Origin of the sequence: Aliidiomarina haloalkalitolerans (genome assembly GCF_003987315.1) — a bacterium.
GTDB classification, from domain to species: domain Bacteria; phylum Pseudomonadota; class Gammaproteobacteria; order Enterobacterales; family Alteromonadaceae; genus Aliidiomarina; species Aliidiomarina haloalkalitolerans.
The window spans coordinates 57,672-146,992 of record NZ_PIPI01000008.1 but is presented as its reverse complement, the minus strand read 5'-3'; the positions used below and the strand labels follow the sequence as shown (position 1 = coordinate 146,992).

Below are 89,321 nucleotides of genomic sequence, written 5' to 3'. Positions count from 1 at the left end.
CTCACGCCATTGCTCGCGGGTTCGATGTACTCGACTCATAGTGCTATCACCTTTTAAGATAAACCTGGTGGTAGCCTATGGTTTCAAACTATGGCTGAATAGGTGTGGTTGACGTTACGCTTACCTTGTAGAGTTTAAATACTCTGAAGATCTAAGCTTATCTACTCTTAGGGAAAAATTGAGTTTATTAGGGTTGGTCTGATTTTAGTTTTACCGACTCCCACCCACGACACTGGCTCTTCGCTGTTCGCTTCGCTCACGACTCAGAGATATCGTGGTTGGTCATCGGTGTCAGTTTTATATTTAAGAACCATTGAAGTTAGAAAGCCGTCGTTTTTATCAAGTTCTTGGTCTAAATGCTCATTGATTACCAAAATTGAATGGAGCCTAGACCGAAGCGTGGCATCTTCAAGTATTTCCTCTACATTAGGAAATACCCTAGAGACACTGTAAGTAAGGTTATTGAGTTTATTGCCTTCTTCAAGAAAATGATGCACCTTACCTCCCAAGCTAAGGTAATGCAGAAAATCAGTTCCGATCATCAGTAGCAAATTAGCAAATCCATTTAGCTCATCTAGAGACTTCTGATTCTTATTTACTTGATTCAGATACTCTAAGTCTCTTTGCTCTAACACTTCTGAAGCAAGCTTCGACTGGTATTGACCGTATCTATCTAAGTCAAGCTCGCCACCTTCACCACGCTTTAGCATTTCATACTTCTCTAACTCATCTAGTCGTTTGAAGTCTTTAGTCAACTTTTCATGGAGGGCACGTAACTGAAATAACCTCTCATTTTGGCTTACGATACTTTGGTTAGCTTTAGCTGTTTGTTCGAGACTCTTAGCGCTTTTTACAAGCTCTACCATCTGTAGACGCAAGGTTTTCCAGAAAATCACCAGTGAAACTACAGCTACTAATGGAGTTATTAAAGCCCCAATAAAAACTCCAAAATCAAGATAATCTTTAGGTTCATTACTCAGCACCCAGTTTTGGTCATGCCCCTCATAAGCGAAGTAATACAATGCAACACCAACTGCTAAAACTGCTACTAATCCAGTAAGCGTTATGAGCCAGAATAAACCTGTTTGCTTGAGGTGCTTCTCTATGTTGTTGGTTGGCAATGTAAATCCTCCCTAACCTAAATGCTATCCAGTCAAACCAGAAACCCTAACAAAGCCTTGAGCCATCATACTGGCTTGGACTCTCGAGGATTGAACTTTTAACTTTGACCTAAATACTAAAGTTAACTTTTTGGATCTGTATGGCTTGTTATGACCTCAACTCTATAATCCATCATGTTATACTTAATCTTGCCTTACAAGCCGTCTGAGCTCTTCCTGCTTAGCCATATAGGTACTTGAGTATCTGTAGTTACGGCCGAAACCAGTGTTGTACTGGTTCGGAAATATTTCATCGATCTGCCTACCTAAAATCTTTGCTATAGCAGCTGCTATTAAAAGAGATTTAGATCTACCATTAACTACCTTAGAAACCAAACTCGGAGATTTACCTAATGTCTCGGCAATCATTGTAAGACTGAACCCCATTTCTGTTATCTTTTGCTTGATCTCATTAGCATCCATGTTCTTCTTCCCTCAATTCGTTGGTTAATATATAGTCAGCTTGATTACAAGTTTCAGTAGTAGCGAAGCGCCTTTTGTAACGAAACGTTTGTTACCGAAAACTTAAGGATTAGATATGAAAAGATTACTACTGTTGGTTACTATTTTACTACCGCTTTTTTTGGTTCAGTCTCAAGCTGAGCAATCAGTTGAGAGCACTCATCAGACAGTCCAAGTTGTTGCCGAAGCGCTGGAGGCGTGTGGTGATGCTATAGAAAAGTCAGATATTGAAGTAAAGGTTGGAGGAATCGCAGAGCTTTTTCAGGTAGATAATGGCTTTACAGGTCTTCAAAGTCCACGTTGTTGTAAAGTATGTACGAAGGGTAAAGCTTGCGGTGATAGTTGTATTGCAAGGAATAAGACGTGCCACAAAGGTCGAGGCTGTGCTTGCAATGGCTAGTATTCAAATGAAAAACATCTGAGCCAATAACACTCAAAAGCCTAGGTATAAAAGCTCCTCTATGGAGCTTTTATATTATTTAATGATTTGACCTGATTCAACTTTCGGGTTTTCAAAATTTCTAGATCAAGGGACGATGGTAGTATGTTTAGTTGGAGTGAACACACTAAGGGAATCCCCCCCCACACGATACTCGAAAATTGAATAAGTCAGGATACCCCCCGATTTTTCTGACAATCTAGAGCTCTTGCCAGTAAGACCAACATCGATGAGGCATCTCTAACGGTTTGATTGGATTGTTGAGTCGTTCATAAAGTGCTCGCAAATTAATTCACTTAGCGATGCTACCGCACTGAGTGCGAGCTTGTTCTATTGCAGCAGCAGAGCCTGTGAGATTAATCTCGAAATGAACGTTATCTTGTCTATGCCAATTAAGTTCAATAAGGAACGTGTTGCTCTGAATTATTCTCGGTGTGATTCGTTTTGGCTCTGAAAAATGCAGAAACGAAGATCCCCACCTCTGGGTCAAGACTACATCTACAACACTTTCGTTAAATCTGGCTCTAGTTTTAATACGATTAAACCCATCTAGTAGCTCAGTACGATTTAGGTTAGGGGTGCTTGAGAATCCCAAAAATATCCATTCGCTATCGGATGTACATCCAAAACCAAGCCAAGCTTCTGTACTATGATAAGGAAACGACATAGCACGAAGTGGCTTTGTCTTAGTTGATATAGCAAAGACCGAAACATCACCTGTCATTGCATCCTCAGACCTTGTTACTCTAAAGTTAGAAGGAGGCTGAGATGAGGCTACAGGTTCTGATGCTGTTGATGTTTGGTTCGGTGAAGAGTCAGAAGATCTAGATGATGATGGGGCTTGCGTATCCGCAAATATATTAATAAGAAATAGAAGAAGTACAGTCCATCCTAGCCATGAAAAAACTGAAGTTTTCTTTTTAACAGGGGCTCCGCAGTTAGGACACTTTTTTGCTGACTTACTTACTTGATGGTTACATTCATGGCAATTAATTAAGGCCATATATCCTCCTTGAATCGCTGTTTGAGAACAACCTACAACTTTAAAAAAGGAATGGCAAATTAAACGTTATCTATAAAGTGAGGACGATTTGACGGTTTGCTTGGCGGTTTTTTCTTTGGTTGGATTTGCCGTAGCCCTTATAAATAAAGGCTACGGCTTATTATATGGCGGATAGGGAGGGATTCGAACCCTCGATACGGGGTTACCGTATACACACTTTCCAGGCGTGCGCCTTCAGCCGCTCGGCCACCTATCCTGCAAGCCGCGCTATGTTAGGGAATTCGGCGCGAGGAATCAAGAAAAAGCCGTGAATATTTGCTGCATTGCAGAAAAAATCAACGTTTTTGCCACAGCAAATAAGCGTAGCGGAGCATGAGTGCAGTGGTTGCGAGTGCGCCGTAGCTGAAGGCAGCGTAGAGGATGCCTACTGGCAGGTCGGCGAGGACGGCTTTGAATAGGTCTTTGGCGTAGGCACCGCTCGACCATGGCACGCCGATGAGGTTTAACGCGGCGACGGTGAGCACCACGGCGACGACGGTTAATCCTACGCCAGATGCAGCTTTGCGCCATGCAACCCCAAGAAACAGCAAGCCTTTATTGACGCCGTGATGGCTGGCGAAAATGACCATGGCGGCGAGCACGAGGGCGGCGCTATCGGGATAGCGTAGGGCGACGCCGAGCATCAGTGTGAGCATGCCCATTTGGCTGATGCTGGAGTAGGCGAGTACGGTTTTCGCTTTGCCGCTGAAGACGCCAACCACGCCTGCACCCCAAGCTCCGATGAGTCCGAGTAGGATTGCGGCGCTGGCGAGCGGGGCGATATTTGCCTGGGGCTCGCTGAGATTGCCGATGGGTAGCGTGAGCAGCCAGCCGACGAGTCCGGCCTTGATCATGGCGCCACTTAAGACGGCGCTGGCCGGAGTGGGCGCGACGGGGTGGGCAAGTGGCAGCCACCAGTGCACGCCGGCGAGGCCAGCTTTGACGCCGAAGCCGATAAAGAGTGCGGTTGCGATGCTGAGGCCATGGTCGCTACTGACGATGCCTTGCGGTAATTCTTGCAGCAGTGGCGTATGTTCGCTGCCTACGCTTGCTGCTGCGGAAATAAGTCCCGCGAGTAAAAATGCTTCGCCGATGACGGCCATAATAATGTACACCTTGCCGGCTTTGAGAGCGGAAGGCGTTTCGTCGTGGATGACGAGGCCATAGGCAGCAAAGGTCATGAGCGCGAAAAACAAGTAAAACGAGGCGATGTCGTTGGCGACGAGTAAGCCGAGGTTGCCGGTGAGCGTGAGCAGCCAGCAGCGGAGGAAGCGTGCTGCGTGAGGTTTGGCTTTTGTTTTTGCGGCCGGAGAAAAATCTCGTGCGGCAAAAATCCCGGCGAAACTCCATAGCGCTGCGGTCATTAAGAGTAGCGGCGCTAGCTGTGGTTTGAGCGACCAATCGAGGCCGAGAAAGATGCTGGCCGATTCGATATGGAGAGCGCTGCTGGGTATGAGTTCCGAGATCATGCTCATGAGCGTGATAATGCCGATCGGAATTGGCGCCGCGATAAGCAACCACAAGCGACGCCGAGCGTTCTGCTCAGTGACCGTGCAAGCCCCTAAAAACGCGAAGAATATCGTTAGCAGCATGAAGCCTCCTCATTCCAGCCCCGGTTCGCAATGGCATTCCAGCTACGGTCCGCAATGGCATTCCAGCCCCGGTCCGCAATGCGATTCCAGCTACGGTCCGCAATGCGATTCCAGCTACGGTCCCTAATCATGGCAGGTACTCCCGGACGGAGATGAGTGTGGCCCAGGTGAGTGGGCTCCACGGGTGCGACGCGAGGAGGCCGGCGGCGATGGTAAACGCCATGGTGGCGAGTGTTGGGAATAGCAGCCATGGGTCGGTTTCGAAGCGGGCGGCTGGGATTTGCTCGTCTGGCCACGCGCCGCGCACGGGTTTGAACCAGAGGCGATAAAGAATCGGTAAAAAATAGGCTGCGTTGAGGGCGCTACTGAGCACCAATACGCCTAGCGCCCAGGCCATGCCGGCTTCGAGGGCGCCGATGCCGAGGTACCATTTGCTGATGAAACCTGCGGTCGGCGGTAGGCCTATCATGCCGAGCGCGCCGATGGTAAAGGCGAGGCTGGTGCCGGGCATGCGTTTGCCGACCCCGTCGAGTTCGTCGATTCGATGAATGCCTAACGTTTCTGCATAGTTACCGGCGGCAAAGAATAAGGTGACCTTCATGATGCCCTGATGCAGTAGGTGCACGAGACCACCGATGGAGCCGATGGGGCCGAACAAGGCGACGCCGAGGGCGATGTAGGAGACTTGGCTGACGGTCGAATATGCAAGTCGTTTTTTCAGTTCCATTTGCCGCAGCGCTTGCATGGAGCCCCAAATAATGGTGATTGCGGCGAGAATTCCGAGTGGTAAAAGTACGCCTATTTGTGCTGAAAATTCAATGCCATAGACGTTGTAAACAATGCGAATAATGCCGAATGCCCCGGCTTTGACAACGGCAACGGCGTGCAGCAATGCAGACACTGGCGCGGGCGCGACCATGGCGACCGGTAGCCATCCATGAAACGGCACAAAAGCGGCTTTGACCCCGACGCCGATGATGAGAACGACGAAGATCGCAGCCAGAGTGCGAGGATCGAGGCTGGTGGCGGCACGTAAGGTGCCGGTTTCAGCGAATTCGCCGACTTGCGGGCCAGCGTAGCTATATAAAAGTACCACACCGAGGAGCAGCATGGCGCCACCGCCGAGGGTGTAACGCAAATAGGTGCGACCGGCGGTGAGCGAAGCTTGCGTGCCGCGATGAACCACGAGTGGGTAGGTTGAGAGCGTTAACATCTCGAAGAAAATCAAGAAGGTAAAGAGGTTCCCGGCGAGGGATATGCCCATGGTGCTGGCGACACACAAGCTGAAAAAACCGAAGAAACGGCTGCGGTGCGGTGAGCCTTCGAGGTAGCCGATGGCGTAAATCGTGGTGAACAGCCAGAGTACCGAGCTGAGGCCGGCGAAGAGCATGGAGAGCGAGTCGGCGCGGAGGACGAAATCGATGCCGGGGACCAGTGTGAAGCGGGTTTCGAACAGCTCTTGTTGATAAATGCCGAACACCATCCACGCCACTAAGCCAATTTTTACGAGGGCTGCGGTGATGTTAAGGGTGCTGCGCAAGCGCTGTTTGGCGTCGGGCACGAGGAAAATAATTAGCGACGCGATCAGCGACGTGCCTAACACGGCAACTGGTAGCCAGGCGTTCATGATTGCACCCCCGGAACGAGTTCCATGAGAGTGAGTGGCCACTGACTGACGAAGCCAAGCAAAATGGCGGCTGCGGCAAGGGTGAGGGCACTGACGTCGAGGAGCCAGTGGGTCGGCGCAAATTTATGTCGGGCTTCTTCGATAAACGACACGCTGAAAACGCGAAAAACGTAGGCCGCGGTGAGAAGGCCGCCGCCCAAAATGAAGATGAACCACCACCATTGGCCGCTGCTCAGCGCGCTTTGCAAGAGTAGCCACTTGGCGTTGAAGCCGCCACTAGGGGGCAGCCCCATGAGGCTGACGGCGCTCAAACCGAATGAGAACAAGGCCAGCGGCACGCGATGACTGACGCCAGCGAGATCTTTGATGCCTTGATGACCGATGGCGAGCACGAGTGTGCCGACGCTGAGGAACATGGCGGCTTTGGCGAAAGCGTGGGCGAGTAAATGCAGCACTGTGCCTTGCCAGGCAAGCTCTGCAGCGGCCGCGCTGGTGCCGATACTGAGCGGAAAAACGAACATGAGGTAGCCAAGTTGGGCGACCGTTGAATAGGCCACGAGCATTTTAATGTCGGGTTGGCGGAATGCGCACCAACTTCCCCACAGAATGGCGCCGGCACCAAGTGCACCAAGGACTTGCGCGGCGGCTGGAGAGATGGCGTCGGGCGCAAGTTGCAACCAAAGTACCGCTAGAATATAGAAACTGGCTTTGACGACCAGTGCGGAAAGCAGCGCGCTGACCGGTGCGAGCGCGCCACCGTGGGCGGGCGGCAACCAGTAATGCAGCGGGAATATGGCGGTTTTCATCAGCAAGCCGACGGTCATGAGGGCGAGTGCGACTTGCGTGGGAGCGTCGCTGGTGCTGATGAGTGCGATTTCTTGAATCGATAGGGTGCCGTACTGGCCGTAAAGCAGCGCGACGCCGGCTAAGTAGCCGAGTGAGCCAAGCAGTGCGGCGAATAAATAGCGGATGGCGGCTTGCAGCGACGCTTTGTTGGCAGTGAGCGCGACCATGCCGACGGCGCTGAAAGTGAGTAGTTCGAGGCCGACGTAGAGGTTGAAAAGGTCGCCCGACAGCCAAATGCCGTTGAGCGACGCCAGTAAGAACCAGAATAATGGCCAAAAATAGCGTTGTTCGTGCTCGTAACGTTTTAGGTAAATGAGGGCGTAAACGGCGCAAACAATGGCGATGAAGGCGGTGAGTGTGAGCAAGGTCACCGTGAAACCATTGGCGTGCAGGGCGATTCCGAGAGGTGCTTCCCAACTGCCAAGCGCATAGTCGCTGGCGCCGTGTTTGTAGGTATGAACGCTGAGCTGAATGCTGGCGATAAGCTGCAGTACTAGCCCGGGAATGGCGATGGCTTTAATCGGCAGGCGCGGCAGCAGCACGCTGAGTAGCGCGAAAACTAGCGGAATAATGAGCAGCAGAGGGATCATGGCTGTCCCCCTTTGAGCACAAATTTGCGGATGAGGACGAGCGCGAGTGCGGTGGCGGCGACTGCGACCACGATGCCGGTGAGGACGAGTGCCTGTGGCACGGAATCGGGACCGTGTTGATATTGCGCCAAGCCGACCATGATGAGGAACACGCCTGAACCCATGATATTGAATGCTAACAGTTTTTTGATTAGCTGCCGGCTAGTGATGAAGGCTCCGAGGGCGAGTACTAGCAAGACCGCACCGACGATTGCGTACCAAAAGTCTGTGTTGAAAGCTTCCAGCCAGAGCGTCATTGGTCGCCGCCTTTGTTGGTTTCGGCATTAGGGCCCGTAGCTGGAATGGCATTCCGGACCGGGGCTGGAATGCGGGGCCGGGGTGCCTGAATAAAAAGGCTAAGTAAAATCAAGCCGATAGAAATTGTCAGCATAAACTCAATGAGAAGTATCAAAGTGCCTTCCCAGCCAGCTGGATAAGTTAAGAAGGGCTTACCCGTGAGCATTGGACTTACTGCGACGATGAGGAAAATAAAGACCCCAAGCGTGAGACCTAGACGCAGAATGGTTGTCACCCGGGCAGCGATATCTATCTGACCGAGCCGTGCAAGTACACCAGCCGCAGCAATAAGTGCGCCGGCTTGAAACGCACCGCCGGGTCGAGTCGAGCCAGCCCAGAGGACGAATATAGCGGTGATTAACAAAAGTGGGAGTAAAAGCCGCACGAGACTCGTGAGCAAAGCTGGCGGCTCGGATAGTTTTGACTGGCCCTCGTCAGAGGTTGCATTAGCACTAGTAGTAACTCGTTCGCGCAGTCCGATACCGATGACAATGGCGACTAAAAGCACGGCAACTTCGAGCAGTGTGTCGTAACTGCGGAAATTCAGCAGCACAGCTGTGATGCCATGACTGACGCCGCTGTAGGCAATATTCGCCTCAACGACTGTGACCAAGTTATGGTGTGGTGCGGGCATTTTCAAAGTGTTGAACAAACTCCAGGCCAACAAACCGGCGGCGGAAATGCAGGCGATGAGTGCGAGGACGTTTGCTGCCCACTGCCTGCTTATGTCCGGCAGCTGCGAACTACTTCGTGGATTGATGTCCTGTTCGTGTTGTCGGAAGACGCCGAGGGTATCGAGCAATAATACGCCGGTAATGCCGGCTCCTATGGCAGCCTCGGCCAATGCTAAATCGGGCGCTTGCAAGCGCAACCAGGTCAGTGCGAGTAGGATGCCGAAGGTTACGAATAGTACGACCGCGCGAAAGAGATCTTCGCTGCGAAACACGCCGATGGCGGCAATGATTAGGCCTAGGCCAAGAGCAAGGTCAAACCACATCATGGTCTTTAAACTCCTTACTCTTTTTAATGTGCTGATTTGCAACAAGAAATGCAGAAACAGAGCTTGCTGCAAGAATTAATACCCAACAAACAATGAGTTTGGCAATATCGGCAGCAGTGCTCATTGATGGGATTAAACCGATAACGATAAAACCAAGCCCTAAATTATCCGCTTTCGTGAGTGCATGAATACGAGTTAATACGTCGGGAAATCGCAGTAACCCAATGGTTCCTATAAGAAAAAATAAGCAGCCGATCGTGATAAATAGCGTCTGGAAAATGTTAAGGAGCGTCATGTTTGTGCTCCTCTGATTTTGCCTGCTCGCATTGCGGACCGTAGCTGGAATGGGATTGGTTCTCGCCCGAAGGGACGGGACTGGAATGCGGTGAATTAAAGCGGCGGACGAATGCGATCATGGCTACTGCCGCAAGCAATGCGAGTACTAGGGCAACGTCGAGAACTCCAGCAACATCAGGCATGGCAACGGCTAAGAGGACGACGAGCGCCACGCCGGTGGTACCGAACAGTTGAGCTGCAAGCATTCGGTCGGCAGATTCAGGTCCGCGCCAGATGCGCCAAAGCCCGGCTAACAAGCTGAAAAGAAGGACAATCGCGGCGGAGATTATCACACCATGAAAACTCATTTCGCCTCCTTTTCTTTTCCTGCTTCGCATTCCAGCCCCGTCCCTTCGGGCGAGCACGAATGCGATTCCAGCCCCGGTCCGAAAAGACGAGTGATGACCGTTTCGGTCTGCAGCAGGCTTTCCTTAAGGTTTTCCGAAGTATCAAGGACATGAAGCGTAATTGTATTGGCGTGTAAAGATGCAGAAAGCGTGCCGGGCAATAAGCTAATTACTCCCGCAAAGAACGTTTGCGGTCGACCAGCGGGCAGCTGCATTTTATATTCGATTAAGCCTGGATTAAGCGGGAGTTTTGGATGCAATGTGCGATAGGCAACATCGAACCCCGCTAATATGGAACGAGATGCGAAATGCCACAAAAATTCAGGAATGGCGCTGAAATGTAGCGAATGCCGGCTATTTTCGAGTTTAACTGCGATTGCAGAGGCCACGAAGATCACCGGCACACCAAACCACCAGCTGTACGCAACTCCTCCGGTTAGGAGCCACCAAAACAGCGAAAATACAATGACATAGAGAAAGCTGCGCCTCAGCGTTTGCATAAGCGCGCCCTTTACATCATGGCCTGCAAATATCTTTCAAGGCCGAGGCGGCTGATGAGTTGTAACTGTTGGCGTAGCCAATACGCATGATCTTCTTCGGTGTCACGAAGAATACTAACAAGCATATCGCGACTTACAAAATCATGATTTTTCTCACAAAGTTCTATAGCTTCTTTGAGTTCGCTCGCATTTTTGCGTTCTAATTCGAGGTCGGCTGCGATCATTTCTGGCACAGTATCAGCGTCCGGTAGCGGGTGTCGCGTTTCCATGTCAGGCTTGCCGCCCAATAGTAAAATGCGCTCAATTAGCATTTTTGCATGTCCGCGCTCGTCTTCCGCCTCATGTGCGATGCGCGCGTGCAACTTACTGAACCCCCAGTCTTCATAGTATTCAGAGTGCTGCGTGTATTGGTCGATGGAGGTTAGTTCCCAAGCCAAAAGGCCATTTAATGCTTTGATAATACTAGACATTTTGCCCCCTACAGCTGACGTTGGAGATAATTTTCAATACCGATCGTATCAATCAAGCTACATTGCGTGTCGAGCCAGTCTTGATGATTTTCCTGTTGCTCCAAAATATCCGCAAGCATTTGACGACTAACGAAATCTTTCTCCGCCTCACAGACACTAATGGCGTCTCGAATATAACGAATGTCTTCACTTTGGAGTTTATCGTCGAGCTTCAACATCTCGTGCGGCTCTTCACCGATGTAAAGTTTGCTGAGCTCTTGCAAATTCGGTAGGCCGTCGAGCAGCAAAATTCGCTCAATGACTTCGTCGGCATGCTTCATTTCTTTAATCGAAGCTTTGTAAATGTGATCGTTTAGCTCGGCAAAACCCCAGTTCTTGAACATACGTGCATGCAAGAAATATTGATTAATGGCTGTAAGCTTTCGGGTCAGAACTTTATTGAGAGCAGCGATAACTGTCGAATTTCCACGCATGAACCATACTCCTACACGAAGATTGTATAGGTTTAGGGTAGTAGAAATTACTTAAATAGTAAAATGTTAGCGTTTCAGCTACGGTCCGGAATGGCATTCCAGCTACGGTCCGGAATGGCATTTCAGCTACGGTCCGGAATGGCATTCCAGCTACGGTCCGGAATGGCGTTCCAGCTACGGTCCGGAATGGCATTCCAGCTACGGTCCCTACCGGGCGCGCAGAATGAGCGAGCGGAATTAGTAGGCGATGTCGACTTCGAGGGTGCCTTGAGGGCTGGGGACATAGACATGGACGACGTCGGCGCGAGCGTGCAGTGCCTCGTGCAAAACATCGCGGGCGCAGCATGTACATTTACCGCATTGCGAACCGACACCGAACTGCTGGCGCAGATCGCGGATTGAGCGAGCACCTTCGTCGACGGCCTTGCGGATTTGCTTGTCAGTTACACCTTTACATAGACAAACGTACATAATGACACCATTTCTTCGTGAATATGGTGTCATTTAAACACAAATAAGAATGATTATCAATCACCCGTTTTTACAGGATTCCAGCGAAGCGTTCGCGCGTGGTTGGACACCAAACGCTATGCTGCACACAGCCAATATGCGGTTGCTGCATCATCCACATACATAGGCGGGACTGGCCGATACCACCGCCAATAGTTTGCGGTAGCTGACCAGCGAGTAGTTTTTGGTGCCAAGGTAACTGTGCGTTGTCGGCCTTTCCGGCGATCTGCAATTGGCGAATTAGTGCAGCGCGGTCGACTCGAATGCCCATAGAGCTCAATTCGAGTGACTGTTCGAGGATGGGGTTCCACACCAAAATATCACCGTTTAGCGACCAGTCGTCATAGTCCGGCGCACGCACATCGTGACTTTTTCCGTCACCGAGAGCGCCACCAATGTTCTGAACAAATACTGCACCGAATTCGCGAGCTGCCTCATGTTCTCTGGCCTTAGAAGTTAGTGACGGATAACTTAAGCGAAGCTCTTCACTTGTCAGAATTTTAATTTTTTCTGGTACGTGAAGTTCCGGAGCATCAAATTGCGACTGGTACAGGCTCAAGGTTTTTCTTAACGCGCTATAAATAGCTGCAACTGTTTGGTGCAAGGTTTTCTGGTCGCGAGCCTGGTCCGCGATGACTTGCTCCCAGTCCCATTGGTCGACGTACACCGAATGAATGGGCGAAAGTTGCTCCTCATCTGGACGTAACGCTTTCATTTGCGTAACAATTCCTTCGCCGGCAGTAAATTCATATTGCGCTAACAACTGCCGTTTCCACTTCGCTAAAGAGTGCACGACTTCAAACGATTGCTGTAACGACCGAACGGGCACCTGAACAGCTTGCTCGTATCCGGAGAGCGTGTCCTGAGTGCCGTCTAGCGGGTCAGTTAGAATTGGCGCTTGCACCTCCACGAGATTCAAAGCACGGCAAAGCTCATCGGTAAACGTAGTGCGAATAAAACGAATTTCGTGCTGCTTGGTCAGAAATTTTGCTTTCATAATGAGCTCCTTGTTGTCGTTGTTCTATTTATCGTCATTTTGATATTTTAATCAATAGCGTTTGGCAAGAAGTCGATTTGTGTTAAATTTATTCTGTTCAAAATGAATATAAATAGATATTTTCTATTTGTGTTTCGATAAACAGGGGCTAGGTTAAATGATCGATAATTTAGATAAAAACATCATTAATGCATTGACTGAAAATGCGCGGTTATCCTATGCCGAAATAGCGAAAGACAATGGTGTGTCGCCAGCGACCGTGCATGTTCGAGTAGAAAAGTTGCGAAAGGCAGGCGTAATAACGGGTGCGCGAACGACGGTTGATGCACGTAAACTTGGCTACGACATCACCTGCTTCATTGGCATAATTTTGCGGCAGGCGGGTGATTATCCTACTGCATTGAAAAAACTAGAAAATTTACCAGAAGTAACAGAAGCCTATTACACCACAGGGCAATATAGCGTGCTGATCAAAGTCATGGTGCGCAATATCGATGATTTGCAGAAGCTACTTATTGAGCGGCTTCAGGTTATTGAAGAGATTCAATCAACCGAGACCTTAATCTCATTACAGGCTCCAATCCAGCGTAGTATCAGGGCTTAGCTGTGTGCATAGCGGATCGTGGGGATTGGGGACCGTAGCTGGAATGGCATTCCAGCCCCGGTCCGCAATGGCATTCCAGCCCCGGTCCGCAATGGCATTCCAGCTACGGTTCGGAATGAAGATAGTCGAGGATGCCGTTGGCGGCAGCGCGGCCTTCAGCGATGGCGGTGACGACTAAATCGGCGCCACGAACCATGTCGCCGCCGGCGAATATCTTCGGATTGCTGGTTTGCATAGGGAAGTGAGCATGCTCTCCAGAGGTTTCGACGAGCGACCAATCATTAAGTTTGACGCCATGTTCTGCGAGCCATGCAGGCGGATTTGCTTGATAGCCGAAGGCGAGAATGACAGCGTCGGCAGGCATGACAAACTCGGAATCCGCAACCGGTTTTGGACGACGGCGACCGGCGGCATCAGCGGGGCCAAGTTCGGTGCGCACGAAGCGAACGCCGGTCACGACACCTTTTTCGGCAACGACTTCTAATGGCTGCACATTGAATTCAAACTCGACGCCCTCGTCGCGCGCGTGTTGCACTTCTTTGCGCGAGCCTGGCATGTTTTCGGCGTCGCGCCGGTATGCGCACACAACCGATGTGGCTTGCTGCCGTACCGCGGTGCGCACGCAGTCCATGGCGGTATCGCCGCCGCCGAGTACGACGACGCGTTGGTTCGCGAGCGACAAATAGGGGTAGTCTGACATGGGCGCGGCCATGAGCTCAGCGGTGTTGCCGATTAAGTAACGTAGTGCAGGAATGACCCCTTGCGAATCGAGCCCTGGAAGGCCGCCGTCAACTGCTTTATATGTGCCAAGGGCGAGAAAAACTGCATCGTACTCTTGGGTAAGAGATTGAAAATCGGTGTCTTTTCCAATCTCGCAATTGAGTTCAAACGCAATCCCCATGGCTTCAAAAATTTCTCGGCGACGAGTCATGACCGATTTTTCGAGCTTAAAAGCGGGGATGCCGAAGGTTAGCAAGCCGCCGATTTCGGGGTATTTGTCGTAAACTACGGCGTCGATTCCGTTGCGTGCGAGAACGTCTGCGCAGGCTAAACCGGCCGGTCCGGCGCCGATAATCGCAACGCGTTTGCCGAGTTTTTCGACACCTGAAACGTCTGGCCGCCAGCCCATTTCAAAGGCTGTGTCGTTAATATACTTCTCAATTGCACCAATAGTGACAGCGCCAAAGTCGTCGTTCAGCGTACAGGCGCCTTCGCAAAGGCGATCTTGCGGGCAAACTCGACCGCAAACTTCCGGTAAGCTATTGGTTTGATGCGATAATTCGGCCGCTTCAATGATTCGCCCAGCCTGCGCTAGCTCGAGCCATTGCGGTATATAGTTGTGTACCGGGCACTTCCACTCGCAATATGGATTACCACAGTCAAGGCAGCGGTCTGCTTGGGCTGCGACTTGTTCTGTCGGCATGACATCATGTACTTCAACAAACTCGATTTTTCGTTGTTGAAGCGATTTTTTCGGCGGCTCGGCACGGCCAACATCAAGAAATTGATAGATATTCTGCGCCATTACATCACCTCCACGCGAATTGAATCGGTTGAACGTGGGCGGTGGCCAAGAAGATCTTCAAGCTCCCTCGCTTTCGGTTTCACTAAGCGGAACTTAGGCAGCCATTCGCTAAAGTTTGCGAGGATTTGACGTGAGCGCTCACTACCCGTATGTTCCATATGTTCATATATAAACCCGCGCAAATGCTCTTGTAAAATCGGTTTGGCAATCGGCAGAACTTCGATCAATTCAGCGTTGATTTTTTCCGAAAAATTCTCATTCCCATCAAGGATATACGCCATACCACCGGTCATTCCCGCACCAAAATTGATGCCTGTTTCGCCGAGAATAACGACCACGCCGCCGGTCATATACTCACACCCGTTATCGCCAATGCCTTCGACAACGGCGATGGCGCCGCTATTCCGTACGCCGAAACGCTCACCGGCAATACCGGCAGCATATAAACGCCCGCCAGTTGCACCGTAAAGGCAGGTATTGCCCATGATCACCGACTCGTGTGATGCATAGGTTGCTTCAGCCGGTGGCTTGATGCTGATGCGGCCACCGGCCATACCTTTGCCGACGTAGTCGTTGGCGTCGCCGGTGAGGTAGAGGTGCAGACCTGGCGCGTTCCAAACGCCGAAACTTTGACCAGCTGTGCCAGTGCAGTAAATCTTAATGGGGCTGCCCGCCAAGCCTTGTAAACCGTGAGTTTTGGCTATAAAACCAGAAAGTGTTGCACCGACTGAGCGATCGTCATTTCTTAATGTTGTGCTAAATTCACGGCTTTCACGGTTTACTACAGCAGAATGGCACATTTCTAGAAGTTCTCGGTTTTTCTCACCTTTATCGTGTGGGTTGTTTTTCTCTATATTAAACAAAGGTTTTTGTGATTTAACCGAAGCAGAGTCCAGAAGTGGCTGAAGGTCGATTTTTTCCTGCTTAAGCGTCAATGGCTCAGCTATTTTCTCGAGCAAATCCGTACGGCCTATAAGGTCTGTAATGTCCTCGACATTAAGTTCATTAAGGTAGTGCTCCACTTCAGCGCAAAGTAGGTAAAAGTAGTTCTCTACTTTCTCAGGTAGGCCGCTAAAGTATTGCTGGCGAAGTGCGGCGTCTTGCGTCGCAATTCCCGTTGCGCAGTTGTTTAAATGACAGATTCTTAAGTACTTACAGCCAAGCGCTATCATTGGCGCAGTACCGAAGCCAAAACTCTCGGCACCGAGAATCGCGGCTTTGATGATGTCGAGGCCGGTTTTTAATCCACCGTCGACTTGAAGCTTTACTTTATGCCGTAAGCCATTGATTACTAATGCTTCGTGCACTTCGGCCAGGCCTAATTCCCACGGCGAGCCGGCATATTTTACCGAGGTTAGCGGGCTGGCGCCGGTGCCACCGTCATAACCAGCGACGGTGATTAAGTCGGCGTACGCTTTGGCAACACCGGTAGCGATAGTGCCGATTCCCGGCTCCGAAACGAGTTTGACGGAAACGAGAGCTTCTGGATTGACTTGTTTGAGGTCGAAAATGAGCTGTGCGAGATCTTCGATTGAATAGATGTCGTGGTGCGGCGGCGGCGAAATAAGGGTGACGCCAGGCACGGAATAGCGCAGTTTCGCAATTTCCGCGGTGACTTTTTCGCCGGGCAATTGCCCACCTTCGCCCGGCTTAGCGCCTTGTGCAATCTTGATTTGCAGCACGTCGGCGTTAACTAAATAGTGCGGCGTGACGCCAAATCGACCGGACGCGACTTGTTTGATTCTGGAGTTCTTCAAGGTGCCGAAGCGTTTCGGATCTTCACCACCTTCACCGCTGTTCGAATGCCCGCCCAACTTATTCATGGCAATGGCCAGCGCCTCGTGCGCCTCCGGACTTAGCGCCCCAATTGACATTGCCGCCGTATCGAAGCGCTTCAGAAGTGATTGCGGACCGGGGCTAGAATGAAGCTCAACCGGAGCAGGGGCTTTCACGGCGAGGAGGTCACGCAACATGGCGACCGGCCGGTTATTCACAGCCCGACAAAACTCCAAATAAGCAGCAGTGTCGCGGCTTGCAACCGCGCGCTGTAAAGTGGTGACAACCTCGGGGTTGTAAGCATGGTATTCACCACCGTCGACATACTTCAATAAACCACCATGATTCAGTGGCTTACGTGGAAGCCAGGCGATCTTGTGAAGGCGCTGTAGATCTTGGGTGAAGTCCTCAAAGCATGCTCCGCCGATACGCTTGTGGCAGACCGGAAAGCACAGTGACTGAATTTTGTCTGAAATTCCAACGAGTTCGAATAAACCAGCACCTCGATAACTGGCCACACAGGAAATCCCCATTTTCGACATAATCTTCAGGAGGCCTTTGTTTATACCGTTCCGGTAGTTATCAACAGCTTGTCGCACGGGTATGTTCAGCGCATTCCGGCCCCGGTCCGCAACGCCATTTCGGCCCCGGTCCGCAACGCATAGCTGCTCGATGGTTTCGTAGGCGAGAAATGGGTAAACCGCGGTGGCGCCAAGGCCAACAAGAACTGCGATATGGTGCGAATCGCGGGCTGCGGCAGTTTCGACAATGATATTGGCGTCGCAGCGTAACTGTTTGGTAACTAGACGATTTTGAACAGCACCAGTCGCCATGGCGACCGGAATTGGCAACTCGTTTTTGGAAATGGCTCGGTCGGAGAGGATAACAATTACCACGCCGTCTTCTTTGACGGCAGCTTCAACCGTGTCGCAAAGTGCTAGAAGTGCTTGCTCTAGGCTTTGAATAGAAGGGTCGAACTGTAGCGAGAAGACGCGATATTTATAATGTTCATCGTCTAAATTTTTCAATTGTTTCAAGTCGGTATACATGAGCACCGGGCTATCGAAAAGTACGCGATGTGCGTAACCCGATGTTTCATTGAACATATTTTGTTCGCGACCAATACAAGTAGCCAACGACATCACATGGCGTTCACGAATTGGGTCGATAGGCGGATTGGTTACTTGGGCAAACTGTTGGCGGAAATAATCGAACAACAATCGAGGCTGACTCGAAAGCACGGCGACGGGCGTATCGTCGCCCATACTGCCAGTGGCTTCTTGACCGTCAATCGCAAGCACTTGAATAACCTGATTTATTTCTTCGCGGCTATAAAAAAACTGTTTATGGAACACGGCCATTTGTTCATCAGTAAAGGCACGCTGGCCGATTAATTCTGCCTCGCACTCGCTGAATGGTGTGAGTCGGCGGATATGCGCGTCGAGCCATTCGCGGTATGGATGGCGGGCTTGCAGGTCTTCGTCGATTTGCTTGCTGCGCCAGATCTTGCCGTTGTAAGTGTCAACCGCAAGCATTTCACCGGGGCCAAGTCGTCCCTTTTCGACGACGTCCGCTGGCGCGTAATCCCAGGTGCCAACTTCCGATGCAACCGTAATGTGTTGGTCACGCGTAATCACATAGCGGGCGGGGCGCAAGCCATTGCGGTCGAGGCTGCAAGCGACATGCCGGCCGTTGCTCAAGACTACGCCAGCGGGGCCGTCCCATGGCTCCATGTGCATGGAATTAAATTCGTAAAAGGCGCGCAAATCGGGGGCCATCGTCGGATCGCCTTGCCATGCTGGGGGAATTAATAGGCGCATTGCGCGGAACAAATCCATGCCGCCAGCCAATAAAAGTTCGAGCATATTATCGAGCGAACTCGAGTCCGAGCCTTGCTCGCCAACGAATGGTGCGGCGTCATTCAGGTCAGGTAAAAGTGGCGAGCGCATTTTATAGCTGCGCGCTTTTGCCCACTGTCGATTGCCGGCAATGGTATTAATTTCACCATTGTGGGCAAGAAATCGAAATGGCTGTGCGAGCGGCCAACGAGGCTGTGTATTGGTCGAAAATCGCTGATGAAAGACGCATATCGCGGTTTTTAGACGCTCATCGTTGAGATCTTTATAAAAGTTGGCAAGGTCTTTCGGCATCATCAAGCCTTTGTAGACCATGACTAAACACGACAAAGAAACTACATAAAAATCAGGATGTTGGCTAAGTCTTTTCTCGGCACGTCGGCGTGCCATGTAGAGGCGGCGCTCGAGATCTTTCTTGCGCCAACCAGGTTGTGCCGACACAAAAACTTGTTCGATGTGCGGGCGAGTCGATGCAGCGATTTCGCCAAGCACCTGATTATCCACAGGAACTTTTCGCCAGCCATGTACGGTTAAAGTTTCTCGTTGTAGTTCTTCTTCGAGGACCTGCTTCTCTTGCGCGCGAAGACTTTCATCTAAGCTGGTAAAGCATTGACCAACCGCATATTTTTTTCCAAGTTGCCAACCATTTTCTTTTGCTACTGTGCGAAAGAAGGAGTCGGGTAACTGCATGAGGAGGCCGCAACCGTCACCGGTTTTACCATCAGCACCGATAGCGCCTCGGTGCATCATGCGGTCAAGGGCAGTGATGGAACGCTGCAAAAGAGTATGACTTGCCTCGCCCTGCAGATGCGCAATCAGCCCAAAGCCGCAGTTATCGCGGACTTGGTTTGCGGCCGTTGGCGCAGTGTAGAGAGACATAGACAACTCCTTCCAGTTTGTATACCTCGCTACAACTTAACAGAAAATATACATATGGCGCTATAAATGGGGTGAATGGCAGGTATATTTGCATTGCGGACCGGGGCTGGAACGGCGTTAGGGACCGGGGCTGGAACGGCATTGCGGACCGGGGCTGGAGCGGCATTGCAGCTACGGTCCGCAATAAGAACGGTAGCTACGAGCTTGCAGCAATGCGTTGCATCAGGTCGATGGTGCGGTTTGCATAGGCCCATTCATTGTCGTACCACGTGTAGATTTTGATGTGAGTTTTGTCAATTACGAGGGTTGAAAGGGCATCGACGATGGACGATCGCGGGTCGGTTTTGTAGTCGATAGACACAAGTGGACGCTCTTCGAAACCAAGTATGCCGCGGAGATCCTCACTTTCAGAGGCAGCCTGCAATGCGGCATTTACTTCTTCTGCAGTGGTCGGCTTTTCAACCTCGAAAACAATATCGGTCAACGAGGGGCAGTCAATCGGAACGCGCACCGCATGACCGTTAATTTTACCTTCTAGCTCCGGAAAAATTGCAGTAATCGCCTTAGCGGCCCCCGTTGTTGTCGGAATCAGTGAGCCCAAAGCGCGAGCCCGGCGAATATCCTTGTGGGGCGCATCGAGAATACTTTGCGAATTTGTCAGCGCATGGATTGTGGTCATCGAGGCATGTTTAATTCCGAAATTGTCCTTAATCACTTGAACCACGGGCGCCAAACAATTTGTTGTGCAGGAAGCGGCACTGACGATCGAATGCTCGAGCGGATCAAAGTCCGCGTCGTTCACGCCGACCACGATATTAGGAACACCCTTGCTTTTCACTGGCGCAGAAACCACAACGTGATCAACACCTTGGTCGAGAAACACCTGCAACGCTTCTTTAGTTTTGAAGACCCCAGAGGCCTCCAGAACGAGGTCGCAATTTGACCAGTCGACCGCCGACAATTCCTTGCTTTGGGTAAACCGAACTTGACGCCCATTAATTGAAATTGAATTTGGGTCACTTGTTACCCGGAGCGGCCAACGCCCATGCGTCGAGTCGAACTCTAGTAAATGCGCGGCCATGTTGCCGTCCATGCCTGGGTCGTTAATTTGCACGAACTCAAGATTTTCTGCACCGAAGCCAGCTCTCAAGGCGAGACGACCGATTCGACCAAAACCATTAATACCGACTCGAATTTTACGATGATTCATAACTACCTCTCGCTTTTCTTGTTTGTTGCATTAATCATAGCCGATTTTTCGCATTACGGACCAGGGCTGGAATGCGATTCCGGCCCCGGTCCCTAGCGGGCGCGCCTAATCCCATTCCGGCCCCGGTCCCTAGCGGGCGCGCCTAATGGCATTCCGGCCCCGGTCCGCAATCAGCTATTTATGTAGGTAATGGATTAAGACTATGGGTATTTGGAGGGAAAAGGTCTATGGTAGATGGGCTGCGAATATTGTCGCAGTTAACTAGACATCGGAAGCTTTAACGAATAGCACGGAGCTAAATATGGCACGCAAACACTGTATTAAACGCCCTTATCTCACCATGCATGTGGTTCAGCGTGGAACCAATAAATGTCAGATTTATTGGAGTGACAAGGACAGAAATTATTTCCTATTTTGGTTGCGAAAATACTCACTTAAGCATGGCGTTTTAATTCATGCTTATGCGCTTATGGATAACCACTTTCATTTATTACTGACACAAGTCAAAGAACACGCAATTTCAAAAACCATGCGAGATCTTGGTTCAAATTATGTGACCCATGTTAATAGAACTTATGAGCGTGTGGGAACACTCTATCAAGGGCGGTTTTTTGCGTCTGTTGTGGACACCGAGCAATACCTTTTAAATACCATGCGGTATATTGAAAATAACCCTTTGCGGGCCGGAATGGCGCGTACTTTATTCGCGGCTAAGTTTACTAGCTATCGAGCTAACGGGCATGGGAGACCAGATAAATTAATCTCACCTCATCCTTATTTTCTAGAGCTTGGTGAGAATCAATATGAGCGGGAGGAGAATTACCGAGACTGGTGTCGGCAAACAATTCCACCGGAAGAACTGGACGGTATACGCCAGGCGACACGGCGGAGAATTGCAATTGCCAGCCGAGAATACTGTATTTCTTTAGAGAGGGAGATCGGTGTTAGTCAGCATTATTTTAAACCCGGTAATTCTAAGAAACCTAAGGAAAAGCAGTATATTTTCTGTGATGGCGTGCACCGTGACGCTTATGATTTCACTGCACCAAAGCAGCTGCGTCTTGAACAAAAATTGGATATTGTGAGCGAGGAGCAGTTTAGACGTTGGCGGGAACTAGAAGAATTCGAAAAAGAAAAAAGAGTTAAAAAAGCATCTTAATAGATCTCCGCCTGAATCAGATTTTAATTCAGGCGGAGTTATGAGTGAGTTTTATCCACCGTATCGACGAATGAGAGAATCAATATATCCGCTGTTAATTGCTGTTCTTAAAGCATTGTTGAACGCATCGATTTCACTCTCTGAAACTGAGCTGCGTGAGAACATAATGTAAACATCAGATGAGTCCAAATGGATTTCAGTGCGAGCTATGCGTTCACTCAGGCCGCGTCGACGGATAATAGAAGCTGCAACTAAGTTGTCTTCTAAAAAGCCGTCAATATCGGCATCTAAAAGTCGCGCCATATTCATTTCATTCAAAATAGTACCGACAAACTGGTCGGAATATTCAGATTCATGCATCAATCCTTGTAAATCATCACCGTAAAAGTATTCGTTGACGACACCCATTCGGTAGCCTTCACTCAAAAATTCTTCGATGGTATCCATCGTATAGCGTGGTAATTCTTCTGCGCGAACAAATAGGCTAAATTGTTCTTGACGGTAGGGTATTGAAAAGTGGGCATATTCTCTGCGACTTTCGGTCATTGATGCGCCCATGATGAAATCAATTTCGCCGTTTTGAAGCCATTCAAGCAATTCCATCCAGCTGCCTTGCTCGGCTTTTAATGTACAACCAATTTCATTTGCAACGCGTTGGGCTATTTCAACATCAACACCGCCGACTTCACCACCGACGCTAAGGTATTGATAAGGCTCCCAACTTTCAAAGCCGAAAGTTAATTGGCAAGGAGGGCGTGGCTCAGCCGCTTGCTCGACTGCTGCTTCAAGCTCTGGAACATCAACTTCCCCTTGATTTGCTGGTGTGCAGCCCACCAACCAAGCTACAGCCACTACTAAAAACGTACTGGTTCTGAAAAACATAGAACCTCCTATCGTTATCGTTCATGTGCCTATGTTTAGTGTAGGTGCAGAATGAAGCCTCCGCCACTTTCGAAAGAGGTATATAGAACAATGAGTTGGCATTGCTGCTCGCATTGCGGACCGGGGCTGGAACGCGATTAGGGACCGGGGCTGGAATGGCGTTCGGGACCGGGGCTGGAACGGCATTCCAGCCCCGGTCCCTAACGGGTGCGCCTAATTACAAATTGCCGAAAAATAAAAAGAAATATGTTAGACTCCTCGCGCTTTTTATCTAGGGTGCGAAATGAACGAATTCTTCACGACTTTAATTGCAGTAGCTGCAGCAGAATTAGGCGACAAAACACAGTTTATCGCGTTGTTATTAGCGGCTCGCTATTCTAACCAACGCGCAGCAGTTGTTGCCGGTGTCGTGCTTTCCACTATTGTTATGCATGGAATCGCGAGTTCTCTAGGCTTCGTGTTAGGCGACTTTATGTCCGGTTCTGTGATTTCTTTCGTTGTGGGGATAGTTTTTATTATCATGGGCTTAGCTATGCTTCGCCCTGATAAAGGCGATGATGAAGATTCCAATTCGTCGAAGTATTTCAAATACGGTGCCTTTGTTGCGTCCTTCCTATTGTTAAGCTTGTCAGAAATTGCTGATAAATCTCAGATAGTTACCATGATGCTCGCCGCCCGCTATGAGACAATTGTACCGGTTGCATTAGGCGCGGTGGTTGGAATGAACTTACTATTGTTGCCGGTTGTATTCTTCGGTGCTTGGGTCACCAACCGAGTTCCAATGCATGTTATACGCTACGTTGGCTGTGTTGTATTTGTCGGGCTTGGCCTGTTTAGCATACTGAGTGAGCTGTAGCGCTGGCTCGTTCCAGCCCCGGTCCCGAACGCCATTCCAGCCCCGGTCCCTAATCGCATTCCAGCCCCGGTCCCGAACGCCATTCCAGCCCCGGTCCCTAATCGCATTCCAGCCCCGGTCCGGAATGGGGCTTACCAGCAAGTAAGAAACAAGTTATTCTATGGCGAGGAACGGTGTAGAAGGGGAAACGGATGGCGTGGACTACGGTAACGATGACGTTGGGCGGCCTCGGGCTATTGCTGTTAGGCATGGCCATGATGACCGACGGCCTGAAAGCAGCTGCTGGTAATTCTCTTGCGACATTTCTTGAACGCTCCACTCAAACCCGCTTAAAAGCTGCGTTTACAGGCTTTAGCATCACAGCACTGGTGCAAAGTAGTAGCGCGGTGATCGTCGCAACCCTCGGTTTCACAAACGCCGGCATGCTGAAATTACGCCAGGCCGCGTGGGTCGTGTTCGGTAGTAACCTCGGCACCACCATGACCGCGTGGATAGTCGCGTTGGTCGGTCTAAAAATCCGCGTCGAACTTATCGCCTTGCCGCTCATCGGCATCGGCATGTTCATGAAACTCATCTTCAAAGACAGTCGAGCCGCACATTTAGGCATGACTTTCACCGGTTTTGGCGTGTTATTCCTCGGCCTCGGATTGCTGCGCGACGCCTTTGTCGACGTTGCCGACTGGATTCCTATCGAACAACTTGGCGCCACCGGCGTGTTTGGCATTGTGCTCGGCGTGCTCATCGGTGCGCTATTAACTGCATTAATTCAGTCGTCCTCAGCCGCCATCGCAATCATTTTGACCGCATCGGTAACCGGCGTTTTGACTCCGTTGCTTGGCGCGGCGCTGGTGATAGGCGCGAACATCGGCACCACGGCCACAAGCTTATTGGCGACGATTGGCGCGACTACGAACGCGCGGCGGCTCGCACTCGTGCACGTCACCGAAAAAGTTTTCACCGCAGTAATTGCGCTGATTTTGCTCGCGCCAATGTGGTGGGTCGCTGAGTGGTTGTCGGGAGGCGACGGGCGGCAGAACATTTCAACTGGGCTGGCCCTTTATCACACTTTATTCAACTTGCTCGGCCTTGTACTTATGTGGTTTTTGGCGGATAAAATCCTGCGTCGCGTCGAACGTTGGATTAAACAACCAGAATTAACCTCGGTTAAACCGCGCTACCTCGATGACACCGTCGTTGGGATTCCGAGCATGGGTGTAGCGGCGATGCACTCCGAAATTAAGCGAGTTTTCAAACAGTTACTATTGCGAGGGCGTACCGTTTTAGACCCGGACGCACCCAAACCCGAAGAGGAAATGGACACCAAAGCGTTGCTTGAGACTATCCAAGATTTTGGCAATCGACTCGCAACCAAGGCTCCACTGGATGATTCTGCCGAGCAATTTCTGAATCTAAGTTGGGCGCGTGAAGAATGCCTCGAACTACGGGAAACGTTCCATATTTTGGCGAACTTACCGCGTAATGACATCGAAAAGGCATTTTCGGATGAGCTGCGTGAGGCGTTACTGAAGTTGCTCCGCACGGGTGACTTAAAAGCCATGAGTATAGAAGAGCGGGCGGCACACTTAGAAACGATACGTAGTGCCCGTCGCGCAAGGCGTGCAGAGCTTTTGAATGAAGTTCGTGACAATCAAAAGGCTGCGCCTTTAGTGACGAGTTACCTGCACATTATTAGTTTGTTCGAAGACTGCGCGAAGCGAATCGTGCACGTTGCCGCAACAATTTATCCAACCAACGAGATAGATTAAATAACGAGGAATATCGATGCTTTTAGCAGCAGTTGCAGTCATTTTTGGTCTGGTTTTGCTAATTTGGTCCGCTGACCGATTTATCGATGGCGCAGCCGCGACCGCTCGACATTTAGGCATGTCGCCACTTTTAATCGGTATGCTCATCATCGGTTTCGGTACTTCAGCGCCAGAAATGGTGGTGTCGGCTTTCGCTGCCGTCGGCGGAAACCCGGGCCTTGCGCTTGGAAACGCGTTCGGCTCGAACACCGCCAACATCGGCATGGTGCTCGGTATTACCGCATTAATCGCACCGATAACCGTGCAGTCGAATGTATTGCGCCGAGAAATGCCGGTTTTAATCGGTGTAACTGTGTTGGCTGGGTGGTTGATTTTTGACGGCAACATCAGTGCGCGTGACGCTTGGATTTTGTTGGTGTTATTTTTCGCGGTTATGGGTTGGTCGATCAAACAGGGTTTGAATGGCGAAGACGCGCTAGGATTAGAAACCGAAGCAGAAATTGACAGCCACCCGATGCCATTAAAGAAAGCCTTGATTTGGTTGGTGATCGGCTTGGTTCTGCTGATTTTAAGCTCGCGCGTTTTGGTGTGGGGCGCGGTCGAAATTGCCGAAGCATTCGGGGTGAGTGACCTGGTTATCGGCCTGACCATTGTTGCCATCGGCACGTCTCTGCCGGAGTTGGCGAGCGCCATCGCAGCAATTCGCAAAAATGAGCACGACTTGGCGTTGGGTAATGTCATCGGATCGAACTTATTTAATACCTTGGCCGTAGTGGGAATTGCCGGTGCGATTCAACCGTTCGAGCTTGAAGCGGCCGTGTTAACTCGCGACTACGCGGTAATGGCGTTAATGACTTTATGTATTTTGCTGTTTGCCTTCCGCGTCAAAAAGGCTCGCCGGCCAGGGCGGATTAATCGCCTCGAAGGTGGCTTTTTCGTCGTCGCCTATGTAGGTTACCTAGCGTGGATCATAGCTGGTTAATTGCGCGCATTGCGCGCGCCCGTTAGGGACCGGGGCTGGAATGACGTTAGGGACCGGGGCTGGAATGGCGTTAGGGACCGGGGCTGGAACGGCGTTAGGGACCGGGGCTGGAATGGCATTAGGGACCGGGGCTGGAATGGCGTTAGGGACCGGGACTGGAATGGCATTAGAGCCCGTAGCTGGAATGAGGAAAGAGCAGAGATATGAATGAAGCAACGATAGTGACAGCGAACCGCTTAACATGGGCGGGCATTGTACCGTTTTTGGGCAGCGCCATTTTAGGGGCAATCGGTGTTTGGCAGGACCAACTCGCGCACGCCTTCCTTATATATAGTGCTGTGATTCTGTCGTTCCTTGGCGGCATCCATTGGGGCTTAGTCATGGCGGGCCGCCTCGAGAACCCGCAAGGCTCGCTAATAATCTGCATGTTCCCAAGCCTTGCAGCGTGGGGAGCGGTCGCGTTTTTGCCAGTGCTGTGGGCAATCGCGGCACTCGGATTCATCTATTTAATTTGGTTGCGCTACGACATCCGCCGCGTCAACGAAAAATGGTACGAACAAATCCGCCAACCGGTCACATTCGTCGTCGCCGGAAGCCATTTTTTATGGTTCATCACGCTCGCGACTGAGTTGAGAGTAGGGTAAGTCATGGCAATTCGCGTTCTTGGTTGCTCGGGCGGACTCGATTCCGCCGGCGGCAGCACTTGCATTCGAGTAGGAGAGAATATCCTTATTGATGCCGGCACCGGATTGAGCGCGCTGAGCATCGATGAGATGCGCAAAATTGAGCACATTTTTTTGACGCACTCGCACATGGATCACATTGCGGCTTTACCGATGTTTCTCAGCAATATGTTTGAGAAGGTCGACCACCAGGTAAAGGTGTACGCACAGGCGCACACGATTGAGAAGCTCACCACGCATATTTTCAATAATGAAATTTGGCCTGACTTTCGCAAAGTACCTACAGCCCAGAGCCCAATTGTGAAATTTATCGAAACCGCACCTGGTGATTCATTCCAGCTACGGTCCCTAATGCCATTCGGGACCGGGGCTGGAATGCTGACGTTGTTTCCGGTAGACCATACGGTGCCGACTGTTGGGGTTTCGGTGCGCGATGACAGCAGTCATTTTGTGTTCACGTCTGACACCACAGCCGGTGATTTACTTGACCGTGAGTTGAATAAGCTCGGTGAAATCGATGTGCTTATGATCGAGTGTTCGTTCACTGATGATAAGCATGAGCTTGCGGTGCAAACGAAACATATGACGCCGCAAATGGTAGATAATACGCTGAGTAATTTATCTCGAGCCCCGAAAGAGGTCTGGATTAGCCACCTTAAGCCTTCTTGTGCAGCCGAACTACGTCCGCAGTTATCTAAGAAATACAAGGTGTTGTAGTTCCAGCTACGGTCCGCAATGCGATTCCAGCCCCGGTCCCTAATGCCATTCCAGCCCCGGTCCCTAATCAATTAGAGGTACTCCGTAAAGTAAATGATAACTATTGTCATTTGCGTTAAGTTTTCGTACACTAGGAACCCTCAAAAACGAGGAGGTACGAAGATGTCTCGAGGTCTAAAAATTCTAGTGACGGCGCTGACCGCGACGGTTGCAGCAACGGCGATTACGGCTTGTAGTGGTGGTAGTGATGATCAGGTCAACCTGTATTCTTCGCGCAACGAAGGTTTAATTAAACCGCTGCTCGACGAATTTACTGCGGAAACCGGTATTCGAGTGAACTTGCTGACGGGCTCGGGCGATGGGCTGTTATCGCGCTTGCAAAGCGAAGGCCAAAATACGCCGGCGGACCTTTTCCTTACTGTTGATGCGGGTGCATTGCATCGTGCGAAGCAAGCTGATTTATTCCAGCCGGTGACCACACAAGCACTTAGCGAAAAAATCCCCGAGCATTTAAAAGATCAAGAAAATCATTGGTATGGCCTGAGTATGCGGGCGCGTCCGATTTTCTACGCGATTGACCGCGTCGACCCAAGTGAAATTACCGATTACATGGACCTTGCCAACGAAAAATGGCGCGGTCGCATTTGCGTGCGCTCGTCGGACAACATCTATAACCAGTCCATGGTTGCGGCGCTGATTGATCATCACGGCGAAGCGGCAACGGAAGAGTGGGCGCGTGGTTTAGTGGCCAATTTTGCGCGTAGCCCAGTTGGTGGTGACCGCGACCAGATTCATGCAGTTGCTTCTGGCGTGTGTGATATCGCGATAGCAAACACTTACTATTTTGGCGGAATGGTGAATAGCGACAGCGCTACCAACCGCGACACGGTGAGCAAAGTTGCTATCGCTTGGCCGGCGCAAGACAGTTACGGCGTGCACGTGAATGTGTCGGGTATTGGCCTGATTAAGCACGCTCGCAACGAAGAAAATGCTAAGAAACTCATGGACTTCCTTGCTTCGCGCCAAGCACAGACTTGGTATGCAAATGCGAACTCGGAGTACCCGGTGAACCCGGAAGCAGAGTGGAGCGAAACGCTGCAGAGCTGGGGCGAGTTTAAGGCTGACGACATTTCGATGTCGGTGCTGGGTGAAAACAATGCAACGGCGGTACGCCTGATGGATCGTGCAGGATGGCGCTAATCCACCGCGCAGCACATACCGGATTAGGGACCGTAGCTGGAATCGCATTCCAGCCCCGGTTCGCAATGCCATTCCAGCCCCGGTCCGCAATGCCATTCCAGCTACGGTCCGCAATGCGGAAAGAGGCAAATGGTTAACGCGCTCCGCAACTCGCTAATCAACGCCCGCAAAGGCTTCTGGGCGACGTGGCAGCAATTGTCATTGCCCATCGTGGCGCTGATTATATGCTTGCCACTCATTGTTGTCGGCGTCAGTTTTTTCATCGGCCTCGCTGGAGAAGAACAACGCGCGACGCTTGCGCACCTGTTCGACAACGTCATCGGCGAATACGTCCGCCACAGCGCCATCCTCATGGTCGGCGTCGGCTTACTCGTCCTCGTCATCGGCGTCACAGCAGCGTGGCTAACCACCGCCTGCGAATTCCCCGGCGTGAAATGGCTGCGCTGGGCACTATTATTACCCTTGGCCATGCCGGCCTACATCACCGCCTACACCTACAGCGGCATGCTCAGCTTCGAAGGCCCGGTACAAAGCGGCCTGCGCGCCATCACCGGCTGGCAACTCGGCGACTATTTCTTCCCAGAAATTCGCTCGCTCACCGGCGCCATCCTCGTCATGGGCTTCGTGCTTTTCCCCTACGTTTACCTAATTACCCGCGCCGCTTTCATCGAGCAAAGCCGCGCCGCTATTGAGGCCGGCCGTACTTTAGGGCTCGGACCGTGGGCCAGTTTTTACCGCGTCGCCTTACCCATGGCGCGCCCAGCGATCGCCACCGGCGTCACCCTCGCGCTCATGGAAACCCTCGCCGACTACGGCACCGTGCACTTTTACGGCGTCACCACCTTCACCACCGGCATATTCCGGACCTGGTACGGAATGGCGGACAAAGTCGGCGCGCTGCAACTCGCCAGCCTATTATTAAGCGCCGTGGTCATCTTGATGGTGGTCGAGCGAATCTCCCGAAAACAGTCACGCTACCACCACGCAGGCCGCGCCCAGCAAGGCTCACGCGCCATGAAACTAAAAGGCTTCAAAGCCTTCGCCGCTTTCACCGCGTGCTTTTTACCGGTGCTTTTCGGCTTCCTGCTACCCGCGCTGCAACTATTAGTTTGGTCCTACGACCGCCTCGACACTTGGCTCGACCCGAACTTCTGGAACCTCATCGGCAACAGCTTAACACTTGCCGCTTTGGCCGCCATTATTACCGTCATTTTTGCGTTGTGGCTGTGCTACGGCAAACGCGTCGCGGGCAAGCGGACCATCGCTGGCAACGGAGCTACCATCGCTAAAATCACCCGCGGCAGCGTCGCCTTTGCGTCACTCGGCTACGCCATTCCGGGCGTGGTCATCGCCGTCGGCGTCTTAGTGCCACTGACCTGGCTCGACCATCGCATTATCAGCTTCAGCGAAAGCGTATTCGGCGTGAACCCAGGCCTGCTCCTATCAGGCACAATAATTGCCTTATTATTCGCGTACTTAGTGCGATTTTTGTCGATCTCCATTCAAACCGTCGACAGCGGATTAAGCCAAATCAGCCACGCCATGGACGAGTCGGGACGCATTCTCGGCCTGAAATCGAAAGAAGTTTTAACGCGCATCCATTTTCCATTATTACGCACCAGTTTGCTCACCGCAGGCATCTTGGTTTTCGTTGACGTATTGAAAGAATTACCCGCAACATTGGTGTTAAGACCGTTTAATTTCAACACGTTAGCCGTACGCGCCTACGAGATGGCAGGGGACGAGCGGTTAGCGGACGCCGGGCCAGCCGCCTTGATGATCGTGCTAGCCGGGTTAATTCCAGTGATTTTATTGAGCCGAGCGATGAATCGCCGGCAGCAGCAAGAAGCACGGGCGCTCGATCCGCGTCCGGGGGAGATTTATGAGCCTGTTAAAGCTTAGTGGCGTCGAGGTCGGATACGGCCGCAACACGATTGTCGACAACGTGACGTTCTCCTTAAAAGAAGGTGAAATCGGCTGTTTGCTGGGCCCAAGCGGCTGCGGTAAAACCACGTTACTGCGCGCCATTGCAGGCTTTGAGCCGGTGTCGGCGGGGCGTATTGAACTTGCCGGGCAACTCGTTAGCTCGCCTGCGCAGCAACTGCCGCCGGAGAAGCGCGGCGTTGGCATGGTGTTTCAGGATTTTGCGCTATTTCCTCACCTGACCGTGTTCGAAAATGTCGCGTTTGGCATTCGCCACCAACCGACAGACGAACAGCGCAAGCGGGTGAACCAGCTTTTGTCGCATGTCGGCTTGGCCGGTTATGGGCCGCGTTATCCGCATCAATTGTCGGGTGGTCAGCAGCAGCGGATTGCCTTGGCGCGAGCGTTGGCACCGAAGCCGCGCTTGTTGTTGCTCGACGAACCATTCAGTAGCTTAGACGCTGAATTGCGTGAGTCGCTCGCAACTGAAGTTCGTAAGTTATTGAAAGAAGAAGGGATTACTGCGTTGCTAGTGACGCATGATCAGCAAGAAGCATTTGCCTTGGCGGACCGAGCAGGGGTGATGTACCACGGCCGGTTGTTGCAGTGGGACACGCCGTATGGGCTTTACCACCAGCCGTCGCACCATTTAGTTGCAGACTTCATCGGCGTTGGCGTGTTGATGCACGGGCAAATTACCGACGACCTGAAAGTGCAAACTGCGCTCGGTTTGTTAGTCGGTGACGACGTGCCGCGCGGTGCCGAAGGCGAAGCGGTGGACGTGCTGATTCGTCCCGACGACATCGTCATTGATGATAGCGCCGAACGTCGCGCCCGCATTGTTGCGCGTGGCTTTCGCGGCTCACACTTTTTATACACCGCCGAACTCGGCGACGGCAGCCACGTACTCTGCATGGCCTCGTCGCACCACGAATACGCCGTCGGCCAAGACGTCGGCCTGCGCCTCAACCTCGATCACCTCGTCCTGTTCCCCGCCGGTTATTGCGACACCTAGCTCCGCATTGTGGCCCGTAGCTGGAATGGCATTGTAGCCCGTAGCTGGAATGGCATTGTAGCCCGTAGCTGGAATGGCATTGTAGCCCGTAGCTGGAATGGCATTAGGGACCGGGGCTGGAATGCGATTCCGAACCGTAGCTGGAATGCGAAACATTACAAATTTTCTGGAGGGGAGAGGGTTTTTTCGCGTATATAAGGGTATGGGAATTCATTCGGTTGGAAATCTGTGCTTTACGTAATCAAGGACAAGCCGCAAAAACAGAGTCGAGATAAGTTTCTCGAACTGTTAATTCAAGAACATGATTCTGCGCTGCGGCGTTTTATTCGTGTGCGAATTAGCGTACCTTCAGATTGCGACGATATTATCCAAGATTTATATTCACGTTTAGCGCAGATTGAAGATTTAGAAGCTCAGGTTGAGGAGCGACTCGACACTGTAAGAAACTATCTTTTCCAAATAGCAGTTAATCTTATTCGTGATCGATATCGAAAGTCAGTCGTAAGGAAAGAGGCGGATCATATTTCCGGCGAGGCCATGAATATAGTCACAACGCTCACATCACCAGAACGCCAGTTAGAGGGCAAGCGGCGATTGCAGCAAATTCAACAGGCTCTGAGTAAAATTAAGCCGGAATATCAGCAAGCATTCTTACTTAGTCGGATGGATAATATGAGTTACAGGGAAATTAGTGACACGATGGGAATTTCTGTGAGTACGGTTGAGAAGTATATTTCAGCGGCTCTATTAGCAGTGCGCGAGAAGGTGATGGGCTAATGAATAAAAAATTAACCACGCAAGAGCAAGCTGCATATTATGTTACTCGAATTCATTCGGGAGAATTATCAGCGCAAGAAGAGCGTGAAATTCTCGCGTGGCGAAAACTAAGTTCGCAAAACGAAGCTGAATTTCAAACCATGCTTAATCTTTGGGATTTGAGCAATAGTTTATACCAGCCCGTGAAATCCAAATATGCCCGCAAGCGTCGCTACGCATTTTGGGGGCTTTCAACTGCTGCAACGATAGCGATTTCCGCTCTACTTATATACACGTTAAATCCATTGGTGAGCCCAACCGGTGTACCATCTGAGCTGCCTGTTGTTTCCGTTCAAGAAAATGACGAATCTTTTCAAAGTGTTAAAGAGTCCGCTCCGGAAGTGCCGAAAATAGAACGTCGCTATGTTATGACCGAATCAGGAGAAGTTGATACGGTGGGACTTTCCGATGGCACCTCGGTCACTCTGAACACGCAAACTGTCTTGCAAGTTTCGTTCAATGAGTATGAGAGAAATGTGATTTTGCTTGAGGGTGAGGCGTTTTTTGATGTGACTTCTGACCCGTCACGACCGTTTATTATCGACACTGGCTCTCAGAAAATTCGCGTGATTGGGACGAAATTTAATGTGCGTAAGTCAAACGGTGACGTTCGAGTCGCGGTTGTCGAAGGCACGGTTTCGGTTTCACGTAGCCAGCGACCTGACCAAGATGACGGCGTAGATGCTGAAACTGCTACAGATTATGTCCTGAATGCGGGAAGCGTCGGGTCTTTCTCGGAAACCGCAGAAGTTGTTGTTCCCTCAAGCTTTGAGCAAGTCACTGATGCGCAAAGTTGGCGCCAAGGTGTTTTCCGTTTTGACGAGGAACGTTTGGACGTTGTGGTTAAAGAGTTTAATCGTTACCGCACACGCAAGCTTCGGATTGTTGATTCGGAAGCTGCCGACTTACGTATCAGTGGCGTATTTCACTTCGGCCGAGGCGAAGGCCTTGTTGACGCATTACGCGCGACCTTACCTATTGAAATCGAAGAGACTAATACCGAGTTATTAGTTCATATCCGCGAATAGCATCTGAGAACCCGCGAGAACTCATACGGTTAGCATTCCAGCTACGGTCCCTAATGCGATTCCAGCTACGGTCCCTAATGCCATTCCAGCTACGGTCCCTAATGCCATTCCAGCTACGGTCCGCAATTAATGGAGGGATCTTGAAGGGGGTGCGTATACATTAGTGATAATTCAAAAAAAATAAGGTAACAACAATGTCTAATCACGGTTTTAAACTTGGGTATCTCGCCCGCTGTACGTTACTGGCGCTGGGGGCGTCGCTAACGGTACCTCTCGCAATTACGGCGGCGAATGCTGCTGACGAGCCCGCGCAGGAAATTAATATTCCGGCGCAAAACGCTGCCAGCGCATTACTGGAACTGGCTGAAGAAGCCAATGTTCAAATCATCTTCTCCCCGGAAGCGCTACGGTCAGTCAATGCTCCTGCAATTGCAGGGCAACTGACCGTTAGCGAAGCCATTCAACGCATCCTCAGCAATACTCAGCTTGAGTTTGTGAAACAAAACGACACCCTCTACGTCGTCCGCGACCGCAACAATAGCAGCGACAGCACAGAAACTGCGGAAACCGATCGGGTTGAACGCATTCAAGTGGTGGGGTCGAACATTCGTGGTGCTCGCTCGGCTGGGGCATTACCGGTTACGTCGCTAAACGAAGAAGACATTATCAACACCAACGCCATGAGCGGCGACGAACTATTGCGCTCGATTCCACAAATTGGTGACGTTGCGTTTAACAACGAACGAGTGATTGGTGGTGTTAATGACGCGCGCGGCGACGTTAGTTCAATTAACTTAAGAGGCATCGGCACCGGTTACACATTGACGACATTAAACGGTCGTCGATTGGTACTCCACCCGGGCACGCAAACCGAAAACTTCGTGCCAGTTGCCACCGTCAACTCGAACACCTTACCGGTGCGCGGCTTGGCTCGCCTTGAAGTACTAAGAGACGGCGCAGCCGCAATCTACGGTTCTGACGCGATTGCCGGTGTGGTTAACTATGTCTTGAAAGACGACGTCGACACCACTGAAATCTCGGTTAGCCATGGCGGTACCGACGGGACAAATTTTGCGCAAACCACCATTAACGCACTCACCGGTTTACGCTTTAACGACGGCCGCACCTACTTAAGCTTGTCGGGCGCCTACTACAATCGCGACGGCATGATGGCCAGCGAACGCAGCTATTCGGCTAGCCTCGACACGCGCTTTCACCCCGGCGTACCAGAGCGATTTCAAGGTGCGGGTGCACTCGACGGCCGCTTGTTAGCAAGCCCGTGGGGCACGTTTTGGAGCCCAAGTAACGGCACATTCCACTTACTGCCGAGCGACCAAGGTAACTGCTCGATTGCCATCGACGACAACGTATGTGGTGCCGGCGGCTCGTTGCCAACTGACTGGCGTTATGACGCAGCGGTGGAACGGTCGATGACCTCAGACGTTGAACGCTTCAACGTGTTCGGCTACCTAACCCACGAAATTAGCGCAACCACCGAATTGTTTGCGGAAGCCTTGTGGTACTCGGCCGAGTCAATTCGCTTACGCGAGCAAAACGCCAACCTCGCTGCTCAGCGCTTCACCATTGCCGCCGACGCTGCTTACAACCCATTCGGCGAAGACGTTGAAATTCGCAACATTCGCCCAACGGACACCGGCCCGCGCCGCATTGTCGTGGAAGACTACAGCTATCGCTTGCTGACCGGCTTGCGCGGCATGCACCAAAACTGGGACTGGGAATCGGCGGTACTTTACTCGTTAGCCAACACGCTCGACACTGACCGCAATCGGATTCGTGCCGACGCATTTCAGGCGGCGATTAACCAAACCGACCCAAACCTCGCCTACAACCCATTTATTGGTGGCGACCCGCTGAACCCTAACACCGGCATTGGCCCACGCAACGCCCAGTCGGTCATTGACACCTTTACCGTTGACGTGACGCGGGAAAGTGAAACCGAGCTGGCATTATGGGACTTCAAAGTGTCGAGCCCAGACGCCCTTTATTGGTATGCGGGAGACATCGGCATGGCGGCCGGCGTCGAGTTTCGCTATGAGAGTTATTCCGACAAACGCGACCCATTGCTAAGTGGCGAAATCCCGCAATTTGACCTCGTCACCGGCGATTTACTGTCGGACAGCAACGCCCTTGGATCAAGCGCGACCCCATCGGCGAGCGGCAGTCGTGAAGTGTATTCGGCGTTTCTTGAGCTTGACGTACCCTTGCATGAAACCGTGAACATGCAGTTGGCAGCACGTTTTGAGAGCTTCTCGGACGTTGGTTCAGTGACCAAACCAAAAGTAGCGCTAAGCTGGGCACCGCATGACATGGTGCAATTCCGGGCGGCGTACGCTGAAGGTTTCCGGGCACCGAACTTGCCGCAAGTCGTTGAAGACGGCGTGGTGCGTTCGAACACGCGCTATGATCCGCTGCTGGATCAACGTTATGGCGTGGCCGAAATTCGTGGTGGTAACACCGACCTCGAGCCGGAAGAAAGTAAGCATTTGTCGTATGGTGTCGCCCTTGCGCCGGTGCAGAACATGTTGATTACCGTCGACTTTTGGGACATCGAGCAAAAAGGCATTGTTGGTATTTTGAACAGCCAAACGCACCTTTTGTATGATGCATACCTGCGCGCCAACGGTGAAGTGAACCCGGCGATTGTGCGTGACGAAGACGGCTTTGTTAGCCACGTGGTGAACACCTACTCGAACCTGAACCCGCGGTCGATTGCAGGGATGGACGTGATGTTCAACTACCGCTTTGACACCGATTACGGACGCTTCGATTTTCGGGTGAACGTGGCGCAACTGAAGAAGTTTGAGCAAACGCCAGACCCAATTAGTGCGCTGGTTTTGCGTGAACAAGCGGCGGGTAACCCGGCGGTGCCAGACAACATTGCCGTGCTTGGCGCGGGGGACTTGCTGGCGATTAACGGTAACCCAGAATGGCGCGCGAATGCGTCGTTGAACTGGCGCTATAACCAGTGGAACGTGAACGGTCGGATGAACTACATTGGCCGCTTTGCGAGCACTTGGGTGCGGACTTCAGACGGCGAAGATCTGCCGATTCCGGTATGGCGCACCTATGACTTGAATGCGTCGTATCAGTTCAGCGAAGGCAGCAAGCTTGGGAATACGCGCCTGCGTGTGGGTGTGCGTAACTTGACCGACAAGGCGCCGCCAGTGACCAGTGGCAGCTTCGGTTACGTGTCGGACGTGCATTCGAACCGTGGTCGTTACATCTTCGGCGATATCACTTATCGCTTCTAAGCAGGAACGGGCGTCCTTTTGACGAAGGGCGCCCGTTTTTTGTCTTTCAATCTTCGTGGGCATTCATGTGAAAAATTATTTATTACGAACAAGTGTCGTCGTTGCTGCTGCGAGTGTGATGTTGAGCGCATGCGGTGGTGCGGCGCCAGTTGGAACGACGACTGCGTCGGCAGGGCTGTATGAGTTTGACGAGCAAGCAGCGGCAGTTGCGCGGGCGGAGTCATTAGGGCACGCGTGCGTGTTTGACGGCGTTGAAGTGCGTTATGACTTTCCGCAAGCGCGCGTGGACGGTTGTGAGCAGCGCGAGGACGGCACGATTGTGGTGATGACGGGGCCGGAGAATCAGCCGATTAACCCAAGCCCTTGGTATGCATTTCAGGTTGTTGCTGCCGAGCCGCAAACAGTAGCGCTGGAAGTGTTGGCGCTGGAACGAGGGCGTGCGCGGTATAACCCAAAAGTAAGTACGGACGGGGCAAGTTGGCAAGACATCGAACATAGCAAAAGCGACCATTCGATTTACTTCTCGTTGGACGTTGGGCCGCAGCCGGTTTGGGTCGCCGGACAAGAAATGTTTGGCAATGACGACTATTGGCAATGGGTTGATGGGCTGGCGCGTGAATATGAGTTGCGGCGTTTTACCATTGGCTACAGTGCGCAAGGGCGGCAGATGCCGGCGCTAGTGAGTTACGGGTCGGGTGACGAATGGTTGGTGTTAATTGGTCGGCAACATCCACCCGAGTTGACGGGTGCAATGGCAATGCGGGCATTTGTGGAAGAAATGCTGAGTGAAGGGGCGGAATTTTTAGATCGTTATAACGTGTTGATTGCACCAAACTTGAACCCGGATGGCGTGGCGTTGGGGAACTGGCGGCATAGTACTGGCGGGCTGGACTTGAATCGTGATTGGTTCGACCGTTCACAGCCAGAAATTGCGGCGGTTCATACTTACTTGCAGCAAATTGTCGCGGAAGGCGGTGACTTGGTGTACGGCGTCGATTTTCATTCGACCTGGCGCAACGTGTATTACACCATGCCGGTGGATTACGTGGCGCGCGAGTCGACGTTCAGCCAAGAGTGGCTGCAGCGATTAGGCGCAGCGGTGCCGTATGAAGTGGAAGAGCAAGCCAGCGCAGCACCTGGCCGGGGTATCTTCAAACAATACATGGCCGACGAATATGGCGTACATTCAGTGACTTACGAAGTGGGTGACGAAACTGACCGCGGTGAAATCGATACCACCGCCCGCGCCGCCGCCCGAGTCCTTATGCAGTACATGCTCGAGCGCTAGTATTGCGGACCGGGGCTGGAATGGCATTCCAGCCCCGGTCCCGAATTACTCCGCCGAAAAGTTTAGCGTCCAGTTGATAAAGAGCTCGGTGCCGACTTTCATAGCCGCTTCGTCAGGGTTGAAGAATGGCGAATGGTTGCCCGGAGCCGTTGCAGGATCTTGGCCGTAAGGCGTTGCACCAAGAAACACATACTTGCCGGGTACCTCGAGGGCAAAGAACGAGAAGTCTTCCGAGGCCGTGCCGAGAGAGGCTTCCGTTAAGTACGCATCGCCGACGACCGCGCGCGTGGTGGGTAGCATCCTTTCCATCAAATCGGGGCTATTGATAGTGACCCGATATCCCTCGTTAATAACCACTTCGGCTGTAGCGCCGTGTGCAGCAGCAGTTGACTCGGCAACGCGGGTAAACTTCTCGAACATTTGCGCGCGCGTGTCCATGTCGAAGTTACGCATAGTTCCCTCAAGGTAAACCTCGTCAGGGATAATATTGTTGCGCACACCACCTTGAATAACTCCGAAACTCAGCACGGCTGGCGCTTTTGTAAGGTCGAGCTTGCGGCTGACAATACTTTGGCTGTTCGTGACAATAGCTGCTGCCGCGACGATGGGGTCGACGCCGCCCCATGGGCGCGAGCCGTGAGTTTGTTCACCGCGGACACGAACGTTGAAGCGGTCAGACGAGGCCATGATTGGGCCGGAGCGGTAGCCGACGTGGCCGGTGTGGCTCATGGAACCGACGTGAATGCCGAAGATTGCGTCTGGGCGCTCGAAACGTTCGAAGATACCTTCTTTGATCATAAGTTGCGCACCACCTTCTTCGCCAGCTGGCGCGCCTTCTTCAGCAGGTTGGAAAATGAACATGACCGAGCCGCTAATGTCGTCGCGGTTTTGCGCTAAATATTCCGCCGCGCCCATGAGCATGGCGACGTGCATGTCGTGGCCGCAAGCGTGCATGACGGGGACTTCGGCGCCGTTAAACTCGGCGGTGACGGTGGATGCAAATGGCAGGCCGGTTTGTTCCCGTACGGGCAGGGCGTCCATGTCTGCGCGCAAGGCGACAGTAGGACCGGGCTTTGCGCCGCGTAAAATACCGACGACGCCGGTGTGGGCAATGCCGGTGTGCACTTCCATGCCGAGCGCCTCGAGGTGTTCAGCAACCAATGCAGCGGTGCGGAATTCGCGATTGCTCAGCTCGGGGTGTTGGTGAATGTCGCGGCGCCATTCGATGACGCGCTGTTCGAGGTTGGTGTCGATGCGAGCCGGTTCCGTGGAGCCTGCGGCAAATGTTGGCAAGGTGAATGCGGCCGAAGCGGCGCAAAGTGATAAAGCGAGTAACGATAGTTTCATAGGGGTTCCTCCACCTCAGTATACGTGGGCAGCGGAGAACCCCTCCTTGTTTCGCATTAGGCGCGCCCGGTAGAACCCGTAGCTGGAATGACAACGAAAAAGGGAGCCTAGAAAGGCTCCCTATGTTTTTTCTTACGACCAGATTAGCTGGAAGGAGAAGCCGCTGCCATTCTCAACTGCCTTTTACTCCTTACGAGTCGACCGCAGTATAGGTGCTTGCACGGACCCACAAGTTTTACAACTTGTCTCATATTTAAAGACCGAAGGGGCGTAAACTTGGTCTAGCGCTCATAGTAGTTGTTTCTCGTGTAAAATTCAAGTGACGTACATTATAACGCGCTAAATAAACAGACTGCGCCTACAACAGTGAAGTTATTGTATTTCAATAAGTTGGCGGCATTTGTAATGGTTGTTCCTGTCGAAAGTAAGTCATCAACTAGCAACAATTTTGTAGTTGGTAGCTGCCCTAGCAAATCAGAGTTTATGGATATTGGATTGAAATAACTACGGATTCTGTTGCGCATTTCTTTGAGATTGACCAACTCATTTGGGTCAAGCTTGTTAAAGGTCGCTAATTGAGAGTTAATTTCAGCTTGATGTTGTTTCTTAACTGCGTGGGGATCAAAGTTTGCAAGAACCTCTGCGACAGTCGCCTTTCTGAAAATGCGATTGAAAATCTGAGCCCCGTTTTTTCTCGCGATGCGACGGGCAAGAATTTCGGCTATAGGATAAGAAGAAGGTAGTGTTACCAAACAAGCGCCTGGAAACTTATCAATAATTTTATAAAGGATAGCGTCGAAACTAGGTTTGAACTTCACTAGCTCGCGACTGCGTATTCTATACCCTCGTGTTTTCTTTAATGCATAAATAAAAGGGTTGCCGTCTCGTTCTTTGTCGCCATCTTTGGTCCGACGATACACACTTTGAGTAACAAGACCGGGATATTTTTTAAATACCGGATTTCGAGAAGGGCAAGTCACGAGACGTTTGTGGTGGCCTTCATTCAAAGTCACATATTTATCTTCCGTAACATCGATACCCAAGTGAATCCCTTTCAATTTTTCGCAGTGCGCGCGCCCGAAGGGTGCGCACAATGCGCAGCAAATGTATCTACAGCGAACCGAACCTTTCGGATAGCTTCTTAAATCAGTGGGTTAGCATTCCAGCCCCGGTCCCTAACCGCATTCCAGCCCCGGTCCCGAATCACACGCGCAGGTGACGGGGAGGCCGGGGAAGCGGGTGCGCAGGGTGTCGGCGAAGGCGCGCTGGACGTCGGGATCACCGTGCACGAGGCGGACGTGGCCGACATAGGCAGCGTTGGCGATAAACTCGATGAGCTCGTCTTGGTCGGCGTGTGCCGAGTAGCCGCCGAGGGTGTGAATTTGCGCTTTAATGTCGACGCGCTCGTTGTCGAGCATGACATAGCCGCCGCGTGGGCCATATTTCTGAATGTCGTGGCCGGGTGTACCTCGCGCTTGAAAGCCAACAAATAACACGTCGGTGCGCGGGTCGGGCAGCAAGGCTTTTAAATAATTCACCATACGGCCGCCGGTGCACATACCGCTGGCGGCAATGACAATGCACGGGTCGCCGGTACTGCGCAGGTAGTTCACCAAGCGCAAATGTTCGTCGTGAGTTTCGACAATATGCAACCGCGCAAAATTCAACGGGTGCCGGTTCTCCGCCACACGCTCAAGAGCCTCTTCGTCCCACAACGCCTTCATTTTTCGGTATTGGTGCGTAAATTCCGCAGCCATTGGCGAGTCGACTACAACCATTATATTGTCCCAAATGTCGCTTACTGGGTTTTCCTCCACTGAGTTTTCCGCCATTGAGTCTGCAGCAACCGCCGCCCCCGCAGCAACCCCCAAACCCGCAGCCTGATACCCATGAATAATATCCTCAAGCTCATACAGCAGCTCTTGCGTGCGGCCGATACTAAACGCCGGAATCAGCACCGCGCCGCGGTCGGCCACACAATGCTCAATCACCTGCCGCAGGCGGTCTTGCCGCTCTAGGCGACTTTCGTGATTCTTGTCGCCATAGGTGCTTTCCAAAACCAGCACATCGGCGAACTCAAGCGGCTCAGGGTCGGGCAGTAGCGGCGAATTCTTGCAACCAAGGTCGCCCGAAAACACCACCCGCTGCAGCTCCTCGCCGGTGTCAATGTCGCATTCCACATACGCCGAGCCAAGAATGTGGCCGGCTTGACGAAAACGCACACGAAGCGGCTCGCTGACCTGCGCCCACTCTTTATAGTCGAGCGGTTGCAGCAGGCCGTCGAGCAGTTTCAGCACCGCGCTAATTAACTGCGAATTGCGGGTAATGCCAACTTTCAGGGCGTCTTCAATGACCATCGGCAGCAAATGCGCAGTGGCGGCGGTGCAATAAATCGGCCCGCGATAACCGGCAATAAGCAACCAGGGCAGGCGGCCGACGTGGTCGATGTGGCAGTGGGTGATGACCAGCGCCTCAATGTCGCTAATGTCGAATTCGATCGCCTGTTGCATCCGTTCGCGTGACTCCGCGTCCATCGCGGCAGTGAACGAGTTCGCCGCCGACTCCGTTTCCGCCCCCTGAAACAAACCAATATCTATGAGCACCGCCTGACCGTTGGGCAGCCGAAGCTCGTGACAAGAACCGGTCACGCCCTGAGCCGCACCGTGATGAACGATTTGAACTTCCATGTAAACCTCCTTTTTAGGTTCGGAAATGTAACGCTTCGACATTGAAGCTGCGTTCACTTTAGCAAAGGCCAACGAAGATGCACGTCCAAAAACTGTCAGCGATCGCTGAATGTGCTCATTGCGGACCGGGGCTGGAATGCCATTCCAGCCCCGGTCCCCAATGCGATGTAACAGTTAGTTACAATATTGCGCGCAAGCGAAATTTGCGCCAATACAGCGGGTTAGCATTCCAGCTACGGTTCACAATGTGATTCCAGCCCCGGTTCCTAACCAATTTTTTACATTTGAGCGTTGGATGAGGGGAAATTTTGGGGTATACTCGGCACTCGCTTGTAGGTCTTTGAAAGCTGCTTAAATTAAGCGCTGCAGAGACTTTATGGGTTGTGCAAAAAGCAATCAATTTGATGTGCAAATGACAATTCAGCAGGCGAGTCGAGAGCGAAGAATTATGGAATGCTGTAAATTTGGTATGGAAGCTAAAGAATCATTGCGGTCTTATACGCGTTCGGCCACACCAAACACAGTCTTATGGAAAACCGCGGCCATGTGCTATCTTTCAGCGGTTCGATTACAAAAAAATTCTTCATCTCAAAGCCCATGCTTTGGCGTTTTCTGCTGCGTGGGCTAAACAGTTTGAGTAATATTAAACTGAACGAAAAGTAAACAAAGAACACAAAATAAAAAGACTTTGGGATTTTGGGGCCCTGAACCCACGGGCGGTAGCGTGCCTGCGCGCCAACAAAGCGCCAACAAACACGCTCAAAAGCACCCGTACAAAACCCACAAAGTCACTCCCCCAAAAAAACAATAATAAAAACATCAAAAACGGCTAAAAAAGCACGTTTACTGCGATCGCACTTCCGTATGAAACTGAAGTGTCACAGGGATACACAAGGACTGACGATGGGTGAAACATTACATTCTCGCTACAAAGTAGAGATTCTCAGCGGCGATGACGTCATTATTACTCTAGGCGCCCCGAAAACTACGTCGGTGCTGAACGTAATTACGATGGCTCAACGCGAAATGAGCCGAATTCCGACTGCGAGCCATGCGGTTATCCGCGGTTTAAGTGGCAAAACGGTCGAAATTGATGCGGACGACGGTTGGATAAGTGCCCACATTGCGGCGATTAAATTGCGGACGTAAGCTATTCAAAGTCTTAAACCACTAAATAAGCTACAATTTAATGGTTTATTCGACGTATGTAACGTACCGCAAAGTTCTATACTAAGTAGCATAAAGACAACAACAAGGTAAAAAACGGCATGAGTGGATCTCTTCAAAAGTTAATCGTTGCTACTATTGCAACCGTCGTGCTCTCAGGTTGTGCAATGTTCCCCGGCACTCACATGCCAACCAACCAAGACACCGTAAACGCCCGCGAAGACCTCAACGAACAGGTTCGTATTTACGCCATCACCCCCAGCCTTGTAAATCAGTTGCGCACGCCGCAAACCACTCCGGAACTAAACCCAGAACTCGAGCAAATGCGTGCAGAGTATGACTATGTGGTCGGTGTTGGGGATATCCTGAACATCACCGTGTGGAACCACCCTGAGTTAACCATTCCTGCCGGCTCAATGCGTAGCGCCCAAGAAGCAGGGAACTGGGTACACAACGACGGTACCATCTTCTACCCGTATGTCGGCAAACTCCCTGTTGCTGGCAAACGCGTCACACAAATTCGTGAAGAGCTCATTGCCAAGCTCGAAAACTACATCGAAAACCCTCAAGTGGATGTCACCGTTGCGGCGTTCCGCTCAAAGCGCATTTACGTCACTGGCGAAGTCATGCAGCCAGGCACACTCCCCATCACCAACGTCCCTCTTACCTTACTCGACGCTATTAATCATTCTGGCGGCATTACCGAACTCGCCGACTGGCGCAACGTGGTCTTAACCCGTGAAGGCCGTGAGTATCGCTTTTCTCTGCAGGAACTGTATCAGCGTGGCGACACCCGTCAGAACGTGCTGCTAAAAGCCGGCGACGTTTTGCACGTTGAACGTAACGATGCCAACAAAGTATTTGTCATGGGTGAAGTGAACGAGCCGCGCAGCGTGATTATGGGTCGTGCTGGCATGACCTTAGCCGAAGCTATTTCTGACGTCGGTGGCATTAACAACATGCACGCCAACGCCTCGGGTGTGTTTGTCATGCGTTTAGCGCCGAATGACGCGGAAAACTTAATTGATGTGTTTCAGTTGGACGCACGACAAGCGTCTGCGTTGGTTATGGCCGACCAGTTCCGCTTACAAGAGCGTGACATTGTGTACGTGACCACGGCACCAATGAGCCGCTGGAACCGCATTGTTAGTCAGTTACTGCCGACCGCGCAAAGCTTGTACTTCTTGAGCTTGACTGAAGACACAATCACGACACGTAACTAATTATGTTTAACAAAATACTCGTTGTTTGTATTGGCAATATCTGCCGCTCGCCAACTGCAGAGTTTCTGCTAAAGCGGGAACTACCGCATAAAGACGTTGCGTCGGCAGGTTTGTATGCCATGCAAGGGCACGACATGAATGATCAGGCGCGGACAATTGCGGAAGCAAACGGTGTGCCGTGCCCGGAGCATACAGCGCGACAGTTTACGTCGGAGCTGGCCAAGCAGTACGACCTGATTTTAGTGATGGAAAAACGTCACCGCGACGACATTGCCAAGCGTTTCCCTGAAGCTTTGGCGAAAACCATGTTGCTCGGCCACTGGGACGGCGGTAAAGACATTCCGGACCCTTACAAAAAGAGCGACGAAGTATTTAAGCAGATTTTCAAAATGCTCGAAACAAGCGCGTTAAGCTGGTCGAAAAAGCTTGTTTAACTCGACATTCACCATGAATTTTAAGATTAACTTGAAAGCGACAATAGAATGACTGATTCAACCAAAGTAAGCAGTATGTCTCAGAGTAACTCTTCAAATACAAGCGCAAATGACGAGATCGATTTAGGTCGCTTAATTGGAACCCTATTTGATTACAAATGGTGGGTGATCGGCTGTACCTTTGCAGCAGGCGCCATTGGTGCAAGCTATGCTATTTTAACCAACCCGACCTATCAAGCCGATGCACTATTGCAAGTTGAAGAGAAAGCCAAAGGCATTCCCGGCTTAGGTGACTTAGGCGAAATGTTCGCGCAAGAAAGCTCAGCGGTAACCGAAATTGAGATTATCCGCTCGCGCATGGTGGTGGGTACGGTAGTGGACCAACTGCGTTTAGACATTCAAGTGCAGCCTAAACGTTTCCCTATTATTGGTGATTGGATGGCGCGCCGTTACAGTGGCGACGAGCCAAAACCGGCGAATGTGTTCACTAGCTATGCCTGGGGTGGCGAAGCACTCGAAGTAAGCGAATTGCGTTTACCACGCGCACTTATTGGCGAAGGCTTAACGCTAGTTGCTGGCGAAGCGACTGCCAACAGCAGCGGCAACAGCCAAACCCGCTTTACCCTTGAATTTGACGGACAAGTATTGGTTAATGGCGTTACAGGCGAAACCATTGAGCAAACCACACCATTTGGCCAAATAACCATTCGTGTGGCAGAAATTCAAGCGCGACCAGGAACTGAGTTTAGTGTGCAGCAACAGCACCGTTTGCGCGTGATTAACGATTTACAACAAGAAGTCAGGGTGAGCGAGCGTGGCCGCCAAAGTGGTATTTTAAGTGCGACGTTAGCGGGTGAAAACCCACAACAGATTCAGCAAATTTTACACGCGATTACGCAAGAATATTTGCTGCAGAACATTCGCCGTAACGCTGCGGAAGCGGAAAAGAGCTTAGAGTTTTTGCAAGAGCAGCTGCCAGAAGTGCGCGCAGACTTGCAAATAGCCGAAGACAAACTGAATGCTTACCGGTTACAAAGTGAGTCGGTGGACATTCAATTGGAAACCCAGGGCTTATTGCAACAAATAGTCGAGCTTGAAAAGCAAATTAATGAGTTGGCATTCCGTGAAGCTGAGCTTAGCCGCTTATACACGCGTAACCACCCGACTTATAAAGCGCTCATTGAACAGCAAGACAAGCTGCGGGCAGACCGCGACCAGCTGCGGAGTCAAATTCAAAACCTGCCAGAAACCCAACAAGAAGTATTGCGTTTAACCCGCGACGTGCAAGTGAACCAAGAGATTTATGTGCAGCTATTAAACCAAGTGCAAGAGCTGAACATTATGCGTGCAGGTACGGTTGGCAACGTACGTATTATTGATGACGCCATGGTGCGGATTGAACCGATTGCACCAAAAAAGGCATTAATCCTTTTACTCTCACTCATTCTTGGCGGCATGGTGGGTGTTGGTATTGCATTTGTACTTGGTTTTGTCCGCCGTGGTATTGAAACACCAAAAGAATTAGAAGACGCAGGCATTTCTGTGTATGCGTCGGTGCCGCTGTCTGAACAACAGCTGAAAATTGAAGACAAGATTAAACAGGCCGTGCGCCGTAGTAAAAACCACGCAAACAAACAGAAATTTAATACCTTGTTGTTAGCGCGAGACAACCCGGAAGACAACGCCATCGAAGCGTTACGTTCACTGCGCACGAGCCTGCACTTTGCCATGATGGAAGCCAAGAACAAGATTGTGATGATTTCTGGCCCAAGCCCAGAAGTTGGAAAAACATTTGTGACTTCAAACTTAGCGGTGGTACTTGCACAGGCAGGTATGAAGGTATTGATTATTGATGCTGACTTACGCCGTGGCTATTTACACACTACGTTTAGCTTAAGCAATGACAACGGCCTTTCAGACCTACTAGCGGGACGGACAGACCGCAATACGGCAGTGCAAAAAACCGATGTTGAAAACCTAGCGTTTATGGCACGTGGTACCGTGCCACCAAACCCTTCAGAGTTGCTGATGCACAAGGGCTTTGCGGAGTTGCTGGAATGGGCAAACGAAAGCTACGACATCGTACTAGTAGACACACCTCCGATTCTTGCGGTTACGGACCCAGCCATTGTTGGCCGTTACACCGGCACCAACTTAATTGTTGCACGCTTTATGAAAAACCAAGTGAAAGAAGTGGAATACACCATAGAACGCTTTGAGAAAGCCGGTATTGAAATTAAAGGTGTCATACTGAATGGCATTGAAAGAACTGCCCGTAGCTCCTACGGTTATGGTAGTTATGGGTATTATTCATACGGATATGAAAGCGTTAAATAAAGTTAATAAGTCGTAATGGAACAACAATAGGCATCCGACGTTGAAGGTAATCGCAAAAGCAATGACCAATGGTTTCTTATTTAAAGGCCTTGGAATGCTCTTAATGCTAATAAGTTCAATTTTAGTATCCAGGATATTTGGTATAGAATTTTTAGCTATCTATGCGGTTTTCCATACTTTAATCTATATTATTTCAAGTGTCTTAAGGTTTGGTTGCGACCTTTGGTATCTATCACATAGGACGAGCTTAAAAGGGAGTAGTCAAAATGGATTATCTAAAGCAATAAGATTTTTATCTATAAATCTAATGATAATGATATTTATGTCCTTATTGATAGGTGCTTATATTGAAAGTTTTTCGCAAGTTGACTTACTCATTCTTGTTATTATTGGTTTTTTTCATGCCAACCTTTACTTGTATGCTGCGGAATTGAAGACAATAGGGAAAGGTGCTCAGTCTATAATATTCGAATCAGGCTGTATAATGGTTCTGTTTGTTCTTTTTCTTATCGCAAACTCTATCTTAGAGTTTTTTTCAATTCAAAATCCAGAACGAACCATCCTATTCTTTATGTTTCTTACATACTTAATTGGGTTTTCTTATGTTTTAAATAGATTTGGTATTGTAGATTATTTTTGCTCTGCACTTAGAGAACGAATTAAATATTTTCGTTTCGCTCAGCTCAGTCGGGATTACTTTTTAATTAATTTTTTTTCATCTTCTTTTTTTCAGCTAACGCCAGTAATTACGATCGGCTTGATCGGGGCGCAAGCATTAGGAGAATATCGAGCAGCAGAGCAATTAGCCATATTATCAAGCTTAATGCTCTATGTTATAAATGCAATTTTGCCACCACTTGTTTCCTATATATATTCACATGGGAGAAAAGAGGACTTCTTTCTTGTTACCCGCGCTACTGTTTTAATATCTGGTTTTGTAGGGCTGTTAGTCTTTCTAGCTATTGCCGCACTAGGTAAGCCTCTGCTTGGAATTTACGGGGTAGAAAGTAATCAAGTTTTCTATTTGCTGCTTATACTTTCGGCTGGTCAGCTTATAAACACTCTAAGTGGTCCTTGTGCATACATTGCTATGCTTATTGGTTACCAAGAAAAGGTCAGAAATATCACTGTTATTAACAATATTGTATGCTTGGTCATACTCGTACCGATTTCCTACTACTTTGGCTCTCTAGGTGTGTCACTGATAGCTCTAGCCTATTTCTTAATCCAAAATGGCTCTATTTTGATTCTTCTCTACAAAGAGGAAGACGTAATGCTATTGAACTTTGACTATCGGGCTTTAAAGCGATCTGCAACCGTGATAGAACGCTACCTTAGTGAAGTGAAGAGTCGATGATTTTTATTTCGTTCTTTACAATAGCTGCAATATTTACTTGTATTCAGTCGTTACTTCCAAATACAACAGCTGCACTTAATAAATTTGTATTTTCTATTTTCAGCATCCTCCTAATAATTGTTGTAGGGTTTAGGTACGACTCAATAGATTACTATGCTTACATCGACATATTTCATCGAGTAAGCTTTAGTGAATTTGGATTTCCATTTTATCGCTCAGTTGGAGATACCACCGGTAATGAATTTATATTTGCGACAGTTGTATCTATAATAAAAGCTCTGGGGCTTAATCACACGACTCTTTTTGTGGTTGTTGCCACTTTCTCAATTGGAATAAAGTTTTACCTTTACTCGCGATTACAGTACTTCTGGCTTGGTTGCTTGTTGTTTATGTCATTTATCTTTTTTAAAGAGCTTTCACAGATTAGAAGTATGCTCGCAGGTAGCTTTGTAATGTTGGCCTTATTTCTATATTCAAGTAGCAAAGGCCGAGCAGGAACCATGCTCTTGCTGTCGTCTGGGCTAATTCAGGTTTTCTCATTTTCTAGCTTATTTTTTATTTTCATTAAGAAAATTATTACGCCTGGGCTGTTTTTAGTAATTATAGGTTTAAGTTTCGCAGTCGCTATAGCTTACGGTGGTATAGGGAATTTATTAATATATGCTTCTACATTTTTTGGGGCGTCGGTTTCCAATAAGGTTATTGGTTACTACTATGGTGCATTTAATTATGAGTCAATTAGCCTTAATTACTTTAATTTAACCTCACTCTTTTTTGCATTGTATTTTCTAATTTATAGAATGAAACTTGGTTTTGAGAGTAGTCTGCAAGACATATTAATTTATGCATTGGCATTCGGTGTTTCAATGTATTTTCTATTTTTCGATTTTAATACTGTAGCTAGCCGTTTCTCTGATTTATTCATTATGTTGTCACTTTCATTTCTAATTCCACTGCACTTAGAGTATCAAAAAGGATTGGTTTACCGTCATATAGTGATTTTTGGAATGGTTATATACAGTTCCGTCTTGTTTTGGTTTAATTTTAGCAATACGCCGGCGTATTCCTCAGTGTTAGTGAGTTAATAAGATGCAATATAGGTATTATAAAATTGGTAAAGTGAACTTTCGAGTGGAAGCTGCTGACACTTTACATCGCTCTTTAAGTTATGATTTCAGAGCTGGAGATAGGGTAGACAATGAACTCCCTCTTTACGATATTACTTTTATCTTTTTAAGTAACAAAAAATTTCTTAATTTCGACCGTGATCGGGAAGGCATTATTGAGTACTCAAACCATATTGCAGACTTTCTCTACTATAAAGACGCGACTGGATTAGTGGTTTGCGTTGTTTCTTTGAAGTCTTCATTACGAATGAAACTAGGTAAAAAGATTCCTAATCTCTTACAAAAGCTATTAACGATTAAATTTGTAACAGCTGCGGAACAGCAATATGCGTCCATTTTATATAATGTAATTCTGTTTAACGTTTTTATGGTGTCCTTGTCAAAAGGACATATTATTATGCATGCTAGCGCTTTTGTCGCTGATTCAAGAGTTCATGTTTTGAGTGGGTCGGGTGGGGTTGGTAAAACCACGCTTTCTTACACGGCACTTAAAAAATTTGGTGCAGAATTTTTGGCAGATGACTTAGTTTATGTTGATGATGCTGGTAATTGCTATATAAATCTGATGGCCGTTCATGTGTATCCATATAACGGTGTTAGTTATGATCAGGTTTCATTTGACGAAGGGACTTTTTTACGCAAGTTAGGATTTATTCATTGGCACTTTCGACGTCTTATTTTCGGAGTGAAGGCAGTCTGCAGGCGAGTTCCACCTCATCGTTTATATACATTATCAAAAACTGAAGAATTATTACCGATTGATAAGCTCACGTGGTTACTTCCAAAATCGAAAGGCGATAGCTACGGTGAAGGTATCGATGCTTATATATCGCATCATTTAGCAGTGTTAAGAACAGAGTTTAAAGGTGCGTATGAGTTAATTGCATATAATTCTCACTTTTTTAGATTCTTCGGTATCGACTCTATCGAGAATATAGAAGATGCTGAAAACTATATATCGAAGGTAATGAAGAAGGCGCTTTTGTCAACAAAGTTTAGTATCTTAGTTAACGACTTCTCAAAGACCCCAGAGGATTATTGTAAAAGGATCTTGCAACAATGAGAATCGCTGTAGTAATTAGTACATTGTCATCCGGTGGCGCTGAACGCGTTGCTGTTATTTTGGCAAACTTGTTAACTTCAAATGGTCATGATGTGACTATAATAACTACGTACTCTAATGCTGTTGATGTATACAACACAAAGAATTTGAAGAGGGCATCGTTAGCATTCGAAAATTACAATAAATTTAATAGCTTGATAATGAAAACTTTTCTGTTAAGAAAAAAATTAAAAGATTTTGATTATGTGATTGCTTTTAAGACCTTTGAGTCGATTAGAGTTATTTTTTCCTGTTTAGGACTTAAAACGAAAGTGGTAGTGTGCGAGCATAACCATTATTATTCCGTTGATTCTCGATTTATAAGGTTCCTGAGAAATATCGCTTACATTCGAGCTAGAGCAGTTACAGTTCTTACAAGCAGAGACGTTGAGCAATATCCAATTTTATTAAGAAGTAAATTAAAAGTTCTTGCGAATCCCCTTGGGATAGAGTCAATTGGCTTAAGTTTCGATGAGGTGAAACGATCAACACTTCGCAAGCTTAATCGGGATACTATCACTTTATTAGCGGTAGGGCGGTTAACAAAGCAGAAAGATTATCCTTTGATGTTAAACATACTCTCGTGTTTGCCAGTTCGCTTTGAGCTAGTAATAGCAGGGACGGGCCCCGACGAGATATCACTTAAAGAACTAGCATTTGAGCTAGGAATAGAAGAGAGAGTTCGATTTGTCGGTTTTGTTAGCAATATAGAAGAACTTTACTCTACTAGTAGCGCTTTGGTTTTAACTTCAAAGTATGAAGGGCTCCCTATGGTAATACCTGAAGCAAACTCTCGGGCGTTGCCCGTTTTTTCAGTAGATTGTCCTACAGGGCCTAGAGAGTTAATAGTTCACGACAAGACAGGTTACTTGTTTAATACCAGATCCCCAGTCGAAATTGCGTCTAAAATTGATAGTCTTATTTCGTCACCTGATACTATGGTGAATTTCTCTTGGGAATCTTATTTATTAAGCAATAATTACTCAAATGAGAATTTCGTTGAGGAATTTACTCGGATAGCCAAGATATAGAATTTAACCTTTATGAAAAAAGTCGCAATATTTAGCCCAGTTTATCCCAGAGTGGGAGGAATTGCATCCCATTCACTAAGGTTGCAGAGATTCTTGTCGCAAAAAGGGCACAAGGCAATAGTGGTTGATTTAAAACTATTAAATGCCCTAAATGAAAAAGGTGTTTTTAAAAGACTAGGTTTACCAGAACTCTTTTTTTTAGTATTTGCTGCTAACAATTGGCATGTCCAACTGTCATCGCCTATAATTAATTCAATTTTAATTGTTCTCGGGTTCTTTTTTCGAAAGCGCGTTATTTACACTCACCATAACAACAGGCGACCTCCAACCTATTTTTTAAAAATAATGTCCTTTTTCTCCGTGCATACAATATTTGTAAATGGTAAGCTGGGGAAAGAGCTAGACAAGGAAATTCCTCCTGATTTCTTATCAATTATTCCAGCCTACATTCCTAGTAGCTTTGATATGTGCGATGTTGGTCAATCAGCAAACATAGCCCATGTTGATAGGACATCGCCAACCATATTTATGATTGCGACATCTTATGCTGAATTCGAAGGCCATGACCTATATGGCGTAAGATTTGCGTGTAGAGCTTTGAGTATGCTAGCAAGTAGTCATTTGGCACCTGATTTTAATTTTGTAGTAATTGATACGACTGGCAAGTACAAATCTACCATGGAATCTAGCTCCAGTGCTTTATTGCGAGAACGTACTTATTATTTCGATAGAGCTATTAATATTCAGGAGTTACTCAAATTTGCACAATTATTTATTCGACCAACGATGACCGATGGCGATGCATTGTCTGTTCGAGAAGCTCTATGCTCTGGGTGCAATGTTTTATGTAGTGATGTTGTAGAGCGTCCTCAGAATGCAGTGGTATATCGTTCTTTGGATTTTAATGATTTTCTTTTTAAGACGAAAGAGTTACTGAACAAAGAGCGTAGTTTAGCTTCGGACAATGAAGGGACTAAATTCGCCGATTCGGTTATATCTATTTACCAATAGATATAAAAACAACTATTCTATTCGAAATTCTATGTACGGAGTTACATTATGGTGGTATGCGTAGTTGGCCTTGGTTATATTGGCTTGCCAACAGCTGCTCTATTGGCGAACCAAGGTCATCGAGTGATTGGTGTAGATGTTTCCTCATCAGTGGTCGATGTAATTAATCGAGGAGAAATCCACATTGTTGAGCCTGAACTGGACGCCTACGTAGCTAAAGTAGTCAAATCTAAGGGGTTAATAGCTTCATTAACGCCTTCACCGGCTGATGTTTTTATACTTGCGGTTCCTACACCATTTCACGGCAATCATGTTCCAAATATAGATTATGTTGTTGCAGCAACTAGATCAATTGCTGGCGTTGTCAAGAAAGGCGATCTAGTTATCCTCGAGTCGACATCTCCTATCGGAACTACAGAGCGAGTTGCTGAAGTCCTTACAGAAGAGGGGGTAGATGTTTCGTCATTGTTTATCGCTCATTGTCCAGAGCGAGTGCTGCCTGGTCACATTATGCGAGAGCTGGTTGAGAACGATCGAATTGTCGGAGGACTTACCGCGGAAGCCGGTCAAAAAGTTGCGGAGTTCTATCGGGGCTTTGTTTCTGGAGATGTATTGGTAACTGACGCTCGAACAGCAGAGATGGCAAAATTAACTGAGAACAGCTTTCGTGATGTGAACATTGCTTTTGCAAACGAACTTTCTATTTTGTGCGAGAAATTTAGCATTGACGTTTGGGAATTGATTCGGCTGGCGAACAGACATCCTCGCGTTAATATTCTCCAACCTGGAACTGGAGTTGGAGGCCATTGTATTGCCGTGGACCCATGGTTCATCGTGCATGCCGGAGGCGATGATGCTCGAATTATTCGAGCTGCACGAGAGATAAATGACTATAAAACAGTGTGGGTTATAGACCGCATTTTAAGTCAAATAGAATCATTTAAAACTAATAATGGTCGGAGCCCATTGATTGCGTGTATGGGGTTAGCGTTTAAACCAAATATCGATGACCTCCGAGAAGCTCCAGCACTTGAGGTTTTCCATTCGCTTCAAAATGCTGGAGTTGATGTACTTGCAGTAGAGCCGAATCTATCAGAGCACAAATCGATTAAGTTAACTAGCTATCGAGATGCTGCACAGAACGCAGATATAGTGGTTTATCTTGTCGCTCATAATGAGTTTAAGCACTTGCATGTGAACGGAGAAATCCTCGATTTTTGCGGTGTAACTGTAACGGTTTAACGGATTGAAAAGGGCAATACGTGAAGATACTACTGGCATTTGGTACGCGACCCGAAGCCATTAAGATGGCACCATTAGTCAAAACACTACAAGCGGAAACTGATTTCGAAGTTGTTGTAGCTGTCACTGCTCAACACAGAGAAATGCTTGATCAAGTCTTGAAGTTGTTTGAAATAACTCCAGACTACGACTTAAATTTAATGCGTGCTGGACAAGACTTATATGACATAACTGCGGGTGTGCTGCTTGGGCTCCGCGATGTTTTAGACCAATCTAGGCCCGATATAGTCCTCGTGCATGGTGATACAGCTACAACTTTTGCAGCAACACTGGCCGCTTTTTATGCTCGAATCCCAGTCGGTCATGTTGAGGCAGGATTACGTACTCATGATTTATATTCGCCATGGCCCGAAGAAGCTAACCGCCAACTTACAGGTCGAATAGCAAAATGGCATTTCGCACCGACAGAAAGGAATAGACTTGATCTACTCGAGGAAAATGTAGCGAGAGATGCGATACTTGTGACTGGCAATACTGTGATTGACGCATTGCACTGGGTTACTGAAAAGATCAAACAAGATAAGACACTGCGTATTTCGATTCAAAACCAACTAATTAAAGCAGGTCTTTCAATCGATCTTTCAAGCAAACGCTTCGTATTGATCACGGGCCATCGTAGAGAGAACTTTGGACAAGGTTTCGAGAGTATCTGCCAAGCACTTCGAACACTGGCTATCAATCATCCTAATGTTCATTTTGTTTATCCAGTTCATCTTAATCCAAATGTTCAGAGGCCAGTAAAGACTTTGTTGGCAGGGTTAAACAATGTTCACCTTATAGAGCCTCTTGGCTATGAGCCATTTGTACAACTAATGCAGCAATGTTATTTAGTATTGACCGATAGCGGTGGTGTTCAGGAAGAAGCTCCAGGACTTGGTAAGCCAGTTTTAGTTATGCGAGACACAACTGAGCGACCTGAAGCAGTGGAAGCAGGAACAGTAAAATTAGTTGGCACTGATGTAGTAGCTATTGTTGAGAATGTTACTGTATTGCTTAATGACGAATCCAAATACTCTGAGATGTCTCGAGCACACAACCCCTATGGAGACGGAAAAGCTTGTAGCCGAATTGCAACTTTTTTGAGTCAAGTGAAGGCAACAAGTTAATCTGACTTATTTATGTTAAAAGGGCTTTTATTGTTGCTACGTACCGTTCGTTACTTGCGTTTAAAACAAGTGACGTTCCAGATATGGTATAGATTAAGACCGATACCAAGAATAGCCGGTACTGCTAAAGCTGAAATTAAGACATTTAATGAGTGGCATGGGCATCTTTACTCTTCTCAGTCGTTCTTTTCGGAATCAAGATTCAACTTTCTGAATTTTAGCTTTGAGATAAGAAGTACCGATGACTGGCACTCTCCGATATTAGAAAAACTATGGCGATATAATCTACATTATTTTGATGACCTAAACTCAACGAATAGTGATCAGAGGGTGTTAGAACATGAAAGGTTAATCCACAAATGGATTAATGAGAATCCAATTATGCATGGGGACGGTTGGGAAGCTTATCCGCTTTCACTTCGAATTGTTAATTGGATAAAGTGGTGTTCGCGTAATCCTGAGTATGTAGATCAAACCATTCTTAATAGCCTGCATACGCAGGTGAGAGCGTTAGAAAAACAATTAGAGTTCCACATACTAGCAAATCATTTGTTCGCTAATGCGAAAGCACTTGCGTTCGCGGGGCAATTCTTTGCAGGATTAGAAGCCAAACGTTGGCGCAAATTAAGTAACCGACTTCTCACAGCAGAGCTAAAAGAACAGTTTTTAAATGACGGCGCTCACTACGAACGCTCACCGATGTATCATTGCATTTTGATGTGGGATCTTTTAGATCTCTATTGTTTGTTTAGTTCACGTGATCCAGAAGCAAGGCCTGTCATCGAGAAAATAAAAGTTAAAGTTGAGAATGGATTAAGTTGGTTATCGAATATTATTCATACAGATGGTGAAATCCCCTTTTTTAATGACTCAACATTCGGGATTGCGCCTAAAGTGCACCAAATCCAAGAATACGCAGAAGCGCTAGGTATAAGGCCTTCTTTACTTCAGCTGGACCAAAGCAATTTTATTAAGCAAAAAGTTGGACCATTTACTCTAGTGGCTGACGTTGGTGAAATAGCGCCCAAGTACCAGCCTGGTCATGCTCATGCGGAAGCGGGCTCGTTTGAACTATCAATCGGCACACAACGCATACTAGTGAACTCTGGAATCGATGAATATGGAATGAGCCGTCGTCGACTTAAACAAAGATCAACTTGTTCGCATAACACGGTTGAGATTATAAGAGACGGTCAAGTATTGAATAGTTCTGAAGTTTGGTCAGGTTTTCGAGTGGCACGGAGAGCAAGCGTAAGTAAACAAATTACCGAACACTCATTTGAATGCAGAATCGAAGGTTTCTGGTTGAACAACATAACCTCTACTCACGTTCGTAAATTTGATTTTGGAGCTCAAAACAAGAAGAGCCTCGTAATCCATGACGTAATATCTAGCGGAGTATTTGGATGTGCACACTTTCACTTCCATCCGGCGTGTCAATTGTCAGTTTTAGACACACACAGTTTAGCGGCAGAGGTTGGCGGATCTTTAGTTCATATAAATTTTTCAGAACATGCGGAAACACTTAGGATAGAGTGTGGTGAGTGGTATCCGGAATTTGGTAAAGCAATACCGAACAAGAAAATTTCTGTTCTCTTTAAGGACAAGTTGGTAACAACGATTTCATCATGAAGATACTTTTTTTAACTTATTACTTTGAGCCAGATTTGTCTGCTGGTTCATTTAGAGCTACAGCGCTAGTTAAAGAGCTAGAGGAGCAGCTTCCAAAGGGAAGTAAACTAGACGTAGTTACAACACAACCTAACCGGTATCACACATATACAAAAGAGTCATGCGATATTGAGCGACGGGATATCACGACGATTCACAGGATAAAACTGCCAGAACACAAGAATGGATTTATAGATCAGGCGCTCACTTTTCGACACTATGTCAATTTTGTGCGTAGAGTTACAAAAGGGCAGTCTTACGACTTGGTTTTTGGCACTTCGTCAAGACTTATGACTGCAGTTTTAGCTTCATATATGTCAAGAAAACTAAAAGCAAAGTTATTTCTTGATATCCGGGATATTTTTGTCGATACAATTTCTGATGTTTTTCCAAAGTATATTACAGCATGGGCTTTACCGATGTTTGGCATACTAGAACGTTACAGTATAAATCATGCAGATAAAGTAAACTTAGTTAGTGAAGGGTTCCGTTCGTATTTTCAACAGAGGTATACATCATCACGTTTTATGTATTTTCCGAATGGGATAGATGAGGTTTTTATAAATCACCCTTGGCCAAAACCTAAAGGAGTTCAAGAAGTTACTGTAATCCTGTATGCAGGGAATATGGGTGATAGTCAAGGCTTACACATAATTGTACCACCATTAGCAAAACAATTGGGTGAAAGATATCAATTCAGATTGATTGGAGATGGAGGTAAACGATTATTACTTGAAGAGAAAATAAGGAAGTATCAATTAGAAAATGTTGAATTGATTCCTCCTATAGATAGGGCCTCTTTACTTGCAGAGTATTCAAGAGCAGATATATTGTTTTTACACCTTAATGACGTTCCAGCATTTGAAAAAGTACTGCCGTCTAAATTGTTCGAGTATGCTTCAACGGGAAAACCAATCGCTGCAGGCGTTGGAGGCTACGCAGCAGAGTTTATTAGTGAGAAAATTCGAGGTTCAAAAGTTTTTCAACCTTGTGATTATGAGTCGGGTGCTAAAGCTATTAAAGAATTAGCAGTCAGCTCAGAGATAGATAGAACAGACTTCGTATCATCTTACTCTAGAACATCTATTTGCAAGGAGCTAGCAGAACAAATCATTAAAACTTCACGAGAACCCAATTAGTTATGAAGAATGTTGCAATCACAGGAGTTTCAGGTTTCCTTGGGCAATTCTTAGCTGAAAAATTGACGTCAGTATACTCTATTCTTGGTGTGGTTAGAAAAAAAAGCAACTTTCCTTACGTAGGTTGTGAAATAGATGAAAGCCTGACTTTGCGAAGATGTGCGTGGCTTGAAGGTATTGATGTAGTTATTCATTGTGCGGCTCGAGCCCATATAATGAATGAAAGCTCGAAGGATCCAATTTCTGACTATCGAAAAGTAAATACAGCGGGAACTTTAAACCTAGCTCACTTTGCAGCTATTTCTGGAGTAAAACGATTTATTTATATTAGTTCCATAAAAGTGCATGGCGAACGAAATCATGGAAGAAACGTGATTATCGAGGAAGAACAGCTTGAGCCGGTTGATCCGTACGGTATTTCAAAGTTAGAAGCAGAGATAGGTTTGCGGAAAATAGCGGCTGACACAGGGATGGAAGTCGTTATTATTCGACCTCCGTTAATTTATGGTCCGGGTGTGAAAGCTAACTTTGAGAGTATGATGAAATGGCTTCATAAAGGATTACCTATACCTTTAGGTTTGGTTAAGAATAAGCGTAGTTTGGTTGGCATAGATAATTTATGTGATTTTATCCAATTGTGTATTGAACATCCCGAAGCTGCAAACGAAGCCTTTTTAATTTCTGACCAATGTGACGTTTCAACATCAGAATTATTACAGAAGCTGAAAAAGTCATTAAGCAGTAAATCGGTTATTATGCCGGTTCCTGTTCCTTTAATGAACTTTGGTGCGAAGCTTATAGGTAAAGGGCAAATGGCACAACGCTTGTTTGACGACCTATATGTATCTTCAGAGAAGGCAACTCGTTTACTTGGCTGGAAACCCCCTTTTTCCATGCAGGAGCAGTTGGATAAAACAGCGTTGCACTTTATACAACATGCAGGGGAGCGCACCTAATGGAAAGACCGGTTAACTTAGTGGTCGTAGCCCACCCCGACGACGAAATACTTGGATTCGGAGCTACGGGAGCGAAACTTGCTGCTGCAGGTGAAATTATTCAACCTGTTATTCTTTGTGGGAATGTTGACGTTCGCAGCCACCGTCCGTCAGATGACGAGTTATACACCGACATGTGTAATGCTAATGCGGAGGTTGGGTTCAACGAACCGGTGCTTGGCTCATTTCCAAACATTCGCATGAATACAGTTCCGCACATTGAAATAGTGCAGTTCATAGAACAACAGATCGAAAAGTTTAAGCCGACTCGCATTTTTACTCACCATCCTGGCGATTTGAACGACGACCATGTGCAAATCTCTAAAGCTTGTCAGGCAGCAGCGCGTTTGTATCAGCGCCGTTCGGATATTCCGCCGCTTGAAAGTCTGTATTTCATGGAGATATTGTCATCATCGGATTGGAGTTTCTCAACAACCGGCGAAAATTTTATTCCCTCGACTTTTGTTGAAATTGGCGAAGAATTCTTAAACAAAAAAATCAAAGCCCTTGGCCACTACCGCAAAGTCATGCGGCCTTTTCCTCACCCGCGGAGTGACGAAGTTTTGCGCGGACTTGCTGCGTACAGGGGCGGTCAAGCTGGTCAGAATTATTCTGAGGCATTTCAACTCGTATTTAAACAAGGTTTATAGTTCGAGCAAATCTATTTCTTATAATGGTTCGGCTTTCGCAATGGAGTGTATGTGAAAACAGCATCTTTCTATGAGCAAGTTGGCAAACGGCTTGTTGACTTTTTAATCGTTATTTCTGCCACAATTCTTCTTCTTCCATTTATGGTGCTTATCGCCGTATTAATAAAGATATTTGACCCAGGCCCCGTTATCTTTAAGCAGAAAAGAGTTGGGCGCTATGGCGAAACCTTCGATTTCTACAAGTTTCGTAGTATGCCAATTAATACCGGCGACTTACCATCAGATAAAGTCGGGCAAGTTAAGCTGACCTGGGTTGGCAAATTCATTCGAAGAACTAATCTAGACGAGCTTCCGCAACTTTTTAACGTACTCAAAGGTGATATGAGTATTGTTGGACCTCGACCACCCATTCCAGCCCAAGCCGAATTGACCGAGCTTCGCCAGAAAAATGGTGCACTGAATTGTCGTCCAGGGCTAACAGGTTTAGCGCAGGTATCGTCGTTTGATGGAATGAGCGTACCAGAAAAGGCAGCTTTTGATGGAAAGTACGCGAAGAACGTAACTCTACTATCAGATATTAAAATTATCTTGCGTACCTTTGTTTACTTGCTCAAGCCACCACCCGTGTATTAGAAGAAGGGATTCCACGATGAGTATGCCTAGAATTGGATTCGTCACTTGCGTACAGCTTGGACTATCATGCATGGAAGCCCTGTATAGTGCAGGTGGAAAACTTAGTTTTGCTATGACGCTCCATGATGATCAAGCAATTAATAAGTCAGGTCGAGTCTATCTCGATAATTTCTGTTTAAAGCACAATATTCCGTTGCTTAAATCGCGCCATGTAAACAACCAAGACGTAATTGAAGCGATTAAGCAGCATGAGATTGACTGGTTATTTATTATCGGTTGGTCGCAAATTGCTGGAAGTGAAGTATTAAATGCGCCAAAGCAGGGAGTGCTCGGTATGCACCCAACACTTCTACCTAAAGGACGAGGTCGAGCTGCAATTCCATGGGCTATTCTAAAAGGTCTAGATAAGACCGGAGTGACTCTGTTTAAGCTAGACACTGGCGTTGACACAGGGCCGATCGTCGACCAAGTGGAAATACCGCTCTCTGCTAAAACCACCGCATCTGAGCTTTACGAATTGGTTGACGAAGCGCACATTCGGTTAATGAAAAAAGTGGTGCCGGCGCTCATGTCAAATTCGATAACCTTAACAGAACAGGACGACTCGAAAGCGACGGAGTGGCCGGGAAGAAAACCAGAAGATGGTCGAATCGATCCAAAGGGTAACGTTCAGGATGCTGAGCGACTAGTTAGAGCTGTCACAAGACCCTACCCAGGTGCGTTCATTGACATTAATGGTCGTCGTTTTGTGATTTGGCAAGCAGAAGTTAAGTCAGAATCAACAACTAACGCAGGCTTTCAGTTCGAAGACGGTTGGCTTGAGTTTGTAGAGTTTGACGAAATGGAAATTCCATCAATATGAAGCGACTTTTTATCTTAGGTTCTGGAGGTTTTGGCAGAACCGTTGGTGAAGCGGCGAAATTAACTGGCGACTGGGAAGAAATTGCAATGCTCGACGATAATTTCCCTCAAGTTAGTTTGAGTGGTCACTTTGAAGTTGTAGGGAGATCTCAAGATCTAAAGCGCATTGCAGCAGGTTATGACGCAGCTATTTGTGCGATTGGGAACGGACAGGTTCGGAAAAAGCTTACGGAATCGATTCTCGATACAGGCTTGTCGTTAGCCACTATTATTCATCCCCGAGCATATGTCAGCGCAGATGCAACCGTTGGAGCTGGCACGAGCATAATGGCAGGTGTAGTTGTTGGGCCTTATGCTAAAGTTGGACGGGGCTGTATATTAAATGCAAATGCTACTGCTGATCATGACTCGATTATGGAAGACTATGCGCACCTAGGTGTCGGTGTTGCGATTGCTGGGTCCGCGACACTCCGCGAAGGTGCGTGGTTACAGGCAGGTCGCAGTGCAGGCTACGGAGTCGACGTGCCTGCATGGGAAGTTTGGAAATAGGTATTGTTGTCCTTGCAACAACACAACCATAGTTTACGGAAGCTAACCCTCAATGATGGACTTATTGTTTAAATTACCGCGTGGAGCAAAAAACAGTATCGCCTTAATGGTCGATGTACTCTTTTTGCTGTTTTCCCTATGGTTTGCCTTAAGCGTCCGCTACGAAACCTTGTACTTGCCAAATCACTATAGTGTTTGGCTCGTAACTGGTATTACCGTCGCCGCGTCCATTGGGGTGTTTAAACTACTCGGTTTGTATCGCGCTATTGTCCGCTATATCGGCTTTCGGGCATTAGTCACTGTGTCGATTGGGGTTAGCTTTTCTGCTGCGCTGCTGTATTTACTACGAGACTACTCCGCTTCGCCCATTCCTATTAGTGCGATTATCACCTATGCATTAGTGTCACTGCTTTTAATTGGTGGTTCGCGCTTGTTACTGCGCGGCTCGGTGCAACAGCGTAATCGCGGTAAACGCCAACCAGTGATTATCTATGGTGCTGGCGCTTCAGGTCGCCAGCTTGCCCAAGCTCTCATGAACGGCAATGAGTTTTACACCACAGCGTTTATTGACGACGACAGCACCCTGCATAACTCATCAATACTCAGCATAAGTGTGCACTCACCAGACGCTATTGAAACACTCATCCAGCGTAAAGGCGTTACACGAGTTCTATTAGCCATGCCTTCGGCCACTTTGCGTGAGCGAAAGCGAGTACTAGAGCGCTTAGAGCCGCTCACCGTGCAAGTAATGACCATTCCGGGCATGGCAGACCTTGTTTCCGGCCGACAAATCGACCTCCTTGAAGACGTGCGCGTTGAAGACCTACTTGGGCGAGATCCAGTACCACCACGCGAACATCTGATGGACAGAAACATCCGCAGCAAAGTCGTATTAGTTACTGGCGCAGGCGGTTCAATCGGCTCCGAGCTATGCCGCCAAATTGTGCGCTACAAACCAAAGTGCTTGGTATTGTTTGAACTAAGTGAATACTCACTGTACGCAATTGAACAAGAACTGCGTGAGCTTGTTGAAGCAGAAAGCCTGCAGGATGTTCGTATTGTACCCATTATGGGGACAATACAACGCCAGAACCGCATTGAAGCAGTGATGCGCGCCTTTAAAGTGCAAACCGTTTACCACGCCGCAGCTTATAAACATGTGCCCATGGTTGAGTACAACATAGTTGAAGCCGTGCGCAACAACGTCTTCGGTACTTGGTTTACCGGTGAGGCAGCCATTAATGCTGGGGTCGAGAACTTTGTACTGGTTTCCACCGACAAAGCCGTACGCCCAACCAATGTTATGGGCGCAACGAAACGCATGGCCGAGTTAGTGCTACAAGCACTGGCTAAACGTCAAGACTGGACCTGCTTCTGCATGGTGCGTTTCGGTAATGTCCTAGGCTCCTCAGGGTCCGTGGTACCACGTTTTCGCGAGCAGATAAAAGCGGGTGGCCCGGTTACAGTTACCGACAAAGAAATCACCCGTTACTTTATGACCATTCCCGAAGCAGCACAGTTAGTGATACAGGCTGGCGCGATGAGCTGTGACGGCAGTGGCACCGGTGGGGAAGTGTTCGTGCTCGATATGGGTGAACCCGTAAAAATTGAACAACTGGCACGCAAACTGATTCACCTTATGGGTAAATCAGTGAAAGACGACCAGCACCCGCGTGGCGACATCGAAATTCATTACTCTGGCTTACGGCCAGGTGAAAAACTCTATGAAGAGCTATTAATTGGTGATGACGTGCGCGCGACCGACCACCCGCGCATTATGACTGCCAACGAAATAGACTTACCGTGGGAAGAAGTTGAAGCATTGCTGACGGAACTTGATCAACACTGCCATGTGTTCCAAATTGACAAAGTGCATCAACTGCTGCAGAAAGCACCGCTGGCGTTCACACCCAACGATGGGATTTCAGACTTGGTGTGGCAAAGCACTAGCACTGCAAATAGCCCGTCAAGTAACAAGGAACATAGCCGCTGAAGCGGTGGTTACTCGTGTGTTTCAGTGGCTAGGCGATGCTTAAAGCACTAAAAACCGTCTATTCTTGTAAGCCATGGCTTAACTAGCAGCTTAGCTATTTCATTCCTGAATCAACAAGCGTATAACTTCACTTGTCGGTTGGATTAAGCCTCCTGCCCTGACCGACTAAGACGTAGTACGGCCCCCACGTTTCTTAAGGGACTAAGTTCCTAAAGAAATCACTCTGCTAAGGATGGTAGAGGTGGGGAGTCCGATGTCGAGTTCGATGTCGAGTCCGATGTCGAGTAAGTTTGGTAAGTAAAGACCTTGAATTCAGATGCCGAGTACACATTTTGCATTCAAGTGTTTAATTTTAGATTGTTATAAAAGTCTCCTTAGAAAAAGTCGCTACAGCAACACGTAGCGCAACCGTCAAACCGGTTACTTTTGTTTGTCTCATCCATGCAAATCGAAGTAGCCGGTTTTTTTAGTTCTGCTCAATGTCGTTTATACTCTCCTTATGAAAATTCTAGTTACTGGTACAGCTGGCTTTATCGGCCATTTTACAGCCTTACGCTTGCTCGCTATGGGGCACAGCGTTGTTGGCCTCGATAACATTAACGATTACTACGATGTCAACCTTAAGTATGGTCGCTTGGCAGAAGCGGGCTTTGCGCGCGAGCAGGTGCAACCAGGGCAGCTGGTTCAGTCGGTTAAGCATGCCAACTATCAGTTTATTCAAGCCAGCCTTGAAGATCGGGAAACGCTGAATGGTTTGTTCACCGAGCACAAGTTCGATGCGGTTTGTAACCTCGCAGCTCAAGCGGGTGTGCGTTACTCACTGGAAAACCCACATGCATACATTGACGCCAATGTCTTCGGCTTTATGAACATTCTTGAAGCTTGCCGTCACAACGGTGTGAAAAACCTCAGCTTTGCGTCTAGTTCTTCAGTGTATGGCCTCAACGAAACTATGCCGTTTTCAACGTCTCACAACGTTGACCACCCAGTTAGCTTGTATGCAGCGACGAAAAAGTCCAACGAGCTGATGGCACATACCTATGCCCATTTGTATGGCATTCAGTGTACCGGCTTGCGTTTCTTCACTGTGTATGGCCCTTGGGGCCGTCCAGACATGGCACCGTTTATTTTCACCAAAGCCGCATTTAATGGCGACACCATAAAAGTATTTAACCACGGCAACATGCAGCGCGACTTCACCTACATCGACGACATTGTCGAAGGCGTTGTACGAGTCATTGAAAACCCATGCCATGCAAACCCTAACTGGAGCGGCAAAACACCTAGCCCCGACAGCTCGTCTGCGCCGTATAAAATTTACAACATCGGTAACAACAACACAGTGAAACTGATGGACTTTATTCAAGCCGTTGAAGCCGCTACCGGTGTAGAAATCAATAAAGAGTTTTTGCCCATCCAACCCGGTGACGTTGTTGCGACATATGCTGACGTAAGCGACCTCGAGCGCGACATGGACTACAAACCCAATACCTCAGTTCAAGAGGGTATGCGCCGGACCGTAGCGTGGTATCGGAATTTTTATAATATTTAAAGTCGTTTCCTCTTGAGATATGGCTTGAACTTGGAAATTTGATAGGAATCAACATGATTTTGGTAACAGGCGGAGCAGGTTACATTGGCTCGCACACAGTTGTCGAACTTGTCAATGCAGGTTTTGACGTCTTAGTTTTAGATAACCTATGCAATAGCTCAAAAGAAAGTTTGAATCGGGTAGAAAAGATCACGGGGCAGCGTATTGCGTTTATCCAAGGTGATATTTTAGACAAAAACTTGCTTGACCAGACGTTCGCGCAATACGATATCTCAGGTGTAATACATTTTGCAGGACTGAAGTCGGTTGGCGAAAGTGTGGTTGAACCGAGCAAATATTATGAGAATAATGTCGTTGGTACGCACACATTAGTAAAAGCCATGACGACAGCGAATGTTAAACGCCTTGTTTTTAGCTCGTCCGCAACAGTCTATGGTGACCCGATTGAAGTCCCAATTAACGAGTCGGCACCAACCGGAGGAACAACCAACCCATACGGCACGAGTAAATATATGATCGAACGGATGCTTCATGATATTTGTGCGGCCGATAAGTCTTGGCGTGTGTCACTATTAAGGTATTTTAATCCGGTCGGAGCTCATAACTCAGGGTTGATCGGTGAAGACCCGAACGGAATTCCAAATAATCTGCTTCCCTACATTTCACAAGTAGCAATTGGTAAACTACCTTCGCTTAAAGTTTTTGGTTGCGACTATCCAACATCGGACGGAACGGGCGTTCGCGACTATATTCATGTTGTCGATTTAGCAAAAGGACATCTCAAAGCATTAGAGTTCCTGACTGACGCTAAAGGTTGTTTTGCTCACAACTTGGGTACAGGTAAGGGGTATTCCGTTCTAGAAATGGTAAATGCGTTTGCAAAAGTAAGCGGAAGAGCAATTCCGTATGACATAGTAGAGCGCAGACCAGGCGACATAGCAGTCTGTTACGCAGACACAGAGCTAGCACAGTCAGAACTCAATTGGGTTGCGGAGCTTGGGTTAGAAGACATGATGCGCGACACTTGGAATTGGCAATCGAAAAACCCGAACGGATACAAATCAAGTTAGCTCAGTTTCATTGCGAGTTGTCATGATTTTAAAGTAATATAGGCCGTCATGTACGGCCTTTTTCATTTATGCCGCTGCAATTTTTAATTGAAAAGAACAAGGTGTTGACTCCATGCATAAGGAACTGCCTAAAACTGCATTACAAGCTACGTGCAATGGCTTAATTTACGACTGGAGTTATCAGTTTTTAACGCCAGAGCAACTGACGGAATTTGCTGCAAAGCGTTTGCCAGAGGGTTTTGACGTTGCTCGCCAACAGCTTTTAAATGGCACGTATCAAAACGTGTCTGAAAAACGAGACGTCAGTCATGTGCTCTCGCGTAGTCGACATTCGGTTGTGTCGCAGGGTGACCAGTCGAAATTTGCGAAAATCACTCGTAAACTGCGCAGCGGTCAATGGCTCGGTGCCACCGGCAAACCGATTACCGACATCGTCAACATTGGCGTAGGCGGCTCCGACCTCGGGCCGCTTATGGCCAGCTTTGCCTTAAAAGAATTTGCCACGGATATTCACCACCACCATGTCGACACCCATTTTGTCTCGTCCATGGACGGCGGCCAGCTGTATGCCGTGTTACCCATTGTCGACCCCGAAACGACCTTATTTATTATTACCTCAAAGTCATTTGGCACCATAGACACCTTCGCTAACGTCAATACCGTCAAAGTGTGGGCGGAGGAAGGCTTATCGGCACAAGGCATAACTGAAAAAGGTAAAACTTTGCATGACTGGCTTGAGCACCACGTTATAGGCGTGTCGGCCAACACCAAGAAAATGACCGACTACGGCATACCACCCGCGCATCAATTGACTTTCCCCGAGTCCATCGGTGGGCGCTTCTCCATGTGGTCTGCCATTGGCCTCGCTATTGCCACTAGCTGTGGTGTACAAGTTTTTGAGCGCATGCTCGAGGGCGCAAAGCTCATGGACGAGCATTTTGCTAGCGCACCATTAACTGAAAACATCCCCATGCTAATGGCCTTAATTGGCCTGTATAACCGTGAACAGCGGGGCATTAATAACGTCGCGATTTTACCTTACGACGGCCGATTCCGGCACTTACCCAGCTACTTACAACAGCTCGATATGGAAAGTAACGGCAAGCAATACACCGCCGACGGTAAAGCAATTAACTACCCCACGGGCCCAATTATTTGGGGTGGCTTTGGGCCCAACGGTCAACATGCGTTCTTTCAGCATTTACACCAAGGTTATGACGCCTTTACCGCTGACTTTGTTTGTGTACTGCATCGGCATACCAAACAGTTTAGCGACAAAGTACGTCGCAGCTTAAGTTCGCAGCAAGACTTATCCGTGGCAAACTGTTTAGCCCATCGGCGCTTAATGGCGATGGGCCAAAAAAGTGATAACCCCGCCGAGCATTACCCAGGTGGCCACCCGAGTAGCTTGTTTGCATTAAAAGAACTGACCCCTGAAAGCTTCGGCGCGATTATCGCGGCTTATGAGCATAAAGTATTTACCCAAGGCGTAGCATGGGGTTTAAATTCGTTTGACCAACCGGGTGTGGAACTCGGCAAAAAAGTAGCGGAAAGCACCTATGCTGCGATTGCTTCGAGTGAAAAGAGCGGAGAGCATGCGGCAACTTTCGATGCTTCCACCCAAGCGATTCTGAAGTGGATGAACGATTAATGCAGCAATGGTTTGTACTCCAGTGTAAAGCGCGCCAAGAAGATCGCGCTAAGCTGAACGTTGAAAACCAAGGCTATGTGACCTGTTTGCCACAAATGGCGATTACCAAACGGTTACGTGGTAAACGCCAAACCGTTATTGAAGCCGTGTTTCCCGGTTACTTGTTTGTGCAGCTTGACACCAACTCAGCGAACTTCAATGCCTTGCGCAGCACACGCGGGGTATTGGCGTTTGTGCGCTTTGGTGGTATTCCTGCGACAATTCCTGACGCAGTGATGCAACAGCTGCTGGCGCTTGCCGAATTAACCAAGAATAAAACTGCCGAAGCAGGCGCAACAGCCGGTAGTTTCGCGGCTGGCACCGTTGTCGAAGTTACCGACGGCCCATTTATTGGCTTAAAAGCCGTGTATGAAATGCCGAAAGGTGAGGACCGCTGTTTAGTGCTGCTCGACATGCTCGGCAAACAACAACATATTGAAATTGATGAACAAATACTGCGAGTTAGCGACTCGTAATCGAGAGTTTTCTGTGGATGGAGTTGATACGACAATGACAAAAATAGCAGTTGCAGGCACAGGCTACGTCGGTCTTTCAAATGGCATCTTACTGGCGCAACATAACCCAGTGGTTGCTGTTGATATCGTTCCAGAGCGGGTAGAAATGCTGAATAAAGGTTTGTGCCCCATTGAAGACATCGAAATTGAACAGTTTTTGGCAGAAAAAGAGCTGAACTTTACTGCAACGCTGAACCCAGAAGAAGCCTACGCGGGTGCCGAGGTGGTGATTATCGCCACACCAACCGACTACGACCCAATCAGTAATTACTTTAATACCAAGTCGGTGGAAGCGGTTATTCAGCAAGTGATGGCCTTAAACCCAACGGCCATGATGGTGATTAAGTCGACCGTACCGGTTGGTTTTACCGCCGAGGCACGGCAGCGTTTTGGCACTGAAAATATCGTCTTTTCGCCAGAGTTTTTGCGCGAAGGTAAAGCGTTGTACGACAACTTGTACCCGTCACGGATTATTGTCGGTGAACGCTCAGAGCGTGCCGAGCACTTTGCGCAGTTACTGCTGCAAGGGGCCGTAAAGAAAGACGTTCCAGTGCTATTTACCGACAGTACCGAAGCCGAAGCGATTAAGCTGTTCTCGAACACCTACTTAGCTTTACGTGTTGCTTACTTTAATGAGCTTGATACCTACGCCGAACTGCATAACCTAGACAGTAAGCAAATTATTGAAGGGGTAGGGCTCGACCCACGCATTGGCAGCCATTACAACAACCCAAGTTTTGGTTATGGCGGCTATTGCTTACCGAAAGACACTAAGCAGTTGTTGGCCAACTACGACGCAGTGCCGCAGAACCTCATTCAGGCGGTCGTGGAAGCGAACCGTACCCGGAAAGACTTTATTGCCGACTCGATTATTCGTAAAAACCCGAAAGTGGTTGGTGTGTACCGTCTGGTAATGAAAACCGGTTCCGATAATTTCCGGGCGTCGGCCATTCAAGGGGTCATGAAGCGCATTAAAGCCAAAGGCATTGAAGTGATTGTGTATGAGCCGGTGCTGCAAGAAGAGACATTCTTTAAGTCGCGGGTGATTCGTGACCTCGAGGCGTTCAAAGCCGAAGCGGACGTGATTGTGTCGAACCGCATGGCGGCAGAGCTCGCCGACGTCGCAGAAAAAGTTTATACCCGCGACCTGTTTAATTCAGATTAAGTGCTACAGTTTACTGAAGCGAAATAACAACAAAAAGGCGATGTTATGAATCGATTTCGTTCGTGTGTGCGGGGAAAAGCGCGGGCAGCAGCTTGGTTGCGAACAGCAGGTTTTGCCGCTGTTTGCGCTGTTGCTGTCAGCGGTTGCTCCTCGGTCACCTATGACCTGCAACGAACTTGGCAGCTGTATTTTCAAGGTCAAGAAGACATCGTACTCAGCGCAGAAGAAATCGAAGCCTTTCCTTATACCGTGCAATACGCACGCCTCGGCAGCCGTGGCCAAGCCACCATTGTGCTTGGCTACATTGACCCCGTTGGTAGCGGTTACGAATACCACTGGGTGAGTGCCGACCAAGAAACCTTGGTTACCGAAAACGGCCGCGTAAAGCGGGTGAGCCGCATGGGTGACTACCGCATTCTGGCGACCTACTCTGGCACTGCCGACCCCGTTGGCGACATGGTGCGCAGTGGTGTTGGCGAAGCCGCTTGGCAACGCACCGTCGACTATACCGTGAATGGGGAAAGCTATTCCGTGGTTGCTGCGTCACAATTTGTCGCAAGTGGTGCGCAGTCGTTGGAATTACCAGCAGGTGCAGTGAACGTTTATCACGTGGTTGAGCGCGGTCAGTTTGTTGGTGTGGCCGGCTCTACCGGCAAGTTTGTCAACGAGTTTTGGGTGGAAGCCGACGGCCATGTGGTGAAAAGTCGCCAGACTTTAGCGCCGGGTGCCGATGAGCTGCAGTTAACACAAGTGAAATGGGTGGGCCGCTAAATGATGAAACGAACTGCTGTGGCCTGCGCGGTTGCGCTTGCATGTTTTGGAGGTTTGAGTACTGGTTTTGTTGGTGTGGCTTATGCGGGTGAGACTGCTGTTGTTGCGGGCAGTGCTGTAGCGGGGAGCGCTGCTGTGGCGGGCGCGGAAGCGTCGGAAGCGGCAAGCACAGAGCAGGCCATGCGCCATATTCGCATTAACGATAACGTCGAGCTAAGTATTGCCGAGCCGGTGCGCCTGTCACAACTGCTGGAATATGTGATTGCCAATGGCCAGCATGCGCTCGCGGGTGAACATTCGTCTGCAGAAGTACACGAGGTGTATTGGCCGCAAGCACGACTGATTCTGCTTGATCGCCAAGCTGAGGTTGAAGCAGCGCGCTTAGCTGTGTTGGCCGACTTAAATGGACTCGCTAATTATTGGCGCGGCAAAGGTGGGGCGGACAATGCGGCAAAAGCGGCAAAGGCCGACGCCATGGCCGCGCAAGTTCGTCAGTGGCAGTTAGGATTTCAGCCTTATGCTGGCATTGATATTGCCGATGCGCGTCAACACATTGCCGACAACCCTTTATTACCGCCAGGTCAGTATCAATTGTGGTTACCGCCACGGCCAGATCATATTTGGTTGCTGGGCTTTCTTTCTGACGTAGGGGCTGCTGACGCTGTTGGCGCTGGCTCGGGCTCTGGCGCTGACTCAGGGGCAGCTGTGGCTAGCGCGCATATTCCGCGGCAAACCGTGCGTGGGTATGTAACGGGTTCTGGTGCGACATCTCGTGTCGCAAACGCCGGTGGTGTGATCAATCAAAACACAGTTTGGCATGTTGGTTCTGGGGCGGGTTCTGGTTCTGGTTCTAGTGAAGAAGCCGACCACATAAAAGAACTACCTTGGGGCATGCACAATGCCGAAGCTCATGAGTTGTTGCCTGGTGACGCATTATTTCTTGGTTTTGAAAAGTGGCGCTTGCCTCGTGCCTATCGACATTTACATGACAGCTTGCCGGCATTGCTGGAACATTTTGTCAGTGGCAGTGAGGGGAATGTTGCTGATGTTGCAAATACAGCTGCGCCTGCGGCTGCTGAGCGAAACATAACAAGAAGCTCGTCAGAACCTCCGGCGGCGAATCACTGGTCACGACTTTCGCGCCCTGCGACACCTGGTGGCGCAACAAGTGGCAATTACGGTGGTGCAGGCTTAGTGCAAATGCCTAATGCGCGCTTTGGTGAAGAGGGCGAGGTGCGCATCAGTTACACCGACATGAACGAATACAAGCGTTATGCGGTCAGTTTGCAAGTGCTCGATTGGGTGGAAGCGACCGGGTTTTATGTGCGCGTGCCAAGCCGGTTGTATAGTAACTCGCCGGGTTTTAGTGGCAATAATATCTACACCGACAAGGGTTTTGATTTAAAAATGCGCTTGTGGGAGGAAACAGCCTATTTCCCGCAGGTGGCGTTAGGCATTAAAGACATTGGTGGTACTGGGTTGTTTGCGGCGGAATATTTGGTGGCCAGTAAGCAATACGGGCCGTTCGATTTTAGCGTTGGCGCTGGTTTTGGGCGCATGGGTACCCGTGACCACTTCGATTCGCCGTTTTGTAGCTTGGTCGACAGTATGTGTGACCGGCCTACAGGCTTTAGTGGTCGTGGCGGCAAGTTCGAGTATGACTCGTGGTTCCGTGGCCCAATGGCACTGTTTGCCGGGGTGGAATACCAAACCCCGTGGGCGCCGCTAAGGGTAAAAGTCGAGTACGACGGTAACGATTATAGCAATGAGGCTGCCCGCGTTGACATGACGCCACGCACGCCCATTAACGTCGGCCTGAATTATCGGGTGAATCACTTTTTCGACCTGTATGCAGGCTACGAGCGCGGCGACACCTTCACGTTCGGGTTTAGTTTGCGGACCAATTTAAACACCCTGTCGCAACCGAAGATTATGAATGCGCCGGTGCAGCCGCAGCCTGACGCTGAGCGCACGTATGAGTATGTCGACGCGGTGAATTGGCGCAGTGTGAATCGTAGTTTGCAGCGTCAGTATGCGTATTCGGGTGGGCGTTACCTGGTGCATGGCGACGAAGACGAGCAGGTGGTGACCATGTATGCGCACCCACGCCGTTTGCGTGACGGCCAAGACATGCTCGACCGTGCGTCGCGTGTGTTTGCTGCCGAGTTGCCTGATTCGGTGAAAACTTACGAATTTGTTGAACAAAGTGCGTTTTTGCCGATGGTGAAAACCACGGTCGACGCTGAGGCGTTTAAAGCCGCCGTGGACAACCGCGACCCAGACGTGAACCCGCGCGACACCTCGCCGTTGTTTGTGCGCTCAGAGGCCGCTGATATGGCGTCTGTCGACGACTCACTGTGGGTGTATAACCCGGAGTACCGCTTTAGCAACAGTTACGGCATGAAGCCGCACGTGGTGCAGAGTTTTGGTGCGCCGGAAACGTTCCATTTCTACCAAGTGGGTGTGAAAGCCTTTGCGCGCCGTTGGTTGTCGCCGAATGTGGAAGTGTTCGGTGAAGTTGGCGTGAACCTGTTTAATAACTTCGACAAATTTAATTTTACCGTTGATGCGTTTGATGACTTGCCAGTGCCGCGGGTCCGTACTTATGTGCGCGAGTACATGTTGAATGACATTTGGCTCGACACCTTGCAGGCGACCTATTACGACCGTTTGAGTGACAACGTGTATGCCATGGCCTACGGCGGGATGCTTGAGCGCATGTATGGCGGTGTCGGTGGTGAGTTGTTGTATCGACCGCTTGATCGGAATTGGGCCGTGGGCGTTGACGTCAACCAAGTGTGGCAGCGCGACTTTAATGGTGCGTTTGGCTTCCGCGATTACAACGAAGTGACCGGCTTTGTGTCGCTGTATTATCAAGTGCCATGGTTGCACGACTCGTTGGTGACCTTGCGCGCAGGGCAGTTCTTAGCCGGCGATAAAGGTGTGAACGTGACCTTCCAGCGCCGCTTCGACAGCGGTGTGACGGTCGGTGCATGGGCATCGTTTACCGACGTGTCAACCACCGATTACGGCGAGGGCAGCTTCTCGAAAGGGTTCTTCTTAACGATCCCGTTCGACATTATGAGCGTATTCCCAAGCAGAGAGCATATCGGTTTTAGTTGGATACCGCTGAACCGTGACGGCGGCCAGATGCTGCAACGCCGCAGCACCTTGCACAGCGTCACCGAACCGCGCGCGCCATACTATAACCGCTGATTCGGCTCCCTCATTCCAGCCCCGGTCCCGAATGCCATTCGGGACCGGGGCCGGAATGCCGTTGCGAACCGGGGCCGGAATGCGACACAGCTCAGGCTTTACACAAAATTGATTTGCAATTTAACACTCACTCATACATAGTAGTAGGGCGTGCTCTAAGGACGAACAGGGCACACGATACATGTATCAGACGTAGGATGAATTTATGAAAAAGATCACAATTGCTGTATTAGCGGCGTTAGGTCTTGCACTGACGCCAGTGATGGCTCAACCAGCTCCACAAGGTCAAAACCAAGGCGCAGCAGGTTCAAGTGCTGGCGCAGCAGCTGGCGGTGGTTTCACTGGTTTGCAAATCGCTGGTTTAGCGACCGTGTTTGCAACTGCAACCGTTACCGCTGCTCAATCGTCTTCTAACCCAGCTGACGACATCGATGACGACGACGATGATGAAGACGAGGAAGAAGAAGGCACTATCACTACTACGGTAGCGCCTCCAACTACGACATCAACAGTAACTACTACTGTAGGCGGCTAATTCGAGTCGACACGAATTAACTGCATATAAAAAGCTGCGCACTGCGCAGCTTTTTTTTGCCCGCGATTTACCAACACCGCATTGTGAACCGTAGCTGGAATGCGATTGCGGACCGTAGCCGGAATCGGGGTATGTAATCAAAAATGGTTACATTTGCCAAAGTAACTAAAATGACTTACATTTAGAGATGTAATTAAAAATGATTACATTGATTGAGAGTGCATAGTCATGAGTAAGCTTGTAAATTCAAAACCCGTTGCGGTGATCACCGGCGATATTGTGCGCTCAACGGAGCTTAGTGAGCAGGACTTCGATAAAGTCCAAGCAAATCTTAAAGTGGCTCTAGAGACAATATGTTCGCTTAGTGACAGCTTTTACGAGAAATTCCGCGGTGATTCATTTCAGTTGTACGTGACGGAGGGCTCCCAAGCGCTCAAGTACGCCACGCTCATTCGTCTAGCATTGTATTACCAATCGCCCCACGTGGAAGTTCGTCAAAGTATTGGTGTGGGTAAAATTCAGAAAGTTACTGCGGAATTAAATTCTATTCGTGGCAAGGTGTTTGAGCTGTCGGGGCGCGGCCTCGATAGAATGACAAATCAGCGATTGTCGCTCGAGATTGACACAAATGAAGCTCTAAATTGCGTTAACCTCCTTGTTCAGCATCTCGACACTCTGTTAAGTAATTTGACGAAAGACCAAGCTTGGCTGCTGCACGCTTTTTTACTCCATGAAAAGTCGACACACAAGGAGCTCGCTGCGCTGGTTGGCAAAGGTAGGGTTAACACTACGCAAATACTTAATGCGAGCCACTATCGTCTTGTCGGGGAAACTTTGGCATTTGTGAGTAAGGTCATCAGCGGGATTAAATCAGTCCCAGTATAGCCCCGGCCATACTGGGCGCGCCCAATACCATTCCAGCCCCGGTCCCCAATACCATTCCAGCCCCGGTCCCTAATCGCATTAGGGACCGGGGCTACAATCAGCTATCGATCTTCTCGACTTTGGCGCCGGCGTCTGGGTCGTTGTAGACGTCTTCGTCGAGCTGTTGTTCGGATTTACCTATGACGGTGGTGACCATGGCGTCGCCGGTGATGTTGACGGCGGTGCGGGTCATGTCGAGCAAGCGGTCGACACCGATGATGAGGCCGATGGCTTCAACGGGCAGGCCGACTTGTTGTAAGACCATGGCCAGCATGATTAGGCCTACACCTGGCACGCCTGCGGTACCGATAGACGCGAGGGTCGCGGTGAGGATGACCATGAGGTACTGGTTCATGGTTAGGTCAATGCCGTACAGCTGGGCAATGAACACGGTCGCCACGCCTTGCATAATTGCGGTGCCGTCCATGTTGATGGTGGCGCCCAATGGCACGGTGAATGACGAGATTTTGTTGTCGACACCTAAGCGCTTGGTGGTGGTGCGCATGGTGACCGGAATGGTCGCGTTGCTGCTTGAAATACTAAACGCGAAGATCTGGTTGCTGAACATTTTGCGCACGAAAATCATTGGGTTCAAACGCGTCAGCAAGGTCAAAATGGTTGGGTAGACAATGAAGCCATGCACCAACAGAATGACCAGCACGGTGACGAAGTAAACGGCTAGGTCGCCCAACAAATCACCGAAGCCAAGGTCGGCGAAGGTGCGTGCTAATAAGGCAAACACACCGTATGGCGCAACGTGCATGAGGATCATGACCAGTTTCATGATGACTTCGTTGACGTCTTCGAAGAAGCCTTTCAAACGCTCGCCCGGTTTGCCGACCAGCGCCATGGCTAAACCGAACAACAGGGCGAAGACGATGATTTGCAGCATGTTGCCTTCGGCCATGGCGTTGATTGGGTTGCGCGGCACCATGTTAATCAGCACGTCGACGAAGCTTGGCGCTGGCGCTGCTTCGAAATTCACTTCTTGCGCAGCCATTGAGCCGCCGCTGCCTGGCTTCACAATGGAAGCAACGCTGAGGGCGATACTAATGGCGATGCCGGTGGTGATTAGGTACAAAAACAATGCTTTGCCGCCGATTCTGCCTAGCTTCGACGGGTCGCTCATGGAGCAGGTACCGACCACCAACGAGACAAAGACCAACGGTACAACGAGCATCATTAAACTGGTGATGAAGAATTCACCAACTACGCGCAGCACGCCGTCGACCACCACAAAACGAACCCAATTGTCTGGGGTGACCGCAAATTGATTCAGTAAAATACCAAATAGGATGCCGGCAAACATACCGATAACAATGCGACCGGTAAGGCCAATTTTCTTGGTTGGCATGACAGTTGTTCCCTGAATTAGATAATTTTAATTAGTCGCCTAGCGTACCAGAGTCTTTGAAATTGCCAAAGAGTTCGGCGGTTAATGACACAAATAAAAAGAGGAGCGACAGCTCCTCTTCCTATTCAAACTAAACTGACAGTCTTTTCTAACGCTAATTCACTAGCTAACAAACGTTGGAATAAACCCGTTGGTCCATGCAATCACGGTTGCTGCCATCAATACAACCATAAGAATTAACCCAGCGGTAACGACCGAGCTAGCATAAATGAAGCCGCGCTCTTCTGGAATGTGCATGAGAATTGGCACGCCGGTGTACAATAAGTAAACCGAATAGGCCACACCCGCCAAGAAGACCATGGCGACGAACCACAGCTCTGGGTACAAGGCTGCAATGCCTGACATGAGCACTGGTGTTGCCGTGTAAGCCGCTAGTTCTAATGACTGAGTTAAGGTTGGCGCAGCACCAAAGGTTTTCGCCATCCAGTGAATCAGGTAAGCAAGTGCTAACACACCCGCAATAAGCCCAAAATACATAAACACGGCCATGAGCATGGCACTACTTTCGGTCATAAAGATGCTTTCGCGCGCACCGATGTTCCAACCAATTTTGGCCGAAGCAAAGTAAGCAGCGAAGCAAGGTATTAACGCCACCAGCAATATGTGTGACAATGAAAAACGCAGGCTCTCGTGACGCTGATCGATAGTTTTCCATTCTTCAACCGGATGAGCGTAGAGACCCCAAATATGATTTAATATCATTGATATAACTCCTAGAAGCCGCAGCTCCGAATGCCATTGAGAACCACAATGGTGGTACTCCATTATAGGTGCGGGAACTGATGTAAAATCAAGACTGAAAGATTCTGAGTAAAATCTGTTCATTCCTTTTTGTTATATAGTTGTTAAAAATTTTTGAGTGAGTGTAACCTTGATGACAACGGATTCTGTAGCAACTGATCAGCTCAGCAACGAGCGACTTGCCAACTACCAGTCGCTCTTAGCGCCGGTGAACAACTTTTTGTTGTGTCAAACGCCGCAGGCTTGGCTGGACGATGCTAAGCACCCAGATAATCTGGCGATGTTGCTCACCGACCATTTGCATTGCGAATTAAAAGCGGCGCAAAGTGCGGGCTTATTGCTGCGCCGTTATGCGTTTCATCAGCAGGAGCATGGGCAAGCGGCCGCTGAACAGATTCTCAGTTGGCTGGAGCCGTATGAGCACAAAGTGTATCGCGGCCACCGTGAGCCGAGTGTGGACTTGTCACAGCTGTCGAAAAACGCTGGTATTCCGCGCTTGCGCCTGAACGAGAACGAAGGTGAGGCGTGGCAGCACCGTTTAGTCGACCGCATGATGTTGCTGATGAAAGAAGAACTGCACCATTTTCAGCAGGTGTGGGAGATTATGGAAGCGCGCAATATTCCGCTGCAGCCGATTACTGCGTCGCGTTATGCAGGGCAGTTGCTGCGGAAAATTCGTGGCTCGGAGCGGGGCGGTTTGGTCGATAAACTGATAATTGGCGCCATTATTGAAGCGCGTTCGTGCGAGCGTTTTGCTGCCTTGGTGCCGTATTTAGACGACGAGCTGGCGAAGTTCTATGTGTCGCTGTTGCGCTCGGAAGCGCGGCATTTTGAGGATTATTTGGCGTTGGCGGAACAGGTGGCAGGCGAAGACATTCAAAGTCGCGTGCAGTATTTCTTAGAGCTTGAGAAAAAGTTGATTGAAACGCCGGACCTCGAGCTGCGTTTTCACAGCGGGCCGCTGAAGCACTAGTTGATTGGGTCGCGAGGATTGCGACACCCGTTGTCGCAGCGGCCGCTAATAGCCAACTAAATAGCCAACTGCGCCCTTAATCTAGCGCCCGCGATTCCAAGGCAAAGTCGTCGGGCGTGACGGTCAGAATGCTACCTTGCTCGTACCAATCGCCCAAAACCACGCGAGTTAACTCGCCCGCTCCGTTGCTCGCACCCTCAGCAGAGCCAGAACCAGCACAATGCTCATGCACCGCCGGTCGATGCGTATGACCATGAATCATCAGCTGGGTATCGGTCTCTTGCATAAGCTGAACAACTGCTTCAGGCTGAGCGTCGTAACGGTCGAGTTGCTCGGCCGTCAGCCCCTGGCTTTCTTGTAAACCCGCTCCCGCAGAATCAGCGCCCTCCGGCGGATTCCCCGCCGACGAACTACGCAGCTTATTGGCAATCGCCCGTCGCCAACTTAATGGAAAACGAGTCGTTACCGCTAACAGCCAGGGGTGGCGAATGACTTTGCGAAAGCGTTGGTAGCTGATGTCTTTGGTGCACAAGGTGTCGCCGTGCAGAATCACAGTGCGGCGACCATACAAGTCAATCACCGACGGCTCTGGCAAGATTTCCACGCCGGTTCGCGCAGCAAAGCGCTCGCCAATGAGGAAATCCCTATTACCATGAATGAAATACACCGGCACACCGCTAGCGGTGACCGCAGCTAACTCGGTTTCTATCAGCAGGTGAAACTCGTTGCTATCGTCGTCGCCAATCCAGTACTCGACCAAGTCGCCCAAAATATACAGGGCGTCGGCCGAGCGCGCTTCACCACGCAGAAAGTCAACAAAGAGGCCGGTAATGTCCGGCCTGTCTGCGCTTAAGTGAAGATCGGAAATGAAGAGTGTTTTCATTCGCTTCTTTTATGTCTTAAGAATGAGAAATGGTTGCCTTGTTAATCACCACGTCTTCAAGTGGAACGTCTTGGTGGAAAGCAACAGCGCCGGTTTTAGTGTGACGAATTTTGTCGACCACGTCCATGCCGTTAACCACTTCACCAAATACACAGTAACCCCAGCCGCTCGGACTTTCGCTTGAGAAGTTCAAGAAGTCGTTGTCGTTTATGTTAATGAAGAACTGTGCGGTGGCTGAATGCGGGTCGTTGGTGCGCGCCATGGCAATAGTGCCACGCTTGTTTTTCACGCCGTTGTTGGCTTCGTTTTTGATTGGATCTTTGGTTGCTTTTTGTTGCATACCCGGCTCGAACCCGCCGCCTTGGATCATGAAACCGTCGATAACACGGTGAAAGATGGTGTTGTTGTAGAAGCCTTCACGGACATAGGTGGCAAAATTTTCGGCGGTAACTGGCGCTTTGTCTTCAAATAATTTGATTTCGATATCGCCGTGAGTGGTATGTAATGTGACGTTCATGCGCTGTCCTTATTTTCCATGCGTTAAAATCATTTAGTTCAAATAATTGCTTAAATTGCGTACAGCTGAACACCTAGTTTAGGTCAGCTTCGCAGAAGTTGGTATTTAACAGTTGTCTTATGCGCGGTGATTCAAGGTCTTTAAAATCGGCTCAAGACGTTGCCATGCATCGGCCACTGAATTCACGTGGTGATAGAGGTCGATGTCGGCTTGGTCGATCATGCCGCAATCGGCTAAATGCTCGATATTGATGACTTTGTCCCAGAACTCGTCGCCGTATAAAAACACCGGTACACGCGGCATTTTGCCGGTTTGAATAAGTGTGAGGGTTTCGAATAGTTCGTCGAGGGTACCGAAACCACCGGGGAAGACCAGCAAGGCTTTGGCGCGCTTGAGAAAGTGCATTTTGCGCAAGGCAAAGTATTGGAACTCGATACTGTGCTTGGCAGCAATGAATGGGTTAACTTGTTGCTCACGTGGCAAGACGATGTTGAGGCCAATGCTGTTGTGGTTAGCACGGCGTGCACCGCGGCTTGCAGCTTCCATAATCCCTGGGCCACCGCCGGTAATCAGGCGGGTGTCGGTAAGTTTTTCAGCTTCGAGGTAGTCACCAATCATGAACGACAATTCTTCTGCTTCGGCGTAGTATTTCGCCATAGTTAAGCAGGGGTTGTCTTCATGACATTGGTCGGGCGCCGGAATACGGGCACTACCGAAAATGGAAATGGTGTGCTTGACGGCTTCACCATTGAACGTCGACTCGGCTTTCAGCCACTCGTCGGCAAGCAGCGCCGCGCGCTGACGTTCTTCTTCCTCAAGGGTTTCGCTAATTTTAATCAGTTCTTCATTGAAATTGTCGAACGATACGGCCATGGGCGATTCCAGCTGAAAATTCACGTAAGAGCTGCTAGTATACCCACTTTCCACAAGGCTGACACCCTCTTTGGCGCACTCTTCTAGCCAGCGCCGACGAGCAAGTGGCTGTTTTTGAAACTGACATTGCAACACTGACATTGCAGAGAATTTGAGACAGAAACTATGTTGAAGGTATATAACTCGCTGACCCAGCAAAAGGAAGAATTCCGGCCATTAACTCCGGGAGAAGTAAAGCTGTATGTATGTGGTGTCACGATTTATGACCTCTGTCACATTGGCCATGCGCGTACCTATGTCGCCTTTGACGTGGTGGTGCGTTACTTGCGGTACTTGGGCTACAAGGTGACGTTTGTGCGCAATGTAACCGACGTCGACGACAAAATTATTCGTCGTGCACAAGAAAATAACGAGTCGATTGACGCGGTTACCGAGCGCTTTTTGACCTACATGCACGAAGACTTTGCGGCGCTGAATTTAGTTGAGCCGGACATTGAGCCGCGCGTGACCACCCATATGCAAGAAATTATCGACCTTGTTGAACAACTGCTTGCGAAAAAACACGCTTATGTCAGTGACAGTGGCGATGTGTTGTTCGACGTGTCGAGCTTCCCAAATTACGGCAAGCTGAGTGGCCAGAACCTCGAGCAGTTGCAAGCGGGTGCCCGTGTAGGCGTGTCGGAAGACAAGCAAAATCCGCTCGACTTCGTACTCTGGAAACATGCGAAACCGGGTGAGCCAAGCTGGCCGTCGCCGTGGGGTGACGGGCGTCCGGGCTGGCACATTGAGTGTTCGGCCATGAACGGTAAGCACTTGGGCGACCATTTTGATATTCATGGTGGCGGTTCTGACTTGATGTTCCCGCACCACGAGAACGAAATTGCGCAAAGCTGCTGTGCCCACGACACCCCGTATGTGAATTACTGGATGCATACCGGCATGGTGCAAGTGAACCAAGAGAAAATGTCGAAGTCACTCGGTAACTTTTTCACCATTCGTGACGTGTTGAAGTCATACACCGCAGAAACTGTGCGCTTCTTCTTGTTGTCGGGGCATTATCGTAGCCAATTGAATTATTCTGAGGCGCACCTAGAACAGGCACATGCTGGTCTTGAGCGTTTATACACGGCGTTGCGTGGCATTGAACCGTCAACGCCAAGCGCGGTCGTACGCGAGTTGTACGAAGAGCGTTTCCGCACCGCATTGAATGACGATTTTAACGTGCCAGAAGCCATGTCTTTGCTGTTTGATATGACCCGTGAGCTGAACCGTCAACGCGCGGAAAACCCAGGGGTGGCGGCTGAATTAGCTGGCTTGCTGAAAGAATACGGCGCTGTACTGGGTATTTTGGAACAAGATCCAGAAGCGTTTTTACGTGGTGGCGACAGCGACGACGTGGCTCAAATTGAAGCGTTAATCGCTGAGCGCAATGCTGCGCGTAAGGATCGCGATTGGGCCCGTGCCGACGCGGCGCGTGACGCCTTAACCGCTATGGGGATTGTGCTTGAAGACACCGCCGAAGGAACTTTGTGGCGGCGTCAGTCTTAAGCTCGAATTTGCGGTGAGAAGAAAGCCCAAGCGAACAAATTTTAGAGGTATTTTTTTATGATGAACACAGAACTGGTTTTTGTCGACAGCTTAGCTGCTGCTGGAAATGATTATGATGCCTTGGTGGTGGTTGCTTCCGACCTTGGCAACCTGCCGGCAGAAATTGCTGACACGGTGGCTGCGGCGCAGCGCGTGAATGCCAAAGTTGCCTCGTCGACTCAGGTTTTGTTATGTGACAAAGCCCCGGGTCAGCGTTTGATTTTGGCGCCAACGGGCCCAGTGAATCGTGATTTTGATGACGTCCGTCGTTTTTATGACGCGGCGCGCAGTGCTGCTTTGGCAGCTGTCGATGCCGGTGCAAGAAAGCCACTATTGTGGGTGCCTGCGGCGCCGCAAGCCCAAACCCAAGCAGACGACTTTGCCCATGCGGTAGAAGCGGTTTGGTTTGGTTTTGCTCAAGGTATTTGGCAGCCATTAGAAGCGCGCGAGCACTTCGGTGACGAAATCGAAGGCATTCAGCAGGTTGGTTTAATTCGTTCAGCTGCTTTGAGTGCAGAAACTAGCGCCGAATGGTTGCAAGCGGTTGAAGCCGGTCGTCGCGTGGCGCGTGACTTATGTGGTACCGAGCCAGAGCGCATGGCGCCACTGCGCTTTGCCGAGTATTGCCAAAAAGCCTTTGCTAACAGCCCGGTGAAAGTCACCGTGATTGACGACAAACCGCAACTTGAGCACGAGTACCCGTTACTAGCAGCAGTTGGCCGGGCGTCGTTTGGTACCCATCAGCGTCCGTGCGTGATTCGTTTAGAGTACACCCCGGAAGGCGCCGTTGAGCAGACTTTGATGCTGGTCGGTAAAGGGATTACCTATGACACGGGTGGTGCGGATTTGAAAACTGGCGGTCACATGGCCGGCATGAGCCGTGACAAAGGTGGTGCCGCAGGCGTCGCTGGTTTTGTCAAAGCGGTGGCTGGTATTCGCCCACAAGGGGTGAAAGTTGTGGCTGAGCTGGCGGTGGTGCGCAACAACATTGGCGCATTGGCGTTTGTGAGTGACGAAATTATTGTTGGCCGCTCGGGCGTGCGCGTACGCATTGGTAACACCGACGCAGAAGGGCGTTTGGTGATGGCCGACTGCTTGGCGAAATTAGTCATCGAAGCGGCCGGCGAAACCAAGCCAAGCGTGTATACGGTTGCAACATTAACCGGCCATGCGGCGTTAGCGAAAGGTCCGTACACGGCGTTAGTGCCGAACAAAGCGGCGCGTCAGGGCGGTTTTGTCGACGCTTTATTGAACGCGGGTGAGTTGTGGTCTGATCCGGCGGAGCTGTCGCCAAGCCGTCGTGAAGACTTCGATTTTGTACGCGGACGCACCAAAGCCGACGACTTGTTGAGCTCAAACAATGGCCCGTCAGCAACGACGCGTCGTGGACACCAGTTCCCGATGGCGTTTTTGCATGAAGTGGCCGGTTTGGACAAGCATGACGCGAGCAGCAGTCAGCCGATTCCATACGTGCACATCGACATCGCCGGCAGCGGCGTTGAAGGTGGCGACTGGCAACACGGCAAACCAACGGCAACACCGGTACTAGCCTTTGCTGGAGCGTTTTTGCGTAAGTAGGGTTTAGCTTTTAGATGTAGTTAAGAGAGCCGAAGCTAGCTTTTCCAACGCAGTCTGATGTTTGTCTGCGTTCATTAGGTTTAGGTTATGAAGCTTCCAGCGAACAGCTGGAAGCTTTTTTATCTGTTCGATTTGCGCTAAACCAAGCAATGACCAATTTGGGTCGCGTGACTTAAAGGTTATTAAAAACTTCCGTTCGTCATCAGTTAATTCTGCATGAATAAGCTCTAGAAGCTGTATTCGAGTGTCATATAGTTCAGTGAGCGATACATTTATTTCTGTCATCGATTTGAACTCGCTGTCGTAAATTGCGGAGATATCTTTAAAGGTTGGTTTAAGTAACTCTGCAATCGGACGCTGGTGGCTGATTAAGTAAATGATGAGTGCCTTACGAATCTCGGTGGTTAGTCCTTCCTGTTGTAGCAATAGTTTGACATCAAATAAGTCTCTGGGATGCTGGCGGTCTAACGCGGCACATATCTTTCCAGCATAGAGATCAGGTAAGTCGACAACAGAGGTCTCAGCGAACCCAAATTCGCTTTCAACTGCTTCGGTAACCTGTAGCATTCTCGGCGGATAAACAGTTCCGCGAAGCACTGGTGATAGCTCGATTTTCACTTGAATAGTTCGATTAGCGGAAGTTCGTTCAACTATCAGCCTTAGTGCATCTGTGTTAGTTTTAAATGACTTGACGACTATGATGTTTGTTAAGTCGCTCATGAGTCTGGATGCGATCATTTCCAAACTCGACATAATCATCTGCAGTGCAGCGCGTCGCTCTAAATCTGGTAAGAATACAAGATCGATATCAACTGAAAGTCGAGGGAGATCTCGGACAAATAAATTGATCGCTGTGCCACCTTTCAGGGCGAAGCAATCATAACGTGAAATAAATGGCAGCACTTCTATAAGTAGCTGTACCTGTTGATAATAAATACTGCTTCTATCCATGAAACATTACATCTCCCGAGGAACTGTGATCTGCCATTTTTTTTCTAGTCGGCCCTGCGTCGCAATGACGCGCTTACCTGTACCTAAATCATATTTTTCGGGTTTTAAGTACTTAAACCAGGCATGTTGATTACGCTCTGCTAACCAGAAAAATAGCCGCTTAACTTTAACACTTGTGCAAGCTGTGAGCGCAAGCTCTAATTTGCGAGGCGATAGATTATATAGCCCTTGAAGAAGAGCGTCTGCGTGCTCGAAGCTCATTTGGTTGGGCACATCGTGTAGCACTTCTAAATAAGCTCGTTCGGCACACGAATAAGATATTTCAGGTAGGCCTTTAAACCACTCCTGCTGACGTAAACAAATTTCGTCACTAGTAAATGAGTCCGACCATAAACGTTTGGTTCCACGCCATTCGAACTGTGCTCCAGCGTTGAATTTGTTAAGCCATGCAGGTAATCTCGAAGGCGAATATAAAGTAACAGTTGGGATTGATTGTCGACTAATAAAATGAGTCACACCATGTAACTCTAAAGCGGACACTCCGCCGACATGTATTGGTGAGTTGGTCATACGTTGAAGCGAGGCGACGAGACCTTGCCAACTTAGCTGAATTCCATCGCGATAGTAAACACCGGGCACAATGACTATCAATGCCCCTCGGCGGACTGCGTTGTCTATGTAATGTAAACTTAGTCCTTGAGTTTGCAACCATTGTTTTGTCGCCACCATTCCAAGTGGGAGTATTTCTTTCAGAACTCTACCAGCCTCATGATTGCCCATGTTTAACTCTCTTGGTTTAAGTTTTTATCAATGCACGTTGATTATTGACGTGAATTTTGATTTGGTCAAACCTATTTTTAATGCTTTTTAATCCTCGCTCCTATGGTTTTGATAATTTTCCTTTATACTCACTGTATCGTTATTATCAATTTATAACGTCAACACATGCAACGGAGTTTCTATGCGCTTTCTATCTCGTCGCTTGGTCATGCCGAATGACCTCAATTTTGCTGGCTCCTTATTTGGTGGCCGAATTCTCGAATGGATCGACGAAGAAGCCTATATTTATGCTAGTTGCCAACTCGACCAGAAAAGTTTGGTCACCAAGCACATTGGTGAAATTACGTTTGACGCGTCGGCGTTTCAGGGAGATGTGGTTGAGTTTGGTTTAGCGACAAAAGCAGTCGGTAGAAGCTCGTTAACGGTAACTTGCATTGTGCGTAATAAAGGCACGAAGCAGAATATTTGTACCGCGGATGACATTGTTTTTGTTCATATTGATCCAGAAACGCGGCGTCCGCAGCCGCATGGAAAAACCAAAGAGCAGTTGGACCAACAGCAGATTGACTTACCTCGTTAGGAGGTTTTTATGCTTAATCGAAAGCTACAGGGAAAAAGTGTTCTTGCGACATTAGCTGTCGCAGCAGGTGTGTTCTTACTCACAGCCTGCACGGACCCGAAAGTCACGCGAACTAATTACAACTTAATTGCGGTTGGTATGCACTATAGCGAAGTGCAAGCGATTCTCGGCGAGCCAACGTGGTGTGACAACATGCAACGCCCGAACGAATGCCGCTGGGGCAATGATAACAAGCACATTCATGTGACGTTTGCTGCACGGCGTGTGGTAAATACCGAGAGCAAAGGCTTGAATTAGAGCTTGTTTAAACAAAAACGCCCGTAGAACCAATGCTCTACGGGCGCTTTATTATTGCAGCGATTGCTGGCGGTTAACTCAAGTCAATTAAAACGACGCGCGGAAGCCAATGCCGAAGTTACGGCCTGGCAGTGGCGCATAGTCACGAATGAATGAGCTGTGTGCATAGCCAAGTTCATTGGTGATGTTGTCGATTTTGAAGTACACCGCGAAGTCCTGACCACCCATGTAACCTGGGTAGTAGTTTAAGCGCAAGCCGAGTAGGCCAAAGCCGTCGGTGCTGTGTTCGTTTTCCGCAGTACGGTTTTGAGCCATGTAGTGCACGTAATCTAACGTTGCGTCCCACTTTTCTTGCGTGTAAGTCCCGCTTAAACCAACCCGTTGCGATGGAATGCGTGGTACGTTACCACCGTCACTGAACACTGCACGGGTGTAGTCTGAGAAACCGTTCAGTTTCCAGTTTTGGTTGAACACGTAGCGACCTGAAATTTCATAGCCGTACAGTTCAGCGCCGCGCTGACGGTATTGGTAAACCGGCAGATCGTCGATGTTGTGCGCGTGACCGTGATCATCGTGACCGTGATCATGCCCATGATCGTGGTCATGGCCGTCATGGAATAACTCAGTGTCGAGGTCACCCTTCACTAACCCGGTGTTGTGCAGGTAGATAAAGTTGTTCACGCGGTTAAAGAACAAGTTCGTGTCTAAATGCCACTTGTCGCCTTCGAAGTGGAAACCGAAGTCGAGGTTCATTGACCGCTCTTTTTCTAGCGCACGCTCTGCCGCTGCCAAGGTATAGTGGTATTCACCATGACTATCGTGGCCATGGTCGTGATCATGGTAGTGATCATTATGGGCGATAGTATAAACACCGCCGATTTCGTAGTTACGAGTGGCAAAGTGTGGGCCGTTTGAGAACAACTCGTTGGCGTGCGGTGCACGCTCGCTGTAGCTTACGCTTGACGAGAGTTTCAAGCTTGGTGCAACTTGCCAGTTAAGGCCGGTCGACAAGCTCATTGGCGTGTATTCTAAGTCTTCAAAACCGTGGCTGTGTAATTCAACGGTTTCGATACGACCGCCGAGTTCCCAGCTCATGCCTGGCTGAATTTCGCGCTCACCAATCCAGAAAACGCCCATGAGGTCGGTTTCGGTGTGTGGGGTGTAGGCTTCAAAACCAAACGAGTCGTAGTCTTGGTGGCTGTACTGTAAGCCGAAGGCACCACGCCAGCCGGCAACTGGGCTGTGACGAGCGATAACGCGCAGTTCAGTTTGCTCAAGGTTAAAACCGGTTTCGACGAAGCCGTCTTCGATTTCTTCGTGTGTCAGCTCGGTATAACCGAAGTTGAATTCAAGGCGCTCAATGCCACGGATCGGGTTGATTAAACCGCTGATGGCTTGGAAGCGGTCTTGGCGCATGCGCGCGAATATCTCGTCACTGTGATCAGCATGGTCATGCTCGGCGTCGTGCTCGTCGGCACCGTGACTATGACCCGGCAATCCGTAATCGCGTTCTAAACGGCCGAATGAAAGGCCAGCAAAGCCGTTGTCGAAAAAGAGGCTAGCGCCAATGGTTGCGCCTTGGTCGTCGGTAAAGCTATTGTCGATGCGGCGGGTGTAGTCTGCAGCGTGATCGTCATGGTGATCATGTGCATGGTCGTCGTGCGCATGGCCATGGTCATCATGATCGTCATGATGCTCCCCACCTGGCACGAAACGCGGAACGCGATAATCGTTGGCACGACGCTTGAAGCCGTCTAAGTGCCAAGCAAAGCGGCCATTACCGGCGTTGAGTTCAAAGCTACCGCTACGCTCAGTGGCAACACTGTTATAACGCAGGGTGTAGGCACCTTCGATACCGTCAATCGGTTGACGCGGGACGCGGTTGTCAACGACGTTAACGACACCGCCACTGGCGCCGCTGCCGAATAATAAGGTTGCAGGGCCGCGCAGAACTTCGATTTGTTGTGCTGTGCTTGCTTCGGTTGAGACCGCGTGGTCAGGGCCACCGCGTGAGATGTCAGCGACGTCCAAACCGTTTTGTACGATTTTAACCCGAGGGCCTTCAAGGCCTCGAATAATTGGGCTGCTGGCGGTTGGGCTAAAATAGGTTGCTTGTACGCCCGGTAAGTTGCGCAGGGTTTCACCGAGGGTTGCTGCTTCTGATTTGCGTAGTTCGTCGCCGTGCAGAACATACACTGGCTGGGCGGTTTCTAATGCGGTTTTCTCAAGTGGTGATGCGGTTACAACAATCCGTTCGTAGCTTTTTTCGGTACTTGCATCCGGTTTGTCGGCGAAAGCCAAAGAAGGCACTAAAATTGCTGAAACTGCTAAAGCAATAGACGTTGGCTTAAACATAGTAGGGACTGCACTCCGTATTTATTTTCATTTATCTGCGGTATCAATCGTATCTGATATCTATAATGTAATAATATAACATTACAGTCAAGCTTAGTGATACGCAAGTGTTGTTACTCGTCGCTGCGATTAACGGTAAATAAACTGCGATAACTTTTTGGCGGGTGGGTTATTTCGTGAGCGAGACTGATATACTCTAGGGCTTAGAAGGCCTTTTATTTCTCTGACTTGGATAATAACAATGACACAAACACCTCGTCTGCAGCGTTTGCCTGCGAGCAACCATGCAAAATTCACGCTGAGCTCGGCGGCCTTGCTCGCCCTAGCTCTTAGTGCTTGTTCACCGGCTCCGGTTGAGCAAACAAGTACCTACACGCCGCCACAAGCGAATGAAAATGCGGTAAAAGCGCACCTTGAATTTCTCGCGAGCGACTTACTTGAAGGTCGTGACACGGGTGCTCGCGGCCA

General features: G+C 49.1%; 79 protein-coding genes and 1 tRNA gene (1 of these 80 only partly in view). 49 read left to right on the top strand and 31 right to left on the bottom strand.

Annotated elements, in window-relative coordinates:
* Positions 1-263 precede the first annotated feature (263 nt).
* Complete coding sequence (locus CWE06_RS10760; protein WP_126794002.1) at positions 264-1,121, bottom strand: hypothetical protein; 858 nt, start codon at positions 1,119-1,121, stop codon at positions 264-266.
* A gap of 183 nt (positions 1,122-1,304) precedes the next feature.
* Positions 1,305-1,583, bottom strand: coding sequence for a helix-turn-helix domain-containing protein (locus CWE06_RS10755; RefSeq protein ID WP_126793999.1), 279 nt, complete (start codon positions 1,581-1,583; stop codon positions 1,305-1,307).
* 115 nt (positions 1,584-1,698) lie between these two features.
* Between CWE06_RS10755 and CWE06_RS10750 the strand changes: the two genes are divergently transcribed.
* Positions 1,699-2,022 (top strand): hypothetical protein, encoded by a 324-nt coding sequence (locus tag CWE06_RS10750; RefSeq protein ID WP_126793996.1) that lies wholly within the window; start codon positions 1,699-1,701, stop codon positions 2,020-2,022.
* Positions 2,023-2,353: 331 nt separating this feature from the next.
* Here the strand turns inward: CWE06_RS10750 and CWE06_RS10745 are convergent, their stop codons facing one another.
* The 14 genes from CWE06_RS10745 to asnA form a co-directional block, all read right to left on the bottom strand.
* The gene (locus tag CWE06_RS10745; protein ID WP_126793993.1) at positions 2,354-3,064 is read right to left on the bottom strand and encodes a zinc ribbon domain-containing protein; all 711 of its coding nucleotides are present in this window, start codon (positions 3,062-3,064) and stop codon (positions 2,354-2,356) included.
* A 165-nt stretch (positions 3,065-3,229) separates the two neighbouring features.
* A tRNA-Ser gene (locus CWE06_RS10740) sits at positions 3,230-3,320 on the bottom strand.
* Positions 3,321-3,399: 79 nt separating this feature from the next.
* Positions 3,400-4,695, bottom strand: coding sequence for a proton-conducting transporter transmembrane domain-containing protein (locus tag CWE06_RS10735; protein ID WP_126793990.1), 1,296 nt, complete (start codon positions 4,693-4,695; stop codon positions 3,400-3,402).
* Positions 4,696-4,822: 127 nt separating this feature from the next.
* Positions 4,823-6,322, bottom strand: a complete 1,500-nt coding sequence (locus tag CWE06_RS10730) for a complex I subunit 5 family protein (RefSeq protein WP_126793987.1) — start codon at positions 6,320-6,322, stop codon at positions 4,823-4,825.
* Positions 6,319-7,758 (bottom strand): complex I subunit 5 family protein, encoded by a 1,440-nt coding sequence (locus CWE06_RS10725; RefSeq protein WP_126793985.1) that lies wholly within the window; start codon positions 7,756-7,758, stop codon positions 6,319-6,321. Before CWE06_RS10725 ends, CWE06_RS10730 begins: the two co-directional genes overlap by 4 nt.
* Positions 7,755-8,054: an NADH-quinone oxidoreductase subunit K gene (locus CWE06_RS10720; RefSeq protein WP_126793982.1), complete on the bottom strand. Its 300-nt coding sequence runs from the start codon at positions 8,052-8,054 to the stop codon at positions 7,755-7,757. The genes CWE06_RS10725 and CWE06_RS10720 overlap by 4 nt, the downstream gene beginning before the upstream one ends.
* Complete coding sequence (locus CWE06_RS10715; RefSeq protein ID WP_126793979.1) at positions 8,051-9,094, bottom strand: hydrogenase subunit MbhD domain-containing protein; 1,044 nt, start codon at positions 9,092-9,094, stop codon at positions 8,051-8,053. The genes CWE06_RS10720 and CWE06_RS10715 overlap by 4 nt, the downstream gene beginning before the upstream one ends.
* Complete coding sequence (gene mnhG, locus CWE06_RS10710) at positions 9,081-9,389, bottom strand: monovalent cation/H(+) antiporter subunit G (protein ID WP_126793976.1); 309 nt, start codon at positions 9,387-9,389, stop codon at positions 9,081-9,083. The genes CWE06_RS10715 and mnhG overlap by 14 nt, the downstream gene beginning before the upstream one ends.
* Positions 9,376-9,738, bottom strand: a complete 363-nt coding sequence (locus CWE06_RS10705; RefSeq protein ID WP_157981171.1) for an MrpF/PhaF family protein — start codon at positions 9,736-9,738, stop codon at positions 9,376-9,378. The genes mnhG and CWE06_RS10705 overlap by 14 nt, the downstream gene beginning before the upstream one ends.
* Positions 9,735-10,277 carry a Na+/H+ antiporter subunit E gene (locus CWE06_RS10700; RefSeq protein WP_126793970.1) on the bottom strand — a complete coding sequence of 181 codons (543 nt, stop codon included), beginning with the start codon at positions 10,275-10,277 and terminating at the stop codon, positions 9,735-9,737. Before CWE06_RS10700 ends, CWE06_RS10705 begins: the two co-directional genes overlap by 4 nt.
* An 11-nt stretch (positions 10,278-10,288) precedes the next feature.
* On the bottom strand, positions 10,289-10,747 hold the full coding sequence (gene bfr, locus CWE06_RS10695) for a bacterioferritin (RefSeq protein ID WP_126793967.1): 459 nt from the start codon (positions 10,745-10,747) through the stop codon (positions 10,289-10,291).
* Between the two features lie 8 nt (positions 10,748-10,755).
* Positions 10,756-11,220: a bacterioferritin gene (bfr, locus tag CWE06_RS10690; protein ID WP_126793965.1), complete on the bottom strand. Its 465-nt coding sequence runs from the start codon at positions 11,218-11,220 to the stop codon at positions 10,756-10,758.
* Positions 11,221-11,457: 237 nt separating this feature from the next.
* Positions 11,458-11,691: a bacterioferritin-associated ferredoxin gene (locus tag CWE06_RS10685; RefSeq protein WP_126793962.1), complete on the bottom strand. Its 234-nt coding sequence runs from the start codon at positions 11,689-11,691 to the stop codon at positions 11,458-11,460.
* A gap of 70 nt (positions 11,692-11,761) precedes the next feature.
* Positions 11,762-12,727 carry an aspartate--ammonia ligase gene (gene asnA / locus CWE06_RS10680; RefSeq protein WP_126793959.1) on the bottom strand — a complete coding sequence of 322 codons (966 nt, stop codon included), beginning with the start codon at positions 12,725-12,727 and terminating at the stop codon, positions 11,762-11,764.
* 157 nt (positions 12,728-12,884) lie between these two features.
* Here asnA and asnC point away from each other — a divergent pair, with 157 nt between their 5' ends.
* The gene (asnC, locus tag CWE06_RS10675; protein ID WP_126793956.1) at positions 12,885-13,331 is read left to right on the top strand and encodes a transcriptional regulator AsnC; all 447 of its coding nucleotides are present in this window, start codon (positions 12,885-12,887) and stop codon (positions 13,329-13,331) included.
* Positions 13,332-13,434: 103 nt separating this feature from the next.
* Here the strand turns inward: asnC and CWE06_RS10670 are convergent, their stop codons facing one another.
* The 3 genes from CWE06_RS10670 to CWE06_RS10660 form a co-directional block, all read right to left on the bottom strand.
* Positions 13,435-14,856: an FAD-dependent oxidoreductase gene (locus tag CWE06_RS10670; RefSeq protein ID WP_126793954.1), complete on the bottom strand. Its 1,422-nt coding sequence runs from the start codon at positions 14,854-14,856 to the stop codon at positions 13,435-13,437.
* A complete protein-coding gene (gene gltB, locus CWE06_RS10665; RefSeq protein ID WP_126793951.1) occupies positions 14,856-19,367 on the bottom strand; it encodes a glutamate synthase large subunit in 4,512 nt (1,503 codons plus the stop codon). Before gltB ends, CWE06_RS10670 begins: the two co-directional genes overlap by 1 nt.
* 196 nt (positions 19,368-19,563) lie before the next feature.
* The gene (locus CWE06_RS10660; RefSeq protein WP_126793948.1) at positions 19,564-20,577 is read right to left on the bottom strand and encodes an ArsJ-associated glyceraldehyde-3-phosphate dehydrogenase; all 1,014 of its coding nucleotides are present in this window, start codon (positions 20,575-20,577) and stop codon (positions 19,564-19,566) included.
* A gap of 301 nt (positions 20,578-20,878) precedes the next feature.
* On the opposite strand from CWE06_RS10660, the gene CWE06_RS10655 reads away from it, so the two are divergent.
* Positions 20,879-21,736: a transposase gene (locus tag CWE06_RS10655; RefSeq protein WP_126793946.1), complete on the top strand. Its 858-nt coding sequence runs from the start codon at positions 20,879-20,881 to the stop codon at positions 21,734-21,736.
* 51 nt (positions 21,737-21,787) lie between these two features.
* Here CWE06_RS10655 and CWE06_RS10650 read toward each other — a convergent pair whose 3' ends face one another.
* Entirely contained in the window at positions 21,788-22,618 is an 831-nt protein-coding gene (locus CWE06_RS10650; protein WP_126793943.1) for a substrate-binding periplasmic protein, read from the bottom strand.
* 283 nt (positions 22,619-22,901) lie between these two features.
* On the opposite strand from CWE06_RS10650, the gene CWE06_RS10645 reads away from it, so the two are divergent.
* The 12 genes from CWE06_RS10645 to CWE06_RS10590 all read left to right on the top strand — a co-directional run bounded on the left by CWE06_RS10645 (position 22,902) and on the right by CWE06_RS10590 (position 38,164).
* On the top strand, positions 22,902-23,474 hold the full coding sequence (locus CWE06_RS10645) for a TMEM165/GDT1 family protein (RefSeq protein ID WP_126793941.1): 573 nt from the start codon (positions 22,902-22,904) through the stop codon (positions 23,472-23,474).
* Positions 23,475-23,665: 191 nt separating this feature from the next.
* Entirely contained in the window at positions 23,666-25,240 is a 1,575-nt protein-coding gene (locus CWE06_RS10640; protein ID WP_126793938.1) for a Na/Pi cotransporter family protein, read from the top strand.
* 16 nt (positions 25,241-25,256) lie between these two features.
* Positions 25,257-26,222 carry a calcium/sodium antiporter gene (locus CWE06_RS10635; RefSeq protein WP_126793935.1) on the top strand — a complete coding sequence of 322 codons (966 nt, stop codon included), beginning with the start codon at positions 25,257-25,259 and terminating at the stop codon, positions 26,220-26,222.
* A 203-nt stretch (positions 26,223-26,425) separates the two neighbouring features.
* Positions 26,426-26,866, top strand: a complete 441-nt coding sequence (locus CWE06_RS10630) for a DUF3429 domain-containing protein (RefSeq protein ID WP_126793932.1) — start codon at positions 26,426-26,428, stop codon at positions 26,864-26,866.
* Between the two features lie 3 nt (positions 26,867-26,869).
* Positions 26,870-27,622, top strand: a complete 753-nt coding sequence (locus CWE06_RS10625) for a 3',5'-cyclic-nucleotide phosphodiesterase (protein ID WP_126793929.1) — start codon at positions 26,870-26,872, stop codon at positions 27,620-27,622.
* Between the two features lie 162 nt (positions 27,623-27,784).
* Entirely contained in the window at positions 27,785-28,822 is a 1,038-nt protein-coding gene (locus CWE06_RS10620; RefSeq protein ID WP_126793926.1) for a Fe(3+) ABC transporter substrate-binding protein, read from the top strand.
* A 129-nt stretch (positions 28,823-28,951) separates the two neighbouring features.
* The gene (locus CWE06_RS10615) at positions 28,952-30,724 is read left to right on the top strand and encodes an ABC transporter permease (protein WP_126793924.1); all 1,773 of its coding nucleotides are present in this window, start codon (positions 28,952-28,954) and stop codon (positions 30,722-30,724) included.
* Positions 30,711-31,760, top strand: a complete 1,050-nt coding sequence (locus CWE06_RS10610) for an ABC transporter ATP-binding protein (protein WP_420808537.1) — start codon at positions 30,711-30,713, stop codon at positions 31,758-31,760. Before CWE06_RS10615 ends, CWE06_RS10610 begins: the two co-directional genes overlap by 14 nt.
* Positions 31,761-31,988: 228 nt before the next feature.
* On the top strand, positions 31,989-32,537 hold the full coding sequence (locus CWE06_RS10605) for an RNA polymerase sigma factor (RefSeq protein WP_126793919.1): 549 nt from the start codon (positions 31,989-31,991) through the stop codon (positions 32,535-32,537).
* Positions 32,537-33,604, top strand: a complete 1,068-nt coding sequence (locus CWE06_RS10600; RefSeq protein WP_126793917.1) for a FecR family protein — start codon at positions 32,537-32,539, stop codon at positions 33,602-33,604. Before CWE06_RS10605 ends, CWE06_RS10600 begins: the two co-directional genes overlap by 1 nt.
* A 194-nt stretch (positions 33,605-33,798) precedes the next feature.
* The gene (locus tag CWE06_RS10595; protein ID WP_126793915.1) at positions 33,799-36,876 is read left to right on the top strand and encodes a TonB-dependent receptor; all 3,078 of its coding nucleotides are present in this window, start codon (positions 33,799-33,801) and stop codon (positions 36,874-36,876) included.
* A gap of 67 nt (positions 36,877-36,943) precedes the next feature.
* On the top strand, positions 36,944-38,164 hold the full coding sequence (locus CWE06_RS10590; RefSeq protein ID WP_126793913.1) for a M14 family metallopeptidase: 1,221 nt from the start codon (positions 36,944-36,946) through the stop codon (positions 38,162-38,164).
* A 45-nt stretch (positions 38,165-38,209) separates the two neighbouring features.
* On the opposite strand, the gene CWE06_RS10585 is transcribed toward CWE06_RS10590, so the two are convergent.
* From CWE06_RS10585 to CWE06_RS10575, 3 genes are all read right to left on the bottom strand, one after another.
* On the bottom strand, positions 38,210-39,511 hold the full coding sequence (locus tag CWE06_RS10585) for an amidohydrolase (protein WP_126793911.1): 1,302 nt from the start codon (positions 39,509-39,511) through the stop codon (positions 38,210-38,212).
* Between the two features lie 329 nt (positions 39,512-39,840).
* Positions 39,841-40,554, bottom strand: a complete 714-nt coding sequence (locus CWE06_RS10580; RefSeq protein ID WP_126793910.1) for a phosphoribosyltransferase — start codon at positions 40,552-40,554, stop codon at positions 39,841-39,843.
* 132 nt (positions 40,555-40,686) lie between these two features.
* Positions 40,687-42,198, bottom strand: a complete 1,512-nt coding sequence (locus CWE06_RS10575) for an MBL fold metallo-hydrolase RNA specificity domain-containing protein (protein WP_126793908.1) — start codon at positions 42,196-42,198, stop codon at positions 40,687-40,689.
* 903 nt (positions 42,199-43,101) lie between these two features.
* Here CWE06_RS10575 and CWE06_RS10570 point away from each other — a divergent pair.
* From CWE06_RS10570 to CWE06_RS10435, 28 genes are all read left to right on the top strand, one after another.
* Entirely contained in the window at positions 43,102-43,347 is a 246-nt protein-coding gene (locus tag CWE06_RS10570; protein WP_126793906.1) for a hypothetical protein, read from the top strand.
* Between the two features lie 119 nt (positions 43,348-43,466).
* Positions 43,467-44,588, top strand: coding sequence for a polysaccharide export protein (locus tag CWE06_RS10565; RefSeq protein WP_126793904.1), 1,122 nt, complete (start codon positions 43,467-43,469; stop codon positions 44,586-44,588).
* 2 nt (positions 44,589-44,590) lie between these two features.
* Entirely contained in the window at positions 44,591-45,022 is a 432-nt protein-coding gene (locus tag CWE06_RS10560) for a low molecular weight protein-tyrosine-phosphatase (RefSeq protein WP_126793902.1), read from the top strand.
* Positions 45,023-45,097: 75 nt separating this feature from the next.
* Positions 45,098-47,359, top strand: a complete 2,262-nt coding sequence (locus CWE06_RS10555; RefSeq protein ID WP_126793900.1) for a polysaccharide biosynthesis tyrosine autokinase — start codon at positions 45,098-45,100, stop codon at positions 47,357-47,359.
* Positions 47,360-47,399: 40 nt separating this feature from the next.
* Complete coding sequence (locus CWE06_RS10550) at positions 47,400-48,716, top strand: lipopolysaccharide biosynthesis protein (protein ID WP_126793898.1); 1,317 nt, start codon at positions 47,400-47,402, stop codon at positions 48,714-48,716.
* The gene (locus CWE06_RS10545) at positions 48,713-49,801 is read left to right on the top strand and encodes an EpsG family protein (protein WP_126793896.1); all 1,089 of its coding nucleotides are present in this window, start codon (positions 48,713-48,715) and stop codon (positions 49,799-49,801) included. Before CWE06_RS10550 ends, CWE06_RS10545 begins: the two co-directional genes overlap by 4 nt.
* 46 nt (positions 49,802-49,847) lie before the next feature.
* A complete protein-coding gene (locus CWE06_RS10540; protein ID WP_126793894.1) occupies positions 49,848-50,906 on the top strand; it encodes a hypothetical protein in 1,059 nt (352 codons plus the stop codon).
* Entirely contained in the window at positions 50,903-51,976 is a 1,074-nt protein-coding gene (locus tag CWE06_RS10535; protein WP_126793892.1) for a glycosyltransferase, read from the top strand. The genes CWE06_RS10540 and CWE06_RS10535 overlap by 4 nt, the downstream gene beginning before the upstream one ends.
* A gap of 12 nt (positions 51,977-51,988) precedes the next feature.
* Positions 51,989-52,987 (top strand): glycosyltransferase family protein, encoded by a 999-nt coding sequence (locus CWE06_RS10530; protein ID WP_126793890.1) that lies wholly within the window; start codon positions 51,989-51,991, stop codon positions 52,985-52,987.
* A gap of 48 nt (positions 52,988-53,035) precedes the next feature.
* The gene (wecC, locus tag CWE06_RS10525) at positions 53,036-54,229 is read left to right on the top strand and encodes a UDP-N-acetyl-D-mannosamine dehydrogenase (RefSeq protein WP_126793888.1); all 1,194 of its coding nucleotides are present in this window, start codon (positions 53,036-53,038) and stop codon (positions 54,227-54,229) included.
* Positions 54,230-54,249: 20 nt separating this feature from the next.
* Complete coding sequence (gene wecB, locus CWE06_RS10520) at positions 54,250-55,395, top strand: non-hydrolyzing UDP-N-acetylglucosamine 2-epimerase (protein WP_126793886.1); 1,146 nt, start codon at positions 54,250-54,252, stop codon at positions 55,393-55,395.
* A 12-nt stretch (positions 55,396-55,407) separates the two neighbouring features.
* A complete protein-coding gene (locus CWE06_RS10515) occupies positions 55,408-57,027 on the top strand; it encodes a heparinase II/III family protein (protein WP_126793885.1) in 1,620 nt (539 codons plus the stop codon).
* The gene (locus CWE06_RS10510) at positions 57,024-58,205 is read left to right on the top strand and encodes a glycosyltransferase family 4 protein (protein WP_126793883.1); all 1,182 of its coding nucleotides are present in this window, start codon (positions 57,024-57,026) and stop codon (positions 58,203-58,205) included. The genes CWE06_RS10515 and CWE06_RS10510 overlap by 4 nt, the downstream gene beginning before the upstream one ends.
* A 2-nt stretch (positions 58,206-58,207) precedes the next feature.
* Positions 58,208-59,161, top strand: a complete 954-nt coding sequence (locus CWE06_RS10505) for a UDP-glucose 4-epimerase family protein (RefSeq protein ID WP_126793881.1) — start codon at positions 58,208-58,210, stop codon at positions 59,159-59,161.
* Positions 59,161-59,850, top strand: coding sequence for a PIG-L deacetylase family protein (locus tag CWE06_RS10500; RefSeq protein WP_126793879.1), 690 nt, complete (start codon positions 59,161-59,163; stop codon positions 59,848-59,850). Before CWE06_RS10505 ends, CWE06_RS10500 begins: the two co-directional genes overlap by 1 nt.
* Before the next feature lie 51 nt (positions 59,851-59,901).
* Positions 59,902-60,483 (top strand): sugar transferase, encoded by a 582-nt coding sequence (locus tag CWE06_RS10495; RefSeq protein ID WP_126793878.1) that lies wholly within the window; start codon positions 59,902-59,904, stop codon positions 60,481-60,483.
* A gap of 112 nt (positions 60,484-60,595) precedes the next feature.
* A complete protein-coding gene (locus CWE06_RS10490; RefSeq protein ID WP_241972543.1) occupies positions 60,596-61,345 on the top strand; it encodes a methionyl-tRNA formyltransferase in 750 nt (249 codons plus the stop codon).
* Complete coding sequence (locus CWE06_RS10485; protein WP_198679089.1) at positions 61,342-61,893, top strand: acetyltransferase; 552 nt, start codon at positions 61,342-61,344, stop codon at positions 61,891-61,893. The genes CWE06_RS10490 and CWE06_RS10485 overlap by 4 nt, the downstream gene beginning before the upstream one ends.
* Before the next feature lie 52 nt (positions 61,894-61,945).
* Positions 61,946-63,886: a polysaccharide biosynthesis protein gene (locus CWE06_RS10480; RefSeq protein ID WP_126793874.1), complete on the top strand. Its 1,941-nt coding sequence runs from the start codon at positions 61,946-61,948 to the stop codon at positions 63,884-63,886.
* Between the two features lie 499 nt (positions 63,887-64,385).
* On the top strand, positions 64,386-65,438 hold the full coding sequence (locus CWE06_RS10475; RefSeq protein ID WP_126793872.1) for an NAD-dependent epimerase: 1,053 nt from the start codon (positions 64,386-64,388) through the stop codon (positions 65,436-65,438).
* 53 nt (positions 65,439-65,491) lie between these two features.
* Positions 65,492-66,508 carry a UDP-glucose 4-epimerase GalE gene (gene galE / locus CWE06_RS10470; protein ID WP_126793870.1) on the top strand — a complete coding sequence of 339 codons (1,017 nt, stop codon included), beginning with the start codon at positions 65,492-65,494 and terminating at the stop codon, positions 66,506-66,508.
* Between the two features lie 112 nt (positions 66,509-66,620).
* The gene (pgi, locus tag CWE06_RS10465; RefSeq protein WP_126793868.1) at positions 66,621-68,159 is read left to right on the top strand and encodes a glucose-6-phosphate isomerase; all 1,539 of its coding nucleotides are present in this window, start codon (positions 66,621-66,623) and stop codon (positions 68,157-68,159) included.
* Entirely contained in the window at positions 68,159-68,674 is a 516-nt protein-coding gene (rfaH, locus tag CWE06_RS10460; RefSeq protein WP_126793866.1) for a transcription/translation regulatory transformer protein RfaH, read from the top strand. The genes pgi and rfaH overlap by 1 nt, the downstream gene beginning before the upstream one ends.
* A 34-nt stretch (positions 68,675-68,708) precedes the next feature.
* Positions 68,709-69,878 carry a nucleotide sugar dehydrogenase gene (locus CWE06_RS10455; protein ID WP_126793864.1) on the top strand — a complete coding sequence of 390 codons (1,170 nt, stop codon included), beginning with the start codon at positions 68,709-68,711 and terminating at the stop codon, positions 69,876-69,878.
* A gap of 45 nt (positions 69,879-69,923) precedes the next feature.
* Positions 69,924-70,649 (top strand): YjbF family lipoprotein, encoded by a 726-nt coding sequence (locus tag CWE06_RS10450; protein WP_126793862.1) that lies wholly within the window; start codon positions 69,924-69,926, stop codon positions 70,647-70,649.
* The gene (locus tag CWE06_RS10445) at positions 70,650-73,865 is read left to right on the top strand and encodes a YjbH domain-containing protein (protein ID WP_126793860.1); all 3,216 of its coding nucleotides are present in this window, start codon (positions 70,650-70,652) and stop codon (positions 73,863-73,865) included.
* A gap of 205 nt (positions 73,866-74,070) precedes the next feature.
* Positions 74,071-74,400: a hypothetical protein gene (locus CWE06_RS10440; RefSeq protein WP_126793858.1), complete on the top strand. Its 330-nt coding sequence runs from the start codon at positions 74,071-74,073 to the stop codon at positions 74,398-74,400.
* A gap of 228 nt (positions 74,401-74,628) precedes the next feature.
* Positions 74,629-75,285, top strand: coding sequence for a hypothetical protein (locus CWE06_RS10435; RefSeq protein ID WP_126793856.1), 657 nt, complete (start codon positions 74,629-74,631; stop codon positions 75,283-75,285).
* A 97-nt stretch (positions 75,286-75,382) separates the two neighbouring features.
* Here CWE06_RS10435 and CWE06_RS10430 read toward each other — a convergent pair whose 3' ends face one another.
* Positions 75,383-76,678, bottom strand: coding sequence for a dicarboxylate/amino acid:cation symporter (locus tag CWE06_RS10430; RefSeq protein WP_126793854.1), 1,296 nt, complete (start codon positions 76,676-76,678; stop codon positions 75,383-75,385).
* Between the two features lie 162 nt (positions 76,679-76,840).
* Entirely contained in the window at positions 76,841-77,440 is a 600-nt protein-coding gene (locus tag CWE06_RS10425; RefSeq protein ID WP_126793852.1) for a Yip1 family protein, read from the bottom strand.
* A 172-nt stretch (positions 77,441-77,612) separates the two neighbouring features.
* Between CWE06_RS10425 and miaE the strand changes: the two genes are divergently transcribed.
* Positions 77,613-78,452: a tRNA isopentenyl-2-thiomethyl-A-37 hydroxylase MiaE gene (miaE, locus tag CWE06_RS10420; RefSeq protein WP_126793850.1), complete on the top strand. Its 840-nt coding sequence runs from the start codon at positions 77,613-77,615 to the stop codon at positions 78,450-78,452.
* Positions 78,453-78,528: 76 nt separating this feature from the next.
* Here miaE and CWE06_RS10415 read toward each other — a convergent pair whose 3' ends face one another.
* From CWE06_RS10415 to CWE06_RS10405, 3 genes are all read right to left on the bottom strand, one after another.
* Positions 78,529-79,335 (bottom strand): UDP-2,3-diacylglucosamine diphosphatase, encoded by an 807-nt coding sequence (locus CWE06_RS10415; protein ID WP_126793849.1) that lies wholly within the window; start codon positions 79,333-79,335, stop codon positions 78,529-78,531.
* A 16-nt stretch (positions 79,336-79,351) separates the two neighbouring features.
* Entirely contained in the window at positions 79,352-79,852 is a 501-nt protein-coding gene (locus tag CWE06_RS10410; protein ID WP_126793847.1) for a peptidylprolyl isomerase, read from the bottom strand.
* Positions 79,853-79,969: 117 nt separating this feature from the next.
* Positions 79,970-80,725: an LOG family protein gene (locus CWE06_RS10405; protein WP_157981170.1), complete on the bottom strand. Its 756-nt coding sequence runs from the start codon at positions 80,723-80,725 to the stop codon at positions 79,970-79,972.
* Between the two features lie 165 nt (positions 80,726-80,890).
* Between CWE06_RS10405 and cysS the strand changes: the two genes are divergently transcribed.
* The gene (cysS, locus tag CWE06_RS10400; protein WP_126793843.1) at positions 80,891-82,273 is read left to right on the top strand and encodes a cysteine--tRNA ligase; all 1,383 of its coding nucleotides are present in this window, start codon (positions 80,891-80,893) and stop codon (positions 82,271-82,273) included.
* A 57-nt stretch (positions 82,274-82,330) separates the two neighbouring features.
* Positions 82,331-83,890: a M17 family metallopeptidase gene (locus CWE06_RS10395; RefSeq protein WP_126793841.1), complete on the top strand. Its 1,560-nt coding sequence runs from the start codon at positions 82,331-82,333 to the stop codon at positions 83,888-83,890.
* A 3-nt stretch (positions 83,891-83,893) separates the two neighbouring features.
* On the opposite strand, the gene CWE06_RS10390 is transcribed toward CWE06_RS10395, so the two are convergent.
* Both CWE06_RS10390 and CWE06_RS10385 read right to left on the bottom strand, forming a co-directional pair.
* Complete coding sequence (locus CWE06_RS10390) at positions 83,894-84,841, bottom strand: nucleotidyl transferase AbiEii/AbiGii toxin family protein (RefSeq protein WP_126793839.1); 948 nt, start codon at positions 84,839-84,841, stop codon at positions 83,894-83,896.
* A 6-nt stretch (positions 84,842-84,847) separates the two neighbouring features.
* Positions 84,848-85,621, bottom strand: coding sequence for a type IV toxin-antitoxin system AbiEi family antitoxin (locus CWE06_RS10385; protein ID WP_126793838.1), 774 nt, complete (start codon positions 85,619-85,621; stop codon positions 84,848-84,850).
* A gap of 181 nt (positions 85,622-85,802) precedes the next feature.
* Between CWE06_RS10385 and CWE06_RS10380 the strand changes: the two genes are divergently transcribed.
* Positions 85,803-86,201, top strand: a complete 399-nt coding sequence (locus CWE06_RS10380) for an acyl-CoA thioesterase (RefSeq protein ID WP_126793836.1) — start codon at positions 85,803-85,805, stop codon at positions 86,199-86,201.
* Between the two features lie 9 nt (positions 86,202-86,210).
* Positions 86,211-86,498, top strand: a complete 288-nt coding sequence (locus CWE06_RS10375) for a hypothetical protein (RefSeq protein WP_126793834.1) — start codon at positions 86,211-86,213, stop codon at positions 86,496-86,498.
* A gap of 87 nt (positions 86,499-86,585) precedes the next feature.
* Here CWE06_RS10375 and CWE06_RS10370 read toward each other — a convergent pair whose 3' ends face one another.
* Positions 86,586-88,853 (bottom strand): TonB-dependent receptor, encoded by a 2,268-nt coding sequence (locus CWE06_RS10370; RefSeq protein ID WP_126793832.1) that lies wholly within the window; start codon positions 88,851-88,853, stop codon positions 86,586-86,588.
* 241 nt (positions 88,854-89,094) lie between these two features.
* Here CWE06_RS10370 and CWE06_RS10365 point away from each other — a divergent pair, with 241 nt between their 5' ends.
* On the top strand, positions 89,095-89,321 hold the 5' end (the start) of the coding sequence (locus CWE06_RS10365; RefSeq protein ID WP_126793830.1) for a M28 family metallopeptidase. It continues 1,504 nt past the right edge of the window; 227 of the gene's 1,731 nt are visible here — the first part of the coding sequence; its start codon is at positions 89,095-89,097; its stop codon lies beyond the right edge, outside the window.

Bases quoted from the DNA above. Each gene is read 5' to 3' on its own strand.
- pgi (WP_126793868.1), top strand. From the start codon at position 66,621: ATGCATAAGGAACTGCCTAAAACTGCATTACAAGCTACGTGCAATGGC.
- CWE06_RS10535 (WP_126793892.1), top strand. From the start codon at position 50,903: ATGAGAATCGCTGTAGTAATTAGTACATTGTCATCCGGTGGCGCTGAA.
- CWE06_RS10565 (WP_126793904.1), top strand. From the start codon at position 43,467: ATGAGTGGATCTCTTCAAAAGTTAATCGTTGCTACTATTGCAACCGTC.
- CWE06_RS10600 (WP_126793917.1), top strand. From the start codon at position 32,537: ATGAATAAAAAATTAACCACGCAAGAGCAAGCTGCATATTATGTTACT.
- CWE06_RS10505 (WP_126793881.1), top strand. From the start codon at position 58,208: ATGAAGAATGTTGCAATCACAGGAGTTTCAGGTTTCCTTGGGCAATTC.
- CWE06_RS10705 (WP_157981171.1), bottom strand. From the start codon at position 9,738: ATGAGTTTTCATGGTGTGATAATCTCCGCCGCGATTGTCCTTCTTTTC.
- galE (WP_126793870.1), top strand. From the start codon at position 65,492: ATGATTTTGGTAACAGGCGGAGCAGGTTACATTGGCTCGCACACAGTT.
- CWE06_RS10385 (WP_126793838.1), bottom strand. From the start codon at position 85,621: ATGGGCAATCATGAGGCTGGTAGAGTTCTGAAAGAAATACTCCCACTT.
- asnA (WP_126793959.1), bottom strand. From the start codon at position 12,727: ATGAAAGCAAAATTTCTGACCAAGCAGCACGAAATTCGTTTTATTCGC.
- CWE06_RS10450 (WP_126793862.1), top strand. From the start codon at position 69,924: ATGAATCGATTTCGTTCGTGTGTGCGGGGAAAAGCGCGGGCAGCAGCT.
- CWE06_RS10405 (WP_157981170.1), bottom strand. From the start codon at position 80,725: ATGGCCGTATCGTTCGACAATTTCAATGAAGAACTGATTAAAATTAGC.
- CWE06_RS10530 (WP_126793890.1), top strand. From the start codon at position 51,989: ATGAAAAAAGTCGCAATATTTAGCCCAGTTTATCCCAGAGTGGGAGGA.
- CWE06_RS10585 (WP_126793911.1), bottom strand. From the start codon at position 39,511: ATGAAACTATCGTTACTCGCTTTATCACTTTGCGCCGCTTCGGCCGCA.
- CWE06_RS10390 (WP_126793839.1), bottom strand. From the start codon at position 84,841: ATGGATAGAAGCAGTATTTATTATCAACAGGTACAGCTACTTATAGAA.
- CWE06_RS10445 (WP_126793860.1), top strand. From the start codon at position 70,650: ATGATGAAACGAACTGCTGTGGCCTGCGCGGTTGCGCTTGCATGTTTT.
- CWE06_RS10545 (WP_126793896.1), top strand. From the start codon at position 48,713: ATGATTTTTATTTCGTTCTTTACAATAGCTGCAATATTTACTTGTATT.
- CWE06_RS10755 (WP_126793999.1), bottom strand. From the start codon at position 1,583: ATGGATGCTAATGAGATCAAGCAAAAGATAACAGAAATGGGGTTCAGT.
- miaE (WP_126793850.1), top strand. From the start codon at position 77,613: ATGACAACGGATTCTGTAGCAACTGATCAGCTCAGCAACGAGCGACTT.
- CWE06_RS10645 (WP_126793941.1), top strand. From the start codon at position 22,902: ATGAACGAATTCTTCACGACTTTAATTGCAGTAGCTGCAGCAGAATTA.
- gltB (WP_126793951.1), bottom strand. From the start codon at position 19,367: ATGTCTCTCTACACTGCGCCAACGGCCGCAAACCAAGTCCGCGATAAC.
- CWE06_RS10745 (WP_126793993.1), bottom strand. From the start codon at position 3,064: ATGGCCTTAATTAATTGCCATGAATGTAACCATCAAGTAAGTAAGTCA.
- CWE06_RS10415 (WP_126793849.1), bottom strand. From the start codon at position 79,335: ATGAAAACACTCTTCATTTCCGATCTTCACTTAAGCGCAGACAGGCCG.
- CWE06_RS10500 (WP_126793879.1), top strand. From the start codon at position 59,161: ATGGAAAGACCGGTTAACTTAGTGGTCGTAGCCCACCCCGACGACGAA.
- CWE06_RS10735 (WP_126793990.1), bottom strand. From the start codon at position 4,695: ATGCTGCTAACGATATTCTTCGCGTTTTTAGGGGCTTGCACGGTCACT.
- CWE06_RS10720 (WP_126793982.1), bottom strand. From the start codon at position 8,054: ATGACGCTCTGGCTGGAAGCTTTCAACACAGACTTTTGGTACGCAATC.
- CWE06_RS10725 (WP_126793985.1), bottom strand. From the start codon at position 7,758: ATGATCCCTCTGCTGCTCATTATTCCGCTAGTTTTCGCGCTACTCAGC.
- CWE06_RS10655 (WP_126793946.1), top strand. From the start codon at position 20,879: ATGGCACGCAAACACTGTATTAAACGCCCTTATCTCACCATGCATGTG.
- CWE06_RS10640 (WP_126793938.1), top strand. From the start codon at position 23,666: ATGGCGTGGACTACGGTAACGATGACGTTGGGCGGCCTCGGGCTATTG.
- CWE06_RS10750 (WP_126793996.1), top strand. From the start codon at position 1,699: ATGAAAAGATTACTACTGTTGGTTACTATTTTACTACCGCTTTTTTTG.
- CWE06_RS10410 (WP_126793847.1), bottom strand. From the start codon at position 79,852: ATGAACGTCACATTACATACCACTCACGGCGATATCGAAATCAAATTA.
- CWE06_RS10455 (WP_126793864.1), top strand. From the start codon at position 68,709: ATGACAAAAATAGCAGTTGCAGGCACAGGCTACGTCGGTCTTTCAAAT.
- rfaH (WP_126793866.1), top strand. From the start codon at position 68,159: ATGCAGCAATGGTTTGTACTCCAGTGTAAAGCGCGCCAAGAAGATCGC.
- wecC (WP_126793888.1), top strand. From the start codon at position 53,036: ATGGTGGTATGCGTAGTTGGCCTTGGTTATATTGGCTTGCCAACAGCT.
- CWE06_RS10375 (WP_126793834.1), top strand. From the start codon at position 86,211: ATGCTTAATCGAAAGCTACAGGGAAAAAGTGTTCTTGCGACATTAGCT.
- CWE06_RS10730 (WP_126793987.1), bottom strand. From the start codon at position 6,322: ATGAACGCCTGGCTACCAGTTGCCGTGTTAGGCACGTCGCTGATCGCG.
- CWE06_RS10485 (WP_198679089.1), top strand. From the start codon at position 61,342: ATGAAGCGACTTTTTATCTTAGGTTCTGGAGGTTTTGGCAGAACCGTT.
- CWE06_RS10630 (WP_126793932.1), top strand. From the start codon at position 26,426: ATGAATGAAGCAACGATAGTGACAGCGAACCGCTTAACATGGGCGGGC.
- CWE06_RS10430 (WP_126793854.1), bottom strand. From the start codon at position 76,678: ATGCCAACCAAGAAAATTGGCCTTACCGGTCGCATTGTTATCGGTATG.
- bfr (WP_126793967.1), bottom strand. From the start codon at position 10,747: ATGTCTAGTATTATCAAAGCATTAAATGGCCTTTTGGCTTGGGAACTA.
- asnC (WP_126793956.1), top strand. From the start codon at position 12,885: ATGATCGATAATTTAGATAAAAACATCATTAATGCATTGACTGAAAAT.
- CWE06_RS10620 (WP_126793926.1), top strand. From the start codon at position 27,785: ATGTCTCGAGGTCTAAAAATTCTAGTGACGGCGCTGACCGCGACGGTT.
- CWE06_RS10660 (WP_126793948.1), bottom strand. From the start codon at position 20,577: ATGAATCATCGTAAAATTCGAGTCGGTATTAATGGTTTTGGTCGAATC.
- CWE06_RS10650 (WP_126793943.1), bottom strand. From the start codon at position 22,618: ATGTTTTTCAGAACCAGTACGTTTTTAGTAGTGGCTGTAGCTTGGTTG.
- CWE06_RS10510 (WP_126793883.1), top strand. From the start codon at position 57,024: ATGAAGATACTTTTTTTAACTTATTACTTTGAGCCAGATTTGTCTGCT.
- CWE06_RS10425 (WP_126793852.1), bottom strand. From the start codon at position 77,440: ATGATATTAAATCATATTTGGGGTCTCTACGCTCATCCGGTTGAAGAA.
- CWE06_RS10490 (WP_241972543.1), top strand. From the start codon at position 60,596: ATGACGCTCCATGATGATCAAGCAATTAATAAGTCAGGTCGAGTCTAT.
- bfr (WP_126793965.1), bottom strand. From the start codon at position 11,220: ATGCGTGGAAATTCGACAGTTATCGCTGCTCTCAATAAAGTTCTGACC.
- CWE06_RS10480 (WP_126793874.1), top strand. From the start codon at position 61,946: ATGATGGACTTATTGTTTAAATTACCGCGTGGAGCAAAAAACAGTATC.
- cysS (WP_126793843.1), top strand. From the start codon at position 80,891: ATGTTGAAGGTATATAACTCGCTGACCCAGCAAAAGGAAGAATTCCGG.
- CWE06_RS10380 (WP_126793836.1), top strand. From the start codon at position 85,803: ATGCGCTTTCTATCTCGTCGCTTGGTCATGCCGAATGACCTCAATTTT.
- CWE06_RS10560 (WP_126793902.1), top strand. From the start codon at position 44,591: ATGTTTAACAAAATACTCGTTGTTTGTATTGGCAATATCTGCCGCTCG.
- CWE06_RS10515 (WP_126793885.1), top strand. From the start codon at position 55,408: ATGTTAAAAGGGCTTTTATTGTTGCTACGTACCGTTCGTTACTTGCGT.
- CWE06_RS10595 (WP_126793915.1), top strand. From the start codon at position 33,799: ATGTCTAATCACGGTTTTAAACTTGGGTATCTCGCCCGCTGTACGTTA.
- mnhG (WP_126793976.1), bottom strand. From the start codon at position 9,389: ATGACGCTCCTTAACATTTTCCAGACGCTATTTATCACGATCGGCTGC.
- CWE06_RS10685 (WP_126793962.1), bottom strand. From the start codon at position 11,691: ATGTACGTTTGTCTATGTAAAGGTGTAACTGACAAGCAAATCCGCAAG.
- CWE06_RS10615 (WP_126793924.1), top strand. From the start codon at position 28,952: ATGGTTAACGCGCTCCGCAACTCGCTAATCAACGCCCGCAAAGGCTTC.
- CWE06_RS10370 (WP_126793832.1), bottom strand. From the start codon at position 88,853: ATGTTTAAGCCAACGTCTATTGCTTTAGCAGTTTCAGCAATTTTAGTG.
- CWE06_RS10635 (WP_126793935.1), top strand. From the start codon at position 25,257: ATGCTTTTAGCAGCAGTTGCAGTCATTTTTGGTCTGGTTTTGCTAATT.
- CWE06_RS10555 (WP_126793900.1), top strand. From the start codon at position 45,098: ATGTCTCAGAGTAACTCTTCAAATACAAGCGCAAATGACGAGATCGAT.
- CWE06_RS10670 (WP_126793954.1), bottom strand. From the start codon at position 14,856: ATGGCGCAGAATATCTATCAATTTCTTGATGTTGGCCGTGCCGAGCCG.
- CWE06_RS10715 (WP_126793979.1), bottom strand. From the start codon at position 9,094: ATGATGTGGTTTGACCTTGCTCTTGGCCTAGGCCTAATCATTGCCGCC.
- CWE06_RS10570 (WP_126793906.1), top strand. From the start codon at position 43,102: ATGGGTGAAACATTACATTCTCGCTACAAAGTAGAGATTCTCAGCGGC.
- CWE06_RS10700 (WP_126793970.1), bottom strand. From the start codon at position 10,277: ATGCAAACGCTGAGGCGCAGCTTTCTCTATGTCATTGTATTTTCGCTG.
- CWE06_RS10440 (WP_126793858.1), top strand. From the start codon at position 74,071: ATGAAAAAGATCACAATTGCTGTATTAGCGGCGTTAGGTCTTGCACTG.
- CWE06_RS10575 (WP_126793908.1), bottom strand. From the start codon at position 42,198: ATGGAAGTTCAAATCGTTCATCACGGTGCGGCTCAGGGCGTGACCGGT.
- CWE06_RS10475 (WP_126793872.1), top strand. From the start codon at position 64,386: ATGAAAATTCTAGTTACTGGTACAGCTGGCTTTATCGGCCATTTTACA.
- CWE06_RS10625 (WP_126793929.1), top strand. From the start codon at position 26,870: ATGGCAATTCGCGTTCTTGGTTGCTCGGGCGGACTCGATTCCGCCGGC.
- CWE06_RS10395 (WP_126793841.1), top strand. From the start codon at position 82,331: ATGATGAACACAGAACTGGTTTTTGTCGACAGCTTAGCTGCTGCTGGA.
- CWE06_RS10435 (WP_126793856.1), top strand. From the start codon at position 74,629: ATGAGTAAGCTTGTAAATTCAAAACCCGTTGCGGTGATCACCGGCGAT.